101 protein-coding genes and 3 pseudogenes (1 of these 104 only partly in view) are annotated in these 113,652 nt (G+C 62.8%); 43 read left to right on the plus strand and 61 right to left on the minus strand.

Translation table 11 applies throughout. The features are described 5' to 3' along the window. The 4 genes and pseudogenes from AC3WWH_RS08610 to AC3WWH_RS08625 form a co-directional block, all read left to right on the plus strand. Positions 1 to 85, plus strand: a pseudogene (locus tag AC3WWH_RS08610) (hydrolase); the annotation flags it as partial. Positions 86 to 483: 398 nt separating this feature from the next. Continuing rightward, the gene (locus AC3WWH_RS08615; RefSeq protein ID WP_058322668.1) at positions 484 to 1,686 is read left to right on the plus strand and encodes an HlyD family secretion protein; all 1,203 of its coding nucleotides are present in this window, start codon (positions 484 to 486) and stop codon (positions 1,684 to 1,686) included. Between the two features lie 145 nt (positions 1,687 to 1,831). After that, a complete protein-coding gene (locus tag AC3WWH_RS08620) occupies positions 1,832 to 3,442 on the plus strand; it encodes a DHA2 family efflux MFS transporter permease subunit (protein ID WP_082640844.1) in 1,611 nt (536 codons plus the stop codon). A gap of 42 nt (positions 3,443 to 3,484) precedes the next feature. Then, positions 3,485 to 3,949 (plus strand): MaoC family dehydratase, encoded by a 465-nt coding sequence (locus AC3WWH_RS08625; RefSeq protein WP_058322669.1) that lies wholly within the window; start codon positions 3,485 to 3,487, stop codon positions 3,947 to 3,949. A 36-nt stretch (positions 3,950 to 3,985) separates the two neighbouring features. Here the strand turns inward: AC3WWH_RS08625 and AC3WWH_RS08630 are convergent. Then, positions 3,986 to 4,459 (minus strand): annotated as a pseudogene (locus AC3WWH_RS08630) (PLP-dependent aminotransferase family protein); the annotation flags it as partial. 1 nt (position 4,460) lies between these two features. Between AC3WWH_RS08630 and AC3WWH_RS08635 the strand changes: the two are divergent. After that, positions 4,461 to 4,862 (plus strand): annotated as a pseudogene (locus AC3WWH_RS08635) (TSUP family transporter); the annotation flags it as partial. Between the two features lie 201 nt (positions 4,863 to 5,063). Further along, complete coding sequence (locus AC3WWH_RS08640) at positions 5,064 to 6,857, plus strand: PAS domain S-box protein (RefSeq protein ID WP_113398769.1); 1,794 nt, start codon at positions 5,064 to 5,066, stop codon at positions 6,855 to 6,857. A gap of 40 nt (positions 6,858 to 6,897) precedes the next feature. On the opposite strand, the gene AC3WWH_RS08645 is transcribed toward AC3WWH_RS08640, so the two are convergent. After that, positions 6,898 to 7,404, minus strand: a complete 507-nt coding sequence (locus AC3WWH_RS08645) for an invasion associated locus B family protein (protein ID WP_162752525.1) — start codon at positions 7,402 to 7,404, stop codon at positions 6,898 to 6,900. Between the two features lie 32 nt (positions 7,405 to 7,436). Next, positions 7,437 to 10,514: an autotransporter family protein gene (locus AC3WWH_RS08650; RefSeq protein WP_492376906.1), complete on the minus strand. Its 3,078-nt coding sequence runs from the start codon at positions 10,512 to 10,514 to the stop codon at positions 7,437 to 7,439. Positions 10,515 to 11,112: 598 nt separating this feature from the next. On the opposite strand from AC3WWH_RS08650, the gene AC3WWH_RS08655 reads away from it, so the two are divergent. From AC3WWH_RS08655 to AC3WWH_RS08665, 3 genes are all read left to right on the plus strand, one after another. Beyond that, positions 11,113 to 11,835 (plus strand): sensor histidine kinase, encoded by a 723-nt coding sequence (locus AC3WWH_RS08655; RefSeq protein ID WP_492376907.1) that lies wholly within the window; start codon positions 11,113 to 11,115, stop codon positions 11,833 to 11,835. Between the two features lie 157 nt (positions 11,836 to 11,992). Continuing rightward, positions 11,993 to 13,087 (plus strand): sensor histidine kinase, encoded by a 1,095-nt coding sequence (locus AC3WWH_RS08660; protein ID WP_058322674.1) that lies wholly within the window; start codon positions 11,993 to 11,995, stop codon positions 13,085 to 13,087. After that, complete coding sequence (locus AC3WWH_RS08665) at positions 13,084 to 13,878, plus strand: LytR/AlgR family response regulator transcription factor (RefSeq protein WP_492376908.1); 795 nt, start codon at positions 13,084 to 13,086, stop codon at positions 13,876 to 13,878. The genes AC3WWH_RS08660 and AC3WWH_RS08665 overlap by 4 nt, the downstream gene beginning before the upstream one ends. A gap of 37 nt (positions 13,879 to 13,915) precedes the next feature. On the opposite strand, the gene AC3WWH_RS08670 is transcribed toward AC3WWH_RS08665, so the two are convergent. Next, positions 13,916 to 14,809 (minus strand): LysR family transcriptional regulator, encoded by an 894-nt coding sequence (locus tag AC3WWH_RS08670; protein WP_058322676.1) that lies wholly within the window; start codon positions 14,807 to 14,809, stop codon positions 13,916 to 13,918. A gap of 146 nt (positions 14,810 to 14,955) precedes the next feature. On the opposite strand from AC3WWH_RS08670, the gene AC3WWH_RS08675 reads away from it, so the two are divergent. The 3 genes from AC3WWH_RS08675 to AC3WWH_RS08685 all read left to right on the plus strand — a co-directional run bounded on the left by AC3WWH_RS08675 (position 14,956) and on the right by AC3WWH_RS08685 (position 18,981). Further along, complete coding sequence (locus AC3WWH_RS08675; RefSeq protein ID WP_058322677.1) at positions 14,956 to 15,567, plus strand: glutathione S-transferase family protein; 612 nt, start codon at positions 14,956 to 14,958, stop codon at positions 15,565 to 15,567. 58 nt (positions 15,568 to 15,625) lie between these two features. After that, positions 15,626 to 17,692 carry an FAD-binding oxidoreductase gene (locus AC3WWH_RS08680; RefSeq protein WP_492376909.1) on the plus strand — a complete coding sequence of 689 codons (2,067 nt, stop codon included), beginning with the start codon at positions 15,626 to 15,628 and terminating at the stop codon, positions 17,690 to 17,692. A 68-nt stretch (positions 17,693 to 17,760) separates the two neighbouring features. Further along, positions 17,761 to 18,981, plus strand: coding sequence for an adenylate/guanylate cyclase domain-containing protein (locus AC3WWH_RS08685; protein ID WP_058322679.1), 1,221 nt, complete (start codon positions 17,761 to 17,763; stop codon positions 18,979 to 18,981). Positions 18,982 to 18,991: 10 nt separating this feature from the next. Here AC3WWH_RS08685 and AC3WWH_RS08690 read toward each other — a convergent pair whose 3' ends face one another. Next, positions 18,992 to 19,291 carry a DUF6074 family protein gene (locus AC3WWH_RS08690; protein ID WP_093233429.1) on the minus strand — a complete coding sequence of 100 codons (300 nt, stop codon included), beginning with the start codon at positions 19,289 to 19,291 and terminating at the stop codon, positions 18,992 to 18,994. A 333-nt stretch (positions 19,292 to 19,624) separates the two neighbouring features. Between AC3WWH_RS08690 and AC3WWH_RS08695 the strand changes: the two genes are divergently transcribed. The 3 genes from AC3WWH_RS08695 (at position 19,625) to AC3WWH_RS08705 (ending at position 23,870) form a co-directional block, all read left to right on the plus strand. Further along, on the plus strand, positions 19,625 to 21,343 hold the full coding sequence (locus AC3WWH_RS08695; RefSeq protein WP_110880206.1) for an ABC transporter ATP-binding protein: 1,719 nt from the start codon (positions 19,625 to 19,627) through the stop codon (positions 21,341 to 21,343). A gap of 97 nt (positions 21,344 to 21,440) precedes the next feature. After that, positions 21,441 to 23,003: a D-aminopeptidase gene (locus AC3WWH_RS08700; RefSeq protein WP_058322682.1), complete on the plus strand. Its 1,563-nt coding sequence runs from the start codon at positions 21,441 to 21,443 to the stop codon at positions 23,001 to 23,003. Between the two features lie 81 nt (positions 23,004 to 23,084). After that, positions 23,085 to 23,870, plus strand: a complete 786-nt coding sequence (locus AC3WWH_RS08705; protein ID WP_058322683.1) for a pseudouridine synthase — start codon at positions 23,085 to 23,087, stop codon at positions 23,868 to 23,870. A 16-nt stretch (positions 23,871 to 23,886) separates the two neighbouring features. On the opposite strand, the gene AC3WWH_RS08710 is transcribed toward AC3WWH_RS08705, so the two are convergent. Beyond that, a complete protein-coding gene (locus tag AC3WWH_RS08710; RefSeq protein WP_058322684.1) occupies positions 23,887 to 25,689 on the minus strand; it encodes a TPR end-of-group domain-containing protein in 1,803 nt (600 codons plus the stop codon). A gap of 333 nt (positions 25,690 to 26,022) precedes the next feature. Here AC3WWH_RS08710 and AC3WWH_RS08715 point away from each other — a divergent pair, with 333 nt between their 5' ends. The 6 genes from AC3WWH_RS08715 to AC3WWH_RS08740 all read left to right on the plus strand — a co-directional run bounded on the left by AC3WWH_RS08715 (position 26,023) and on the right by AC3WWH_RS08740 (position 30,845). After that, positions 26,023 to 27,000 carry a tripartite tricarboxylate transporter substrate-binding protein gene (locus tag AC3WWH_RS08715; RefSeq protein ID WP_058322685.1) on the plus strand — a complete coding sequence of 326 codons (978 nt, stop codon included), beginning with the start codon at positions 26,023 to 26,025 and terminating at the stop codon, positions 26,998 to 27,000. Positions 27,001 to 27,228: 228 nt separating this feature from the next. Further along, the gene (locus AC3WWH_RS08720) at positions 27,229 to 27,690 is read left to right on the plus strand and encodes a tripartite tricarboxylate transporter TctB family protein (RefSeq protein WP_058322686.1); all 462 of its coding nucleotides are present in this window, start codon (positions 27,229 to 27,231) and stop codon (positions 27,688 to 27,690) included. 10 nt (positions 27,691 to 27,700) lie between these two features. Further along, the gene (locus AC3WWH_RS08725) at positions 27,701 to 29,206 is read left to right on the plus strand and encodes a tripartite tricarboxylate transporter permease (RefSeq protein ID WP_058322687.1); all 1,506 of its coding nucleotides are present in this window, start codon (positions 27,701 to 27,703) and stop codon (positions 29,204 to 29,206) included. A 189-nt stretch (positions 29,207 to 29,395) separates the two neighbouring features. After that, positions 29,396 to 29,791, plus strand: a complete 396-nt coding sequence (locus AC3WWH_RS08730; protein WP_058322688.1) for a hypothetical protein — start codon at positions 29,396 to 29,398, stop codon at positions 29,789 to 29,791. Between the two features lie 90 nt (positions 29,792 to 29,881). Then, positions 29,882 to 30,577: a helix-turn-helix domain-containing protein gene (locus AC3WWH_RS08735; RefSeq protein ID WP_162752527.1), complete on the plus strand. Its 696-nt coding sequence runs from the start codon at positions 29,882 to 29,884 to the stop codon at positions 30,575 to 30,577. Between the two features lie 52 nt (positions 30,578 to 30,629). Further along, a complete protein-coding gene (locus AC3WWH_RS08740) occupies positions 30,630 to 30,845 on the plus strand; it encodes a hypothetical protein (RefSeq protein WP_058322690.1) in 216 nt (71 codons plus the stop codon). 138 nt (positions 30,846 to 30,983) lie between these two features. Here AC3WWH_RS08740 and AC3WWH_RS08745 read toward each other — a convergent pair whose 3' ends face one another. From AC3WWH_RS08745 to repA, 4 genes are all read right to left on the minus strand, one after another. Continuing rightward, on the minus strand, positions 30,984 to 32,147 hold the full coding sequence (locus AC3WWH_RS08745; protein WP_113398775.1) for an RHE_PE00001 family protein: 1,164 nt from the start codon (positions 32,145 to 32,147) through the stop codon (positions 30,984 to 30,986). A gap of 1,465 nt (positions 32,148 to 33,612) precedes the next feature. Then, the gene (repC, locus tag AC3WWH_RS08750; protein WP_492376910.1) at positions 33,613 to 34,902 is read right to left on the minus strand and encodes a plasmid replication protein RepC; all 1,290 of its coding nucleotides are present in this window, start codon (positions 34,900 to 34,902) and stop codon (positions 33,613 to 33,615) included. Between the two features lie 156 nt (positions 34,903 to 35,058). Beyond that, positions 35,059 to 36,072, minus strand: coding sequence for a plasmid partitioning protein RepB (gene repB, locus AC3WWH_RS08755; protein WP_058322693.1), 1,014 nt, complete (start codon positions 36,070 to 36,072; stop codon positions 35,059 to 35,061). Positions 36,073 to 36,075: 3 nt separating this feature from the next. Beyond that, entirely contained in the window at positions 36,076 to 37,272 is a 1,197-nt protein-coding gene (gene repA / locus AC3WWH_RS08760) for a plasmid partitioning protein RepA (protein ID WP_373419892.1), read from the minus strand. Positions 37,273 to 37,592: 320 nt separating this feature from the next. Here repA and AC3WWH_RS08765 point away from each other — a divergent pair, with 320 nt between their 5' ends. Further along, the gene (locus AC3WWH_RS08765) at positions 37,593 to 37,769 is read left to right on the plus strand and encodes a hypothetical protein (protein ID WP_197417354.1); all 177 of its coding nucleotides are present in this window, start codon (positions 37,593 to 37,595) and stop codon (positions 37,767 to 37,769) included. Positions 37,770 to 37,916: 147 nt separating this feature from the next. After that, positions 37,917 to 38,690 (plus strand): histidine utilization transcriptional repressor HutC, encoded by a 774-nt coding sequence (gene hutC / locus AC3WWH_RS08770; protein WP_058322694.1) that lies wholly within the window; start codon positions 37,917 to 37,919, stop codon positions 38,688 to 38,690. A 55-nt stretch (positions 38,691 to 38,745) separates the two neighbouring features. Here hutC and AC3WWH_RS08775 read toward each other — a convergent pair whose 3' ends face one another. The 5 genes from AC3WWH_RS08775 to AC3WWH_RS08795 all read right to left on the minus strand — a co-directional run bounded on the left by AC3WWH_RS08775 (position 38,746) and on the right by AC3WWH_RS08795 (position 43,332). Further along, positions 38,746 to 39,999: an adenylate/guanylate cyclase domain-containing protein gene (locus AC3WWH_RS08775; RefSeq protein WP_058322695.1), complete on the minus strand. Its 1,254-nt coding sequence runs from the start codon at positions 39,997 to 39,999 to the stop codon at positions 38,746 to 38,748. Between the two features lie 144 nt (positions 40,000 to 40,143). After that, positions 40,144 to 41,601, minus strand: coding sequence for a sensor histidine kinase (locus AC3WWH_RS08780; RefSeq protein ID WP_058322696.1), 1,458 nt, complete (start codon positions 41,599 to 41,601; stop codon positions 40,144 to 40,146). Beyond that, entirely contained in the window at positions 41,598 to 42,272 is a 675-nt protein-coding gene (locus tag AC3WWH_RS08785) for a response regulator transcription factor (RefSeq protein WP_058322697.1), read from the minus strand. The genes AC3WWH_RS08780 and AC3WWH_RS08785 overlap by 4 nt, the downstream gene beginning before the upstream one ends. Before the next feature lie 110 nt (positions 42,273 to 42,382). Beyond that, entirely contained in the window at positions 42,383 to 42,763 is a 381-nt protein-coding gene (locus tag AC3WWH_RS08790; protein ID WP_492376980.1) for a hypothetical protein, read from the minus strand. 263 nt (positions 42,764 to 43,026) lie between these two features. Continuing rightward, the gene (locus tag AC3WWH_RS08795; RefSeq protein WP_057251244.1) at positions 43,027 to 43,332 is read right to left on the minus strand and encodes a hypothetical protein; all 306 of its coding nucleotides are present in this window, start codon (positions 43,330 to 43,332) and stop codon (positions 43,027 to 43,029) included. A gap of 567 nt (positions 43,333 to 43,899) precedes the next feature. Here AC3WWH_RS08795 and AC3WWH_RS08800 point away from each other — a divergent pair. Next, positions 43,900 to 45,048, plus strand: coding sequence for a hypothetical protein (locus AC3WWH_RS08800; protein WP_058322699.1), 1,149 nt, complete (start codon positions 43,900 to 43,902; stop codon positions 45,046 to 45,048). Between the two features lie 10 nt (positions 45,049 to 45,058). Here the strand turns inward: AC3WWH_RS08800 and AC3WWH_RS08805 are convergent, their stop codons facing one another. From AC3WWH_RS08805 to AC3WWH_RS08870, 14 genes are all read right to left on the minus strand, one after another. Next, the gene (locus AC3WWH_RS08805) at positions 45,059 to 46,141 is read right to left on the minus strand and encodes an ABC transporter ATP-binding protein (RefSeq protein WP_058322700.1); all 1,083 of its coding nucleotides are present in this window, start codon (positions 46,139 to 46,141) and stop codon (positions 45,059 to 45,061) included. Positions 46,142 to 46,144: 3 nt separating this feature from the next. Continuing rightward, entirely contained in the window at positions 46,145 to 47,191 is a 1,047-nt protein-coding gene (locus AC3WWH_RS08810) for an NAD(P)-dependent alcohol dehydrogenase (protein ID WP_058322701.1), read from the minus strand. Between the two features lie 49 nt (positions 47,192 to 47,240). Next, positions 47,241 to 48,062: a carbohydrate ABC transporter permease gene (locus AC3WWH_RS08815; RefSeq protein ID WP_058322702.1), complete on the minus strand. Its 822-nt coding sequence runs from the start codon at positions 48,060 to 48,062 to the stop codon at positions 47,241 to 47,243. Next, complete coding sequence (locus AC3WWH_RS08820; protein ID WP_058322703.1) at positions 48,062 to 48,922, minus strand: carbohydrate ABC transporter permease; 861 nt, start codon at positions 48,920 to 48,922, stop codon at positions 48,062 to 48,064. The genes AC3WWH_RS08815 and AC3WWH_RS08820 overlap by 1 nt, the downstream gene beginning before the upstream one ends. 89 nt (positions 48,923 to 49,011) lie before the next feature. Continuing rightward, on the minus strand, positions 49,012 to 50,289 hold the full coding sequence (locus AC3WWH_RS08825) for an ABC transporter substrate-binding protein (RefSeq protein WP_082640849.1): 1,278 nt from the start codon (positions 50,287 to 50,289) through the stop codon (positions 49,012 to 49,014). 228 nt (positions 50,290 to 50,517) lie between these two features. Beyond that, a complete protein-coding gene (locus AC3WWH_RS08830; protein WP_058322704.1) occupies positions 50,518 to 51,450 on the minus strand; it encodes a helix-turn-helix domain-containing protein in 933 nt (310 codons plus the stop codon). Positions 51,451 to 51,522: 72 nt separating this feature from the next. Beyond that, positions 51,523 to 52,755, minus strand: a complete 1,233-nt coding sequence (pepT, locus tag AC3WWH_RS08835) for a peptidase T (protein ID WP_058322705.1) — start codon at positions 52,753 to 52,755, stop codon at positions 51,523 to 51,525. A gap of 162 nt (positions 52,756 to 52,917) precedes the next feature. After that, positions 52,918 to 53,730 (minus strand): 4-hydroxy-2-oxoheptanedioate aldolase, encoded by an 813-nt coding sequence (gene hpaI, locus AC3WWH_RS08840; RefSeq protein WP_492376911.1) that lies wholly within the window; start codon positions 53,728 to 53,730, stop codon positions 52,918 to 52,920. Between the two features lie 8 nt (positions 53,731 to 53,738). Beyond that, a complete protein-coding gene (gene hpaH / locus AC3WWH_RS08845) occupies positions 53,739 to 54,542 on the minus strand; it encodes a 2-oxo-hept-4-ene-1,7-dioate hydratase (RefSeq protein ID WP_058322707.1) in 804 nt (267 codons plus the stop codon). 3 nt (positions 54,543 to 54,545) lie between these two features. After that, positions 54,546 to 55,415: a fumarylacetoacetate hydrolase family protein gene (locus tag AC3WWH_RS08850; protein WP_058322708.1), complete on the minus strand. Its 870-nt coding sequence runs from the start codon at positions 55,413 to 55,415 to the stop codon at positions 54,546 to 54,548. Beyond that, complete coding sequence (locus AC3WWH_RS08855; protein WP_058322709.1) at positions 55,412 to 56,848, minus strand: pyridoxal phosphate-dependent decarboxylase family protein; 1,437 nt, start codon at positions 56,846 to 56,848, stop codon at positions 55,412 to 55,414. Before AC3WWH_RS08855 ends, AC3WWH_RS08850 begins: the two co-directional genes overlap by 4 nt. A 53-nt stretch (positions 56,849 to 56,901) precedes the next feature. After that, positions 56,902 to 57,882 carry a 3,4-dihydroxyphenylacetate 2,3-dioxygenase gene (hpaD, locus tag AC3WWH_RS08860; RefSeq protein WP_058322710.1) on the minus strand — a complete coding sequence of 327 codons (981 nt, stop codon included), beginning with the start codon at positions 57,880 to 57,882 and terminating at the stop codon, positions 56,902 to 56,904. A 33-nt stretch (positions 57,883 to 57,915) separates the two neighbouring features. Further along, complete coding sequence (gene hpaE / locus AC3WWH_RS08865) at positions 57,916 to 59,433, minus strand: 5-carboxymethyl-2-hydroxymuconate semialdehyde dehydrogenase (protein WP_113398785.1); 1,518 nt, start codon at positions 59,431 to 59,433, stop codon at positions 57,916 to 57,918. A gap of 64 nt (positions 59,434 to 59,497) precedes the next feature. Beyond that, entirely contained in the window at positions 59,498 to 59,890 is a 393-nt protein-coding gene (locus AC3WWH_RS08870) for a 5-carboxymethyl-2-hydroxymuconate Delta-isomerase (RefSeq protein ID WP_113398786.1), read from the minus strand. Positions 59,891 to 59,998: 108 nt separating this feature from the next. Between AC3WWH_RS08870 and hpaR the strand changes: the two genes are divergently transcribed. After that, entirely contained in the window at positions 59,999 to 60,487 is a 489-nt protein-coding gene (hpaR, locus tag AC3WWH_RS08875) for a homoprotocatechuate degradation operon regulator HpaR (RefSeq protein WP_058322713.1), read from the plus strand. Between the two features lie 20 nt (positions 60,488 to 60,507). On the opposite strand, the gene AC3WWH_RS08880 is transcribed toward hpaR, so the two are convergent. From AC3WWH_RS08880 to AC3WWH_RS08905, 6 genes are read right to left on the minus strand one after another with little or no spacing between them, the layout of a single operon-like run. After that, on the minus strand, positions 60,508 to 61,518 hold the full coding sequence (locus AC3WWH_RS08880; protein WP_058322714.1) for a phosphotransferase: 1,011 nt from the start codon (positions 61,516 to 61,518) through the stop codon (positions 60,508 to 60,510). 7 nt (positions 61,519 to 61,525) lie between these two features. Continuing rightward, complete coding sequence (locus AC3WWH_RS08885) at positions 61,526 to 62,809, minus strand: aspartate aminotransferase family protein (RefSeq protein WP_058322715.1); 1,284 nt, start codon at positions 62,807 to 62,809, stop codon at positions 61,526 to 61,528. A 4-nt stretch (positions 62,810 to 62,813) separates the two neighbouring features. Further along, positions 62,814 to 64,169, minus strand: coding sequence for an aspartate aminotransferase family protein (locus AC3WWH_RS08890; RefSeq protein ID WP_058322716.1), 1,356 nt, complete (start codon positions 64,167 to 64,169; stop codon positions 62,814 to 62,816). 2 nt (positions 64,170 to 64,171) lie between these two features. Then, positions 64,172 to 64,834, minus strand: a complete 663-nt coding sequence (locus AC3WWH_RS08895; RefSeq protein WP_058322962.1) for an HAD family hydrolase — start codon at positions 64,832 to 64,834, stop codon at positions 64,172 to 64,174. Positions 64,835 to 64,854: 20 nt separating this feature from the next. Beyond that, entirely contained in the window at positions 64,855 to 66,108 is a 1,254-nt protein-coding gene (locus AC3WWH_RS08900; RefSeq protein ID WP_492376912.1) for a Tm-1-like ATP-binding domain-containing protein, read from the minus strand. Then, a complete protein-coding gene (locus AC3WWH_RS08905) occupies positions 66,108 to 66,890 on the minus strand; it encodes an IclR family transcriptional regulator (RefSeq protein ID WP_058322717.1) in 783 nt (260 codons plus the stop codon). The genes AC3WWH_RS08900 and AC3WWH_RS08905 overlap by 1 nt, the downstream gene beginning before the upstream one ends. 300 nt (positions 66,891 to 67,190) lie before the next feature. On the opposite strand from AC3WWH_RS08905, the gene AC3WWH_RS08910 reads away from it, so the two are divergent. Both AC3WWH_RS08910 and AC3WWH_RS08915 read left to right on the plus strand, forming a co-directional pair. Further along, on the plus strand, positions 67,191 to 68,642 hold the full coding sequence (locus AC3WWH_RS08910; protein ID WP_113399387.1) for an APC family permease: 1,452 nt from the start codon (positions 67,191 to 67,193) through the stop codon (positions 68,640 to 68,642). Positions 68,643 to 68,759: 117 nt separating this feature from the next. Continuing rightward, positions 68,760 to 70,238 carry an aldehyde dehydrogenase gene (locus AC3WWH_RS08915; protein ID WP_082640871.1) on the plus strand — a complete coding sequence of 493 codons (1,479 nt, stop codon included), beginning with the start codon at positions 68,760 to 68,762 and terminating at the stop codon, positions 70,236 to 70,238. Positions 70,239 to 70,272: 34 nt separating this feature from the next. On the opposite strand, the gene AC3WWH_RS08920 is transcribed toward AC3WWH_RS08915, so the two are convergent. The 3 genes from AC3WWH_RS08920 to AC3WWH_RS08930 all read right to left on the minus strand — a co-directional run bounded on the left by AC3WWH_RS08920 (position 70,273) and on the right by AC3WWH_RS08930 (position 73,768). Next, the gene (locus AC3WWH_RS08920) at positions 70,273 to 71,526 is read right to left on the minus strand and encodes a sensor domain-containing diguanylate cyclase (protein ID WP_058322720.1); all 1,254 of its coding nucleotides are present in this window, start codon (positions 71,524 to 71,526) and stop codon (positions 70,273 to 70,275) included. A gap of 158 nt (positions 71,527 to 71,684) precedes the next feature. Further along, the gene (locus AC3WWH_RS08925) at positions 71,685 to 72,197 is read right to left on the minus strand and encodes a flavin reductase (RefSeq protein ID WP_057251219.1); all 513 of its coding nucleotides are present in this window, start codon (positions 72,195 to 72,197) and stop codon (positions 71,685 to 71,687) included. 8 nt (positions 72,198 to 72,205) lie between these two features. Then, positions 72,206 to 73,768: a 4-hydroxyphenylacetate 3-hydroxylase N-terminal domain-containing protein gene (locus AC3WWH_RS08930; RefSeq protein ID WP_058322721.1), complete on the minus strand. Its 1,563-nt coding sequence runs from the start codon at positions 73,766 to 73,768 to the stop codon at positions 72,206 to 72,208. Positions 73,769 to 73,862: 94 nt separating this feature from the next. On the opposite strand from AC3WWH_RS08930, the gene AC3WWH_RS08935 reads away from it, so the two are divergent. After that, the gene (locus AC3WWH_RS08935; RefSeq protein ID WP_057251217.1) at positions 73,863 to 74,741 is read left to right on the plus strand and encodes a helix-turn-helix domain-containing protein; all 879 of its coding nucleotides are present in this window, start codon (positions 73,863 to 73,865) and stop codon (positions 74,739 to 74,741) included. Positions 74,742 to 74,787: 46 nt separating this feature from the next. Here AC3WWH_RS08935 and AC3WWH_RS08940 read toward each other — a convergent pair whose 3' ends face one another. The 4 genes from AC3WWH_RS08940 to AC3WWH_RS08955 are packed head-to-tail and all read right to left on the minus strand — an operon-like array spanning position 74,788 to position 78,749. Continuing rightward, positions 74,788 to 75,912, minus strand: a complete 1,125-nt coding sequence (locus AC3WWH_RS08940; protein ID WP_058322722.1) for a DmpA family aminopeptidase — start codon at positions 75,910 to 75,912, stop codon at positions 74,788 to 74,790. Positions 75,913 to 75,914: 2 nt separating this feature from the next. Continuing rightward, a complete protein-coding gene (locus AC3WWH_RS08945; protein ID WP_058322723.1) occupies positions 75,915 to 76,745 on the minus strand; it encodes an ABC transporter permease in 831 nt (276 codons plus the stop codon). An 8-nt stretch (positions 76,746 to 76,753) separates the two neighbouring features. Beyond that, positions 76,754 to 77,653, minus strand: a complete 900-nt coding sequence (locus AC3WWH_RS08950; RefSeq protein WP_058322724.1) for an ABC transporter permease — start codon at positions 77,651 to 77,653, stop codon at positions 76,754 to 76,756. Between the two features lies 1 nt (position 77,654). After that, entirely contained in the window at positions 77,655 to 78,749 is a 1,095-nt protein-coding gene (locus AC3WWH_RS08955; RefSeq protein WP_058322725.1) for an ABC transporter ATP-binding protein, read from the minus strand. Positions 78,750 to 78,918: 169 nt separating this feature from the next. Here AC3WWH_RS08955 and AC3WWH_RS08960 point away from each other — a divergent pair, with 169 nt between their 5' ends. Continuing rightward, the gene (locus AC3WWH_RS08960; protein ID WP_058322963.1) at positions 78,919 to 79,992 is read left to right on the plus strand and encodes a polyamine ABC transporter substrate-binding protein; all 1,074 of its coding nucleotides are present in this window, start codon (positions 78,919 to 78,921) and stop codon (positions 79,990 to 79,992) included. Between the two features lie 171 nt (positions 79,993 to 80,163). Then, entirely contained in the window at positions 80,164 to 81,021 is an 858-nt protein-coding gene (locus tag AC3WWH_RS08965) for a MurR/RpiR family transcriptional regulator (protein ID WP_057251212.1), read from the plus strand. 171 nt (positions 81,022 to 81,192) lie between these two features. Here AC3WWH_RS08965 and AC3WWH_RS08970 read toward each other — a convergent pair whose 3' ends face one another. From AC3WWH_RS08970 to AC3WWH_RS08995, 6 genes are all read right to left on the minus strand, one after another. Beyond that, positions 81,193 to 82,491, minus strand: a complete 1,299-nt coding sequence (locus AC3WWH_RS08970; RefSeq protein ID WP_110880243.1) for an amidohydrolase family protein — start codon at positions 82,489 to 82,491, stop codon at positions 81,193 to 81,195. A 49-nt stretch (positions 82,492 to 82,540) separates the two neighbouring features. Then, complete coding sequence (locus AC3WWH_RS08975) at positions 82,541 to 83,500, minus strand: GlxA family transcriptional regulator (protein WP_058322727.1); 960 nt, start codon at positions 83,498 to 83,500, stop codon at positions 82,541 to 82,543. Beyond that, a complete protein-coding gene (locus AC3WWH_RS08980) occupies positions 83,500 to 84,495 on the minus strand; it encodes an SLAC1 anion channel family protein (protein WP_058322728.1) in 996 nt (331 codons plus the stop codon). Before AC3WWH_RS08980 ends, AC3WWH_RS08975 begins: the two co-directional genes overlap by 1 nt. Before the next feature lie 159 nt (positions 84,496 to 84,654). Further along, a complete protein-coding gene (locus AC3WWH_RS08985) occupies positions 84,655 to 85,416 on the minus strand; it encodes a sulfite exporter TauE/SafE family protein (RefSeq protein ID WP_057251208.1) in 762 nt (253 codons plus the stop codon). 28 nt (positions 85,417 to 85,444) lie between these two features. Then, entirely contained in the window at positions 85,445 to 86,320 is an 876-nt protein-coding gene (locus AC3WWH_RS08990) for an MBL fold metallo-hydrolase (protein ID WP_058327646.1), read from the minus strand. After that, complete coding sequence (locus tag AC3WWH_RS08995; RefSeq protein WP_113513346.1) at positions 86,313 to 87,809, minus strand: aminotransferase class V-fold PLP-dependent enzyme; 1,497 nt, start codon at positions 87,807 to 87,809, stop codon at positions 86,313 to 86,315. The genes AC3WWH_RS08990 and AC3WWH_RS08995 overlap by 8 nt, the downstream gene beginning before the upstream one ends. A gap of 103 nt (positions 87,810 to 87,912) precedes the next feature. On the opposite strand from AC3WWH_RS08995, the gene AC3WWH_RS09000 reads away from it, so the two are divergent. Further along, on the plus strand, positions 87,913 to 88,395 hold the full coding sequence (locus tag AC3WWH_RS09000) for an Lrp/AsnC family transcriptional regulator (RefSeq protein WP_057251205.1): 483 nt from the start codon (positions 87,913 to 87,915) through the stop codon (positions 88,393 to 88,395). A 30-nt stretch (positions 88,396 to 88,425) separates the two neighbouring features. Here the strand turns inward: AC3WWH_RS09000 and AC3WWH_RS09005 are convergent, their stop codons facing one another. Both AC3WWH_RS09005 and uxuA read right to left on the minus strand, forming a co-directional pair. Continuing rightward, positions 88,426 to 89,118, minus strand: coding sequence for an RraA family protein (locus AC3WWH_RS09005; protein WP_057251204.1), 693 nt, complete (start codon positions 89,116 to 89,118; stop codon positions 88,426 to 88,428). Between the two features lie 10 nt (positions 89,119 to 89,128). After that, on the minus strand, positions 89,129 to 90,319 hold the full coding sequence (uxuA, locus tag AC3WWH_RS09010; protein ID WP_058322731.1) for a mannonate dehydratase: 1,191 nt from the start codon (positions 90,317 to 90,319) through the stop codon (positions 89,129 to 89,131). Between the two features lie 202 nt (positions 90,320 to 90,521). Here uxuA and AC3WWH_RS09015 point away from each other — a divergent pair, with 202 nt between their 5' ends. The 12 genes from AC3WWH_RS09015 (at position 90,522) to AC3WWH_RS09070 (ending at position 102,954) form a co-directional block, all read left to right on the plus strand. After that, positions 90,522 to 91,265, plus strand: coding sequence for a FadR/GntR family transcriptional regulator (locus tag AC3WWH_RS09015; RefSeq protein WP_492376913.1), 744 nt, complete (start codon positions 90,522 to 90,524; stop codon positions 91,263 to 91,265). 118 nt (positions 91,266 to 91,383) lie between these two features. Beyond that, positions 91,384 to 92,349, plus strand: a complete 966-nt coding sequence (locus tag AC3WWH_RS09020) for a substrate-binding domain-containing protein (RefSeq protein ID WP_057251201.1) — start codon at positions 91,384 to 91,386, stop codon at positions 92,347 to 92,349. A gap of 68 nt (positions 92,350 to 92,417) precedes the next feature. Beyond that, on the plus strand, positions 92,418 to 93,962 hold the full coding sequence (locus AC3WWH_RS09025) for a sugar ABC transporter ATP-binding protein (RefSeq protein ID WP_093233378.1): 1,545 nt from the start codon (positions 92,418 to 92,420) through the stop codon (positions 93,960 to 93,962). Then, positions 93,959 to 94,951 (plus strand): ABC transporter permease, encoded by a 993-nt coding sequence (locus AC3WWH_RS09030; protein ID WP_057251200.1) that lies wholly within the window; start codon positions 93,959 to 93,961, stop codon positions 94,949 to 94,951. Before AC3WWH_RS09025 ends, AC3WWH_RS09030 begins: the two co-directional genes overlap by 4 nt. 106 nt (positions 94,952 to 95,057) lie before the next feature. Further along, on the plus strand, positions 95,058 to 95,843 hold the full coding sequence (locus AC3WWH_RS09035; RefSeq protein WP_492376914.1) for an SDR family NAD(P)-dependent oxidoreductase: 786 nt from the start codon (positions 95,058 to 95,060) through the stop codon (positions 95,841 to 95,843). Between the two features lie 19 nt (positions 95,844 to 95,862). Then, a complete protein-coding gene (locus AC3WWH_RS09040; protein WP_058322735.1) occupies positions 95,863 to 96,975 on the plus strand; it encodes a mannonate dehydratase in 1,113 nt (370 codons plus the stop codon). A 9-nt stretch (positions 96,976 to 96,984) separates the two neighbouring features. Next, complete coding sequence (locus AC3WWH_RS09045; RefSeq protein WP_058322736.1) at positions 96,985 to 97,878, plus strand: SMP-30/gluconolactonase/LRE family protein; 894 nt, start codon at positions 96,985 to 96,987, stop codon at positions 97,876 to 97,878. Beyond that, the gene (locus AC3WWH_RS09050) at positions 97,875 to 98,936 is read left to right on the plus strand and encodes an aldose epimerase family protein (RefSeq protein WP_113399383.1); all 1,062 of its coding nucleotides are present in this window, start codon (positions 97,875 to 97,877) and stop codon (positions 98,934 to 98,936) included. Before AC3WWH_RS09045 ends, AC3WWH_RS09050 begins: the two co-directional genes overlap by 4 nt. A 47-nt stretch (positions 98,937 to 98,983) precedes the next feature. After that, the gene (locus tag AC3WWH_RS09055; RefSeq protein ID WP_492376915.1) at positions 98,984 to 100,027 is read left to right on the plus strand and encodes a phosphotransferase; all 1,044 of its coding nucleotides are present in this window, start codon (positions 98,984 to 98,986) and stop codon (positions 100,025 to 100,027) included. Beyond that, positions 100,024 to 101,343 (plus strand): phosphopyruvate hydratase, encoded by a 1,320-nt coding sequence (gene eno, locus AC3WWH_RS09060; RefSeq protein WP_492376916.1) that lies wholly within the window; start codon positions 100,024 to 100,026, stop codon positions 101,341 to 101,343. Before AC3WWH_RS09055 ends, eno begins: the two co-directional genes overlap by 4 nt. Next, on the plus strand, positions 101,340 to 102,182 hold the full coding sequence (locus AC3WWH_RS09065; RefSeq protein ID WP_492376917.1) for a fumarylacetoacetate hydrolase family protein: 843 nt from the start codon (positions 101,340 to 101,342) through the stop codon (positions 102,180 to 102,182). Before eno ends, AC3WWH_RS09065 begins: the two co-directional genes overlap by 4 nt. A 22-nt stretch (positions 102,183 to 102,204) precedes the next feature. Then, entirely contained in the window at positions 102,205 to 102,954 is a 750-nt protein-coding gene (locus AC3WWH_RS09070) for an SDR family oxidoreductase (protein WP_058322740.1), read from the plus strand. A 116-nt stretch (positions 102,955 to 103,070) separates the two neighbouring features. Here AC3WWH_RS09070 and leuB read toward each other — a convergent pair whose 3' ends face one another. The 11 genes from leuB to AC3WWH_RS09125 all read right to left on the minus strand — a co-directional run. After that, a complete protein-coding gene (leuB, locus tag AC3WWH_RS09075; RefSeq protein WP_058322741.1) occupies positions 103,071 to 104,180 on the minus strand; it encodes a 3-isopropylmalate dehydrogenase in 1,110 nt (369 codons plus the stop codon). A 68-nt stretch (positions 104,181 to 104,248) separates the two neighbouring features. Then, complete coding sequence (locus AC3WWH_RS09080; protein ID WP_058322742.1) at positions 104,249 to 104,500, minus strand: hypothetical protein; 252 nt, start codon at positions 104,498 to 104,500, stop codon at positions 104,249 to 104,251. Beyond that, complete coding sequence (locus tag AC3WWH_RS09085; protein WP_492376918.1) at positions 104,497 to 105,888, minus strand: amidase; 1,392 nt, start codon at positions 105,886 to 105,888, stop codon at positions 104,497 to 104,499. The genes AC3WWH_RS09080 and AC3WWH_RS09085 overlap by 4 nt, the downstream gene beginning before the upstream one ends. 53 nt (positions 105,889 to 105,941) lie before the next feature. Next, positions 105,942 to 106,916: an ABC transporter ATP-binding protein gene (locus tag AC3WWH_RS09090; protein WP_082640853.1), complete on the minus strand. Its 975-nt coding sequence runs from the start codon at positions 106,914 to 106,916 to the stop codon at positions 105,942 to 105,944. Further along, positions 106,913 to 107,929, minus strand: a complete 1,017-nt coding sequence (locus tag AC3WWH_RS09095; protein WP_492376919.1) for an ABC transporter ATP-binding protein — start codon at positions 107,927 to 107,929, stop codon at positions 106,913 to 106,915. The genes AC3WWH_RS09090 and AC3WWH_RS09095 overlap by 4 nt, the downstream gene beginning before the upstream one ends. Continuing rightward, on the minus strand, positions 107,926 to 108,786 hold the full coding sequence (locus AC3WWH_RS09100; protein ID WP_057251988.1) for an ABC transporter permease: 861 nt from the start codon (positions 108,784 to 108,786) through the stop codon (positions 107,926 to 107,928). Before AC3WWH_RS09100 ends, AC3WWH_RS09095 begins: the two co-directional genes overlap by 4 nt. Continuing rightward, positions 108,786 to 109,736: an ABC transporter permease gene (locus tag AC3WWH_RS09105; protein WP_057251987.1), complete on the minus strand. Its 951-nt coding sequence runs from the start codon at positions 109,734 to 109,736 to the stop codon at positions 108,786 to 108,788. The genes AC3WWH_RS09100 and AC3WWH_RS09105 overlap by 1 nt, the downstream gene beginning before the upstream one ends. A 98-nt stretch (positions 109,737 to 109,834) precedes the next feature. Then, a complete protein-coding gene (locus AC3WWH_RS09110) occupies positions 109,835 to 111,310 on the minus strand; it encodes an ABC transporter substrate-binding protein (protein WP_058322745.1) in 1,476 nt (491 codons plus the stop codon). A 56-nt stretch (positions 111,311 to 111,366) separates the two neighbouring features. Further along, positions 111,367 to 112,113: an SDR family oxidoreductase gene (locus AC3WWH_RS09115; protein WP_058322746.1), complete on the minus strand. Its 747-nt coding sequence runs from the start codon at positions 112,111 to 112,113 to the stop codon at positions 111,367 to 111,369. Positions 112,114 to 112,198: 85 nt separating this feature from the next. Next, positions 112,199 to 113,638: an aldehyde dehydrogenase family protein gene (locus AC3WWH_RS09120; RefSeq protein WP_113399382.1), complete on the minus strand. Its 1,440-nt coding sequence runs from the start codon at positions 113,636 to 113,638 to the stop codon at positions 112,199 to 112,201. 1 nt (position 113,639) lies between these two features. Continuing rightward, a protein-coding gene (locus AC3WWH_RS09125) for a GntR family transcriptional regulator (protein ID WP_057251983.1) crosses the window boundary here: on the minus strand, positions 113,640 to 113,652 show its end. Its footprint extends 671 nt past the window's final position; 13 of the gene's 684 nt are visible here — the last part of the coding sequence; the start codon falls outside the window, past its right edge; it ends in the stop codon at positions 113,640 to 113,642.

Genomic DNA, 113,652 nt, shown 5'->3' on the forward strand with positions numbered 1-113,652 from the left:
CATCGATTACGCCGTCACCATGGTTCACAAGGGTGACGAACGCGTCCGCCACGGCAAGACGATCGGCCCCAACCCGGCAAAGTGATCCCCAGCGCGACCAGCGAAAATTAGTAATCGCTTCGGCATGAATGGCAAGGCCGGCCCCGCAGGGGGCCGGCCTCTCCGTTTATGCGATGTCATCTCAGAGGAAGAAGCAGGAAGCTCGCGCGCGCCATCTGGGGCGCAAGCCCGCCCTGGTTCTGCGGCCAGGGATCGCGCGCCAGCAGGACGTTGACCTTTCGGGTGGTGATCCAGCTTGGGTCACCTCGTGTCGCAAGCCCCGTCGCGGGCGCTCGATTGCGACTTTGGCATTAAGGAATGCAACTGCTTTCCAAATTCGATTGACAATTCAACTCCTCGCGCGCATTTTAGAAAGCAATGGTTTTCCTAATTTGGCGAACGGCGTTTTGGACCGCCCCGCCACACCGGGGAAAGGAACCGGCCATGAACCAGCACACGCCAATCGCCATCATCGAAAACCCCTCGCCGACCGCGGAGACAATGCCGACCATCCGGCTCCCGGAGGAACTGCCTGCGATCCCGCCTGCCGTAGCGCCAGCGGCGAACATGCCAAGGAAGCGGTGGCTGCGCGGCCTGCTCTTCGCCTCCGTGGCCGTCGCGGCCGTGGCGGCCGCTGCCGATTTCGGGTGGGGGTACTGGACGACAGGCCGCTTCCAGGTGTCGACCGACGACGCCTATGTGAAGGCTGACAGCACGACGATTGCACCCAAGGTCTCCGGCCATATCGCCGAGGTGCTCGTGGCCGACAACGAACGGGTAAAGACAGGACAGATCCTCGCCCGCATCGACGACCGCGATTTCAAGGTGAGCCTCGAACGGGCCATGGCCGAGGTCGAGGCAGCCGAAGCGAACATCGCCAACAAGCAGTCGGCCCTGGTGGCTCAGCAATCCGCGATCGACGCGGCAAGAGCGACTGTCGAGGCCGACAAGGCCGACCAGACCTTTGCCGAGCAGGATGACAAGCGTTACTCCGAGCTCGCCAGACAGGGCTTCGGCACCATCCAGAATGCCCAGCAGGCGGCCTCGCGCATCACAGCCGCCCGTGCAGCGGTAACGCGTGACACGGCGGCACTGGCCAATGAAACCAAGCAGCTCGACGTGATCAGGGCCGAGGTCGCCCAGGCGAAGGCGGCACTCGACAGCGCCAAGGCGGCGCAGGACCAGGCCCGCCTGAATCTCTCCTACACCGCTCTTGCCGCCCCCATCGATGGGGTGATCGGCAACCGCACCCTGCGGGTCGGTCAATATGTGCAGGCCGGCACTCAACTGATGGCGGTCGTCCCGACGGAGGCGGCTTACATCGTCGCCAACTACAAGGAGACCCAGCTCACCGACGTCTTTCCCGGCCAGAAGGTGACGGTCGAAGTGGACACCTTCCCGGGGCAGGTCTTCGAGGGTCACGTCGACAGCATCGCGCCGGCGAGCGGCCAGGAATTTGCGTTGCTGCCGCCGGACAATGCGACGGGGAACTTCACCAAGGTGGTGCAGCGCATCCCGGTCAAGATCGTGCTCGACCGCGGAACCCCACGATCGGTGACCTTGCGGCCCGGCATGTCAGTCTACCCGACCATCGACACCAACCCGACGGCGACTGAGGTCGCGTCAAAGTCGGACAAGATCTACTAGAGCGCCGTGCGTTCAAGTGCACGCACAAAGGACGCTCTAGAATTTTGAATCTAGAGCATCTTTCCGCTTCCAGTGATTCCACTTGAGAGCGGGATGCTCTAGGGGGCGATTAGGCGCCCATCTCACCACAAGGCAGGAGGGTGTTATGTCCATCATTGCTGAAGCGGTTACGCCCGGCACGCTGCCAGCCGCTGCCGCGCCATCTGAAAAAGCGAGCACGACGGCATGGATCGCGGTGCTCGCCGGCCTGATCGGTGCCTTCATGGCGATCCTGAACATCCAGATCACCAACGCCTCGCTGCTCGACATCGAGGGCGGGATCGGCACCGGCGTCGACAATGGCGCCTGGATATCGACCTCCTACCTGATCGGCGAGATCGTGGTGATCCCCCTTACCGACTACTTCAGCCGCGTCTTCTCGTTCCGGCGCTATATCCTGGCAAATGCGATCCTGTTCCCGATCTTTTCCGCGGCTTGCGCCTTCGCCCATGACCTCGGCTCGATGATCGTGCTGCGCGGTCTGCAAGGCGTTGCGGGCGGCGTGCTCATCCCCATGGCTTTCACGATGATCCTGACCCGGTTGCCCAAGACGCAGCAGCCGTTCGGATTGGCACTCTTCGCCCTGTCCGTCACCTTCGCGCCGGCGATCGGCCCGACGATCGGCGGCTACCTCACCGAGAACTACGGCTGGCAGTCGATCTTCTTCGTCAACACGCCCCCAAGCATCATCATGGTGGTTGCGCTCTACTTCACGCTCGAGAAGAAGCCGATGCAATTGTCCTTGCTCAAAGAGGGCGACTGGGCCGGCATCGTAACCATGGCGATCGGGCTCTCGGCTCTACAGACCGTGCTTGAGGAAGGCAACAAGGACGACTGGTTCCAGTCGCCGTTCATCGTCAAGCTCGCCTTGATCGCAGCCGTGTTTCTGACCGCCTTCGTCATCATCGAGCTCAAGGTCGAAAAGCCGCTGGTCAAGCTACGCCTGCTCAAGCAGCGCAACTTCGGCGTCGGCGTTCTCGTCAATGTGCTGGTCGGCGTGGCGCTGTTCGGCACCGTCTACATCCTGCCGCAGTATCTGGGTCAGGTGCAGCGCTACAATGCCGAGCAGATCGGCTTCGTGCTCGCCTGGACCGGCTTGCCGCAGCTCCTCATCATTCCGCTCGTGCCGGCACTGATGAAGCGGTTCGACGCGCGCTACGTCGGCTTCGTCGGCATCAGTATCTTCGCAGTCAGTTGTTTCATGAACACGACACTCTCGCTCGACAGCGCCGGCGACCAGTTCTTCGTGCCCAATATCGTGCGCGCCATCGGCCAGGCACTGGTGCTGACGCCGATCACGGTGATCACGACCGCCGGCATCGCGCCTGGCGACGCGGCCGCCGCCTCCGGCCTGTCGAACATGTTGCGCAATCTCGGCGGCGCGGTTGGAACGGCCACGCTCGCGACCGTGTTGACCAAGCGGGAGCAGTTCCATTCCAACATCATCGGCCAGTCCGTCACGCTTTCCCGCGACGAGGTCCGTGACCGCATCAGCGATCTGACCCAGCACTTCATGACCCATGGTGTATCCGACGTCGCGGTTGCACAACACAAGGCGATCGCCGTGATCGGCGCGACGGTTCACCGACAGGCGCTTATCCTGGGGTTCAGTGATACCTTCGCGGTGATCGGCACTGTGTTGGCGCTCGCCGCCATCGCCCTGCTTTTCACCCGGAAGATCCAGCTTGGCGGCGCAGGTGCGGGCGGCGCCCATTGAATGTCTGCAGGTCAAAAGACGTGCACTCAGAGGAGGCAGGTTATGAACAGTTCGACGCCCGGTCGTCTCTTTCTGGACGACCTCTTTGTGGGCCAACGCTTTACAAGCGGGACCCACACGATCGACGAAGCACAGATCAAGGCTTTCGCTATGCAGTTCGACCCGCAGCCTTTTCACATCGACGAGGCGAAGGCCAAGGACACGCTCTTTGGGGGTCTGGCTGCAAGCGGATGGCACACCGCCGCCATCACGATGCGTCTCAATGTCGAGACGGGCCTGCCATTTGCCGGTGGTCTCATTGGCGCAGGCGGAGAACTCAACTGGCCGGCTCCGACGCGCCCCGGGGACACGCTGCATGTGGAAAGCGAAGTCGTGGAGATCATACCTTCCCGCTCGAAGCCTGATCGAGGCATCGCCGTCGTTCTCAGCAGCACCATCAACCAGCACGGGGAAGTGGTGCAGAACCTCAAGGCCAAACTCGTCCTCCAGCGGAAAGCGGCGGGTTGACGCCGATTTAGCCCGAATATGCAGCGGCGGCGACGTTCATTCCGTCGAGACGAAATCGTCCTCCCGAGAGTTCAGCAGCGCTGCAAGCGTGCTGAGGCCAATGTCGAGCTGATCCATTGCCGGACTGGCCAGCGCGAGCCGGACCGCGTTGGGCGCGTGGCCCGGCGTGATGGCAAAGGTCGTCGACGGGGTCAATGCAATGTCGCGCCTGGCGGCAGCCGCAACAAACGTCTGCGAACGCCAATGCGCCGGCAGCGTCAGCCAGAGATGGTAGCACTTCGGGTTGGCCTTGACCTCGAAGCCCTGGAGATGAGCGGCGGCCAGCTTCTGCCGCGCCTGCGCATCAAGGCGTTTCATCGTCATGAGCGCGGCAACGGTGCCATCGGCCATCATCCGCTCGGCCGCCGCAAAGGCAAATCCCGTCGCGGTCCATCCACCCGAACGCACAGAGGCGATCACACTTTCCCGTAGCCGCTCGGGCGGCACGATGAAGCCGAGCGCCAGGCCGGGCGGCGCAGAGGTGACGGCGCGCCCACGCTCGACCCCGAAGGCGATTTCTGCCGGTCTCGCCTCGGGCATAACCACGATGGTCGCACACTCGGGCGGACCGCCGCTGGCGATGTATCTGCTGCCGCTCGGTCTCAACAAGGAGGTCTACGCGGGAACGACGAGCCTTTTCTTTACCGTTGGCAATGCAACCAAGGCCCTGCCGTGGCTGTTGCTGGCGAAGCCAAACGCCGATCTCGCAGTGCTGATGGCGATTTGCCTGCTCGCCATTCCAAGCGGCGTTACGCTGGGCTGGCGGCTCCAGGGTATTCTCGACCAACGGCAGGTCTATCGCGCCTGCTATGGATTACTGGTCCTGGTGGCGCTGAAACTGCTATGGGACGGCGTTTCCGGCTTTCTCGTTTAACCGCCGCATCGCCAACCTGCCCAAAGAAGATGCTTGCGACCGAGCAACATCTCGCGCCATAGGCATAATGCGCAAGCTGCGCCTGCAAAGCTTTTCACTTTGCATATTGACCTAAGTTTCTCAAAGGGTTGAAGTGCTCTGGCCATTCAAGCGAGGTACCTCACCCTGCCCAGCAGCGCCCCTTTCACGGCAGCGGGAGAGATGGGTCGGTTGATCCAGTCTTACCGCTGGGACGACAGCCCGCTCGGCCCCATGGAGGCTTGGCCGCCATGTCTGGTGGCGGCGGTCGACATCATGTTGCCGGCGCAGGCGCAGATCGTGATGTTCTGGGGCGAAGAATTCGTGGCGCTCTACAACGACGCCTATGCGCCGACCATCGGAGACAAGCACCCTCGCGCACTGGGGCGCCCGGCGCGTGAAAACTGGGGTGAACTCTGGAGCGACCTCGAACCTCTGCTGCGACGCGTGCTGGAACGTGGCGAGACGGTGGTCGCGAAAGACCGTCCCTTCTACATCGAGCGACACGGTTATCCCGAAACTGTTTACTTCGATATTTCCTATTCGCCCGTCCGGGACGAGGAACAGAAGGTTCGGGGCGTGTTCTGCATCGTCAACGAAACGACGGAACGCGTGAAATTCGAGGGCGCGCTGCAAGCCAACGAAGAGCGGCTTCGCGCCATTTTCTCGCAGTCGGCCGCCGGCATCTGCCAGATGGACCTGACGGGCCGCTTCCTCCTGGTCAACAATCGTTTCTGCGAAATCGTCGGCTATACCGAGACCGAACTGCTGACGATGCGGATGCACGACATCACGTTTCCCGAAGACGTCGCCGAAAGCGCCCGGCTGTTCAAGGCGATGGCGAGCACCGGCCAGAGCTACGAAATCGAGAAACGTTATTTGCGCAAGGATGGCAGTCTTGTCTGGGTAACGAACTCGGTCTCAGCACTTCACAACGAGCGTGGCAGTTTTCGGCAGGCGGCCGCCGTCATCGTCGACATCACCGAACGCAAGCGGGCCCAAGAGGTCGAACGTCGCCTTGCGGCCATTATCGCATCCTCCAACGACGCCATTCTCGGCATCGATCTCAGGATGAGGATCACGACCTGGAATTCTGGGGCGGAGAGGCTCTACGGCTATTCGGCCGAGGAAATGGTCGGCCGCTCCGTCATGACGCTGGTTCCCGAAGACCGAATTGACGAAGAACCCGCGATCCTCAGGCAGGTCAGCGCGGGTCTCAAGGTCGAGCCATATGAGACCAAACGGCTCCATAAGGACGGTCGAAGCGTCGATGTCCTGCTCAGCGTTTCGCCGATCTACGACGCCTATGGCAGCATCGTCGGCGCTTCGAAACTGGCCCACGACATAACCGTGCGGAAGGAGGCCGAGCGCCTGCAGACCGTCCTGGTCGGTGAACTGAACCACCGGGTCAAGAACGTGCTTGCAACCGTCCTGGCCATTGCCCGGCAGACGCTCGGTCGCAGCGACAGCACGGACGCCGAAGAGGTGCAGGCTTTTGAAGCGCGGCTGGTTTCGATGGCACGGGCGCACGACCTGCTGACCCATGGAAACTGGGAACGGGCGGAGTTGAAAGCGATCATCAACCAGGCGATCTCTCCCTACTCGCAGGAGAAGTTCGTCGTTTCCGGTCCGCAGATCCAGGTTCCGCCGCGCATGGTCGTGTCGCTATCCCTTGCGCTGCATGAGCTCGCCACCAACGCCGCCAAATACGGCGCACTTTCGACCGGGAACGGGCGGGTCTCCATCACGTGGTCGCTCCAGACCGGCACGCCGACCCGTCTGACGCTGCGCTGGCAGGAATCCGGCGGGCCGTTGGTAAAGCAGCCATCGCGCAAAGGATTCGGCTCGCGCCTGATTCAAACGCTGTTGGCTGCCGAACTGAATGGCCAGGTGGAGATCAGCTACCATCCCACGGGCCTGGTGTGCTCGGTCGACGCGGCCCTGCAAAGTGGGTGGGACAAACCCACCGCACCCTAACGGCGCTTTGGTAACAAAAAGCATCGCGCCCGGTAGCGGCTTACGCCTTGCCCGAGAGCGCAAGCACACGATCCAATGCTGCGGCAAATCCCTTGAGCGACACTGAGAACGTCACGTTCTTTTCCGTATCGCTCGCAAAGGCACCGATCTTCAGGGCCGTTCCGCTGCGCAGCAATGCGACCGTCCCCTCGGTAAACGTCAACGACACGATGCAGCCGATGGGCAGGCAGGTGCGGAAGGGCGTTGGCTTGCCGCCGGTCGCCTCATCGACGCCGAGGGTTACGCCCTTTTCCAGGTAGAGGCCGAAGGGAAGCGCGAGGCTCCCCGCCAGACCGGCGTTTTCAGCCGGCCGAAGTTCGAGCGTCAGCACGTGCTGGCCACTCTTGTGAAACTGCTGTTGCGACAGGATGCAATGCTTTTTGCCGTCGGCCTCGGCGCAGGCGACGCTCCAGTCCTCATAGGTTTCAGAAAGCTGAGAGGGCGCGGCAACCTTCCCGGCCGCCGCGTCCTCTCCGTAAAGCGGCGTGATGGCGACGAAAGTCGCCATCAACACTGTCGATAGCCAGACGAGCCGGCGCATCAGAAGCGCACATCAAGCTTGGCATCGACCGCATTCTGCGTCGTGCCGGAGCCGAACTGTCCGGTGTATGTGACGCCAAGGCTGGCATTGCCGGTCAGCGCGAAATCGATGCCGGCTTCGATGATCGCCGCGTCTTCGGCAATCGGCGTACCGGCAACCGAGAAGGCGCTGCCCGTGCCGAAGGCCATGGTCGAGAACGGCGTCGTGTCGCCAAAGGCGTGTTGCCAGCCGAGCATGCCGCGCACCTTCGCATCTGTCGCGCCGAGGCTGAGCGGAGCGGAAGCGCGCAGACCGAGCGTCGTAAACGTCGTGTCGGTCGTGTTGCTCTTGCTCGACAGGGCGGCCGCGGCACCGCGCTCGGTGAAGCCGTCGGTGTGCAGGCTGACATAGGCGAGGTTCGCAAAGGGCTCGAGCGCCACATCAGGCAAGTCGATGCGGTAGCCGACTTCGCCGAACGCCTGGAACGTCCCAGCATCATAGTCGGCCTTCAGCTGATCGGTGAAGCCCGGGAAGGCAACACTGCGCGACGTGTTGATCGAATGCCAAGTGTAGGCGAGACCGGACCGGAGCGCGACATCGCTCCAGCGACCGCCGCTATAGACGCCCAGGTGGTAGTTGTCGCTGTCACCGCTGGAGGCTCGGCTGTCGACGTCGAAGTTCGTCCGGCTGTGGCCGGCCATGATGCCGATCAACGCATTGTCCGAGACTGCCGCATCGAAGCCAGTGACGAAACCGCCCGTCGACTGATCGAGGCTGCCGGCGTTACCGTTGCCGTCGGTATTGGTCCAGGAGCCGAACACCTGGCCCCAGCCGACCATCGCCGGCGGCGCGGCGGGAACGGCGTTGACGGCGGCGACGGCACCGGTCGTGATCTTGTCCTCAGGGCCGTAAGCAAGAACCGGAACGCTCGCGGCGCCGACATCGCCGAAAGCGTCGCGAATGCGGTTGTTGGCGGCATTGCGCAGCAGGCTGCTGTCGTTGATCAGCGCGGTCTGCGCCGAAGCATGGACTTCGCCGGACAGTTGGTCGAAGGCACGACGTGCCGCGTCGCCGTCGAGGATGGTCAGCGCATTGTAGAGCCCGAGCGATGGGCCACTCTGGGCAAGTGTGTTGAGCGCAAGTGCCGTCTGCCGCTGGTTGCCGGTCGCAGCCTCGCCTTCGAAGACGCCGGGCTCGGTGGGCTTCGGCTCGCCTGGTTTCGGTTCACCGGGCTTGGGTTCTTCGCCAGGTTTCGGCTCTTCGCCTGGCTTCGTACCGCCGTTCTTGACCTTGATCTTGAGGTCGACCTGCTTCTCCTTCTGGTCAAGCGAGACCTCAAGGAACGCCGATTTTGAGATAGCCTCGGCAAACTTTCCTTCAATAGCACGGTCGGCTGTCAGGATCGTATAGGTCTGCCCTGTCTTGTAGCTCGTGTTGGGGTCGAGGGCGGTCACCTGGACATTCGTGCCGCTGCCGATCTTGGCGATACCGGAGTTTTCGTTGGTGCCAATGCTCTTGACGACGATCCTGTCGGAACGGCCGTCACCGGCAACATCCGCCTCGTAGATCGAACCGGTCGCCATATCCAGTCGGCCCATGACCGTCAGCGTGCCGGTGGAATTGTTGCCGGGCGAAATGATCGCCTTGGAGTCGATATACGTGTCGCCAACCGTGCCGGAGCCGCCGAGCCTACCGAAAGAGGTCGAGTTCGGATCGCGGATGCGGTTCATCTCGCCGAACACGTTCACCTCATTGGTATAGAAGCGATCACCCTGTACCCGTCCCGTCTCACCATCGACGATGAGCGTGCCACCGGTCACTTCGAACCGGGTCTCGCTGTAGTCCAGGGGGCCGTTATCCGGGTCGTTATCGATCGTGTCGAGGTTGCTCTTCAGAACCAGCTTGCCACCGGAAACGTTCACCTTGCCGTTGAATTTCGTAAGGTCACCGTTGACGATGGTTTCCCCGGAGAAATTGCTGATCGTACCCTTGCCGGCGAGCGTGTTGGCAAACTCATAACCCGTGTTCGTGTGGTTGAAATTGACGTAGCCCTTCCGCGGGCCAAAATCGATCTTCGTCGACGGATCGACCGTGCCTGCCGCCTGCGCCTGCCGAGCACGTGGCTCAGCGATATTGTTCAGGTCGACCTTGCCGCCAATCGTCAGGTTGCCCATGCCTTCGTTGCTTATGCCACCGATATCGGAAAGCACGATGCCGCCGCCAGCCGAAAGCTTGGCGCCGTTGGCCACGGAAAGGTTGACCCTTCCTGCTTCGCCGATCGTCAGCTTGTCGGCGACCTTGAATTCGCTGCCTGCGCCATCGACATAGATCTGAATGGTGTCGACGCTCTCATCCTCGCGCAAGACAGCAGTGTAGGTCGAGACCACGGCGCCGTTTTCGATCGTGAGGCTGTCGCCGACCGTGAGCTCGCCCGTGTTGATCCAACGCGAATTTTCACCGGTCACCAGAACCGTGCCGTTTTCGAAGTAAGCCGTCTTGGAGTTGACGAGGCCGCCGTTCTCGATCCTGACCGCAGCCGTGTTGAGCGTCAGGGCGCCGTCGGCGACACCCAGATAGTCGGTGGCAAGCATGGAGCCGGCGCCGCGCACCACGAGCGTTCCGTCGCCCTCCTGCAGAGCGCCGACATGGGTCTCCTTGGCCGATACCTTGCCGCCGTTCTCGACGATCAGCTTGCCCTTGCCGCCATAGATCCCACCCTCAAAACCGCCGACATAAAGCACGCGGTAACCGTTCGGATTGGCATCGACAATGTCCCAGCTCGACCCGGAACCGGAGACCACGACCGTACCTACACTGCCTTTCCCGTCGGCGATGTAGCCGTTGAGGCTCTTGACGACGGCGCCGTTGTTGATGGTCAGGGTCGCGCCAGCGGGGCCGCCGCGGATCACGAGATTGCCGTTGATCGTATGATCGCTGGACCAAGTCTCATCGTTTGGAACAAGCAGTCCGGCCGCTTTTGCCGGCGACGGCACGAGCGGCACCGCCGCCAGCATCATCGAGACGAGACCGACGCGCCCTAGCGCTGTCGAACTCAGAAGGTTGATCCTCGAAACGTCCGCCTTTGCACAGATATTCAATGTCTGCCCCTTTTCCTTTGCATCGATGGGCGCACAACTCCCAGGCGAACGGTGACGCCGGGAAAGCGCGGTCATGGGCCGGCTATAGCAAGCCCGCGAAGGGGGAGAATTCGGCTTTCTGCAAACGGCAAATTGCAGCGCTGAAGGGCTGTGGCTTTCTGCAAACGGCTTGATTTCGCCGACGACCGTCGATCGACAAGCGTGCCGACTTCGCGGATAAAGCCTTGCATGGCGCGAACAAATGGCACGATTTCGGCGGATGAAGCAGAGTATGTCGCGGGCGTTCGCCGGACAACGCTCTCCTTCGGCTTCCTCTACCAATTCCTGCAGTTCGTCATCAGCAGCGCGTTGTGGGCGATCCTCGGATACGACCCGATCAAGATCGCGCCGATCACCCTGATCCTGATGTTGAACGGGACGCTGATGTCCTATGCAATGGCAGCTATCCTCTTTCACTTTAGAGAGAGGTCCATTCTCTTCAAGCTTCTGCTCGGCTCCGCCCTGTCGCTCGTGGCGGCGGCCATCAATGCCGGCGTCGACTTCCTCTGCCACGGACTGATCGAACATGGCGACCCGGGCGACATCAACCGGACCAATGTTGGCTACACCATCATCTACTGTATGCCACGGATGGGCGTTTCTCTACATCGCGCTTCTCGCCAATTTCGAGTTGCGCGAGCGCGAGCGCCGCCTCGCCGTGACGCGGGAGGAGGCACTGGCGGCGCAGATGCGGGCGCTGCGCTACCAGGTCAATCCGCATTTCCTGTTCAACACCTTGAATTCGATTACCGGTCTGATCGAAGAGGGGGCTTCGACGGTGGCCGGGCGCATGGTGCTTTCGCTTTCTTCTTTCCTGCGCACCACGCTCGAACTCGACCCGATGCAGGACGTCTGTCTGGCCGACGAACTGGCGCTGCAGCTCGGCTATCTGAACATAGAGGGCGAGCGCTTCTCCGACCGTATGCGGGTCAAACTCGACATCGCACCCGGGCTTGAGCAGGCGCTGGTGCCGAGCCTCATACTCCAGCCGCTGATCGAGAACGCCGTGAAACATGGTGTCGGCTGTTCGGTCGGCGCGGTCGAGATCCTCATCACGGCCGCGCGACGTGGCGAAACCCTCGAGCTTTCGGTCGAAAACGACCTGACGGCCGGGCCGCGGTTGAGCGCCAAAAAGCCAACCGGCACCGGTACGGGGCTCAAGAACGTCGCCGACCGCATCAACGCACGGTTCCCGGAGACGGGCGCCTTCATATCCGGGCTCGTGGCGCCGCAACGTTTTCGCGCATCAATCACCATGCCCCTGCGGATAGCTGGACCCTAAGCCGCCTTCGAAACGGCAAGCCGGCAAAGCCAACAGGCACCCGCATTCCGCAAACGGCACAGAATCGCGCCGGAAGCGCCGCGGCTTTCTGCAAACCGCTTGAAATCGCCGACGAACGGCAATCGACATCGGCGCCCGCTTGAACCATAAAAATGGAATGAAACCAGAGGATGAAGCCAAATCAGTGGACGAAAGCGCCTATATCGGTAGCATGCGGCGCGCGACGCTCTGGCTCGGTTTTCTCTACTGGTTCGTGGAATTCCTCATCAGCAGTATCCTGTGGGGTATACTCGGGATCGATCCGATCGTGTCTGCCCCCGGCAAATTGCTGCTGATGTCCTGTGGCATGGTTCTTTCCTACGGTATCGCGGCGACGATGTTTCGCGTCAGGCACCGGCACATCGCCACCAAGATCGTCGTTGGATTCTCGACCTCTCTCATTGCCGCCTTTGCCAATACCGGCATCGACTTCCTGCTCTATGTTTTATTCGTGCGTCCCGACCCGATCGCGGTCGACTGGACGAATACCGGTTACACGCTCGTCTACAGCATGGCGACCTTCGTCGGGTGGTCGTTCTTCTTCGTCGCGCTGCTCTACAGCTTCGAGCTGCGTGAGCGCGAACGGCGACTGGCGATCTCGCGCGAGGAAGCATTGGCCGCGCAAATGCGCGCGCTGCGATACCAGGTCAATCCGCATTTCCTGTTCAATACGCTGAACTCCATCACCGGGCTGATCGAGGAAGGGCAGACCGTTGCCGCGACCCGCATGGTGATGTCGCTTTCCAACTTTCTGCGTACGACCCTGGAGCTCGATCCTTTGCACGACGTGAGGCTTGCGGATGAACTGGCCTTGCAAGCCGGCTACCTTCACATCGAAGGCGAGCGCTATTCCGACCGGATGAAACTCAGGATGGACATTGCCAGCGGCCTGGAAGAGGCACTGGTGCCAAGCCTGATCCTGCAACCCCTGGTCGAGAACGCGGTCAAACACGGCGTTGGCCGCTCGCCTGAACAGGTCGAGATCGTCATCAGCGCCGCCAAGGTCGGTCAGTCGCTCGAGATTGCCGTCGAGAACGATATCGCCGCGGAGACCGATAGTGGGCGGCGCCAGTCCTCCGGCACTGGGATCGGCCTCAAGAATGTCGCCGATCGCGTCCAGGCGCGGTTTCCGGGGGTCGGGGCCTGTGTATCCGGGCTCGTGACGCCCAGGCGTTTCAGAGCCGCAATTACAATGCCCCTGAGGCTTGCATGAACGAAATCCAGACAATCTCCCTTTCGATCCTCATCATCGACGATGAACCGCTCGCCAGACGCCGCTTGCTGCGCCTGCTCGGCGCGATGCCAGGGGTCGAGGTCTTGGGGACGGCCGGCAATGTCCAGCAGGCCTGCAGTCTCATCGCCGAGCTGCAGCCGGACGTGATCCTGCTCGATATCCAGATGCCTGGCGGCACCGGCTTCGACATCCTGGAGCACGTGGGCAGCAACGCGCCCGCGGTCGTCTTCGTGACCGCCTTCGATCACTATGCGCTTCGCGCCTTCGAGGCGGCTGCCGTCGACTATGTCACCAAGCCGATCGAGGCGAACCGCCTGCGCACCGCAATCGAGCGGGCACGCGTGGCGATCGCGGCACGAACGAGCACCGAACGTGTGGTGGAACTCAACGAAACCGTGCGGGCGCTGCGACAGGCGCTGCGCAAACACGAAACCCAGTCGGCCGATCTCTGGATCAAATCCCGCGGAGAATTCGTTCGGATCGCGCTCGACCGGGTCGTGCGTTTCCAGGCGGAGCGCGATTATGTCCGCATCCACATCGAAGGCCGGTCCTATCTGCATCACGAAAGCCTGGCTTCGCTTGAACGCCGGCTCGACCCGGCAGAGTTTCTGCGGCTTCACCGCAGCTCGATCGTGCGCCGCGACTGTATCGTGGGGCTGAAGCAGGCCCCCTTCGCAGCCCTCATCGCCCTTCTCTCCGACGGCAGCGAAATTCGCGTCGGGCGAACCTATGCGCGCCATATCCGGCCGACCACGGGCGAGCGCCCGTAAGCGGATTGAGGGCCGAAACCGGGGCCATGGATCGGCTTTAGCGCAAGACGCCGCGCAGCCGCGGCACCGCAAAATCCACGAAGGCCCTGAGCTTCATCGGCACGAGGCCCTGCGGGAGATAGACCAGCTGAACCGGAAGCGGCGGGTGTTCGAACGCCTCCAGCAACGGAACGAGCAACCCTTCCGAGACGGGACGCGCTACCTGATAGGAAAGCACCCGCGTCAGGCCAAGGCCGGAGATGGCGGCATCGACGGCCGATTCCGCCGTGTTGACGATCAACCGCGACCGGATCGGCGCCGCCAGTTCGCGTCCATCGTCGAGAAAGCGCCAGACATGGGCGGCCGTGACGTTTTCGAAGGTGATGCAGTCGTGATCGGCGAGTTCGTTCGGATGCCCGGGCGCGCCGTGCTGCGCGACATAGCCGGGACTTGCATAGACCACGCGGCGGACTGAGCCGAGCCTGGTCGCCACCAGATTGCTATCGGGAAGGTTGCCGATCCGAAGTGCCAAGTCGATATGGTCGTCAACGAGATTGGCAAACCGGTCACCCAGCGCCAGCCGCATATCGATCTCAGGATGAGCCTTCAGGAAGTCCACGACGACGGGAAGAACGTGCAGGCGACCGAAGACGATCGGGGCAGAGATCGTCAGGTCGCCCTTGACCGCGCTGTATTCGCCGGCGGCCACCCTTTCCGCCTCCTCGACCCGCGCCAGGATCTCCTTGGCGGCCTCGACATAGGAGCGGCCGGTTTCGGTCAAGAGGATCTTGCGGTTCGTGCGAGTGATGAGCTGGGCGCCCAGATGCGCCTCAAGCTCCGAGACCTTCCGGCTGACTGTGGCAAGCGGCATCTTGAGCTGCCGTGAGGCAGCCGACAGGCTGCCGCTGTCGATGACGGCGAGCAGAACCCCCATGGCGTCGAGGCGATCCATCTTTCCTTCCAAAAAACGGGAATCAGTCTATCGTTCCCGCAGTCTACTGCCAAAAAATGGAAAGTCATAGATTGATCTCGAAGGCGGTTCATCCCGAACCGTCGGAGGGCCGCGACGGTTCTCATGCTCTTCGAGGGACATCTCCCATGAAACTCTATCGCCATCCGCTGTCCGGCCACTCGCACCGGGCTCAGCTCTTCCTGTCGCTGCTCGGCGTACCGCACGAACTGGTCGACGTCGATCTCAAGGCCCGGGCGCACAAGGAGCCGGAGTTCCTGAAGCTCAACCCGTTCGGCCAGGTTCCGGTCCTCGATGACGACGGCACCGTCGTTGCCGACTCCAACGCCATCCTCGTCTATCTCGCCAAGAAGCTCGGCCGCATCGATTGGCTGCCGGAAGATCCGGCTTTGGCCGCCAGGGTGCAGAAGTGGCTTTCAGTTGCTGCCGGCGACATCGCCTTCGGTCCGGCGGCTGCCCGGCTCGTCACCGTGTTCGGTGCCAACCTGCGGGCGGAAGAGGCTATCGCCCGGGCCCATCGCGTGCTGGCGCAGATCGATGCGGAACTGAGCGGCCGCGACTTCCTGCTCGGCGCCCGGCCGACCATCGCCGACGTTTCCCTCTACAGCTACGTTTCTGCCGCACCCGAGGGTAATGTGGATCTATCCGACTACCCGCAAGTCCGGGCCTGGCTTGCCCGCATCGAGCGCCTGCCCGGCTTCGTCGGCTTTGAAAAGACGGCCGTCGGCCTCGCCGCCTGACGAACTGGCCCGGGGCGGTCACACTGCCCCGGGCCTCACCCCAACGAGGTTTCAGATCATGCCGGACAATGCACAACAGAAACGGCCGGACTCTCCCTGGCACGAAGGCGAACTCACCATCCAGCGCAGCCTCGGCGTCGTCGAGCGCATGGATGCGACGGGGCGCAATTTCGTCCGCAGCTTCATGCCCGAGCAGCACCAGCAGTTTTTCCCGATGCTAACCTTCGCGGTCTTCGGCGCAGTCGATGCGCAGGGTGACGTCTGGGCGACGATGCGCGCCGCGGCCCCCGGCTTCATGCAGGCACCCGACGCCTGGAACCTCGACGTACGGCTGCCCCGTGATCCAGATGATCCGGCGGATGCCGGCATGGGCGATGCACATTCGATCGGCATGCTCGGCATCCAGCTCGAAACCCGGCGCCGGAACCGGCTCAACGGCGCGATCCTGCGCGACGGCGACGACGGTTTCACCATTCGCGTGCGCCAGAGCTTCGGCAATTGCCCGCAATATATCCAGCTCCGGCAGTTCTCCTTTTCCCGCGATCCATATGTACCGGCATCGGAACGGCCGATCCGTTACGCGGCCCTCGACGATCGCGCCCGGGCGATCATCGCCAATGCCGACACCTTCTTCGTCGCCTCCTATGTCGACCGCGATACCGGCGAGCGGCAGGTCGATGTCTCCCATCGCGGCGGAAAGGCCGGCTTCGTTGAGCTCGGCGAAGATGACGTTCTGACGATCCCCGACTTCTCCGGCAACCTGTTCTTCAACACGCTCGGCAACTTCATGGTCAATCCGCGCGCCGGCCTGCTGTTCGTCGACTTTGCGACCGGCGACATGCTGCAGATGACCGGCAGCGCCGAGGTCATCCTGTCGTCGCCCGAAGTCGCCGCCTTTCAAGGCGCAGAACGCCTGTGGCGGTTCCGTCCCCAACAGATCGTTTATCGCCAGGACGGCCTGCCGCTTCGCTGGGCCTTCGAGGATGGCGGTTGGTCGCCCAGCCTGCTGACAACGGGTGACTGGGAACAGGCGAAGGTGCACCTGCAGGCCGCGGCCCTTGCCGAGGAGTGGCGCCCATTCCGCGTGGCGCGCGTCGAAGAGGAAAGCACGACGATCCGCTCGCTCTACCTCGCGCCGGACGATGGCGTCGGTCTCATGGCTCACCAGGCCGGCCAGCACCTGCCGATTCGGGTGAGGATAGACGCGGACGGCAAGGCACTTGTCAGAAGCTACACGCTCTCTTCCGCCCCGACCGACGCGTTCTATCGCATCAGTGTCAAGAATGACGGCACCGTCTCGCAATACCTGCACGGGCTGAAACCCGGCGACCGGATCGAGGCGCGCGCGCCGGCCGGCAGCTTCACGATCGATGGCACCGAGCGGCGACCGGCCGTGCTGATCGGCGCCGGCGTCGGCATCACGCCGATGGTCGCCATGTTGCAGCACATCGTCCACGAGGGGCGCCGCAAGCGCCGCACGCGCCCAACCTGGCTTTTCCAGGCCGCTCGGTCCCGAAACGAACGCGCCTTCGAGCGGGAGATTGCCGCTCTGGTCGAGGAAGGCCAGGGCAACATCCGCCTCATACGCGCGCTCAGCCAGCCGGAGACCGCGACCGAAGGGCAGGACTATGACGTCGGCGGCCGGATCGATATCAGCCACCTCAAGTCCACGCTGCCCTTCGACGACTACGACTTCTATCTCTGCGGCCCGGCGGCTTTCACGCAGTCGCTCTATGACGGATTGCGCGGGCTTAATGTGGCCGATGCCCGCATCCATGCGGAAGCCTTCGGGCTCTCGTCGCTGACCCGGCGGCCGGATGGCGGTGCTGGGCCGATCATGCCACCGCCCGCCAGCGCTCCCGTACACGTCGTCTTCGCGAAATCCGCCAAGGAGACCAGTTGGCAGCCGGGCGACGGCAACCTGCTCGATCTCGCCGAAGCGCGCGGGCTGACGCCCGAGTTCGGTTGCCGCAACGGCAGTTGCGGCTCCTGCAGAACGCCGGTGCTCGAGGGGAAGGTGACCTACCCGTCGCTGCCCTCCTTCCCGGTGGCAGAGGGCGAGGCGCTGATCTGCTGCGCCGTTCCGGCGGAAGGCGAGGAACGCAAACTGCATCTTTCGCTCTGAGCTCTGGTTCGGCTATTGATGATGCACCACATCATCAGGCAGTCGACGTCGACCGAGCGGGATGCGCCATGAACGACCAACAGATACGCGATATCGTGCTCTGGCTTTCCGAACAGGGCCTGAAAGGCCTGGAAGAGCCGGAGTTGTTTGCCGGCTTCTGCGAGCAATGCCGCGCAGCCGGCCTGGATCTGGCCCGCGCGCTTGGGCTGATCGACACATTGCATCCGGAATTTGAGGGCCGCGCCTTCCAGTGGAACGACGAGAGCGAGGTCACGCCCGAAGTCATCCAGTACGGCTCGACGACCACAGGCGAAGCGCTGCTGAACTGGCAGAACTCGATCTTCTACCACATGCTTCGCGACCGAGCGGCAGAGCGCCGCATCCGGCTCTCAGCCGATGAAGGCACCACCTACAACATAATCGACAAGCTGAAAGATGAAGGTCACACCGACTGCATCAGCATGATTCACCATTTCACCGACCAGGGCCGTGTCGGGGAGATGGACTGTTTCTATTCCTATTGGACGACGCGACGCGACAGCGGGTTCAGTGACGATGATGTCGCCGCACTGAGAATCCTGCTGCCGACCCTTGCGCTGGCCGTGAAGGCCGGCTCATGCGTGCGCATCATCAGCACGCTCGCAGACGTCTATCTCGGCGCCGACGCCGGTCAGCGCGTCGTCAAGGGCAGCATTGCCCGCGGCTCGGCGGAACGTATCGAAACGGTCATGTGGTTCTCGGATCTGCGCGGCTACACGCGCATCTCGGACACCGCCGCCCCCGACGAGATCATCCCGCTCCTCAACGACTATTCGGGCACGGTAATCACCGCCGTTCACGACCACGGCGGCAGCGTGCTGAAGCTCATCGGCGACGGCGTGCTTGCGATATTCAACGCCGACGATCCGGCAATCGCCTGCGCCAACGCGATTGCGGCGGAACGGCAGCTGCGCCGCATGCTGGCCGAGCTCAACGCACGCCGGCAAGAGGAGGGCAAGCCGACGACCGACGTCTATCTCGGCCTCCATATCGGCGAGGTCTTCTACGGCAATATCGGCAGCCAGACGCGGCTTGATTTCACCGTCGTCGGCCCCGCCGTCAACGAAGTGAGCCGCATTTCGTCGATGTGCCGTTCGGTGGAGCGGCACATGATCATGTCCTCTGATTTCGTCGAGGCCTGCCCGCCGGAACATCAGGTTCATGCGGTGTCGCTGGGTCGTTTCGCGCTGCGCGGCATCGCCCGGGCAAAGGAACTGTTCACCTGGGATCCGGAGCTGCCGGTGAATTGAAAAGGCGCCGTTACTGGCTCATCGCGCCCTGAGAGACGCGCGAGAGGTGGCGGTGCTGCAGTTCGGCCTGAACCTCACCCTGGAAGTCCATCACCTGCCGGCGCACTTCGTCTTCCGAGCAGCCGCAGGCAAAAAGTTCGTCGGCAAGGGCGCGGCACCGGCGGCGCCAGAATTGCAGCGCTTCGGCGCCATGCAGGTCTTCGAGCTCGGCGGCAGCGGTGCGGATGGCGGTCAATCTCCTCGCCACTGGAAACGGAACGATCGTACCTACGTCGGATTCCGTGGCTTTCACTGATTGATTGCCTGCCATCGTCTCATTCGCCCCCTGGAACTTCGTGCGTTGACGCGAACGCTTGAAGACGCCCTACGCTTGTCGATATCGAGCACCTCAGATGCCTCCGATGTCCCCAATCGAAGGCGAAGCACTCTGGTGATTCCTGTTCTACGAAGCTTATGGTTAACGTTTCCTTCCCGCCGACGCCGCCAAGTGCGGATTGATCCTCTGCGAGACGGAAGATGTCGACCCCGTCAAACACACGACACGGTTTTCGGCTTTTCTGGGTTGGTTTCCGGCACAAAACATGACATTGGAAATCATATTTCTGCTGACCCTCGGTCGCCGCCCCCCAGTGAGTGCACCTGCATGTTGAAGCGTTTCTTCGCGTTTTACCGCCCCTATCGCGGCCTGTTCATTCTCGACTTCTCCTGCGCCGTATTGTCCGGCCTGCTCGAACTCGGTTTCCCGATCGCGGTGAAGCTGTTCGTCGACCAGCTTTTGCCGAGCCAGCAATGGACGCTGATCCTCCTGTCCTCGGCCGGCCTTCTGCTGGTCTATCTGCTCAACACCGGCCTGATGGCGACAGTTACCTATTGGGGTCACATGCTCGGCATCAACATCGAGACGGACATGCGGCGGATGGCCTTCGACCATCTGCAGAAGCTCTCCTTCTCGTTCTTCGACAACCAGAAGACCGGCCATTTGGTCGGACGCCTGACGAAGGACCTCGAGGAAATCGGCGAAGTCGCCCACCACGGGCCGGAGGACCTGTTCATAGCGATCATGACCTTCATCGGCGCTCTGTTGCTGATGCTGATGGTGCATTGGCAGCTGGCGCTGATCACGGCCGCCGTGGTGCCGATGACCGCCTGGGTCACCAGCCGTTATGGTGGGCGGATGACCCGAAACTTCCGCAGCCTCTATGGCCGTGTCGGCGACTTCAACGCCCGCATCGAGGAGAATGTCGGCGGCATGCGGGTGGTGCAGGCCTTCGCCAACGAAGCCCATGAGCGCAGCCTGTTCGAGACCGACAACCAGAACTATCGCCGCACCAAGCTCGAAGCCTATCGCATCATGGCCGCGAGCACGTCGCTCAGCTACATGAGCATGCGGCTGACGCAGCTGATCGTCATGATCACCGGCTGCTACTTCGTGCTGACGGGCGAACTGACGAATGGCGGCTTCGTCAGCTTCCTGCTGCTGGTCGGCGTGTTCTTCCGCCCGGTCGAGAAGATCAATTCGGTCATCGAGACCTACCCCAAGGGCATTGCCGGCTTCAAACGCTTCCTCGAACTCATGGAAACCGAACCCGATATCGAGGACCGGCCGGGTGCTGCCGACGTCTCCGGCCTCAAGGGCGACATCACCTATCGCGGCGTCTCGTTCGGCTATAGCGCCGAGAAGCCGATCATCCAGAACATCGACCTGACGATCCATGCCGGCGAGACGATCGCCTTCGTCGGCCCCTCGGGCGCCGGCAAGACGACGATCTGCTCGCTGCTGCCGCGCTTCTACGAGGTCAGCGAGGGTTCGATCACCGTCGACGGTATCGACATCCGTGACATCACGCTCTCGTCGCTGCGCGGCCAGATCGGCATCGTGCAGCAGGATGTCTTCCTCTTTGCCGGCAGCATCCGCGACAACATCGCCTATGGGCGGCTTGGCGCGAGTGAAGCGGACATCCTGGATGCCGCGCGGCGCGCCAAGCTCGACGGCATGATCCAGGCATTGCCGGACGGCATGGACACGGTGATCGGCGAGCGCGGCGTCAAGCTTTCCGGCGGGCAGAAGCAGAGGCTGGCGATTGCCCGCATGTTCCTGAAGAACCCGGCGATCCTCATCCTCGACGAGGCGACCTCAGCGCTCGACACCGAAACGGAAAGGGCGATCCAGCAGTCGCTGGCCGAACTTTCCAAGGGCAGGACGACGCTGATCATCGCGCATCGGCTGGCAACGATCCGCGATGCGGACCGCATCGTCGTCGTCGACGGCAGCGGCATTCGCGAACAGGGGCCGCATGAAACGCTGCTCGCCGCCAAGGGCGCCTATAGCCGCCTCTATCACGCCCAGGCAGGCGCCGGCTGACAAAGCCGCGGAGCTGCAGGCATTGCATGCGGAAGGAGGGGGCGATACGAACGGAACACAACGTCCCCTACCCTCCGTCCCATAGACCTTCAGCGCCATGAACACTCCTGATCTTTCCGTCCTTGAACGTACCCTCGCAGCCTTGCCGCAGCACTACCCCGGACCGGGCGGCGTCGCCGGTGTGGTCAGAGATGGCAAGGTCCTCTTTCGCCACGCCTGGGGCTATGCCGGCCTGACGGCCCGCAAGCCGATGACGATGGCGACGCGGATACCGATCTGCTCGATCACCAAGCATCTGACCTGCGCCGTTCTGCTGGATACGGTCGGCGATCCCGAGAAGCTCGATCGGGCGCTCGACGTCTATCTCCCCTTGCTCGAAGGCAAGCGCCCGACCGCTGCCCATCTCTGTCACAACCAGTCCGGACTTCGCGACTACTGGGCATTGACGGTGCTGCAGGGCGCCAGCCACGACGGCGTCTTCCGCCGCGAGGATGCACGCCCGCTGCTCTCCAAGGCGCGCTCGACACACTTCGAGCCCGGCACCCGCTATTCCTATTCCAATGGCAATTTCCGCATTCTCGCCGATCTCATCGAGGAGCATACCGGCCGCTCGATGGCGGAACTCTATCAGCGCTCCGTCTTTGGCCCCGCGGCCATGCAGACCGCCGCCCTGACACCGGATACGAGCCTGCCGCCGGACGGCGTCGTCGGTTACGAGGGCAACGAGACAACAGGCTATTTCGAGGCGCTGAACCGCATCTACTGGGCCGGTGACGCCGGTGTTTCCGCCTCGCTCGACGATATGCTTGCCTGGGAGTGTTTTATCGACAGGACGCGTGACGATGCGGACGGGCTCTACCGGCGCCTTTCTGCACCGCAGACCTATGCCGATGGCCGCCCGGCACCCTACGGCTTCGGCCTCGCACACGAGACGATCGGCGATGCCGTCATCAGCGGCCATGGCGGTGCGCTTCGCGGTTTTCGCTGCCGCAGGCTCTACGCGCCGGCCGAGCGCCTCTCTGTCGTGGTGATGTTCAATCACGAAGGCGATGCCCATGCGGCGGCGGTCGCGCTGATGAAGATCGCCCTCGGCCACGAGGATACCGAGACCACATCCGGAAGCTGGGACGCCAAGGGCACCGGCAACTATCTGGATGCCGAAACGGGCCTCGCCCTTGTCACCAGGCCCAGCGGATCGTCCCGCGTCGAACTGCAGTTTGCTACCTCTCCCGAGTCGCTTTCCGTCAGCGCCGACGGCAGCGCCGGTTCGGCCGCAGTGACCCTGACAGCACAAGGCGCCTCGCTTCGCATGGAGCGGCCTCGCGAAAATCTGACGGTGAGCGCTGACCGCGTTTCCGGCACGGCACTTCCCGATATCGCCGGTCGCTATCACTCAGTTGAACTCGACGCCCATCTCGACATCGCTTCCACCAATGGTGTCTTCTACGGTGGCTTCGACGGTTCGCTCGGGACCGGCGCGATGCACGCCATGCGACCGCTGGCCGAAGACGTCTGGCTTCTTCGCTGCAAGCGCTCGATGGATGCACCGGCACCGGGAGACTGGACCGTGCTTGTCCGACGCGACCAGCAAGGCAACGTGGCCGGCCTCACCATCGGCTGCTGGCTCGCCCGACGGATCGACTACACGAAGATCGGCTGACGCCGCGGTCGAAGCGACCGGATATTTTAAGCAGGGGTACGGCAGCGGGCCGCACACGACCAGGAACCGGAAGATCACAGCGTGAAGCAGAAGCGACCGACAGCCGCTCGAGAAACCGGACGCCACGCCGGGGCCGATTCCGGCAAGCGCGTGACGGTTGCCCGCGCACTTTCCAAGCTCGGCTATTGTTCGCGCACGCAGGCCGAAAAGCTCGTGCTCGAAGGGCGCGTCAGCGTCGGCGGACGCAAGATCACGGACCTTTCACACTGGGTCGCCGTCGACAAGGATCGCATCACGGTCGACGGCAAGCCGGTGCTTGCCGAAGAGAAGATCTATCTGATGCTGAACAAACCGCGTGGACTGGTCACGACCCGCCACGACCCGGAAGGCCGGCCGACCGTGTTCGATTGCCTGAGGGATATAGACACCTCTTTCCTGTCCCCGGTCGGTCGCCTCGACAAGGCGAGCGAAGGACTTCTGCTCTTCACCAACGACACGGTACTCGCCCAGCGCCTGCTTGATCCTGAAACCCATCTCGGCAAGGTCTACCACGTGCAGGTCGCCGGGCAGATCGGTGACGACCAACTCAAGCAGATGGTTGCCGGCATCGAGGAAGGCGGCGAAACCTTGCACGCAGCGCGGGCCGTCCACCTCAGGGGCGGCGACAAGAACACGTGGATCGAAGTCGAGCTGGAAGAGGGGCGCAACCGCCAGATCCGCCGCATGCTCGATGCGCTCGGCTTCGAGGTGTTGCGCCTGCTGCGGGTTTCAATCGGGACGATCGCTCTTGGCGATTTGCCGAAGGGGACGAGCCGCAGCCTGGCCCCTGAGGAAATCGCCTATCTGAGGCGACGCACGGGTCTTTGACGGCAGACGACGGATCTCAGTTTCCAAAACGGGCCCTTGCCACACGCATTATCTCCCCAAAACGCGGCAGTGAACGCAGGCTGTCCAGATCGTTGTCGTTTTCCATCCATACCAACAATTCGGGGCTCATCTTCGGCGTGATACGCTCAAGCGCGTCCAGGGCCGCTTCGGCGTCACCACTGATCGCCCAGGCACAAACCAGATTTGCCTGCAGCTGGATATTGTCGGGCTCAAGCAGACTGGCGCGCGATGCCCATTCGTTGGCCCTCTCGCGATCGCCAAGGAGGGCGAGGATGCCGGCGCCATGCCCGATCGCACCGCTGTGATCCGGCTCAGCAGCGACGATGCGCTCGATCCGGGCCAAGGCACGGCGACAGGCCTCAAGTGCCGCCTGCGCGTCGCCCTTGCCCTGGTAACATTGGATAGCCATGGCGGCGGCGTTGTAGTCCGTGGGGGCCAGCGCCGCGGCCCGCTCAAAGTGGCGTATGGCGTCGTCATAGCGACGCTGCATGATGAAGGTTCGACCGGCAGCGAGATTGGTGGCGTAGTCGTCAGGCTCGAGCTGCAGGGCAATAGCACATTGCCCCTCCGCCTCCTCGAACTGTCCTCGATATAGAAATAGCATTGCCTTTGCGGCATGGGCGCTGGCGAGACCGGAATCGAGTTCGAGGGCGCGGTCGATTTCCAGCTCGCCTGTTTCCGCACCTCCAACGCTGCGCCGCAGCCGGTTGAGCGTTTCGCCAAGAAGGGCCCAAGCCCGTGCATTGCCGGGCTCCAGCTCGGTCACGCGACGGCAGAGCCGGATGATCAGCGGCAGATGTCGCTCGGACCCGGTGATGTTGTATTCGCGTGCCAGGAGAAACAGCTTGTAGGCTTCCGGATCGGTCGGCGCTTTGCGCTCCAATGCCTGGCGCTCCGCAGGTAGGAGCTGAAGCCGGAGCGCCTCGACGACGGCACTTGCCAGGTCTGACTGCAGCCGCAACACGTCCTTGATCTCTCGGTCGAAGCGCTCGGCCCAGACGGTCGCCTCGTTTGCGCCATCGATCAACTGCGCCGCCAGTCGCATTCGGTCACCGGCCTTGCGCACGCTGCCTTCGAGGATGTAGGCGACGTTCAGTTGTTGTGCGACGACCCGCGCGCTCTGTGCTTTCATCCCGAAGGAGGTCGCCCGCGAGATGACCGAGAGCGACGAGAGTTTGCTGAGGTCGATGATGATGTCCTCGGTAACGCCGGCACTGAAATAGTCCTGCTCCGGATCACCGCTCATATTGGTGAAGGGCAGGACACAGATGCCGATCCGTTCGCGCTTGCCACCGGTCTCTTGCGGCCCGCCAGGGTGGATGGCGAAGGCGCGGACGGCGCGCTCGATGTTCTTGAGCGACATCGGCCCGAGGTCTTCCAGGGCAAGGCTCAGCTTTCCGGCGACGTGCTCGCGGACAGCTTCGGAGAGGATGATCCCACCGGGCTCGGCGAGAGCTTGCAGCCGTGCGGCGATGTTGACCCCTTCCCCATAGAGATCACCATCTTCGGCGATCACATCACCCAGGTTGAGCCCCATGCGAAAGCGGAGTGAAGGGTCGGTTGCCGCGGCCACGCTCTGAAGCGCCATTGCGCATAGGGTCGCATCGACCGCACTCGCAAACTCGATCAGGGCGCCGTCACCCATCAGCTTGACGATCCGGCCATGGTGCCGCACCAGCGTCGGATCGAATGCCGCAAAGGCCGCCTTGACGCGGGCAAGCGTACCGGCCTCGTCGCGTCCCATCAGCTTGCTATAGCCGGCGATATCGATACAGAGAACAGCGGCCAGTTTGCGCATCCAACCATTCCCATGGGCGAGCGCTCACTGTGAAGCTTTAGCCTCCCCGAGGTCAGTCCAACACACCCAGGCATAAGAAACAAGCGAAGACACCTGATCGCCCCTGAACTCAAGGGCGCGGTACCACGCCGCCCTTGATGGGTGGAAATCCACCCACACGATTGGCCGCATGTTTCCAAATCCACCCAAATCAGCGCCCGCGCCCGACAAATACGCGCCGTCACCCCGCTAAGCCGTTGTCTGCTCTACGATTGCGTTTGCAAATGGGGGCACCCAGAACCGGCGCGGGAGGAAACCTTGCCGGCTGGCCGATATTTCATCCGGGAGGAAGAGATGAAAACCTTGAATGCCCTGCTCGGCGCTGTTGCCGCCCTGTCGCTTTTCGCCGTTTCCGCCAATGCACAAACCTATCCCGAACGCTCGATCACCATGGTCGTGCCGTTCTCGGCCGGTGGCCCTACCGATACCGTCGCGCGTCTTGTGGCTGAATCCATGTCCAAGGATCTCGGTCAGCAGATCATCGTCGAGAACGTCGGCGGCGCCGGCGGGACGCTTGGCGCCGGCCGCGTCGCCCAGGCCGATCCGGATGGCTACACCGTGCTTCTGCATCATATCGGCATGGCGACCAGCGCCACGCTCTACCGCAAGCTCGCCTATGATACGCTGAACTCCTTCGAATATGTCGGCCTCGTTACCGAAGTGCCGATGACCATCGTCGCCCGCAAGGATCTGGAGCCGGCCGACCTCAAGGGTCTCGTCGAGTACGTCAAGGCGAACAAGGACACCGTCACCGTCGCCAATGCCGGTATCGGCGCCGCCTCGCATCTCTGCGGCATGATGTTCATGAGCGCCATCGAGACACCGCTGACGACCGTGCCTTATAAGGGCACCGGCCCGGCCATGACCGATCTTCTCGGCGGCCAGGTCGACATCATGTGCGACCAGACCACCAACACCACGAAGCAGATCCAGGGCGGCACGATCAAGGCCTATGCGGTCACCTCACCGGAACGCCTCAAGGTCTTCCCCGATCTGCCGACGACCGCCGAAGGCGGCCTACCGAACCTTCAGGTCGGCATCTGGCACGGTATCTACGCCCCGAAGGGCACGCCCGCCGAAGTGACCGAACGCCTGTCGAAATCGCTGCAGGTCGCGCTCAAGGATCCGAACGTCGTCGCCCGCTTCGGCGAACTCGGCACCGAACCCTCCTCCGACGCCGATGCGACCCCGGCCGCGCTGAAGGCAAAGCTTGAGAGCGAAATCGCCCGCTGGAAGCCGGTGATCGAAGCAGCCGGCCAGTACGCCGACTGATCCATGGCTCGTCGCGCCGCGTCCCGGTTCACCCCGGAGCGCGGCGCCTCTGGCATTGGGGAAGCTGCGACGGTGCCCGGAGAGGGGTCAAATGCCGTCAACCGCTGTTGACAGCTGTCAACGTGCGCCGCCCAATGCGCGAACCCGGCGTGACGCCGGCAATGCCAATGCGGGAGGCGGTCAGGAAAGCCTCGGCCGGCTGCCCCGCCCAGAACATATGGGGACACGATGAAATCACTCTCCTTCGACACCACCAATGCGCTCTGCGGCGGGATATTGACAGCGGTCGGGCTGTTCTTCACCTGGCAGGCCTTCAATCTCGAGCTTGGCACCGCCTTTCGCATGGGCCCCGGCTACTTCCCGCTGGTGCTCGCGATCATCCTGACGCTGCTCGGCATCGTGATCCTCGTGCAGTCCACCCGCGTCCAAGGCGAGCCCATCGGCCCGATCGCGCTGCGCGGCATGGCCTTCATCCTGCCGGCGCCCATCTTCTTCGGCCTGACAGTCCGTGGCCTCGGCTTCGTGCCGGCGCTGTTCTTCACCGCGCTGATCGCCTGCTTCGCATCGGGCCGGATGAAACCGCTCATGGCGCTGGCGCTTTCACTGGCGCTGACCGCCTTCTCGGTCGCGGTGTTCAGCTATGGCCTCGGCCTGCCCTTCCAGCGCTTCGGCCCCTGGGTCCAGTTTTAGGAGACGCGCGATGGAACTCTTCAGCAATCTTGCGCTCGGTTTCGCAACCGCGGCCTCCCCTGCCAATCTGCTCTTCTGCCTGATCGGCGTTTTGCTCGGCACCTTGATCGGCGTGCTTCCGGGCATTGGCGCCACGGCGACCATCGCCATGCTGCTGCCGATCACCTTCCAGCTCGAACCGGTCTCGTCGCTGATCATGCTCGCCGGCATCTACTACGGCGCCCAATATGGCGGCTCTACCACCGCCATCCTGATCAACATGCCAGGCGAATCCTCCTCGGCGGTTACCGCGATCGACGGCTACCAGATGGCCCGCAAAGGCCGTGCTGGTGCGGCACTCGCCATTGCAGCGCTCGGCTCATTCTTCGCCGGCACCGTCTCGACGTTCCTCGTCGCAGTCTTCGCGCCGCCATTGACCGAGATCGCTCTGAAATTCGGCGCGGCCGAATATTTCTCGCTGATGATCGTCGGCCTCGTCTCATCGATCGCGCTCGCCCATGGATCGATCACCAAGGCTCTGGCCATGGTGGCGCTGGGCCTGCTGCTTGGTTTGGTCGGCACCGACATCTATTCCGGCACGCCGCGTTTCACGCTCGGCATCCGGGAGTATGCTGACGGGCTGAACTTCGTCGCGCTCGCCGTCGGTGTCTTCGGCATCGCCGAAATCCTGCGCAACCTCGAAAGCGAACGCACCCGCGAAGTGCTGATGGCCAAGGTCACGGACCTGATGCCGACGCGGGATGACTTCAAGCGCATGTTCGGACCGGTCGTGCGCGGCACCATCATCGGCTCGGCCCTCGGCATTCTGCCCGGCGGCGGCGCGATCCTTGCTGCTTTCGCCTCCTATACGGTGGAAAAGCGCGTCTCGGACCGTCCTGAAGAGTTCGGCCATGGCGCCATCGCCGGCGTCGCCGGTCCGGAAAGCGCCAACAATGCCGGTGCGCAGACCTCGTTCATCCCGCTGCTCACCCTTGGCATTCCGGCCAACCCGGTCATGGCACTGATGATCGGAGCGATGATCATCCAGGGGATCGTGCCCGGTCCGAACGTGGCGTCCGAGCAACCCGCGCTCTTCTGGGGCATCATCGCCTCGATGTGGATCGGCAACCTGATGCTGGTGGTTCTCAACCTGCCGTTGATCGGGCTCTGGGTGAAACTGCTCAAGATCCCCTATTACGTGCTGTTCCCGATCATCATGGCGTTCTGCTCGATCGGCGTCTACAGCGTCAACTCGAACGTCTATGACCTCTATGCCGTCGCCTTCTTCGGCCTCGTCGGTTACCTGCTGTTGAAGCTGCGCTGCGAACCGGCGCCGCTGCTGCTCGGCTTCGTGCTCGGGCCGCTGCTTGAGGAGAACCTTCGCCGCGCCATGATCCTGTCGCGCGGCGATGCGACGACCTTCGTCACCCGACCGATCAGCGCGATCCTGCTTCTGATCGCGGCATTGGTGCTCATCGTCGTATTCCTGCCGAGCGTGAAGGCCAAGCGGCAGCAGGTCTTTGTCGAGGAGGATTGATCACTGCCAACCATTTTCTCGACAATAGTTATATAAATCAATACCTTAAGACGCCGCGCCTCCAACCGGACGCGCGGCGTTCCCTTGACTGCGGCATTCTGCCCCTGCGCGGTTTGCCACATTGAGCTTTGTCAAGCCGCTCGCCTATCTCTCACTCATCGAAGAAAGAGACGAGGACGAAGCCGAGCAATGACACGCCGCACGAAATCAAGATGGGACAAGACCCTGCGCACCCTGTGCGCCGTGGCTCTTTTCCTGCTGGGTTTCGCCCATCTCGGCCTTGCCTTCGCTGCCCCAATCTCGCCAGCCGATTACGCGCTCTACGCGCTTCCCGACGGATCACTGCCGGATTTCTGTCAAACCGGCATTGACGCCGACGGGAAGGAAAAGCCGGCGCAGAAACATGTCTGCAGTGCCTGCCGGTTCTTCTGGGCGCTGCTAACGCCGCCGGATGACACCGTCGGCGAGCGCCTGCAAGGTAGCCTTGCGCCCACGGCTGCGGTGACCGCCGTACAGCCGCCAACACAGGTCCATTCGCCGAACTCCAGTCCGCGCGGACCGCCCCAAACCATCATCTGGCTTTGAAACCGCGTTGACAGCTGTCAACGCCCTCCTTCGATGTCGGATGGCAGCGAGGCGTCGTGCCTCCTTGTATCCGCAATGCGGACATATCCCATGCCCGAAACCCAATCCACAGTCGCGCCCTCCGCGGCCCCTCCCCTTGCGTCCTTGGGCAGACCGCCGCGTCTTCCCGCCCGCAGCCGTGTGGTCGGTGAAAACTTCACACTGCTTTTTGAAGGTGGCCGCAACCGCTCGCTCTTTCGCTTGCTCGACGGTTGTATCGTCCTCTCTCAACTGCTTGACGACGGCCGCAGGCAAATCACCGATGTGCTCGGTCCCGGCCGGCTTTTCGGTTTCACAATCGATGGACGCAACATCGCCACGGCGGAAACCTTGAGCATCGCGCGTATCGAATCCCTGGGCGATGCCGAACTTCACGCAACCAATCCGGCTGTTGCCAGCGAGTTGAAGACGACGCTGCATCGGCTGCAGACGCATGCCACCCTGCTTGGTCGCAAGACCGCGAGCGAGAAGGTGGCAAGTGCCTTGGTCGAGCTGTCGCGTCTGTTCAATCGCAGCGGCGTCCCTGCCCGACTGAGCTTCCACCTGCATCTCACCCGGGCAGATCTTGCCGACTGGCTCGGCCTTACCGTCGAGACCGTCAGCCGCTGTCTCAATCGCTTCAAGCGCGAAGGCCTGATCGATTTCAACCATCCGAAGACCATGCGCGTGCTCGATCCCGAACGCCTCGAAGCCGCAGCGGGTCTCACCCGCCAGCGGGCGGCCCGCAGCGCGCATCCCCAGAACTGAAGATCTCCGAACAGTCCATCCCCACCCGGACTGCCCCAGAAAAGGAAGAACAATGATTGCCAGACTTGTCTACAACGTGCCGGTGTTCGGCTGGATGCTGAGGGAAGCCGTGCAGGGATCGCAGACGGCAAAAGTCCTGTTTGTGATCAACTGCGCATTGATCTGGCTGCTCGCGATCGTCGCCTTCGGCTACCCGGCGATCATCATCCCGGCGTTGGTTCTTGTGCCAGTCGTTTTCGTGCTCCTGATCCTGATCACCATGGGCTAATGGCTAAAGCCTGTCGCGCAGAAGTGCGCGGCGGTTTACGACAACGACATGCGAAATACCAAAAGCTTAAAGCGCAAGGAGCTAATCTGAACGATCGCGACGCGCTCTAGGTCCTCCCTTGGGCGCCCAGCGCATGGGCTAAAGCACACCCCAGCCGCGGTAGCGTCCGCGGCCGGTCATTTCGCGGATGCCAAGTTCCCGCACGAGGTTCAACGCACCACGCGGCGTCACGCCGACATGCTGCGCGACGAGCGTGGCTGAAACGATCGGTCGCGACAGCACCAACTCGATCAGCGCCGGCAGGCTGCTGTTGGAGCGCCGATCGCGGATGCGCAGCTCCATCTGGGTCTTGGCCAGCGATAGGCGGTCGAGTTCCTTGAGACCCAGATCCGCGGTCACCGTCATCGCTTCCAAGAAGGCGCTCCATCGTGTCACTGGATCTTGCGAGCGCCGTCGTTCGTGACGGACGACCTTTTGTCCGGCGTTGAAGGAGAGGAGATGCGAGGTAACCTTGCCGCGTGATCTCAGATAGGCGCCAACGAGCAGTGAACCCATCCAGTGTTGGCGGCGCAGCGGCTCGATCCGCTCCCAGGCATCGAAGAGCAGCGCGGCGCCAAGGCTGGCCGGCAACTGATCCGCTGTCGCGACCACCTGGCGCCATTCGTCGATACGTGCGTCTTCGTCCCATTCCTCGTCAAAGAGCAGGCCCAGCTGTCCCATGGGCTCCTGTGCGGTCACACGTGCCGCGCGCTCAGCGACTTCGAGCGTATCCTTGTCGTGCGCTTCCAGCAGCTGCTGTGACCGAGCGATCGCCGCATCGATGGCCGCGAACTCGGCAGCCATCGGATTGCCGTCCTCCTCGTCGTCCGCCTCAAGATGACGGTCATTGCCAGTGGCACTCGATTGCAGCTCCAGCCCGGCCTCCGCAGGCATACCGCCGGCATTCGCCGGTGCAAGCTGTTCGCCTCGAAGGGCAGCGAGACCCTGAGGCGAAAACGCCCATGCGGGTTCGGCCAGCCAGATGCGCCGCCGCGCGCGTATAACCGAATGGGCAATCGTCAATTCATGCGTCGGGGCACGGGCATCCATATGGGCATCATGCAACACGAGATCCTCGACATGGACGAGTTCACCGGCAACCCATAGGGCAGCCGCAGCGTCGAAGAAGTGGCCACGCTCGCGGAAGCCGTCTTCGACCGCATGGCGGTTTGTTCGCTCGTCCAGTCGCGCCAAACCATCTTCTGCCGAAATCAGCAGTGGAAGCAGTGTCGGATGATAGGGATCGGGGATCTGGTATCGCATTTCAAACTAAGGGTGCCAGTGTCGAAATGGAACGTAACACGATATTCATTTCCGTCACAGATGCGCGGTATCGCAAGGCAATTTGAAAGAGCGCACCGGCGTTGCGCCGGTATGGCGTAGCCTCCGCGATGGACTTGCTCAATCGTTCGCCGATTGGAGCCTTGTACGACAAGGCCTCGAACTCTGGTGGCAATTGCCGTCGGCTTGCATTGGGCTAAGCGCATCGACTGTTGACAGCTGTCAACGCGCCACGAAGCGATGAGCCGGAAACTCCATCTGGAGAAATCCGCGGAACACTTCAACTGGTTCTCTCGGGAATGACCAAACGATCATCCAGTTCTCCGGGGCAGGGCGGGGCCAGAGGTTCGCCGGGTTGGCTATCGCTTCCATGATCGTCTGCGCTGCCCGCTCCGGCGTTCCGTGATTTGAAATCATCCGCCCGAGCTTATGCAGGTTTCGCTCGACGCCTCGTACGTGCGCCCGACAGCATGCCCCATCCGTTTGCGTCCGACACGGTTCGCTTCCCGATCAATGACACGATCGATTGGCGTCCAAAGCGTGAAGACAAAGTCCGGCGTTTCACGAGGTAGCGCGCTGCAAAACAGATCCAACTTCTCGGCGTCGTCAAAGACATAATCGAAGCAGACCCTGATGGCACCCATGGCCAGACAGGCAGCGGCGAGTGCAGCGCCAGCCCGGTATGTCGAACCGAGTCCTAGGGAAGTTCGAACATCTTCCGGGGCGAAATGGCGCAAAGCGTCGCCGGCGATGTTGATCGTACCGGGATGGCTCCGCGCCAGAACCAGACTTACCGTAGTCTTGCCGACGCCGCTAGGCCCGTTAGGCCAAGGCCCTCGGCCGATTCGTGCCCCAACATCGTTGCCGGAAGTGGAGTGCGGGACCACGCGCTGAACGCAGCATACCGTCTTGAGAGCGGGCGGCTATATCGCTCTTTTATCCACGGAGCTTGTTAAGCTGAATTTCTGGCAGTCCTCGTTCCCGTCCGCTTCGAATTGCTCTTGCCTCGCGCCCAGCCCGCTCCGTTGACAGCTGTCAACATGAGGGGCGCACGCCGAAGCTCAATGTCCCGGCGCCCTTCGACCCCCACTAACGTTCAAAACCTAACCAGTGGAGCCGTCTTTGCAGGCAGCTGTTTCCAATCGTAGAGAGCCATCGGCAAAACCCGCGCTAGCGGATCACCGGCCATTCCCAAAGCCGTCCGAGCGACGGAAGCAAAAGCCCCTTTTCTTTCCAAAAGGGACAAAAACAACAATGTTATCGAGGAGATGGCGGGAGACTCAAATTGAATCCTGAGCACTACAATATCCCAAAGATATCAACGAATCCCTGCGCCTCCAGTTTCCCGCATTTGGTTGCCTTATACAAGCTCGCATCGATCGGCGAGAGAAGTAACGGCTACATCAGAACATCGCACTCAGCTTCCATCAAATGGCCCGTCCTCCATTCATCCAACGACCGAAGCTTGGGCGCGTAGACGTGCCGATAACATTGCCGAGACAGCGAAGGATTGGCTCTTCGCTCGGCGCGTCAGGTCACGTAGATAGGCGCCGGCGGAATGAATGTGCTCAGCTCGCTCCAGAAGGCACGCCAGCACGGTCGCGGTCGTTTCTGGCCCGAGTGTGGCGCAGGCTTCGTTGTAGGCATCAGGGCTGATCCCAAGCATGTTTTTTACGACTGTGGCGGCTGTCAGGAGATCGCGCCAGTTGTCGATACGACCGGATGGGCCGTAGTCGCGGATTTGCGGGCAGGCCTTCAATACGAGTGGCAGCGGTGTAGCACGGATGAGGGGAGGGGTTGCCGGGGGATGCGAGCGACGTTCCGGCAGCAGCGATGTTTCGATATTTGCAGGTGGATCACTCGCATTTTGGCCAACCGGCAGCACATCCGTCGACGCTTTGCGCGAAAATTCCACCCCAAGTCTTTCATCAGCCGGTTCAGATTCAGAAAGATAATCGGATTCTGAATTCTGTATGTGCCGCTCATTTTGGCGTTCATTGGCAGCCGTATTTTGTGTTTTCAGTAGATTTTCCAGACGATTAGTCAGTTCGTCCTGCAGCAGGGCAAGAACAGGGAGGAGGCGCTCGATTTCGGCGATGGAGGGCTTGCGCGAGAGGGACATAGAGACGGCCTGGCAGCGCGCTTCGGCCTCTTCAGCGTAGGCGATATCAGATGGGCGCAACAGATCGATCAACTTTGCAACGTCACGGCGGCAGAGGCTCATGCGTTCACGCATCATCTGAAGGTAACGCCGGTCAGCTTCCAGACGAGCAGCCTCAGCTTCGAACTCGGCCGCGCGAGAAAGCAACGGCGCAAGGTCGAACCCGAATGCCTGGCCAATCGCTCCCTTGCGGTCACGGCGAGCGTAACGCTTACCGTTGGGGCTATCGCGCCGGAGAATGAGGCCAGCCTCGACCAGGGTGGCGAGATGCCGCCGGAGCGTCGTCTCGGCCATGCCGTGTGTTCTCAGGGAAAGCTGAGCGTTGGAGGGAAACACGACGAGACCGTCGGCTGCCTCGAGTTCCGTCTTCGGGTAGAACGACAGCAATGCGTTCAAGACGGCAAGAGAGCGATCGGAAACGCCAAGGTTCGACTTGGCGGCGCAGACCGTTCGAAACAATTTCCATTTATCGACCTTGCCTTCGTCGACGGCCGAAGCGCTGGAAAGTTGGTGCGCCAACATCCCAAGCGACATCGCCCGCCGCCCGAAGGGCGTCGTCACAATCCCACAATCCACTTGTCTTCACCTTTTTCAAGGCAAAAGAAATTCGTTCGCCGAAACGACGTTGAAAACTCTTGACACCGATTCGCGGAAATGGGATTCTCTAGTTGCTACACGAGAGAAGGGTTTCCGCAGCGCTAGTCGTTCGGAAGCCTTTTTCTTTTGCTCTGTTTAGTCTCCTGTTTCCTCTTGGTATTCGAGGTACAGAGATTTGAGCCTCTGCCTCACGAAATCTGCAAAGCCCGGGGCCTTCTTCCTGCTGAAGGACAGCGTCGTTTCGCCATCCGTTTCACGGATCCGGACCGGGGTTGTATCGTCGGGCGCCACCCACGAGATGGCTCTGGCGCGCGCCTTGGAGGCGCTCAGGAAGGCGTAAAGCGTATCAAAACGCTGATCGCTCCCGGCAGCCTGAAATTGTTTGTCTTTGACAAAGACGTCTGCAGCTTCGGCTCTTCCGTCCTGGTCCAGAAGATCGGCGAGTTCGAACCAACGACGCCGACCAATCGTCGGCGCCGGCCCAATCGCCTCGATCAGGGCGGTCGGTAGCCGACGAACGACGGAAATCATCTTCGAAAGTGCCGCCTTGTCGACGCCAAGCGAGGACATGATGATCTCGCGGGAGAAGCCACGATCCTCAAGGCGAGTGGCGAAGAGTGATCGCTCTATGAACGACAGATCCGTGCGAGTGTTGTTCTCCTGCCCCTGAGAGACGACCAACTGTTCGTCGCTGAGATCGCGGACAACCGCGCGGACCTTGCTGCCAAGCTCGCGTGCAGCTGCCAATCGGCGATGACCGTAGGCAACCTGGTAGCGCCCTTCGGCATCCGGATGCGGACGCACGAGGATCGGAACCTGTTGTCCGTGCTCGCGAATCTGTTCTGCAAGAGCGGATTGTGCATCTGCTCCGATCTCGAGACGATCGACGACGAAAGAGGCGTCGATGAGCGCAGGGTCGAGATCGACGATCGTCAGTCCTTCGGCAAGCTGGCGCTCCAATTCCTGGGCGCGCTCAACTTTCTGGGTGATGTTCGACAGGGACCGAGTAATGCCGCCGACGGCGCTTACTTGCCGCGTTCCGACACTCAGGCCGGCGATCGGCCGGGCTGTTGCGAGGCGTTCCAGAGCCGTTTCAGCGTCGTTTCCGGCCGTGTCGTCCGTAATTCCAATCAGGTTCTTACGGGCCATGGATTACTTCCTCCCCCAAACCTGACGGATCAGTTCTTCGATCTCGCCATTGACCTGGTTCAGCGAATCCATGGCGCGGTCGTATGTGCCGCGGACGAATTGCGAGCGTTCGACTTCGTAGAGTGTCTGCTTCGTCACGCCGGCATCGGAGATAGCCGTCGACTTCACCATCGCGTTCTGCAGCATGCGGTTGCCGAAAATGGCGCGCATAAAGCCGGTCATCTGGCTCTGCGGACCGTCATTCGGCTCGAAACGCGTGCCGAGATAGCGCATCCAGTCGTAACTTGTGCGACCTCCGGCCTTCTCGACGACACTCATCAGCTCACTCGTCATCGACAGGAACTGCGACATCGACATGACGTCGAGCATCTGCGGATGCACGGTGATGAGAACGGACGTCGCGGCACAGAGCGCCGACATGGTCAGGAAGCCGAGTTGCGGCGGGCAGTCGATGACGACGATATCGTAGAAACTCTCGATTTCCGCCAATACGTCGCCGATGCGCGCGAAGAAGAGGGTTTCGGCAGCGCCACCTACCATCATTGCCTTCGGCGTCTCATGCTCGAACTCCATGAGCTCGAGATTGCCGGGAATGAGGTGAAGGTTGGCCGTATAGGTCGAACGGACGATGTCCGCGATCGGTCTCGGCTCGTCGTAGCGGATCGCGCCGTAAAGCGTTTCGCCCTCACCAACGTCCAATTCCGGCTGGTGGCCGAAGAGGGCGGAAAGCGAAGCCTGCGGATCAAGGTCGATCGCGAGCGTCCGGTAGCCGCGGAGGGCCAGATATTGGGCAAGGTGGGCGGATGTCGTCGTCTTCGCCGATCCACCCTTGAAATTCATGACCGATATGACTTGAAGCTTCTCGTCGCCGCGGCGATGCGGGACGTATTTCCCGGATTTTCCGCCTTCGTCGAGAACGCGGCGGATGCGCTCGATGTCCTCAATGGCGTACATGCGCCGACCGTTTGACAAGGGCGCCGGGCCGTGGCCCTCTGAGGCCACCTGTCTCAGATAGCCTTCGCCGATTCCGATAAAGGCGGCGGCTTCGGCAGGGCTGAAGAGGCGCATTGCCTTTTGGGCTTGCGGAGGGAAGATCTTCTTTTGATGCTGCTGCAGCTGATGCGCCAGTTCCAAAGCATCGGCAGCCAGAAGCGTCGGCAGATGCTCCTGTTCGTCGTGACCTTGAATTTTCTGTTGCAACATTGGGTTCCCCGAAAACTGCGCAAAAATCGTCATATCGGAACAATATGCGCAGATGCACTATGCTCCGATTCGGTTCGGTTTTACAAATGCATAGCGATCTATACCCAAGGCCGTGATTTGGCGGCGAATGAACCCGGGATCGCTGCTGGTTGTCCGCGGACAACTGAGACTTCGTGGTGAAGTTGCCACGGCTTGGCGGGCCACTTCCCGGCCGAGAGGAGAAGCTCTAAAAGAGTATAGAATTTATAGACTATTGACAGATGAGCGGATTGTGTCACGATTGTGTCTATCAGAGACGTGACGCGAGAAGGTTCGCTATGTTCTATCTTGGTGGAATGACCCTCGGTTATCTGGCGCCGCCGCCACCAAAGGCGACACGGCAATCGCGCGTGGAGGTCGGGACAGCTCCGGTTGAGAAGTCGGACTGCGAAGAGTCTGACCGCAATCAGGAATGGGCGCGTGCATTCCTGACGCCCTGGCATCTTCTCTATTGATCAGCGGGCGGCAGCGGGGCCTTCGCCGCTGCAGCTGTTGACACCTGTCAACATTCGTCTGTTCCGGCCTCCGCCGCCATGGTGGAAAAGCGCGAAACAGCGAGAGAAGGGCTGTTTCACCGCCGGGAAATGATTAAGTTCGGTGTCATGGACACCAAGCAAGACCGAACCGTTTCGAACGATCAGCCCGACGATAATAGCCAAGGACAGCCCTTGTCGTTGCATCAGCGTATCCTCGGGGATGTGGAAGGACGCATCCTCTCCGGGGAGTGGCCGCCGGGTCACCGCATTCCATTCGAACACGAGCTGACCGAACAGTATGACTGCTCGCGGATGACCGTGAACAAGGCGTTGACCGAATTGGTCAAGCGCGGATTGATCGAGCGGCGCCGCAAGTCGGGCAGCTACGTCACCTTTCCGCAGGTGCAGTCGGCGGTCATGGAAATCCACGACGTAAAGCTCGAAGTCCAATCGCTGGGGCTCGACTATAGTTTTCAATTGGACGAGCGAAAGGTTCGCAAGGTGGAGAGCCGGGACGTCGAACGCCTGGATCTTCCGACATCGGCGAGGCTGCTGGATGTAACGTGCCGGCATTTTGCCGGTGGGCGTCCCTTTTGTTTCGAAGAACGCCTCATCAGCCTAGCGGCGGTGCCCGAGGCGGAGGCGGAATTGTTTGAGGCCGCGGCACCCGGTTCGTGGCTGCTTGGCAAGGTGCCGTGGAGTACGGCCGAACACCGCATTCGCGCCGTCGCGGCGAACAAACAGGCGGCGCAGGCGCTCGATATTTCGACCGGCACCGCCTGCCTGGTCATCGAACGCCGCACCTGGAGCGGTCGTGCGCCGGTCACGCATGTACGGCTGACCTATCCCGGCGATCGCCACGAACTCGTCGCTCAGTTCGCGCCGAGTCCGATCGGATAGCCGGCTAACACTCCGCTACCGGCTGGCGACATGCCAGTTGTCCGCGGACAACTGGCTATTCTCCAACCACGCGCAAGACAGGGGCCGGGCCGTTACCGGAAAAGGCGAAGACCTCGATCGGCTCGCCAATGCCCCTGACGGGATAGGAGCCGAGATGCTCCATGCTGGATGCGCAACCGGCCAGTTTGACGAAGGCCCGCGACAGAAGCACCGGCCGCTTCGTTTCCTTGGTCAGGCTCTCCAATCGCGAAGCGATGTTGACCGCAGGGCCGATCACCGTAAAGTCCAGCCGACGGCGCGAACCGATATTGCCGTACATCACGTCGCCTACATGGACGCCGATCCCGTAACCGAGGGGCTCACGGCCTTTTTGGGCGTTGTCCTTGTTGAGGATAGCGATCGCCGCTTCCGCCTCACGGATCGCTTGTAGCAGGTTTTCGGCAGCATTCGCATTGCTGAGCGGGAAGATCGCCAGTAGCCCATCACCCATGAACTTGAGGATCTCGCCGCCGTACCGCTCGATCGGCTCCGACATGGCGTCGAAATAGCCGTTGAGCAGATCGATCACGTCGTCGCGCGGCCACAGGTCGGAGAGTTTCGTGAAGTCGCGCAGGTCGCAGATCAAAATGGCGGCACCAACGGTAACGCCACTGCCGCGCGTCGTGGCGCCGGCGAGGATCTGTTCACTGGCATGCGGGCCGACATAGGTTTCGAGCAACGTGCGCACGAACCGGTTTTTCAGCCGGATTTCGCTGACGAGGGCCAAGGCGGGTAGAAGATCCGAGAGAAGGCCGACGTGCTCATCCTCGAACCCGCCCTCTCGGTCGGTGGTGAAGGTCACGACATGGCGTTTGCCCAGCGTGTGTTCGAGCGGCCACGCAATGTACTCGGTCAGGCCCTCGGCCTTCAGGTCGGCATAAAGCGAGTTTTGAGACTGCTCTTCCGTCAGGGCTTCCAGGTTCGTGCGAACCTCGGTGCCGCCGTTGTTGATCACATAGAGCGGGCTATTGAGGTAGAGCGCGGTGTTTTGGGTCCCATAGTCATAGAGATCGATTTCGGCCTCGGCCAAGCCCTTGCGCCACAGAATGCGAGCACCCAGCCACTGCGGATGGTTGATCCGGAAATGCAACGTTGCGCGCGCAACCGGGACACCGACCGCCTGTAGCCTTTCGCACATGTCAACGAGGATATTGTCGATAAACCGCTCGTTGCGGGTTTCGATGATCAGCCAGTCGAGCACGCTCCGGCGCCGAGCCGGCCAGCTTTCTCCTTCGATCGACGGGGAGGGGGGCTGCGAAGACATCTGCATTTGCAATTCTCCATGCTGGTAGAACGCTCAGCCGTTCCTCCGGCGAACGTTCGCGATGTATCGCTGCAAATGTGGAGCATCGGCGGCGCCTTGATAAGGGGGAAGCCGATAGCTTTTGAGAAAAGGGGATAGTTACGTCCGCATTCACGCCGATTGGTGCGCAAAGTGGCTCCCGTCGAGAAGCGGCAAGTGCAAGCGGACGCGGGCCCCCTGCCACGGGCCGGCAAGGATGTCGACACGGCCACCATGCAGACGGGCGATCTCCCGTGCCAGATTGAGCCCCAAACCGGCGCCGGTGGAACGTGGACGCAAGCGATAGAAAGGCTCGAATACGCGCTCGCGTTCCTCGACAGGAATTCCGGGGCCCTCGTCCTGGATTTCCAACCCGCCCGCGGCATTGACCTGCACGGTGATCGTGCCGGTGCCGCCGCCATGTTCGATGGCGTTGCGCAAGAGATTGGCGACAGCCTGCTCGATCTGGCGTGGCCGAGCGCTGACACGGGCCTCCGGCACCTCGGTTTCGAACGCCAGCTCGTAGCCTGCTTCGAACGCCAACGGCGCAAAGTCGGCGGCGATGTTTCTTGCGAGCGCAACAAGGTCTACCACTTCGAGTGCGCCGCCGGCATGCTCGAGCACCTGCCGGTCGAGGAGCTGTTGGGCGAGGTGAGACAGACGCTCGATATCCAGCCTCAGGCGGGCGCTTTCCGGGGCTTCCTGCAGAAGTTCGGCACGGGTTCTGAGGATCGCGATCGGGGTGCGCAATTCGTGCGCTGCGTCGGTGAGGAAGCGGTTGCGCTGGTCATATCCCTCGCCGAGCCGCGCCAGAGCCTTGTTGAAGGCCCGCACCAAGGGGGCGATCTCGGTCGGTACCTGTTCGGTTTCGAGCTGAACCGCGCGATTGTCGATATCGATGCGGCCGGCCTGGTCAGCGGTCGATATGAGGCTCGCCAAGGAACGCCGAACGACGGCCGGTGCCGTGACCAATGTGGTCACACCCATGACCAGAACGATCGGCAGCAGGAAGCAGAGGATGAGCAGCGCAATCATCGGTACGACCTCGGTCCAGGTCGTCGTGCCGTCGAGGTCGCGTGCCATGTCGACATTGATGCTGATCTGCACGTCCAGCGGGCCATCGTCGCGCCGCGAAGCAACGGTCGAGGTGATGATCTGAACGCGGCCGGCGTCGGTGTCGGCGTTGTGGAGGACCGCGTCCGGTAGCGTTCCGCCATCATCGAAGAGCAGCTTCGCGCCCTCCACACGTCGGAGCAGGTCGCCGCCGCTTTCGTCATAGGGAGGAGGAACGTTTCCCTGTCGGAGAACCTGACCGGCGTCGTCGCGGACGATGAACCAGAGATTGGGGTGGGCCTGGCGTAGCTCGCGCAGCTCTTCGGTCTCACGCACCATCAACGCGCCGCTCGCATCGCGCCCGACGGCGCGGTCGAGAACATCCACCGCCGCTTCATTGTCGACGAGGAGGCGCGGCTGGACGATGAACAATGCCACGAAAAGCAGGCCGATAAAGACAAACAGCGTTGCCGCCTGCAGCAGGATGAGGCGGCGCACGAGCACCCATTGCAGCGAGCGGGGCCGAGCCTTCGTCATGTCGTTGCGCGCAGGAGATAGCCGAGGTTGCGGATGGCCCTGATCTCGACGCCGGCACCGACATCATCGAGCTTCCGGCGCAGGCGTGAAAGATGCGAGTCGAGCGCATTGGATTCGATCTCGTCTTCCATGGCGTAGACCGATTCCTCCAATGTCGCCCTGAGCACGGTTCGGCCCGGTCGACGCATCAAGGCTTCGAGCGCAAGACGTTCTCTGCGCAGGAGATCGAGGGGCTTGTCGTCCACGGCCGCTTCGCGGTGATGGAAGTCGTAGATCAGGCGTCCGACCTTGGTCTGCTCGGCTTTCAATGAGACGGGGCGGCGGGCGAGCGCCCGCAGCCGGGCCATCAGTTCTTCGACGGCAAACGGCTTGGACAGATAGTCGTCGGCACCGGCATCGAGCCCGGTGACGCGGTCGTTGATCGACCCCAACGCCGTCAGCATCAATACGGGCGCGCCGACACCGAGGCCGCGCAGCTTCGGAATGAGGTCCAGGCCCTCGCCATCCGGCACACGGCGATCGAGCACGACGACGTCATAGGGCCAGAGCTCGGCGACGGCTTCGGCATCGGCCAGCGTCGCAACGTGATCGACGATCACCTGACGCCGCTCCAGCGCCGCCTTCAGGGCCGAGGCCATCTCCGGCTCGTCTTCCAGCAGCAGGATGCGCATGCCAGTTCTCCCGATTGCAGGTCTTCCTGAGCAGGTTACTCAATGAAAACATACACAAATTCAAATACTTACAACGAATTCCATCCGCCTCGCCAGTGAGGTTGACGCCATCACTCGCATTCCAGCTTCGGCTGGCGGAAATTGGTGATGTACCAGCGGCCCTGCTGCATGCGCGCGTAGAAGGTATAGAAGCATTCCTGCTCTTCGACGTAGCCCGGCGTCGAGTATTCCTCGTAGCGCATTCCTCGGCGCGTGTCCTTGATTTCACCACTCGATGTGCCGGAGACGACATTCGTCGAGATCTTGCGCCATTGATAGGCCCGTTCGTTCCAACTGAGATAAAGAATGTTCGTCGGCGGACCGTAGTCGATGATGACGGATTCGACCGGCTGGCCGATATAGGTTTTCATGGTGTCGGAAGCGCAGCCGGCGAGGAGCAGCGCGGTAGCGGCAAAACATGCGAGGGCGCGGCGCCCTTTGCTGAAGAACATGACGGATCCCGGTTTGTCCCGCATCGCCAGGCGTCCACCCGGACGCACAAAGCCTGCGGTCGTGCTTTGACCTGCCGCATGCCCGATTGTTATTTCGGGTCGAGGCGGCGACAACCCGCTGCTAAAGGGGCAAGATTACAGGGACATTGCGGGAGGGCGGCGTGTGGCCCGCAGACAGGCCAGCGTCAGATCGCGGAGATGTTTGACGCCTGCCGGAAAAGAGCCGTGAACTGGGTGGCTTCCTGACCGCGAGGCGGTGCAGCTCAGGCGGCCAGATTCGCTTCTTTCTTTGATGTGGCCGTATCGGCTGCGTAAACAAGGCCGGGCTCCACGATCCACTCGCCGGAGCGAAGCGACAACACGTCAAAGCCGCCACCCGCCAGCCGCGGAGCCACGCCGACGAAGCGATAGCAAAGGCCGCTGCCATCCCTTACCGCTTCCCGTATGGGCCTGCCGGCAAGGGAGCCGATCACGGCGCCCTCAAATGCGATATCCGCCAGAATGAAGTATTCCGTCGGCAATCGGCGGCTGGTCTTGGGGCTGGGCTTGAACCCGTTCGTGAATTTCATTGTCTTGCTCGTCGTGAGACGTTCCGGAACCGGGGAGGACCGGTGCCGAGGCGTCTATGCATTTCTCTCGTCGTTGCCACGCGGGGCGCGATGGGCGTCTACCCACCGCTGCAGTCAGGCTGCATATTGCAAAGATAACACGTACCGCATGCCGGCGATGTTCCCGGCGGCACGGCGCGTCTCAAGCCATCGAAAAACGGCGCTAAGAAGGCGGAGCCATCGGGGTTCGCTGCGGCATTTGCGCCGCCTCCTGTTAGCTCGAACCAAGGTAGGAAATCGCTTGGGAAGTCAGGCGCGGGGCATAAAGAACCCATAAAGGCTGGAGCATAGTGGCGTTTTCAGGCAGCGCCTCCGCAGTACCGGCGGAAGGTCGCGTTTCGGATCGGCTGCGTCAGAAAAAATCTTGCCAACACCGTTGTATCGTTTCATTCGGCCATATTCTCGACACCGAGATTGTCGACCTCTTCCCGCAGGCTGGGACCACCCGGCGCTCACCGAGCGCCCGCTTCCGCCTCCTTTTCGGGGAGGCAGGGGCGGGCGTTTTGCGCCTTTCGAGAGATCATCCACTTGTCATACGACAAACCCTCCGGGCACGTCACGAAACGTATCGTGCTGCACTTTCCGGGCTTTGAGCCCTTGGATGCCGTCAGGCACCAGGCGCGCTACAAGCGATCGGCGGTGAAGACCGCCAAGCTTCAGGACTTCGAGGTCGAGGTGGGACCGGTACAGACCGAAGGGCAAAGCCGCTACTTCGATGTCGACAGTCAAGGTGCCGACTGGCAAACGTCGAGCCGCGTCTATGTATTCGATCACGACGAAATCGTCAAAAGCCTGAACGGCCGGTCGACGCTGCGCAGAATGGTTGCGGGATATTCGAGTGCCGCGCGCGTCGTCTGGGAAGGTGGTGCTTTTTCCTACTTCAGGCATGCATGGCGCTTCGGGTTGTTCTTCCTCTTCCCATTCCTGCTGGTGGCAATCGGGCTCGCTCTGAGCGTGCTGATCGTCACCGCGCCCTACTGGCTTGCGCTTGACACATCCCTTCTGATCCTAAGCGCAATCGTTGCCCATATGGCCTTCTTCCGGCTCTTTCTTCCCTGGTCGGACCGGTGGCATACGCTGCACCTTTTTTCCGATTGGGAGCTGGCCGTCGCGGTCGCCAGCCTGGAAAAACCCTATTTCCAGCAGTGGGTTGAGGATAACCTGGCGTCCGTCCGGGCGGCACTAAGCGAGCCGGCCGACGAATACGTCATCAGCTCCCACAGCATGGGCTCAAGCATCGCCACTCAGGTGATCGGCACTTTGGTGGAAAGGGAGCCGAGCCTGTTTGCGGGAAAGCGGGTCGTCTTTGTCACGCTCGGCGGCGCGATCCTGCAATGCGCATTGCTTCGCTCGGCCGAGGTCTTGCGGGCGCGCGTCGGCGCGATCGCCCGTGTGAAGGACATCTTCTGGTTCGATGTCCAATGCCTCACCGATGCGATCAATTTCTACAGATGCCAGGTGGTGGCACTCGCCGGGCACCACGATGCGCCCCAGCCGCCGATCGTCTTCATACGGCTAAAGCACATGCTTTCACCGGAACGCTATCGCAGGATCAAGCGCGATTTCCTTCGGGTTCACCGCCAATATGTGCTCGACGCCGACGTCCGCGCGCCCTTCGATTTTACGCTGATGACGGCCGGACCGCTCCCGGCCGCCTCATTTGCAAATCCGAACTGACGAAGGCGTCTCAGGATTTCAGCAGGGAGATCCCGCTTTCCCGATCGAAGAGGTGGAGACCTTCGGGCTCGACCGCGAAGGTGACAGCGTCGCCCGGTTTCGGGCAGGCGCTGGCCTTGACCAGCGCGCCGATTTCCTTGCCAGCAAAAAGGAAGGTCACCAACGCGTCATTGCCGTGAAACTCGACGAGATCGGCAATGCCTGACATGCGATTGGCGCCGGCGTCGGCGATTTTCAGATCCGCCGGCCGTATGCCGAGCACCAGCGGTTGGCCATGGCGCAGGGCGAACTTTCCATCCGGGATCGAGAAGTTGTCGCCGGCACTGCGCAGCAGCCATCCGCCTTCGGTCTTCTCGGTGGCGACGTCGATGAAGTTCATGTTGGGCGTGCCGATGAAGCCGGCGACGAAGAGGGTGCGCGGGCGCTCGTAGATTTCGGCGGGTGTGCCGACCTGCTCGATCGCGCCGCCCTTCATCAGGACGATCCGGTCCGCAAGCGTCATCGCCTCCAGCTGGTCGTGGGTTACGTAGATCGTCGTGGTCTTCAGTTTCTGGTGCAGCCGAGCGATCTCGACGCGCATGTGGTTCCTGAGTTTCGCATCGAGATTGGAAAGCGGCTCGTCAAAGAGGAAGACGCGCGGCGTCTTGATCATGGCGCGGGCGATGGCGACGCGCTGCTGCTGCCCGCCCGACAATTCGGTCGGCTTGCGGGTGAGATAGGGCTCGAGCCCCAGCGTCGCAGCCACAGCACGGATGCGGGTGTCGATCTCCGCCTTCGGCACCTTCATACGCTTCAGTCCGAAGGCGATGTTGTCGTAGATCGTCATGTGCGGGTAGAGCGCGTAGTTCTGGAAAACCATGGCGACGCCGCGGTCGCGTGGCGGCAGGTCGTTGACCGTCCGCCCGCCGATCGACACGGTGCCGCCGGATATGTCTTCAAGACCGGCGATCATGCGCAGAAGTGTGGACTTGCCGCAGCCCGAAGGACCGAGAAACACGATGAACTCGTGATCGGCCACATCGAGGTTGAAATCCCTGATGACGTCGACGGCGCCATATTGCTTGTCGAGTTTGGAGCAGACGATGTTCGCCATGGCTCAATCCTTCCCACTGTCCATGAGGATCTGCAGTTTGATGTCGGTTGGCCGGGCTGAGGCGGCTCGCTCGAAGGCTTTGATGCTGTCTTCGAACCGGAACGTGTCTGTGATCAGCGGCTTCAAGTCGACCTTGCCCGATGCGATCAGCTGCAACGCGCGGTCGAAGATATTGGCGTAGCGGAACACCGTTTCGATGCGGACCTCCTTCGAGATCGCGCCGGGAACGTCGAACTGAACGGCTTCGACCGGCAGACCGACCAGCACGATGGCGCCGCCCGGTCGAACGAGATCGAAGATCCCCGAAAAGGCTTTGGCACTGCCGCTTGCTTCGAACACGATGTCAGCGCCCCAGCCGCCGGTCTCGGTGGCGATGACGTCGGCAAAGGCGCGATCAGCGATGTTGACCGGGATGATGCCCGGATATTGGGCGGCGATCGCCAGCTTCTCGCCGCTGAAATCGGAGATGAAGACGCGGCTGCAGCCACCGGCAAGGGCTGCAAGCGCCACCATGATGCCGATCGGACCGCAGCCGATGACAGCGGCGATATCGCCGGGCGCGATGCGGGCGCGGGCTGCCGCCTGCATGCCGATGGCGAAAGGTTCGACCATCGCACCTTCGGCAAAGGAGACGTTATCCGGCAGCTTGTAGGTGAAGGCTGCGGGATGGACGACGAAGGGGGCGAGCACGCCGTGCACCGGCGGCGTCGCCCAGAAACGCACCTTGGGGTCGACATTGTAGATGCCGAGCTTTGAGGCGCGAGAGCTGAGATCGGGAACACCCGGCTCCATGCAGACGCGGTCGCCGACTTCAAGCGTTTCGACATTGCTGCCGACCGCGACGACGGTGCCAGCCGCCTCGTGGCCGAGCACCATCGGCTCGCGCACCACATAGGGGCCGATGGCGCCGTGGGTGTAATAATGCACGTCGCTGCCGCAGACGCCGACCGTGTGGATGGCGATCTTGACGTCATCGGGGCCGAGCTCGAGCGGGAGATCGATCTCCCTAAGCGCGAGCTTGCCTTTGTGCTCGAGGACCAATGCTTGCATGAAGGACTTCCTTGTTTTCAGCGTGTCTTGGTTTTCGCAGTCTCGGGTTTCATTGGGTCTTGCGCTTGAAGGCGCTGTTGAGCATGCCGCTTAGGACCCCGATGAAGAGCAGCGGCGGGATGGAGAGAAGGACGACGGAGGCGTTGAGAATGCCCCAGGGCACGTCGCGGCCGAGCTGGGTCAGTTCCGAAGCGACAATCGGCAGCGTCTTGGCGTCCGACGTCGTCAGCATCAGTGCGATCAGGAACTCGTTCCAGACGAGCACGAAGGCAAAGGCGACGGCGCCAATTAGCGAGCGGAGTGCGATCGGCAGCGCAATCAGGAAGAAGATCGCATAGGGACCGTAGCCATCGACGCGGGCCGCTTCCTCGACTTCCTTCGGCACCCGGGCAAAGGCCGGGACGCTGAGCCAGATAATGGTCGCGAGCGTCAGCAGCGAATAGGTGACGATCATCGACAGACGCGTGTCGTAAAGCCCGAAGTCGAGCCAGATGACCATCAGCGGAATGGCGATCGCCACCGGCGGCAGGAAACGCAGGGACAGCACGAAGAACTGGATGTCGCGGGACCAGCGGTTTGGATAACGCGCGATCGCATAGGCAGCGGGCAGGCCGAGCGCGGCACCGATCAGAACCGCAGCGCCCGATATCAGCAGCGAGTTGACGAGGCCGGCAAAGACGCTTTCACGGCCGAGCACATAGGCGAAGTTGTCGAGTGTCGGCTCGAAGATGAAGAGCGGCGTCGGCGTGACGATGTCGACGCGGTTCTTGAAGGCGTTGAGCGCCGTCCAGAACATCGGAAAGACGGCGGAGAAGGCGGCAAGGCCGAGGATCAGCCGACCGATGAGGCGGCCAAGGGTATGTGCGGTCATCACTGAACCCTCTTCCAGATGAAGGTGAAGGCGATCGAGGTGGCGATCATCATCAGAACGGCCATGCTGGAGGCATAGGAGATGCGGCCGGACTCGATGAAGCCTTGCGAAAAGGCGTACATGTCGAGTGTCTCAGTCGCGATGCCGGGGCCGCCGCGGGTCATGACGTAGATCAGGTCGAAGGCGCGCAGCGACTCGATCATCTTGACGAAGGCGAGCGAGATCAGTGGCGCCTTCAGCATCGGCAGGGCGATGAAGGCGTAGATCTCCCAGGTGCGGGCGTGGTCGAGCCTTGCCGCCTCGAACGGCTGTGGCGGCAGCGTCTCCAGCAACTTCAGCACGATGACGGCGAAGAACAGGCCCCATTGCCAGACGTCGACGAGCGCGACGGTCGCAAGTGCGGTTGCCGGATTGGAGAGCAGGTCGAGCGGCTGGCCTGTGGTCGCCTTGTAGGGATAGGTTGCTATGCCATAGAGCGGATGAAAGGCGAACTTCCAGACGAAGGCGGCCGAAACGCGCGGCAGGATCACCGGCACCAGAAACAAGAGCGCCAGCAGATTGCGTGTGCGCGGCGACACGCATTCGAACAGGAGGATGCCGAGGCCGACGGCGATCAGAAGCGTCATGCCGACGGTCACCGCTTCCCATGTCAGGGAGACGCCGATGGCGTTGATGAAACGCCGATCAGAGAAGAGGTCGATATAGTTGGCGAAGCCGATGAGGCTGCCGTCGGGACGGCTGAGTTCGCGGTTCTGGAAGGAGATGTAGATCGCATAGGCCGTCGGCACGAGTGCCAGCACGGCGAGGATCCCCATGGCCGGGGTGAGGAACACAACCGGCAGGCTGTTTTTCTGCTTCATGTGAGACGTCCTACGGCTTGTCGCGCCGATGGTGCGGCGGTCCACCGGCGCGGCTTTCAGCCTGCCGATGGACCCTGGGAGGAACGGTGTTACTGGCTGCGGGCAACCAGGTCCTTTGCAAAGCCGTCGAGCTCGTCGAGGCCTTCCTTGACGTCGGTGCGCGTTCCGGTGATCAGCTCTTCCAGGATGATGCCCCAGCGATCGCCGAGATCAGGCCATTGCGGGCTCTGCCAGAAATTGACGGCAGTGACCTTGCCGGTGTCGGCGAGCGCCTGGCCGAGATCGGGACCATAGAGCTCCGCGAATTTCGGGCTGGTCATGATGCTGGTGCGGTTGAGCTCGCTGAACTGGTTCGCCTCAAGCCGCCGCGCCTCGTTTTCCTTGGAGGTCGCCCAGGCGATGAAGAGACCGGCGCAGGCCTTGGACGCTTCGTCCTTGTTGGCCTTAGTGCCGATCGCCAGACCGTGGCCGTAGCCGCCGCCCGTCAGCGGTGCCGGAGGCGGTAGGTAGCCGACCTTGCCCGCCACCTTCGAGGATTTCGGATCGATCGCCATGCCGACGAGCGGGGTGGATTCGATGAGCATCGCCACCTGGCCGGAGGTGAAGGCGCCGACTGCCTCGTCCCAGCCGCCGGTCTGGCTGCCCGGTGCCGAGTACTTGAACAGTTCGAGATAGGTCTCGGTCGCCTTGACTGCCTGTTCGTCGTCGAAGACCGGCGTCTTGCCGTCGAACCAGTTGCCGCCGAACCCCTTGAAGAATGGCATCCAGCGCCAGACATTGGCGCCCGAGCCGCGCTGGCCGCGCAGTGCCGTGCCATAGATGCCCTGGTCCGGTTGATTGAGCTTCTTCACCGCGGCGATGTATTCGTCGAGCGTCTTCGGCGGCGCGATGCCGGCCGCTTCGAGCAGGTCCTTGCGGTAGACCATGAGGTCGCCGCCGCCGGTGATCGGCGCAAACCAGACCTTGCCGTCATAGGTCGCGACCTTCTGCCGGCCGGGATCGAAATCGGCATAGTCGTAGTCCGCAGGATAGTAGTCCATCAGCGGTGCGACCCAGCCGGCGGACGCAAAGAGCGCAACATTGGCCTCGTCGATGTAGTAGACGTTGTACTTGCCGATGGTCGAGGCGTCGGCCTTTGTCTTGGCGCGCCGGTCGTTTTCGTTGAGATAGTCGATTTCGAAGGATGCGCCGCCGGAGAGCTTCTCGAATTCGGACTTGTAGTCCTCGAGCAGCGTCAGGCCGTCGCGCGGCTGGGCGAGCACCTTGATCGTGCCCGAGCATTCGGCGGCGACCGCGACATTCGTCAGGCCGGTGGAAAGAAGGCATGCGAAGGCGATGCTCGAAACGAGCGTCTTGGTTTTTTTCATGTGAAGGACCTCCCCAAGGTCTTTGCGATACGCGCCGGAAACTCCTCAGTTCCAACGCACTCTTCCGGGTAGCGAACCGTTTCGCTGCCCACGATGATAGGCGCAATGATCCACCGAGCTAGCGCGCTCGATGCGGCCAATCTGTACTTTCTTGCGAGATTCTACCCATGATAAGCTATTTGCAGCGCAGCAAACGCAAGGATTCATCGTTACGTTCGGGAGCCGGCCCTAAAGGCGTGCGGGACGGCGCTGTCCCGTCAGCCGCCGATAAGCTGACGGCGTCATCTTGTGCTGCCGCAGGAAGGTGCGGTTGAAGTTGGAGATGTTGAGGTAGCCGACTTCGAAGCAGATGTCGGTGATCGGCATGTCGGTTTCGGCCAAAAGCTTGCACGCTTGCCAGATGCGCAGCTTGTTGACGTGGTCGGTGAAGGTGTTGCCGGTGTTCTTCTTGAAGAAGCGGGAAAAGGCCGTTTCGCTCATGCCGGCGCGCCTGGCGAGATCGGCCAGGTGGATATCGGTCGCAATGTTCTCGTAGATGAAGGCCAGAGCGCCGCGGAGCACGTCGAGCGATTGCTGGTCGAGCTCCGGCGCGAATTCCGGCGAGGAGAGCAGTTCGTATTCCTCGGTGCTGACGAGAAGATTAAGCAGCTGGATGAACAGTGAGAAGCGAGAGAACCCCTGAAGGTTGCCCATGCGCTCGATCAGTTCGGCGCCTTGTGCCCGGGTCTCTCCATGAAACACCAGGCCGCGTTCGGCGCGAGCAAAGAAGGCCTCCAGCTCAGCGAATTCAGGCAAGGCGTCGGTGATCTCGCGCATGCGATCCGGATGGAACTGGATGACGATATCGCGACCTTGGATGATTTCGTCGGGCTCGGTGACCGTCACCCAGTCATGCGGAAGATTGCTGCCGATGACGGTGAGGTAGCCGGGGTCGAACTGGCCGATGTGATCGCCGACGAAGGCGAGGCCCGAGGCTTTCCGGATAAGATGGATCTCGATCTCCGGATGGAAATTCCAGACGTTGCGCTCCCAGGGGTAATCGTCGAGACGCCAGAGAAACGTCTCGTTGACGCCGGTCACGATGTGCTCGAAGGTCGGCGGGTTGGTCGCAAGCGAAGCGGGCTTGGCCGGCGCGCGCCGGGAGCTTCGCGCCGTACTCATTGCCCGGTCCTCGTTCGCCCGGTCCTTCTTGGAACAGTACCGATCGTTCGTCTCCCCTTGGAGAGGTCTTTCCTAGGCGCGCTCCGCCCAGATCTTCGCCAGTTCGACGAGTGTCTTGACGCTCCGCTCCATGTCCTGGCGGCTGACCCATTCGAGTGGCGAGTGGAAGGCGTGACCGCCGGCAAAAAGGTTGGCCGAAGGCAGGCCCATGAACGACAGCCGCGAGCCGTCCGTGCCGCCGCGGATGCTGCCGCGCACCGGCTGCATGCCGGCGCGCCGGATCGCCTCGACGGCGTTCTCGACGATTTCCGGATGGCGATCGAGCACGGCCTTCATGTTGCGATACTGTTCCTTGACCTCCAAGCTGTAGGTCGAACCGGGATAGGACGTCATGACGTCCTTGACGATCGCTTCGAGCATCGCCTCCTTCTTGGCCAGCCCAGCCTCGTCGAAATCGCGCACGATGAAGCCAAGCTGCGCCTTGTCCATCGAGCCGGTCACACCGGTCGGATGCACGAAGCCCTCACGGCCCTCGGTGCCTTCGGGAGACAAGTCTCGTGGCAGCCGGCTAATGATGTTGCCGGCGATCTTGATGGCGTTCTCCATCTTGTCCTTCGCGAAACCGGGATGGATGGCAACGCCGTGGATGATAATCTCGACGCCATCGGCGGAAAAGGTCTCATCCTCGATATGCCCGGCTGTCTCACCGTCGACGGTATAGGCAAATTCGGCACCGAGCTTTTTAAGGTCGACCTTGTCGACGCCGCGGCCGATCTCCTCGTCGGTGGTGAACAGCAGCTTGATCGTGCCGTGCTTGATATCGGGGTTGTCGACGAGCATCTGCGCCGCCGTGACGATCTCGGCAAGGCCGGCCTTGTCGTCGGCGCCGAGCAGCGTCGTGCCGTCTGTCGTGACGATGTCGTTGCCGATCTGGTCGTTCAGAACCGGATGATCGGCGACGCGGATGACCTGCTGCGGGTCGCCCTTTAGCCGGATGTCGCCGCCCTGGTAATTGCTGAGGATCTGCGGTTTGACGTTGGTGCCGGTGAAGTCAGGGGCCGTGTCCATATGCGAGCACCAGCAGATGACCGGCACAGGTTTGTCCACATTTGAAGGAATGGTGGCGTAGACATAACCGTTTTCGTCGAGATGCGCGTCGGAAAGACCGATCGCGAGCAATTCCGCGACGAGCACGCGGCCGAGGTTCTTCTGCTTCTCCGTGGAAGGCTGGGTCTTCGACTTCGGGTCGGATTGAGTGTCGATGACGACATAACGGAGGAAGCGGTCGAGAACGGTATCGGTCATGAGCGGGATCCAATGCTGGTGGGCGTGGATTCGCTATACTCCCAGACCGGGACGAGGGCCAGACCGGGAGTAGGGAAAGTGCGTGGCCGCCCATCCTTGAGGACGGCCACGTCTGCTCGCCGGATATCAGCCTCTTCAAGCACGCGCATTAGCAGCGCTACATCAGTACGTCTTGCCGGCCTGTCCCTCGGGTGCTGCCTCGTTCTTGGTTCCTTTAAACTCCGCGGCCAGCTTGGATGTCGCAGCGACCAGCAGGCTGACGTCGTTACCGACCGCGACGAAGGTTGCGCCAAGTTCAAGGTAGCGGCGTGCGAGCGCCTGGTCGGAGGTGAGAATCCCGGCCGCTTTTCCGCGCGACTGGATGCGCAGCAGCGCCGCTTCGACTGCCTCATGTACTTCCGGCGCGCCGGGCTTGCCGAGGAAACCCATGTCGGCAGCAAGGTCGGCCGGGCCGATGAAGATGCCGTCGACGGCATCGATCGTGGCGATCTCGTCAAGGGCGGCAAGGCCGGCGCGGCTTTCGATCTGCAGCAGCAGGCAGATCTCGTCATTGGCCGTCTGCAGGTAATCCGGGATGCGGTTGAAGGCGGACGCCCGCGCAAGGGCCGCGCCGACACCGCGCACACCGTGGGGCGGATAGCGCACGGCCCGCACCAGCGCGCGAGCCTGTTCGGCGCTTTCGACCATCGGTATCAGCAGCGTCTGTGCGCCGATATCGAGGATCTGCTTGATCATCCAGGTTTCGCCGATCGGCGGCCGGACGATGGCGTGGCTTGGCGAGGCTGCGAGCGCCTGAAGCTGTGCCGCCAGAAGCGGCACGTCGTTCGGGGCGTGCTCGGCATCGAGCAGCAGCCAGTCGAAGCCGGAGCCGCCACAGACCTCCGCGGTATAGGGATTGGCGAGCGCCAGCCAGAGCCCGATCTGCGTGCGTTTCTCGGCGAGAGCCTGTTTGAACGGATTGCGGGGAGCGGGCATGGTCGTTCCTATTCGAAGAAGCAGCTGACGGTGCCGGATGGTCCGAAATCGGCGACGATGGTATCGCCATGACGGGCCTCGACCGGGCGGATGAAGGAGCCGGCAAGCACGATCTGTCCGGCCTCGATGCGGTCCCCATAATGCGAGAGTCGGTTGGCGAGCCAGGCGATGCCGCGGGCCGGATGGTTGAGCACCCCGGCACCAAGCCCCGTCTCCTCCACCCCGGCGTTGCGTGAGACAATCGCGCCCATCCAGCGCATGTCGATCGCGTCAGGCCGCATCTGCCGGCCGCCGAGCACGATGCCGGCGTTGGCGGCGTTGTCGGAGATGGTATCGACGATGGTACGTGCCTTCTTGGTTTCCGGATCGACGCGCAGGATGCGGGTGTCGAGGATTTCGAGCGCCGGCGTCACATAGTCAGTGGCGTTGAGCACGTCGAAGACGGTGACATTTGGCCCGGCAAGCGGCGCCTTCATCACGAAGGCGATTTCGGCTTCAATGCGCGGCTGGATGAAGCGGGTGCCGGGAATGCGCGCACCATCCTCGAACAGCATGTCGTCGAACAGCACGCCGGAATCGGGAATGTCGATGTTGAGCGCATATTGCATCGCCTTCGAGGTGAGGCCGATCTTCCAGCCGATCACCCGCCGGCCCGCGGCAATCTTCTGCCTTATCCACGCAGCCTGCACCGCATAGGCGTCGTCCATCGTCATCTCGGGGTGCTTGAGCGAGAGCAGGCCGGTCTGGACGCGCTCTTTTTCGGCGCTGTCGAGGGCCGATGCGGCCGCCTCGATCTGGGTCTTGTTGAGCATAGGTCAGGCCTCGTCTGAGATCGGGTTGATGAGCGTGCCGATGCCTTCGGCCTCGACCTCGACAATATCGCCGGGCTTCAGCCAGACCGGCGGGTCGAAGCGGGCGCCCGCGCCGGTCGGCGTGCCGGTGACGATGACATCGCCGGGAACCAGCGTCGTGAAGGTCGAGACGTAGTTGATGATCTTGCGAAAGGAGAAGATCATCCGGCTGGTGCGGTCCTGCTGCCGCACCTCGCCGTTTACCCGCGTTTCGAGCCTGATGTCGGCAAGCTGTGCCTCATCGGTGAAAGGCACCAGCCAGGGGCCGATCGAGCCGGTTCGGTCGAAGTTCTTGCCCTGCGTGACGTTGAACTTGGCGTGGCGCACCCAGTCGCGGATCGTGCCCTCATTGCAGAGCGAAAGAGCCGCGATGTGGTCGAGTGCTGACGCCTCCGGAATACGACGGCCGCCCTTGCCGATGACGATGACGATCTCGCCTTCATAATCGAGCTGCGGGCTTTCCGGTGGGCGGATCAGCGGCTGCCCGTGCCCGGTAAACGAGCGCGGGAAGCGGATGAACAGCGACGGGTTGGAGGGGGCCGCCTGGCCGTCTTTGTACTCTTCGTTGCGGTCGGGGAAGTTGACGCCGACGCAGATGATTTTTTCCGGCGCCGGCACCGGGATCTCAAAGCGGATGTCATCGAGCGAAATGTCTGCCGGCAGCCCGCCTGCCTCGTCGGCAAGGCGAACGAGCGCGCTTGCTTCGATCACCTCGCGCAACGTCGGCCAGGTTGACGCATATCGCTTGGAAAGATCGATCAAACCACTTCCGGAAACGAGGCCGTAGCCCCGTCTTTCGCCGGCTGAAAAGGTGACAAGTCGGGGGTGGGTCATAGGGCGGCTTTCGTTCCGTTCCGATGTTTGTTCAGCGCACCGGCGACTTCGGTGATGACCTCGAAGGCGGTGTCGGCATCCTCTTCCGTCATGTCGAACTGACCAGCCTGGAACCGGATCGCAACGTGGCCGTCGACGCGGGTTTGCGTCAGGTAGATACGGCCGTCGTCGTTGATCGCGTTGACCAGAGCGATGTTGTGGGCGTCCGAATTCCCTTGACTGCGGTGGCGAAACGAGAACAGCGACAGCATGGGTTGAGTGACGATCTCGAAATCCTTGTGTTCGGCGAGCCGCTCCGCGATCTGCTCGGACCAGCGCACATGATTGCGGATCATCGTCTGCAAACCGGCGAGCCCGTGAAACCGCAAGAGGAACCAGAGTTTCAGCGCCCGGAAGCGCCGGCCAAGCGGGATCGTCCATTCGGAATAGTTGATGATGCCGTCGCGGCCATGGGTTTTCAGATATTCCGGCTGGATCGCCAGGGTTTTGACTAGATCGTCCGGGCTGCGGATGAAATGCGCCGAGCAGTCGAACTGGGCGCCTAGCCATTTGTGTGGGTTGAAGACGATCGAATCCGCCTTCTCGACGCCGGCCCAGAGTTCGCGAAACTCTTCACAGATCATCGCGGCCCCGGCCCAGGCGGCGTCGACATGGACGTAAAGGCCATGGGCATGCGCCACCCGCACCACCTCGGCGATGTCGTCGCAGGCGCCGGTGCTCGTCCCGCCGGTGCAGGCGATCACGCCCGCCGGCAGTAGCCCCGCCGCCTTGTCCCTGAGGATGGCTGCTTCCAGCGCGCTCACATCCATCGCGCGTCGCGACCCCTTGGCCGGGATGCGTACGAGATTTTCCTCGCCAATGCCCGAGACCCAGATCGCCCGGTCGATCGAGGTGTGAACCTGATCGGAGGAATAGATGCGAAGTTGCTTCTGGCCGGCGAGGCCCTTCTTGTTGCCCTGCCAGCCGAGCGCCTTTTCGCGCATGACAAGGACGGCCGAGAGCGTCGCCGAGGAGGCCGAATCCTGGATCACTCCGGAGAACCCCTCCGGCAGGCCGATCGCCTGTCGCAGCCAGTCGAGCACTTTCGTTTCGAGCTCGGTCGCCGCCGGCGAGGTTTGCCAGAGCATGCACTGCGCCGCCATGGCGGTGACCAGATATTCGGCGACGACCGAGACCGGTGCGGCATTCGCCGGGAAATAGGCGAAGAAGCGCGGATGCTGCCAATGGGTCATGCCGGGCAGGATGATCTTCTCGAAGTCCTCGAAGATCGCTTGCATGTCCTCGCCCGTCTGCGGCGGCCGCGACGGTATCTGGGCGGCAATTGCACCCGGCGCCGTCTGCGCGCGCACCGGCCGGTCGCGCAGTGATGCTCGATAGTCGGCACCCCATTGCGCCGCCTTCAGCGACCATTCTCCAAAAGTCTTCTGATCCATCTACTTCCTCCCGTCCTGCTCTCTTGGCCCTACCCGATCCCTGTTGCCAACTGTCAGGGTGCGATGATCGGTTGGGCTTTCAGGATCGAGTCCCGTATCTCGGCACCGGCAAAGGTGCTGCCTTCCTCGAACCAGGATTTCGGTGCCGGCGCGCCCCAGAGCGTCTGGCGCTGCGGGTCCTTCAGGTCCCATTTGATCGGCTCGAGATCGGGATCGACCGTCTGGTAATCCGAGCAGTAGATCTCGATGCGGTGGCCATCCGGATCGCGCACATAGAGGAAGAAGGCATTGGAGATGCCGTGTCGGCCCGGGCCGCGCTCGATATTGGCGAGCCAGCCGGAGGTCGACATCAGGTCGAGCAGGTCGATGATGTTGAGCGGCGTTGGCACCCAGAAGGCGGTATGATGCAAGCGCGGTCCGCGGCCATTGGTAAAGGCGATGTCGTGCACGCCGCCCTTGCGATGGGTCCAGGCGGCCCAGAGCCGTCCAGTCTCCTCGTCGGCCGTGTATTCCGTTACCCGGAAACCGATCTCGTTGTAGAAGGCGATTGCCTCGTCGACATCAGGCGAGAAGCAGTTGAAGTGGTCGATGCGCAGCGGCTTCACGCCGCGATAAAGCGCATACTTCTGGTGGATCGGCGGCAGGCGGTCCATCTTCGAATAGAATTCGAGCGGGATGCCCTGGGGGTCGCGGGTGCGGAAGGTCCGCGACTGGTAGGGGCGTTCGATCCACTCGACAGGCAGGCCCTTGGCCCCAAAGAAATGCGCGGCCTTTTCGAGGTCCTCCTCGCCATAGACCTTGAACCCCAGGTCGCGGGCCTCGGCAGTCGCCGCCTTCTTCAGGATGATGCAATGGTGGCCGCGCTCCTCCATGGCGCGCAGATAGATCGTGTCCGCCGTCTCGTCGGTGACCTGCAGGCCAAGCACGTCCACATAGAAGGCGCGCGATTTCGCGAGGTCGGTGACGGCGAGTTCCACATGGCTCAGCCGCACGATGTTGAAGGGCGGATAGAGGTTCGGTTTCGGCAAGGGCATTGATGTCTCCTCCAGATTTTTCTGCCAGCGCGCTCAGCCGCCGAGCTTGGCGATCGCATGCGCCGAGCTGGCAAAGGCGATATTCTTGGTTTCCATGTAAAAATCGAACGACCAGTCGCCGCCGTCGCGGCCGATGCCCGAGCTCTTGACGCCGCCGAAGGGCGTCGGCAGGTGGCGCACGTTCTCCGAATTTACCCAGATCATCCCGGCTTCGAGGTGATCGGTAAAGCGGAAGGCGCGGGTGACGTCGGAGGTCCAGAGATAGCCGGTCAGGCCATATTGTACGTCGTTGGCCAGCGCCAGCGCGTCCGCCTCGTCCTTGAACGGGATCGCCGTCAGCACCGGCCCGAAGATCTCTTCCTGCGCAATGCGCATGGTATTGTTGGCGCCGGTGAAAAGCGTCGGGGTGACATAGCAGCCACCGCCCGGACCGGCGAACTTCTCGCCGCCAGCGGCAACAGTAGCACCTTCCTCGCGGCCGATGCGAATGTAATCGAGCACCTTCTGCTCGTGCACCGGATGGATGAGCGGGCCGACGACGGTTTCCGGGTCGAGTGGGTGGCCGACCTTGATGCGCTTCGCCTTTTCGGCAACGAGTGCGGTGAACCGATCATAGATGCTCCCCTCGACCAGCAGGCGCGAGGACGAGGTGCAGCGCTCGCCGTTCAGCGAGTAGATCATGAACACCACCGCATCGGCAGCGCGCTCGAGGTCGGCATCGGCAAAGACGATGACCGGGTTCTTGCCACCGAGTTCGAAATGAACGCGCTTCAGCGTGTCGGCTCCCTGCTTCATGATCATCGAGCCGGTGCGGCTCTCGCCGACGAAGCCGATCGCCTTGATATCGGGGTGCTCGGTGAGCGCGCGGCCGGCATCTTCGCCGAAGCCGTTGACGAGGTTCCAGACGCCCTTCGGCAGTCCCGCATCCTCGGCGATCTCGACCAGCAGCCGCGCCGTCAGCGGCGAGAATTCCGCCGGCTTGTGCACGACCGTGCAGCCGGCGGCAAGCGCAGGCGCAATCTTCCAGGTCGACAGCATGAACGGCGTGTTCCAGGGGGTGATGATACCGACCGGGCCGATCGGCACGCGTGTCGTCATGTTGATCTGGTTGCCGTCGCGCAGCACCTTGCCGTCGCGCGCCTCCGGCGCCCGGTCGGCGAAGAAGCGGAAATTCTCGGCACCCCGCAGCGCCGCCTTGGCCATGAACTTCAGCGATTGTCCGGTGTCCATGCACTCGACAAAGGCGATCTCTTCGGCGCGGGCAACGATCGCGTCGGCAATCTTGTGAAGCAGTTTCTTGCGCGTTTCGCCGGGCATAGCGGCCCATTCGGCGAAAGCAGCCTTCGCGGCCTTTGCCGCCCGGTCGATATCGGCAGCCTTGCCGCGGGCGATCCTTGCAAGTGGCTTCAGGTCAACAGGCGAGATCGTCTCGAAGGTTTCGCCGTCAAGCGCGGGCACCGCTTCGCCGTTGATGTGATTGAGCACGCCTCCGCTCTTGAAGCGGGCGAGATAGCCTTCCGCCTTGGCGAGGTTTTCTTCGAGCTTGGACATGGTGTTCTCCGATGCTGGCGCAGACTTTCGCCGCGCGCTGCTGTGCTTTGGGGAGGGGCTGCGCCTAGCCTTTGGTGGCGCGCAGCCGGGGGTGAATGGCGTTCTTTTTCCAGCTCAGATCCGGGTCGATCTCCCGGATCTCCAGGCTGAGAGCGAAATGCGGCGTCTCGAAAAGCATCGCGAGTTCATCGCTGACGGCCTTGAAAATGGCTTCCCCAGTCGCCTTCTTCTCGGCTTCGCTGCGGCCGCGACCGATGCGGAAGGACAGGTCGATGAAGCCATTGTCCGGCAAAAGGTCGGCGATCGCGTAATCGGCGCTGCGGATCGTGCGCACCCTGATGGCGCCGAGCTCGAAAAGGCCGGTGCCGAGGATCGTCTTGTGGACGGCCCGGCAAAGCCGGGCGAAGTCGACGCGGTCGTCGAGATTGCCCGAGTATTCGATTGTCAGGTGCGGCATCTTTCCTCCCGATGCGCTCTCATATATTTAACACGTTAACGAAATTGATGGCGGTGTCAAGAAGCTCGAAGTCTCTGCTCGCGCCTGCCAATTGCAGAACGAAAGAAAATGTCCGATAGAACGCTCATGAGCCGCGAGAAAACCACTGCTGACCTTGGCCACGACGCCCTTTTGCCGCACAACACCCGCCGTTCGCTCCCGATTGCCCTGTTGCGGGCACGCGAAGCGGTCATGGCGCATTTCCGGCCGATGCTGGCGCGCCACGACATCACCGAGCAGCAATGGCGGGTGATCCGTATCCTGGCGGAAGCCGGCCGGGTCGATGCGTCGGAAATGGCCGACAAGGCCTTCATCCTGGCGCCGAGCCTCACCCGCATCATCCGCTCGCTCGAGGAGCGGGGCCTGATCACCAAGCACAAGGATGCCGACGACGGCCGGCGCGTCCTCCTGGAGATTGCACCCGAGGGCATGCGGGTGATCGCCGACGTCAGCCCCGAGAGCCGGGCGATCTACGAGGACCTCGAAACCCGCTACGGTCGTGAACGCGTCGAAGTCCTGCTCGACATGCTGGACGAACTGGCCAGCCTCAACGACTGAGCGTTTTTGGCTCTCGGTCATCATGTGAAGCCCAGCTCTTTGGTAAGCGCCAGAGCCTCGTCGGCGTAGCGCAGGACACGCTCGCGGGCGCCCGGCAGTTCCGGCCGCGCCGAGAACCAGCCGATATAGGTGAGACTGCGAAGCACAAGAAACAGCGGCAGGCTGGACAGCGTCTCGGCGCTGAGCGTGCGCCGGCTGCGATAGCCTGATATCAACGCCGCCTCGATCGCTCCACAGGCCGGCTCGCGTCGGTTCTTCAGCAGGGCGGTGGCGATATCGAACAGGCGGTAACCCCAGCCGGCATCGTCGAAGTCGATGAGTTTGACGCCCGCCTCGCCGACCAGCACATTTTCCCGAACGAGGTCCGCATGGATGAGGCCGAAATCCTTAGCCGGAGTCGGCAGAGTTGCGAGGCGCCGCCTGAGGTCACCGCGCAAAGCCGATAGCGCCATGGCTTGGGCCGGCGATAGGCCCTCGCAATCCCAGAAGCGCCCCCACAACGGACGATCCCCAAGCAGGCCTTCCTCATCCCAGGCCAGACGCCAAAAGCCCTCGGTCGGCGTCCAGCGATCGGCGAGGTTGTGCATCTCGGCCATGGAGGCGCCGAGCGCCGAGAAGATCTCGACGAGCCTCTCGGGTGAGTGGGACAGCGGATTGCCGCTTTCGCCCAATGGCTCTCCATCCATCCAGTTGATCACATCGGCATGCTGTGCGGCAAACGCGCCACCTTCAGGCAGGGCGACAAGCAAGCGCCCGTCCGTCGTCGCGATCGGTTGCGGCACCGCGAGACCGCTGTTGCCGAGTGCTGCCATCCATTGCAGTTCCGAGTGCAGTGCCGCCGCACTGTGATAGCCGGCGCGGTGCAGCCGCAGCGCCGCCGGGCGACCATCGGCCAGGTGGACGCGAAAAACGGCGTTTTCCCGGTACTTCAGCAACTCCGGCTCTTGGTCAGCAACGCCCCAATGGGCAAGTGCCTGGCACGCCCGGTTGTCGAGCGCGTCGCGAAAGGGTTTGGGCAGGTCCGCCGTCATCAATCGCTCACAGGCCCGAAAGCACGTCGTCGAGCGTCGACAGCATCAAATCCGCATTGTCGCGGGTAAAGGGCATCGGCGGTCGGATCTTGGTCGTGCACTGGTGGATGCCGAGCTTGCCCATCAGCACGCCGCGCTCGCTCATGTCGTTGATCACCTTGGTCGCGAGCGCGCTTGCTGGCGTTTTTTCCGCGCGATCGGTGACGAGCTCCGCGCCGAAGAACAGTCCGCTGCCCCTGATGTCGCCGATCATTCCATGTTTGTCCGCAAGCCGCGCGAGGCCGGCCTTGGCATAGGCGCCGACTTGGGCGGCGTTCTCGATGAGGTTTTCGTCTGCGATCACATCCAGCACGGCCATGGCCGCCGCGCAGGAGACCGGATTGCCGCCGAAGGTGTTGAAGTAGCGAAACGCTTTGCGGAAGGCGTTGAGCGTTTCGGTGCCCGCAACGACGCCGCCGATCGGGTGGCCGTTGCCCATCGGCTTTCCAAGCGTGACGATATCGGGAACGATGCCGGCCTTCTGGTGCCCCCACATATGGCGGCCGGTTCGGCCGAAGCCCGGTTGCACTTCGTCGGCAATGACGAGGCCGCCCGCCTTTCTGACGGCGGCGACCGCACCATCGAGAAAGCCGGAGGGCAGTTCGGGAAATCCTTCGTTGGCGAAGAAAGGATCGATGATCAGCGCCGAGAAACCGTGAGGGCTTTGTTGCAACGAGGCAATCGCTTCCTCGACCTTGGCGGTAAACGCTGCGGCAAAGGCGGCACCAGGCTCGCCGCCGAGCGGCCGGTAGCTGTCGGGGGCCGGCACGTGGCGGACATGGCCGCCGAAGCCGCCGACCGGCGGCATGCGGGTCGAGAGTTGCGACACGGCCGTGGTATTGCCGTGATAGGTGTGGTCGGTGGCGATCACCCCGGTCCTACCGGTCACGGCCTGGGCTATGCGAAGCGCGACGTCGTTGGCTTCGCTTCCGGTGCAGGTCAGGATCGCCGTGTCGAGGCTATTGTCGAAGGTCGCGGTCAGCCGCTCGACATAGTCGAGAATGCCTTCGTGCAGGTAGCGGGTGTGGGTATTGAGCGTCGACGCCTGCCGGGTGATCGCCTCGGTCACCCGTGGATGGCAATGGCCGACATGCGGTACGTTGTTGTAGCAGTCTAGGTAGCGGCGGCCGTCAGCATCAAAAAGCCAGACGCCCTCGCCACGCACGAGATGCACCGGCTCCTCGTAGAACAGCGACATGTTGCGCCCGAGCAGCCGCTCGCGGCGCGCAATCAGGTCCCGGTTGTCGCCCATCGCGCTAGCCCCGTGCTGCGGTCAGGCCGGCGTCGAGGGCCGTGAGGATGCGGGCGACGTCGCCTGCGGTCACGATCAGCGGCGGCGACAGGATGACGTTGGCGCCGGATGTGCGCACCATGACGCCGGCATCATAGGTCACGTCCTGAACCTTCTGGACGACATCCTTTGCGGCACCGGCCTTCTTCTCCCTGTCCGAGACGAGTTCGATCGCGCACATCAGCCCCTTGCCGCGCACGTCGCCGATCAATTCGTGTCGGTCCTTCAGCGCCTCGAGACCGGCGATAAGTTCGTCGCCGCGCACCTTCGCGTTCGCCGCCACGTTCTGCTTGCGCGTTTCCCTCAGGGTTGCGAGTGCGGCCGCAGCACCCACCGGGTGGCCGGAATAGGTGTAGCCGTGGCCGATCGAGCCCGCAGCCGTCTTGTTGCTTTCGAAAGCCTCGGCAACCTTGTCCGAGATCATCACGGCGCCGAAAGGGTAATAGCCGTTGGTGATCGCCTTGGCGGTCGACATGAAGTCCGGCTTCACGCCCCAGAGGCGTGAACCGGTCCAGGCGCCGGTGCGGCCGAACGCGGTGATCACCTCGTCGGCGATCAGGAGGATGCCGTGGCGGTCGCAGATCTCGCGCATCAGCGGCATGAAGATTTCGTGCGGCACGATCACGCCGCCGGCGCCGAGCACCGGCTCCATGATCAGCGCCGCGATCGTGTCGGCGCCCTGGAAGGCGATCTCGTCTTCGAAGAGCCGCGCGATCGCCTTGGCGATTACGGCGCCATCGGTCGTGTCGAAGGGGTTGCGATAGGTATAGGGCGCCGGCAGGTGGTAGACGCCCGGCAGCAGCGGTTCGTAGTTGCGGCGGAAATTGGCATTGCCATTGACCGAGGCGCCGCCGAAATGGGTGCCGTGGTAGCCCTTCTTCAGCGCGACGAACTTGGTGCGTTCCGGCTGGCCGTTGAGCTTGTGGTACTGGCGGGCGAGGCGAAGGCAGGTCTCGACGGAATCCGAACCGCCCGAGGTGAAGAACGAGCGCGTCAGCCCATCCTCGCGGAACCATTCGGCGAGCTCGTAGGAAAGCTCGATCAGCGGTGAGTTGGTGGTGCCGCGAAACGTCGAGTAATAGGGCAGCTCGTCGAGCTGGCGACGGATCGCCTCCTTCACCGGTTCGCAGGAATAGCCGAGATTGACGTTCCAGAGGCCGCCGACCGCATCGAGCACCTTCTTGCCATGGATGTCGACGATCTCGACACCTTCGCCGGCATTGATGATGCGCGGTGGCGTTGCCTGCATCTCGGCCGGATGCGCCATCGGGTGCCAGAGGTGGCGGGCGTTGTTCTCGATGAGGAAGTTGGTTTCGCGCATGGTCATGCTCCTGTCAGTTCGAGGCCGAGCATCTGAAGCGCTCTGGCGTAGCTTTCTGCGGGTCGGGTGACGTCGAAATGGACGTGAGGCAGGCCGACGGCCCGCGCACCCTCGATGTTCTTCAACTGGTCATCCACGAAGACGCAGGCTTCGCGCGGCAGGCCAAGCTGGCTCAGCACCAGCTCGTAGGCGTGCGGATCGGGCTTCAGGATGTTGGTGTAGGTGGCATCGACGATCGTCTCGAAGAGCTCGATCAGCGGGAAGCGCTGACGGAACGCGACGCCATAGAAGAGGTCGAGTTCATTGGAGAGGATCGCGAGCCGAATGCCGGCCTTATGGGCGGCGACGATCGCGTCGCGCGTCTCTGGCCGGAGCACCAGTTCCGGTTCCGCCCCACGCGCCCGCTGCACGAAGGTCTTCATGTCGCTCCAGTCCTCGCCAAGGAGGCGACCGGTCTCGCGGGTGCGTTCCGTCCAGTAGTCCCGCTCGGTGATTTCGTGTCGCTGCATGGCGGTCCAGAGCGGGTCGGTGGCGGGGTCGAAGGGACCGCGCCAGGTGAGCGTTCCCGGCGCAAGGCCGAGCGCGCGCTCCGTGATGTCGTGGGTTTCGAACAGCGTGCGGGTGACGACGCCGCCGAAATCGAGGATCAGTGCCTTGTCGCTCATGGTGTCGGGCATAGTGTTCGTCATGGCCGGCCCTCGGGCACGATGCCACGCGCCACCCAGTCGTCGAAGATCGCAAGCGCGGCTTGCGAGAACGCCGGCGCATTGATGTGGCTGTCGACCTCATGCAGGGCGACGCCTGAGGGGATCTGCCGGCGCATCTCGTCGATGAAGGCGTCGAGCGCTTCCGGTTCGTAGAGAGGCTCGTCAGGCTGGTCCCATTCCTGAATCCCCTTGAGCGGCAGGATGAAGGCGACCTCGGCACTGGTGCCGTTCAATTTGCCGCCGATGACGCGGGCGATCTCGCGTCGTCCCTCGGAAGATGTGGTCACCGAGCCGAGCAGCCGGTTGTGGGCGTGATAGGGGCGATCGGCAAAGGCCTGCGGAACCGGTTGCCAGGCCGGCAGGTCGACCATGTCGACGGCGCCTGGCGCGACGATCTGTGGGATTCCCGCACGTCCGGCATTCTCCAGCCGGTCGGGCCCTGATGTGACGACAGTTCCGTGGTGATGGTTGCTGACCTCCTGAATGCAGAAGTCGAAAACCGCGGTAAAGCCCTTCTCAGCCGCGATCGCCTCGAAGGCGCGGCCGCCCATGCCGGTCGAATGGAAGACAGCGACGTCATAGCCGCGGCGTTCGAGTTCGGGCTTCAGGTATTTCATGTATTTGAGGCAGCTCGAGCCGAGCGAGGTCATGCCAATCAGCGGCCGCGTCTTGTCCGGCCTGGTGCCGAAACGTGCGGCACCAACGACCGCGCCACAGGCCTGGGAGAGAACCGAACGGCAGATGCCGTTGAGGCCGTAGAGGCCGCCGGCCCACAGGATCATCATCAGGTCGGGCGCAATGCGCTCGGGCGGCAGCAGGTGCGAATAGGCGATGGTCGAGACGATGAATTTCGGCACGCCGAGCGGCAGGGCGGCGGCGACGTCGAGGGCGAGATCCGTGCCCATCGAGCCGCCGAGAATGATGACGCCATCGGCCTGCCCGGCCTCGTGGAGCGAACGGGTGAGGGCGGCCGCCCCCTCTGCCATCAGCGCCATGGCGCTGTGTTCGTCGCCGCTGGCGGCGATTGCCGCTATGGTGACGCCGGCCGCTTTGGCGATGTCGTGACGGGAATATTCAGGCACATAGGGCGGATCACCGAGAATGCTGACGTCCATCATCACAGGCATGCCGCCGGCTTCGCGGATGACGGACGCCATGAACTGGAGTTCGTCGCATTTGGTGTCTCCCGTACCCACGACCAGGATATTGGGGAGACGGTTCATGGCATTCATCAGCCGGCCCTCCTTGCCAGCGGATCGGCAGCAACCTGCTCCAACCCGAACAGTCTTTCGGAAATGCGTCTCGCCGCCGCCATCGCGGCGCGCCCCATCTTTTCCACCGTCTCCTTGTCGGCCCGCGTTGCGGGGGCTGCGATGGCGATCGCGCCGACCGGTGTGCTGCCTGGCGCGCGGATCGGTGCGGCGACACTGACGACGCCGGTTTCGAGCCCGTGATGGCAGATCGAGTAGCCGCGCCGGAGGGTCTCTCCCAGGGTCTGGCGCAGGACTGCGGGGTCCGTCAGCGTCTGATCGGTAAAGGCCTTGAGCGGCGCCGACAGGGCCGCGTCGATGTCCTTCGGCGGGCAGAAGGCAAGGAAGCCAAGACCGGACGCGGTCGCGTGGAAAGGCAGGATGCTCCCGACATCGACGATGACGCGGTGGGCCCGCTGCGAGTCCTCCACGTGAACAGTCGAAAGGCGGCCGGCGGCGTATTCAGAAAGGTGAACGGTCTCGCCCGCTAGGCTCGCAAGTTCCCGGGCGAAGGGGGTCGCCACGCTCAGATAGGGGAAGCGCGCCTCACGGATACGGGCAAGCCGCACAGGCGCTCCGCCCAGACGATAGCGTCGGGTCTCCGCGTCCTGCTCGACGAAGCCGTGCTTTTCCAGTTCGACGAGAAAGCGCCGGGCAGTTGCCTTGTCGAGCCCGCAATGCCGCGCGATCTCGCTGAGACCAGCTTCCTTCTCGAGCCGCGAGATCGCGTCAAGCAAAGTCAGGGCCTTACCGATGGTGCTCATCCATTCCTCCGTCGTTGAGCGCCGTCGCAAGTCATCTCTGCCTGTTCCCTTTCATGGGGCGGTGCGTCCGCCCTCGTGGTTGTCTCTGGCCGAGATACTTAACATGCGAAATAACTTGACAGGGCCGAACGCTTTTTGCAAGTCTATATTTGAAGCTAAGGTTCATATATTGAACCGAAAGACTTGCGCGGCCAAGACAAAAACAAATCCCCGCGCTTCAAGTTCGCTTCAGGGAGCTGCCGCCGGAGAGAAGGACCGGAGGCGAAAAGGCGTTCGCGCCAACCAGGGGAGCCTAGTACTATGGACAATCCATCTTCGCCCGTGACCGGAGCGAACCAGTTGCGCAAGAACGCCCTTGGCGTCGGCGCGGTCACCTTTCTTGTCGTCTCGGCGGCAGCACCTTTGACGGCCGTCGCCGGCGGCGTTCCGTTGTCGATGCTGCTTGGAAACGGTGCCGGCATTCCCGGCACCTTCCTGCTCGTCACGTTGATCCTGCTGTTGTTTTCCATCGGCTACGTCGCCATGGCGCGGCATATCCGCAATGCCGGCGCCTTCTACGCCTATACGGCCCAGGGCCTTGGCGGATTGATGGGCGGTGCCGCGGCGATGATCGCGATCCTCGCCTATAACGCCATGCAGATCGGCGTATTCGGCCTGTTCGGGGCGGCGACGGCCGGGCTCTTCGCCGGTCTGGGGGTCGATCTACCCTGGTGGGTCTGGACGTTCGTGGGCATCGCCGCCGTCGGCGTTCTCGGCTATCGCCGCGTCGACCTCTCCGCCAAGGTGCTGACGGTTCTGGTCATCCTTGAATATCTCGTGGTGCTGGTCATCGATGTCGCGATCCTCGCCAAGGGCGGCGACAGCGGGCTGACGGCGGTCTCGTTTACGCCCACGGCCATTCTGTCCGGCTCGCCGTCGATCGGCATTCTCTTCTGCTTTGCCGCCTTCATCGGCTTCGAGGCGACGACGATCTACAGTGAAGAAGCCCGCGAGCCTCACAAGACGGTGCCGCGCGCGACCTATATCTCAGTGCTGATTATCGGCGTCTTCTACATGTTCACCTCCTGGCTGATGGTGAATGCGGCCGGTGCCGACAAGCTGGTGCCGGAACTGCAGGGCCTTGCCGATCCGACCACCTTCCTCTTCGGCCTTGCCGAGCGTTATGCCGGCGGTTGGTTGCCGCCGCTGATGAACTTGCTCTTCGTCACCAGCCTGTTCGCCGGCGTGCTGGCGTTCCACAACGGTGTTGCCCGTTATCTGTACGTCGCCGGCCGCGAACGGCTGCTGCCCGCCTCGATCGGCGTCACCCACCCGGTCTACCACAGCCCGCATGTCGGCTCGCTGATCCAGACCGTCATCGCCGTCCTCGTCGTGGCACTCTTTGCGGCGACGGGTCAGGATCCGGTGCTGGCGCTGTTCTCGTGGCTGACGAATGTCGGCACGCTCGCCGTCATGACGCTGATGGCCTTCACCGCCTTTGCGATCGTCGCCTTCTTCAGCCGCAATCCCGGCCTCGAACGGAACCCGCTGGTGACTAAGGTTATCCCCGTCGTCACCGGCCTGATCCTCGTTGCCGTTATCATCGCGATCGCGGTCAATTTCGGTGACCTGGCGGGCGCCACCGGCATGCTCGCCGTGTTCCTGCCGGGCCTTGTCGTGATCTTCGGTGTTATCGGTCTGGCGCTTGCGGCATCGCTGAAGTCGGGCAATCCGATCGAGTTCGCCCGCCTTGGCGCAGGCCAGGAGATCTGATCGCTGGCATGCATTTTCCGGAATGACGCCAAGCGGCTTCCGTCCGGAACTGCGTATCACCTAAGAAGGGATGGCGGACCCTCCGCCGTCCCGGCAATGCAAACGGGACCAGACATCATGCAGGACAAGATCGACCAATTGCGTAGCCTCGCCGTCGAGGGCCAAAAGCTGTTCATCAACGGCCACTGGCAGGAGAGCTTGTCCGGCGAAACGCTCGACGTCGTCTCGCCGATCGACGGCAGCCACCTGACGACGATAGCAGACGCGGGCGCGTCCGACGTCGACGCGGCGGTCCGTGCCGCGCGCGCCGTTTTCGAAAAAGGAAGCTGGTCGAAGGCGGCTCCGGCGTTCCGCAAGAAGGTGCTGACGCGCATTGCCGAAATCATCGAAGCGCAGGCGCTGGAGCTTGCGGTCCTTGGCGTGCGCGACAATGGCACCGAAATTTCGATGGCGCTGAAGGCCGAGCCTGGCAGCGCCGCCGGAACCTTCCGCTACTATGCCGAGGCGCTCGACAAGGTCTATGGCGAAATCGCGCCGACCGCCCACAACATTCTCGGCCTCGTGCATCGCGAACCGATCGGCGTGGTCGCCGCGATCGTTCCCTGGAATTTCCCTTTGATGATCGGCGCCTGGAAGATCGCGCCGGCGCTCGCCGCCGGCAATTCCGTGGTGCTGAAGCCGGCGGAGGGCGCCTCGCTCAGCTTGCTCAGGCTCGCCGAAATCTGCGCCGAAGCCGGCCTGCCGGAGGGCGTTCTGAATGTTGTGACCGGCCGGGGTGCGACGACGGGTGAGGCTATCGGGCTGCATGACGATATCGACGTGCTTGCCTTCACCGGCTCGGGCGGTGTCGGCCGCCGGCTGCTCGAATATTCGGCGCGCTCGAACCTGAAACGCGTCTATCTCGAACTCGGCGGCAAGTCGCCGAACGTCGTCTTCGCCGATGCGCCGGATCTCGATCAGGCCGCGCGCATCTCGGCCTATGGCATCTTCCGCAACTCCGGCCAGGTCTGTGTTGCCGGTTCACGGCTGCTGGTCGAGCGCTCCATTCACGAAGCCTTCGCGGAGAAGGTGGCAGCGATCGCGGCAGGTATGAAGGTTGGCGATCCGCTGCTTCTTTCGACCGAGGCTGGAGCGATTTCGAGCAGCGCGCAGCTGAGCAAGAACCTCGATTTCGTCCGTGAAGCGGAAGTGGAAGGCGCGCGCCTGCGTTGGGGCGGCAAGCGCATCCTCGAAGAGACTGGCGGCTATTACATGCAGCCGACCGTCTTCGACATTCAGCCTGAAATGAAGCTGGCGAAGGAAGAGGTCTTCGGGCCGGTACTTGCAATCATTCCCTTCGACGACGATGCCGACGCACTCCGGATCGCCAATGCGACGGACTACGGGCTGGCTTCCGCAGTCTGGACCGCAAACCTGTCGCGCGCGCACCGGATGGTGCGCGGCATCCGCGCCGGCGTCGTGCACGTCAATACCTATGGCGGCGCCGACAACACGGTGCCGCTCGGCGGCGTCAGGCAATCGGGCAACGGCCACGACAAGTCGTTGCACGCGCTGGACAAATACACCGATCTGAAGACCGCCTGGATTCAGCTCTGACCGGGCTTGCAGGGACCGGGGCCGGACGACCGCGCTATCCGAAGGCGAGTTCGAGATTTTGCCGGTCTCGCGCCACCACATGGCATTTGGTCTCGAAACCCTCGCCGGCGACGACCAGAACCAGCTCCGGTGGTATGCCGGCCGAATTCGAAACCGTGACCGCAGCGCCATCGGCACCAAGCGACCGGATAGTGCACTCTATCTTTGAATGCCTGTCGTCGAAAAGAATGGTGCCGGCTTTCAGTACGCGCTGACGAGGACCCAGCGGATAGCCGACTTCGAGACTGCTCCACGCGACGCAGCGGTTCCGTCCGCTGGCCTTGGCGAGATACATTGCCGCGTCCGCCTGGGCGAGCAATGTACCGATCTCCCTGCTCTTGAGCGATAGCGCCGATGTGCCGAAGCTCGCGGTGACTGCAAGCTGACCAAAGTCTCCGTGGATTGTTTGAGCGGCAATCGCTGCCCGCAGCTTTTCCGCTGCGGCGAGTGCGCCGTTCGCGTCGACGTGCGGCAGCATGATGGCGAACTCCTCGCCGCCGAGCCGCCCGAACAGATCGCTTGCCCGCAGATTGGACTGGCAGACGGCGCTCACGGCCTTCAAGACCTCGTCTCCTGCCGCATGCCCGTGCGTGTCGTTGACCCGCTTGAAGTGGTCGACGTCGAGGACGATGCACGACACGTCGTGCTGGTGCCTTATGGCGAGCGAAATCAGCTTGTCCGCCTCCTCGCGGAAGGCGCGGCGCGTCAACGTGCCGGTGAGCCCATCCGTCGCGGCCGACCGGAGCAAATCGATCCGGTCCATCGCCACGCCCGCCAGTTCGGTCAGGATCGTCAGGTCTTTGTCGGTGAAGTGTCTCGGCGCGCGGTCGATCGCGCATACGGTCCCGACCGTATGACCGTCCCGCGTCTTGAACGGAACGCCTGCGTAGAACCGAACATGTTCCGGGCCGGTGACGGCGGGATGTCGCGAAAACCGCGGATCCTGCGTGGCGTCGTGCACGACAAGCGGTTCCTCCGATGCGACAACATATCGGCAGAAAGTGTCTTCCCGGGGAACTTCGTCTAATGCGAGCCCCGAGCAGGCCTTGTACCATTGTCGATGTGCGTCGACCAAAGAGATGATGCCGATGTCGATGGCGAAGATCTGCTTTATCAGCCGCACGATCCGTTCAAGGCCCTGATCCTTCGGCGTGTCGAGAATGTCGAGATGTCCAAGGGCGGTCAGGCGATCGAATTCCCTGCCTTTCGCGTCCGTCGTCGGCCGCCCGGCTGGCTCAGCAACCACCATTCCGTTTTCCTTTCTCATTGCGCGCCAAGCAAATAGAGCGTTTTACGGAAAAAACAAAAGGCACTGAACAGCACGTGGATGTGGATTGCCTCGGCTCTTTGGCGAAACGTCCGTCAATGGGCCGTGTTCATGTAGGCGGGGCGAGACCCCGCCTACGCCTAGCCGCCGAAACTTCCGAGCTGCGTCGGCACATGCACGTAGTTGCGATCGAAATAGAGCAGCGCATTGCCGTCGCTGCGCGAGCGGATGCCGACGACCCGGCCGATGAGGATGTGGTGTGTTCCAAGCAGCCGCGCCTCGGCGAGTTCGCAGTCGAGCGAGACGATGGCGTCTTTGACCGCGAAGCTGCCGGATTGCATCTCGACCCAGTCGGCCGCGGCATAGCGGGCCGCCATATCCTGCGTCGCGCCGGCGAAGTGGCCGGCGAGATCCCTATGGTCGTGGCTGAGCACGTTGACGCAGAAGCGCCGGTTGTCGATGAAAAGGCCGCATTGGGTGGAGTTGCGGTTCATGCAGACAAGCAGCGTCGGCGGCTCGTCGGTCACCGAGCACATGGCGGTGGCGGTGAACCCGCCGCGTCCGGCGGGTCCGTTGGTGGTGATGACGTTGACCGGCGCGCAGACCCGCGCCATGGCGTTGCGAAACTCCGTCTTCGAAACGAGCGGTTCCATGACGGGCCTCATTCGGCGGCGTTGCGCAGAGCGGCCGCATCGTCGAGCGGCGGCAGCCAGGTGCTGCCGGTCCAGCCGTTCTCGTCATAGTCCGCCATGCACTGGTCGACGAGCGCTTCCATCTCCTTGAGACGCCCGCCGCGTTCGGCCCCTTTCAATACCTGCAGCCGAACCTCTTCAGGCGCGCCGGCATAGTTGAGTTCGTAGAGCGCGTGGCGTCCGCCGAACTCCGTGCCGGTCGCGTCCCAGAGCAGTTTCATGATCTTGATGCGCTCGATGTGCCCCATATCGTTAGAGCCGCGGACATATTGCGCCAGGTAGCGGTCGATCTCGGGATTGCCGAAGTCACGCACGGAGGACGGCAGGTAGATCAGCCCCGAGGCAATCACCTTGCGGATCGTCTCGACGACACGCGGATAGGCCTCCGACATGAAGGTTCGATAGGAAAGCGCGGCTTCCAGATTGGGAAGCACGGCGCCGTCGGCCCAAGGAATGGGATTGTGGGCCATGGCATTGGAGAAGCTCCAGAACATGTGGCGGAGCGCGATCACCTCGCCGAGTGCTGCCTGATTGCCGCGGAAGGCGTCGCCGCCGGTGGCGCGCAGCGCCTTGGCAAGCAGGCCTGCCAGGAAGTCGAGTTTCACGGCGAAACGGGTGCAGCCCTGGAAGCAGTAGCCGTGCATGAAGCCGGAAGCCGGGTGGAAGGAGAGGATCTTGGCGGCATCGCGCAAGACCAGGACGTCCTCCCACGGCACGAAAACGTTGTCGAGCACCAGGATCGCATCGTTCTCGTCGAAGCGCGACGACAGCGGATAGTCGAAGGGATGGCCGACGGTGTTGGCTGTCTGCTCGTAGGAGACGCGGCAGAACATCTTGATCCCGGGCGCGTTCATCGGAACGATGAACATCACCGAGAGCGAGGGATCCTCCGTTACCGTCGCCGAACTTTGCGCCAGGAAATTGTAGTGCGTCAGTGCCGAGGAGGTCGCGACCACCTTGGCACCTGAGACGTAGATGCCGGCGTCCGTTTCCTTGGTGATGTGGACGAAGACGTCCTTGACCGCGTCCGCCGGCTTGTGCCGATCGATCGGCGGATTGACGATCGCGTGGTTCATGAAGAGCGCCGCTTCCTGGGCGCGTTTATGCCAGGCGAGCGCGTTGTCCTTGAACGGGCCATACCAATTGGCATTGGCGCCGAGCGTGTTCATCAGCGCCGCCTTGTAGTCGGCGGTGCGGCCCATCCAGCCATAGGACATGCGTGCCCATTCGGCGATCGCGCCCTGCTGGGCGGCAAGATCGGCGGAGGAGCGGGCGACGCGGAAATATTTGTGGGTGTAGCCGCCGGACCCCGTGTCGGTCGGCGCCGTCAGGATGTCCCTCTTTGCCGGATCATGCAGCGCGTCATAGAGCCTGGCGAGCGACCGGGCGGAATTGCGCATCGCCGGATGGCTGGTCACGTCCTTGATGCGTTCGCCGTTGATATAGACCTCGCGGCCGTCGCGCAGGCTTTCCAGATATTCGGCGCCGGTGAAGGGCCGCGTCCTGTCGGCGCGGAAATCCTCTGCTCTCATTTTCTCCTCCTTGAGTTTCGTCAAGGCTAGGCGTTGAAATCATTGGCCGCCATGGACAGAATGGCAAAATGACTTGTACTTTTTTCGGTGGGCCATGACCGACGCCATTCCAAGTTTCTTCGTCTACGGTGAACCGGAGCAACAACTCGAACCCGGATTTTTCCATGTCGAGACGGTGATGGCGCGGCGTAACCTGCATCAGGGACAGGTGAAGGCGCATAAACACGATCAGATGGGGCAGATCACCTTCTGGATGAGCGGCCGCGGCACCTATTTCATCGACGACAGGCCATTGGACTTTTTGGCACCGGCCGTCAGCTTCGTGCCGAGCGGCATCGTGCATGGTTTTTCCGTCGATCCTGAGACGAGCGACGCGGTCGTCGTCTCGGTCGCCGATGGCGCGCTGCTCTCGATCCGGGAGAACACCACGCTTCCTGTTGATGCGCCGGTCATGATCCGTGGCGACGGCGAGGACCGGGGCTGGCGCCGTCTTGCCGAACTGCTCGATATCGTTGCCGACGAATATGCCGGCGGAGCGCCCGGCACCCAACAGATGCTCGCCTCGCTGGTCGCGGCCGTCCTCACCCAGATCGCCCGTCTGGCATCCGCCACGCCATCTCCGGCCCAGCCGTCGCAGGCGATGCTGGCGGCTCAGCTGCGCCGGCTTATCGATTTGCACTTCCGGGAAAACTGGAGCGTCGCGCAATACACCGACGCGCTGGCAACGACACCGCACCTCATCGCCAAGGCGAGCAGGGACGCCTTCGGCATGCAGGTCAAGGAGCTCATCAACGAGCGTCGATTGCTCGAGGCCAAGCGCCTGCTGCTCTTCACTGTACGGCCGCTGGAAGACATCGCCTACGAGATCGGCTTTGCCGATGCCGCCTATTTCTCGCGCTTCTTTCGGTTACGCGTGGGCGAGGCGCCGAGCGACTGGCGCCGCGCGCGGGTGAGCTCGTCAGGAGCCGGCTAAGATTGCCGGTCCCGAAAAGATAACGCATTGCCACGTTGGTCGCCGACTATCGGCCGTAGTTCCGCATCACCTCGATCAGCGGCTCATGCCGGATCGCCTGGATCTTGAAGCGATCATGGGCGGTGCCGCCGGAATCTTCCGCCGCGATCATCGCGTTGACCACCGCTTCCTCGACGCTGTCGACAGTCGCGAGATAGACCGGGTCGAGCAGGTCGTCGTTGACGATCTCCAGCGAGAGGCGCGGCGGCGCCTTGTGCGCCATCGGCTGGGTATTGACCGTGGAGAAGGCAAGGAAGATGTCGCCGGAATTGTTGCCACCCGGAGTACCATTGCGGCCGATGCCGATCGCCGCCCGTCGCGCCAGCCGCTTCAACTGGTGCGGCGCCATCGGCAGGTCGGTGGCGATCACGACGATGATCGAGCCGCGCTCCTGCATCTGGCTTTGCGGCGTGCCGTCGCGCATGTGCTCGCCGACCGGAACGCCACGGATCGTCAGCCAGTCGCGCTGGCCGTGATTGGCCTGCACCAGCGTGCCGATCGTATAGTCGCGACCGCCGAATTCGACGACGCGGGATGCGGTGCCGGTGCCGCCCTTGAAGCCATAGGCGATCATGCCGGTGCCGCCACCGCAATTGCCCTCCTGCACCGGGCCCGAGGTGGCGCTGTCGAGTGCTGCGCGCACATCTGTCTCGGTGATCGGCTGGCCGTTGATGTCGTTCAGAACGCCGTCATAGGTCTCCGCCACGACCGGCATCAACCATAGAAAGTCGTCGCTGTCGTAGGTCGACCGGTAGCGCTCCAGCATCCACTTGATGGTGGCGTGATGGGTCATGCCGACGGCGTGGGTGTTGGTGATCATGACCGGCCCGAGGAAGAAGCCGCCGTCCTCGATCCAGTGGGTGCCGGTCATCTCGCCGTTGCCGTTGAAGCGATGCACCCCAGCGTAGACCGGGACGGGGGTGGCCGAAGCGGCATGCGGCAGGATGGCGGTGACGCCGGTGCGGACAGGACGCTTGCGGCCCGGGCGCGGCGTCTCTTCCGCGATCGTGCGGAAGCCGACGGTTATGCCTTCGACGTCGGTGATGGCGTTGAAGCGGCCGGTGCGGCCGGAAAAGGGCAGCCCGATATCGCGGGCGCGAGCGGTGGGCGAGGCGGGAGTTTTATCGTTCATGATCATTTCTGCCGGGAGCGAAGGTAAAGGCCGAGCGAGGCGACGACGAAGGAGAAGGAGAGCATCATCACGGCAATCGCGTTGATCTCCGGTTTGATGCCGCGCCGAAGCATGGAGAAGATGAACATCGGCAGCGTAGTGACGTCGACGCCGGCGATGAAATAGGTGATGACGAGATCGTCCATCGAGATGATGAAGGCGAGCAGCGCGCCGCCGACGATTGCCGGAAAGAGCTGCGGCAGCACCACCCGGCGAAAGGTCATCCATTCATTGGCGCCGAGATCGGCGGACGCGTGCTCCAGCGTCCGGTCCATGCCGGCAAGTCGGGCCGAGACGACGATGAAGACGTAGGAGATCAGGAAGGTGCACTGGCCGATGATGATCGTCGTCAGCCCCAGCCGGATGCCGGAATTGACGAAGAAGATCAGAAGCGCGATGCCGAGCACGATATCCGGCATCAGCATCGGCATGAACATCACCACGCAGTAGAAGCGCTGGCCGACGAATTCGAAGCGATAGAGGCCGATGGCGATCGCCGTGCCGAAGATGGTCGCAATGGCTGTCGTAGAGGCGGCGATCACCAGACTGTTCCAGACCGCCTGCAGCAGTTGGCCCGTCGATTCGATGTAGAGAGCGCTTTCGGAGACCTTGGTCTTGAAGCCGAGAACCTGGGCGTACCATTCGGTGGTGAAGCCCGTCCAGGTCATCATGTTCACCGGATTGGCGTTGAACGAATAGACGGCGATGACGACGAGCGGAATGTAGATGAAGGCGAAGAAGAGGCCGGTATAGGCGAGCAGGCTTCCGGTAAAGAGGGTTCGAGCGATCTTCATGGATCACCTCACCGTGCCAGCGCAGCGGCGGCGCTGCGCCGACCGGAAAGAACCAAATGGGCGATCATCATGATCAGCATGACGGTCATCACCATCATCGCCAGTGCGGCGCCGAAGGGCCAGTTGCGGGCCGCGAGGAACTGCTGTTCGATCAGGTTGCCGAACATCATCACCTTGGCGCCGCCGAGCACCGCCGGCACGACGAAGTTGCCAAGCGCCGGAATGAAGACGATGACCGCGCCGCCGGCAATGCCGGGAGCGGTCAGGGGCAGGATGATGCGCCAGAAGGTGCGCAGCGGCCCGGCGCCGAGATCGAGCGAGGCGCGCACCAGAGTCCAGTCAAGTTTCTCGACGCTGGCATAAACAGGCATGAACATAAAGGGAATGAACACATAGGTCATGCCGAGGATGATCGCGCCCCTGGTGTAGATCAGGTCGAGCGGCCGCTCGATCAGCCCCGTTGACAGAAGCATCTCGTTGACGAGGCCGGTCTGGCGCAGGATCAACACCCAGACGAAGAGCCGCACGATCAGGCTGGTGAAGAAAGGCAGCGTGATCAGGAACAGGCAGAAATTCTTCCAGCGCTCGGAAAGCCGGGCGATGCAGAAGGCGGCGGGATAGCAGACGAGAAGGGTCGCGAGCACCGTCAGGGCCGCGATCTCGACCGAGCGCAGGAAGATCGCGATGTAGATCGGATCGAACTCCTCGAACATCGGATCGGCAAAACCGAGGATGCGACCGAAGTTATGCGGGTAGAAGGTCCACTCCACCCCACCATAGAGGCCGGGCGCGAGAAGGCTGGTGACGACCATGATCGCGAGCGGCCCGAGGAAGAAGACGGCAAGGAAGGCCGAGACGGGTCCGAGCAAAACGGCGAGCTGAAAGCGGCGGCGGCTGGCGATCGACATCTCACGCACCCCCGGCATTGGCACCGATGAGGTGCACGGCAGCAGGGTCATAGGCAAGCCGCGCCTTGCGTGTCCGTTCGACCGTGCCGACGAGATTGCGCCGATTGGCGGGAACTTCCGCAATCACCTTGCGTCCCTCGGCAGTGCGGCCGAACAGCTCGAAGGTGGAGCCGACAAAAACGATCTGGTCGAGATCGACGTCGATCGTCGGAAAGGGGGCGTTTTCCTCCGCAAGGAAGAACTGTTCCGGCCGGATCAATGCCGTCGCTTTGGTCGAAATTTTCTTGTCGCAGGGCTGGTGGCGGATCGCCATGCCATCCGCCGTCATCAGCCGGTCGCCGTCGAGCGTGCCCTCGAACAGGTTGCTGGCGCCGATGAAGGTGGCGACGAAGGTGTTGACCGGGTGGTCGTAGATGGCGCGCGGCGTATCGAGCTGCTGGATGCGGCCACCGGAGAGCACGGCGACGCGATCCGACATCGTCAGCGCTTCCTGCTGGTCGTGGGTGACGAAGATGAAGGAGATGCCGAGCTCGTTCTGCAGCGTCTTCAGTTCGATCTGCATCGCCTGACGCAGGTTCTTGTCGAGCGCCGACAGCGGTTCGTCGAGCAGCAAGAGTTTCGGCCGGGCGATGATGGCGCGGGCCAGCGCCACGCGCTGTTGCTGGCCGCCGGAGAGCTGGCGCGGCCTGCGGCCTTCCATGCCTTCCAGTCCTACCATCTTCAAGGCGGCGGAGACCTTTTCACGGCGCGCCGGCTTGGCGACGCCCGCGACTTCCAGCGAATAGGCGACGTTTTCGCCGACCGTCATGTGCGGAAACAGCGCATAGTTCTGGAAGACCGTGTTGACCGGGCGGCGGTAGGGCGGCCGGTCGGTGATGTCCTCGCCGTCGATGAGGATCGAGCCGCCGTCGAGTTCGACGAAACCGCTGATCGCCTGCAGCAGCGTGGTCTTGCCGCAGCCGGAAGGCCCGAGCAAGGTCAGGAATTCGTTGCGGCGGACGTCGAGATCGATGCTGTCGAGAGCGGTCACGATGCCGCCTTCCGGAGTGGTGAAGGCCTTGCTCGCCTCCACCAGCCGGACGATGGAATTCTGCATACTTCTGTTCCCCAAAATGTTATGCAAATAACGCTTGTGCGTTTCCGATATATGGATACCATTTGCCTATCGGAGTCAACGGCCACCAGAAGCCGTGATCCGGAAGCGGCCGGCAAGGGCCGTAGAGGGGCCGAACGGCCATGACCATCAGAGGAGAATGATGATGACAATGACGAATGGGGTGACGTGTGAAGGCAAGAGGCCTTTCGCCACCCGCGCACGTGGCGTGGCCGTTTTACTGACGACACTTTCCGCTCTGTTCGGCACGGCGCAAGCGGCTGAGCTCAACATCTACAACTGGGGCGAATACATCAATCCGGCTGTCCTCAAGAAGTTCGAGGAAGAGACCCAGATCAAGGTCAACCTCTCCACCTATTCCTCGAACGAGGAGATGCTGGCGAAGATCCAGGGTGGGGCCACGGGTTACGACATCGTCTTCCCGTCGGTCCACATGCAGGACATCATGGCCAAGCTCGACCTGCTCGAAAAGACGGACATCAACGACTACGAGGGCTTCAAGAATATCGACCCGACCTTCCTTCGGGCCAAGAGCGATCCGAAGGGCGAGTATTGCCTACCTTACGCCTTCGGCTCGGTCGGCATCCTCTACAACAGAAAACTTCTCGGCAAGGACGTGACCGGCTGGCGCGACCTGATCGAGACGGTGAAGGCGAAAGGGCTGAAGTTCACGCTGCTCGACGACATGCGCGAGGTGCTTTCGGTGGGTCTGATCCTCAACGGTCACAAGGTCAATTCCACCGACCCGGCGGAATTGCAGCAGGCTGCCGATACGATCATCGCGATGAAGCCCGACGTTGCCGCCTTTACCTATGACACCCGCCCGATGGTCGCCGCCGGCGATGTCGCGGCTGGTCACTTCTTCGTCGGCTCGATGGTCGATGTCTTCGCCAACCCCAAGGATCTCGGTTACGTGATCCCGGAGGAAGGGGCGACGATGTACCAGGAGGATATCTGCGTCCTGAAGTCGGCCCCCAACAAGGACAACGCGGTCAAGTTCCTGCAGTTCTATACGCGCCCGGACGTCGCGGCGCTCAATATTGAACAGCAGACCAACGGGACGGCCAACGTGCCGGCGCGGCAATTGACCCCCGAGCAGATCAAGAACAGCAAGGAAATCAACCCGCCGCCGGAAACCATGCAGAAGCTGCAAATCTTCGAAGACCTCGGCCCCGGCGTGCGCCAGCTCGACCGGGTCTGGACGAAGGTGAAGACGGCGGAATAAACACGCGATGCGATGACAGGAGCGGATGCGGGTTTGTTACCCGGCATCCGCTTCGGCAGACTTGCGTGTATCCTTACCTCGTGGCTGAGGATAAACATGCAGCTATTCAAAGTGCTGCAGCGACCTTTTTCCGTCTGATAAGACCGGTGGCGCTGTAGAATGGGAGGGGACGTGGCACCGCGCATCCTGAAGCTGCTGCGCAGCGACGAGATGAGACGCTCGAAGTCGGACAAGCTCATCGCCAACTACATCGAGCGCAACCTCGCCGAGATCCCCTTCGAGACGGCGCGCTCGATCGCGACCCGCCTCGAGGTCTCGCCGATGACCGTCGGGCGCTATCTCCGGCGTTTAGGCTTCGATGGCCTCGACCAGCTGAAGCACGAGCTCAGGCGTGACGGCTCCAACAATCCCGCCTGGCAGGTCAAGGGCTCTGTCGGCCGGTTGCGGGAGGATAACCGCGAAGGCAAGCTGCTTGCCGGCCTGATCCAGCAGCAGGTCGACAATCTCGGCATGATCTACGAGCTGACGACCGCGCCGGAATGGCAGCAGACGATCGACGCCCTGATTGCTGCGAGCGAAGTCTATGTCGCCGCCTATCAGAACGTTCGCGGCATCGCGCAATATTTCGCCAGCCAACTGTCCTATACCCGGCCGCGCGTGCAGTTCGTCGACGGCCTCAACGGCACCTATGCCGAGCTGCTCGATGGCTCGGTCGAGGGGCGTGTGCTGTTCCTGCACGATGTGCGCCGTTTCGCCGCCAAGGCGCGGCCGCTTGCCGAGGAAGCCCGCCGCGCCGGCGTCAAGGTCATCCTCTATACCGACGAGTTCTGCCCCTGGGCACCTGAGGTCTCCGATATCTGCCTCATTGTGCCCGGGTCGCACGGTCCGCTGTGGGACGGGGCGGCGACAACCGTCGCGGTCATGGACCTGCTCTTGAGCAACATCATTGTCGTGCTCGGCGATGATGTCGGTGAGCGCGTCGCCCAGCTGACCCGGCTGCAGAACATCTTCGGCGATTTCGAGGACTAGAGCGCCGTGCGTTCGTTTGAACGCACAAAGGACGCTCTAGCACTTTGATTCTAGAGCATCTTTCTGCCTCAAATGATTCCACTTGAGGGCAGGATGCTCTAGGCAGCGATACCAGGAAAAGTGTGCAGCGGTTTTCTGTCCGGAATCGCGTCCAAAATTCGAAGTCTCCGTTCAGCCCTGGGTCGCCTGCGGGATGTAATCCCGCGCAATATCGATCGATGTCGGGCGCCCATCGAGAAAGAGCTCACCGATGCGCGGCGCCGTCCGGGCGATGACCTTGCCAGCCTTGATCACGAACAACCGGTTTGGCTTCAGCCGCAGGGCCTCGCTGACATCGGCCGCCTGCAAGAGGACCAGATCGGCCTTGAAGCCCACCTCCAGCCCATAGCCCTCAAGGCCCATGGTTTTCGCCGAGTTCACGGTGATCGCGTCGAAGATCCTGCGCTTGTCCTCGATGCCGCCCATCTGCGTCACGTGAACAGCCATATGGGCGACTTCCAGCATGTCGCCCGATCCCATCGAGTACCAGGGATCCATGACGCAATCGTGCCCGAAGGCGACGTTGAGCCCCGCCGCCATCAACTCCTTCACTCGTGTCATGCCGCGGCGTTTGGGATAGCTGTCGTGGCGCCCCTGCAGCATGATGTTGATCAGCGGATTGGGGATCACGTTGATCTTCGCTTCCACCATCAGCGGGATGAGCTTGGAAACATAGTAGTTGTCCATCGAGTGCATCGAAGTGAGATGCGAGCCCGCAACGCGTCCCTGCAATCCGAAGCGCACGGTCTCGGCCGCCAGCGTCTCGATGTGGCGCGACAGCGGGTCATCGGTCTCGTCGCAATGCATGTCGACGGGCAGGCCGCGCTCGGCAGCGATGCGGCAGAGCGCCTCCACCGAGCGTGCGCCATCCTCCATCGTCCGCTCAAAATGGGGAATGCCGCCGACGATATCGACGCCCATGTCGAGCGCACGCTCAAGCGATGCCACGCCATCGGGCGCGCGGTAGTAGCCATCCTGCGGGAAGGCAACGAGCTGCAGGTCGATATAGGGCGCGACCTTCTGCCTGACCTCGAGCAGCGCTTCGGCCGTGACCAGCCGAGGATCCGACGTGTCCACATGGCTGCGGATGGCGAGAAGCCCCTGGCTGACGGCGAGATCGCAATAACGCAGCGCCCGCTCGACCAGCGCCTCCTTGGTCAAGGTTGGGCGCAACTCGCCCCAGAGCGCGATGCCCTCAAGCAGCGTGCCGGAGACGTTCATCCGTGGCAGGCCGAGCGACAGCGTTGCGTCCATGTGGAAATGCGGATCGCAGAAGGGTGGGCTCAGCAACCGGCCGGTGGCGTCGATCTCTTCGCCTGCGGTCGCGGCAAGGTTCGGCTCGATTGCGGCGATCTTTCCGCCCACAACACCGACATCAATGCCCTGGCGTCCGTCCGGAAGGTTGGCGTTGCGGATGATCAGGTCGAACATGGCTGGCTTCTCCAGATGTCAGCGCCGCTTGTGGACCAAGCTGGCATGCCTACGATCCGAAGCTCTTGCGATAGGCGGCCGGCGACGTGCCGAATCGACGAACGAAGGAACGACGGAAGGCGATATCGTCATGGAAGCCGATATCCGTGGCAATCTTTTTGAGTGGAATGCCGGTGTCTTCGGCAAGCCTGCGCCCCGCCTCCAGCCGCATGCTCTCCACATAGTCGGCGGGCGTCATGCCCACCTCCTGTTTGAACTGCCTGGAGAAGTTTCGCTCGCTCATGCCGACGCGCCGGGCAACCGCTGCGACGCTGAGGTCGGCAGAGAGATTGTCGGCAATAAAATCCTGAGCCGCACGAATGGGTGTCTTCTGTGCAAGCTGGCCGGCGAGAAGGGTGCTGAACTGGGTCTGGCCGCCGGGCCGCTTGAGAAAGACAACGAGTTCACGCGCGACCTTCAAAGCGATGTCCAGGCCGAGATCCTTCTCGACGATGGCAAGCGCCAGGTCGATGCCGGCCGTTACGCCGGCTGAGGTCCAGACGTTGCCGTCCTTGGTGAAAATGCGGTTGGGCTCGAGTTTCACCTCCGGGAAGCGCTTGCCGAATTCCGCCGCTTGCGACCAATGCGTCGTCGCCCGCCTGCCGTTTAAGAGGCCCGCCTCGCCGAGCACGAAGGCGCCGGAGCACACCGATCCGAAACGGCTGGCGCGAGCCGATGCTTCCTTCACCCAGGTGAGAAGCGATGCCGGCAGTGGCCGTTCATGAATGAGCGGATCCCCGGCCACAAGCAACGTATCGATGTCGGAAAAACCTTCCTCCAGCGACCGATCCGGCAGCAGCGTCAACCCGGAAGATCCGCGCACCGGACTGCCGGACGCGCTGACGACCTCCACGGAATAATGGTCGGTGCCGCTCTGACGGTTGGCCTCCGCAAACACGTCCGAGGGCCCGATGACGTCGAGAAGCTGCACGCCCTGCATGGCGACGATGGCGATCTTGTGAACGGCCATTAACGAACCTCGAACAATCTGCCGGTCAGGACGATGCTGACCGTACGATAGAAGACGACAGCGATGGCGCCGGCAAGAAACAGGAAGAACAGTCCCGCCAGGCCGGTCAGGATAGCGCTCCCGGCAGAAGCGGCATACCGGAAGAAGGCGATCGACAGGGCAGCAAGCGGAAAGCTGATGGCCCACCAGGTGACGCTAAAGGGAACATGGGAGCGGAACACCATCGGCGACAGGACGAGCATGAGAAACAGGGCAAAGTAGAACAGGACCGTGGCGAAGAGATCGACCGAACCCGTGACGTTAGTATAGGCGAGGAAGCCGACGGCAAAGGGGGCGACGAGAACCATGAGGGACGGCCGAGCCAGCGCCGGAAGCGGATCTTCGTGGCGCAACCGCGAGAAGATGAGCGCGATAAAGACCGCGGCGATGACGCTGCCGACCGAAAAGGCAAGCATATTGACTTCATGCGCCCAGGAGAACGGCATGGCGTGGCCGGTAACGGCGATATCAAGGGTGGCGACGCCGGGGATGAGTAGCGGCGGCAGGGTGGTATCGCGCGACTGCTGCCGGCCGAGGAAGCCTCTGGCGACGACATAGGCGAGGGCGAAGGTCAGCGCAGACGCGATGGTCCAGACGACCTCTGACAGCAGCGGGCTGTAAAGGTTCAGAAAGGCAGACTGCAGAAGCAGGCCGATTGCGACGGTCGCAAAGAAGTTGCTTTGAACCGGATGGGCGAATTCAGCGGCGACCAAGCCAGGGTGCCGGCGCCATTTGATGGCATAGCCCAGGGCAAGGCTCAGAAAGATCGAGGTACCGAGCCAGCCGACATATTCCCCGGGAAGGGCCGGCAGTCCGATCGTCCTGGTGGCTTCGCGCCAGGCGAGGCTCAGGCCCGTGATGCCCATTACCGATGCGAACAGGTTGATCGGAAGCTGCGAGATCGACCGCTTGGTCAGCGGCGTGCTGTTCGAGAGATCTATGGATTGAACGGTCATTGGCTTGTTCCTGTCCGAAAGAGTGCTGACAGGATTAAAACACGCTACACCTTTGTCTTGAATGATGCAAACAGTACGATTTCGGACTGGCTGCGTATGTTTCCGGCCAAGGACCGCTCAGTATCGCCGCCAGGTCGGTTGCCGACCACCGCGGCCGGGTCACGGTGCCCCGTAGCTGCGCCAGAGAACATAGAGGCTGACCGAAAAAATGATGGCGCGGAAAATCTGCGTCAGCGTATCGCGCTGGGTCGCAAGCCGGGTGGAGACGAAGGTGCCGACGATTCCGCCCAAAATGCCGCCGGCGATGAAGTAGCCGGCGATGCGCCAGTCCACCAAACCCGAGGAAGCGTAGTTGATCGCGGTCGTCAGGCCGAAGGTGCCGACGGCAAGCAACGACGTGCCGACCGCATTGATGAGCGGCATGCCGGTTGCAAGCAGGAGGCCGGGGACGATCAGGAAACCGCCGCCGATGCCGAAGAAACCGGAGCAGGTACCGGTCAAAAGCGCCGTCACTCCGGTCTTGCCGTGCGTCCCGATCGAAAGCGATTGCGGCGTGGCCGCCGTGTCGCACTTTACCTTTTTCATGGCGAAGCTGACGAACATCATCACCAGCCCGAACAGGAACAGCAGGCGCTGGCCGTCGACCAGTTTGCCGAGGCTAGAGCCAAGATAGGCGCCGAGCGAGCCGGCCACCGTGAAAATCAGAGCGCACCGCCACCAGAGGTGGCCGCGAAGCGCATGGCTGATGAGGTTGAGATAGGCGTTTGCGGAAACGGCGAGCGCTCCGGTGCCGAGCGCCGTATGTACGTCGCGAATGCCGACCACATAGATGAGGAGCGGGGTTGCCAGGATCGAGCCGCCGCCACCGATCAGGCCGAGCGTGAAGCCGGTGAGCGAGCCGGAGCCGATCGCGAGCAGCATTTGCTGGAAAGGATCCGCCACGATGCCTCTACCCCCAGACCGAACCGGGAAGGGCGTCGAGCGGGATTTTCAGGTAGCGCCGGCCATTGTCTTCGGTGGCCGGGAGCTCGCCGCCGCGGACATTCACCTGCAGCGCATGCAGAATGAGTTTCGGCATCGGCAAGGTACGGTCGCGCGCCTCGCGTAAGCCGACGAAATCGGTCTCGGACTTGCCGGCGACATGGGGGTTTTTGGCCTTCTGCTCCGCGACCGTGCTTTCCCAGCGCGCCTCGCGGCCTCCTGCGCAATAGTCGTGGCCGGTGAAGAGCCGAGTCTCATCCGGCAGTGCCAGGATCGCCTGGATCGAGCGCCAGAGGTCGGCAGCGCTTCCGCCGGGAAAATCGGCACGGGCCGAGCCGCTATCGGGCATGAACAGCGTGTCGTGAATGAAGGCTGCGTCGCCGATCACATAGCTGATCGACGCGAGTGTGTGGCCGGGCGAATGCAGGACGCGAGCCTTGAGCTCGCCGATCCGGAACGTCTCGCCGTCAGTAAACAGCCGGTCCCACTGCGAGCCGTCGCAGGCGAAATCCGGCCAGTTATAGATCGCTTTCCAGATCCGCTGCACGCCCTTCACGTGTTCGCCGATCGCCGTCGGCGCTCCCGTCCGGGCCTTGAGATAGCGCGCCGCCGAGAAATGGTCGGCATGAGGATGGGTGTCGAGGATCCATTCGACGGTCAGGCCTTTGGCCGCGACATGGTCGATGATCGCGTCGGCATTCCGCGTGGCGGTCGAGCCCGACTTCTCGTCGAAATCGAGCACCGGGTCGATGATCGCGCATTTGCCCGTCGCCGGATCGGCAACAACATACTGGATGCTGCCGGTGCGGGCGTCGTAAAAGCCGGTCACATCGGGCTTATGCATAGGCGAGCGCCTCTTCAGCCGTTGCGCACGGGAAGAAGATGGCGCGAGCGGGGTCAAAATCGTAATCGGCTTCGAAGGTGGGCGCGTCCGCCGCCAGCTGGGCGACGCAATCGAGGATGAACTTCACCTTTTCGTCCGAAAGCAGGACGCTGAAGTTCAGCCGTGTGAACCCGGGCTTCTCGATCTCTTCGCCGGCGAGGATCGCCTGTCGGATCTGTTCGGAGTGTTCGGCATCGATCGACAGTAGCCGGTGTACGTAGGGCCCGGCACAGGCGCAGCCGCCGCGTGCCTGGATGCCGAAGCGATCGCTGAGCATGCGAGTAACGAGCTGCTGGTGGACATAGCCGCCCTTGCCGTTCCTGATGCGGAAGGAGAAGATCGGCAGGCGATCCGGTTCCTTAAGGCCGAGCAGCTCCAGCTGCGGGACGGTCTTCCAGGCGGCAAAGGCCTGTTGGGCCAGCGCGCGGTTGCGCCTTTCCATTTCTTCAAGACCGATCGCATGCTTGACGATGAAGGCGAGGGCTGCGCGGATGTCGCCGACGACATTCGGTGTTCCCGCTTCTTCGCGTGCTTCGAGATTGCCGCTGTAGTCGTGGGTATCAGGCGAAACGAACTTCACGGTGCCGCCACCCGGCCAGGTCGGTTTGTCGGTCACGACGCCGTCGCGGCGAACGATCAGGATGCCGGAGGCGCCCGGACCGCCGATGAACTTGTGCGGCGAGACGACAATGGCGTCGATCTCGAAACCGGCAGGCGACATGGAAATCGGAATGTAAGGACCGGCGCCGGCATAGTCCCAGATCATCTTCGCGCCGGCCGCCTTGACCATCCGGGTGATCGCCGCGACGTCGCTGGTGATGCCGGTGATGTTCGAACCGGCGGACAGGGCGCAGATGGTCAGATCAGGCGCACCGGCGTTGAGCGCTTGGGCAAGCTCGGCAAGGTCCGGCCCGCCCGCCTGGCATTCGGCCAGTTCGACGATCTCAGCACCGCTTTCACGCCATGGCAGGATGTTGGAGTGGTGCTCGTAGGGCCCGATGATGACGCGGACTTCTTTGCCTGCCGCTACGGCTTCGGCAACGCCGAACAGCTTGACCAACCGGTTGATGCCCGAAGTGGCGCCGGAACCGGTGAAAATCACGGCGTGGTCGGCAGTCGCGCCACAGAATTCGCCGATCAGCGCGCGCGCTTCCCGCCGCAACCGGGTCATGAAGCCGCCGCAATAGGAGGCTTCCGTGTGGCTGTTGGCGTAATAGGGCAGGACTTCGTCGAGCACGAAGCTTTCGATCACCCGCAGTGCCCGGCCGGAAGCGACATAGTCGGCATAGACGAGCGGCTTCGTGCCGTATGGGCCGACGATCTGCGCCTTCGCGCCGACGAGATCGTCCCGAAGATCGGCAATCACGCCCGGGCGGTTCAAAGCCTGGCGGAACTTGGCAAGCGGGCTAAGCTCCTCACAGGAGTGGCGGTGAACTGTTGGAACGATCATCTCGCTGACCTCCCTTGGAGCGAACATTGACAGCGATTATATTCCCCTTCATGGTCAAAAAATTCACCTATCTTCCTGCGCCAGCCGCGCTTTATTGTGTCAAATGATCGAAGAATCATCAAAAATAGATAGTTTTGATCTGAAGATCATGACGTTGCTGCAAAAGGATTCGAGCCTCTCGCAGCGTGAGTTGGCCGAGCGGGTCGGGTTATCGCAAAATGCCTGCTGGCGGCGCCTTCAGCGTCTGCAGTCGATCGGCATGATCCGGGGTTCGCACTGCGACATCGATCTCAGTGCTCTGGGCCTGGATCTGACGGTGATCGTGATGATCCGCACACGCCATCACTCCAAGGAATGGAGCGACGGCTTCCGGCAGCATGTCGAGCGACTGCCGGAAGTGATCGACTTCTACAGGATCGGCGGGGACTGGGACTATCTAATCAAGGTGGTGACCCGCGGCATGGGCGGCTACGACGCCTTTTATCAGAAGCTCATCACCAACTTCGATCTCGCCACGGTCACGGGCTTCTTTTCCATGGAGGCGATCATCAACAATCGCCCGGTGGATCTCAGCCGGTTGAAGTAAGGCGCCGGGCTCCGGCGCCCCATTTTGTGGTCACATCACGCCGAAGCGCTCGAAGGCCTCGACCGTGCTCATGCCGGCCTCGATCGCGAGGCGCACCTTGCTTTCGGTTTCGGCCTTTTCCAGCGCCAGCGCGATTGCTTCCCGTTCCGCCTCGCGCGGGATGACGAGCACGCCGTCACGGTCGCCGAAGAGGATATCGCCCGGCCGGATGCGGATGCCGCCGATCTCGATCGGGATACCGTAGTCGACGACCTTGCCGCGCGGCCCCTGGTCCTGCGCATAGGATCCGTAGCAGAAAGTCGGAAAATCGAGCGCAAGAATGCCGGCGCTGTCGCGGCAATAGCCGTCGCAGATCGCGCCGGCGGCTTTTAGTTTCATTGCACGGGTCGACATCAGCTCGCCCCAGACGGCGTAACGTGGCGAGGAGCCGGAACAGACATAGATCTCGTTGGGTTTCAGGCTATCGAGCGCGTGGAACATCAGGCCGAACGGTTTCGAGCTGAATTCCGAATGGCCGCTCGCCTCGGCGGTTGCGAAGAAATCGGCTTCGAGTACGGGCATCGCCCGCCCGACGGCGACCATGTCGTCGCGGAGCGCCCGGATCTGCGGCGGCAGGAACTGGTGTTGCAGCCCCATCGTGTCGAGGATGTCGCCGACCACGGCCGTGAACAGACGGCTGCGCATGGCGGTAAACAGTTCGGTATCGTCTTCAAAACGTGTCATTTCTCTTCCCTCAAGCCATGTGTGCCATGGCGGTAGCGATGCCCTGCATCACGCCTCTGATTTCCGCGAGGCCCTTCAACCGGCCGATCAGCGAATAGCCGGGGTTGATCCGCCCCTTGCCGATGTCGTCGGCCAGGAGGTGCCCGTGATCCGGGCGAAGCGGGATTTGCCAGTCGGCGCGGCCTTCCTGTAGCCGACGCTCCTGTTCCTGCATCAGCGCAAGGATCACTGCCGGCATGTCGCTCGATCCGCCGAGATGATCGGCCTCGTAGAAGGAGCCGTCCTCCTCCCGCTGGACATTGCGCAGGTGGGCAAAGTGAATGCGTGGGCCGAATTCACGAACCATGGCTGGCAGATCATTGTCGGTGCGCGTGCCATAGGATCCGGTGCAGAAGGTGATGCCGTTGGCTTGGCTGTCGACGGCGGCGAGGATGCGCCTTACATCCGCGGCCGTCGAAACGATGCGCGGCAGGCCATAGAGCGAAAAGGCCGGATCATCGGGGTGGATGCAAAGCCGGATACCGACCTCCTCCGCCACCGGAACGATCTCCTTGAGGAAGCGCGCCAGGTTGGCATGTAGGGCGTCTGCCGTCACGCCGTCATACTCGGCAAGGGCGGCCAGAAAGCTCGCCCGATTGAACTGCCGCTCGGTTGCCGGCAGGCCGGCAATGAGATTGCGTTCGATCCGGTCGATCTTCGCCTGGTCCATCTGATCGAAACGCTGGCGGGCGGCGAAAATCTGCCGTTCGGAGTAACTATCCGCGACGCGCGGCCGCTTCAGCACGAAGAGATCGTAGGCGGCAAAGTCGACCGCGTCGAAGCGCAGCGCATAGCCGCCATTCGCCAACGGCTGCATCAGCTCGGTGCGCGTCCAGTCGACCACCGGCATGAAGTTGTAGCAGACAGTCGTGATACCCGCGCGCGCCAGCGCTCGCAGCGTGTCCTTGTACCAGCCGATGTAGCGGGCGCTGTCGGCGGTCGCGAGCTTGATCGAGTTGTGAACCGGGATGCTCTCGACGACACTCCAGCGCATACCGGCGGCTTCAATCAGCGCCTTTTGGGCAAGGATCGCTTCATCCGACCAGGGCGATCCGTCATAGATATGATGCAGCGCCGAGACGATCCCCGTGGCCCCCGCCTGCCGGATATGGCTGAGCGGCACCGGATCATTTGGCCCATACCAGCGAAAACACTCTTCCATCAGTCTCATGCAGAACTCCTACCCCGCGTCAGTGGCTATTGTTGGACCACGCATGTCAATAATGTCCGATTGGTCCAACAATTCAAGCCTTATGGGCGCAATTTCGGACGATGTTGGCAACTTTGCGCGAAATTTGAGAGATTGCGCTTGACTGAACGCGCAAACTGGACCAACAAATAGAGCATCGCAGGGAGGATGGCCGGTGAGCAGTTCTGTACGAGAAGAGGCGTTGTCGGGTGTGGAGCCCGTCGAGCCAGGCAAGACCTCGGCCGTGGACCGGCTGGTCGAGCAGATCCGCGACATGATCTCCGAGCGCGGTCTCGGTATCGGCGATGCGCTTCCGACCGAGCGCGATCTTGGCGAACAATTCCAGGCCGGGCGCAACACGGTGCGCGAGGCGCTGCAGGTGCTGCGCGCCTATGGCATGGTCGAGACGCGACCGAAGGTCGGCGCCGTTATCAGCGGCGGCCACGGCGAGGCGATCCGCCGGCTCTTTGCTTTTCACAACGGCATCTCGCCGGACTCTTTCCGCGACCTGCAGGGCTTCCGCCGCATCATCGAGACGGGTGTCGGCGAGCACATCATCCTGACGGCTGCTGACGCCGATTTCGACCGGCTGGATGCGATCAACGCGCGGATCCTAGAAGCGGACAGCATCGAGGAAGCGGCGCAGTGCGACTACCAGTTCCATCAGGCGATCGTGGAGCTATCCGGCAATCGCACGACGGTCGCTGCCTACCACATGCTGCGCTCGGTGATCGAGGAGGTCATGCGGCTCGGCAAGGCGGAGCGCCCGGTGCATGCGGCGACTTTCGAGGCCCATGCCGAGATCATCAGGGCGCTGAGGGCCCGCGACCGCATCGCCTACGTCTACCTGATGAGCCGCCACCTGGAGTTCGGCATCCGCTTCGTCGATGCCGCGCCCGGCGGCCAGCCGTCGCGATGAGCACATAGAGATTTTCGCCTGGACCGCTCCCCAAATGGGCGGTGCTGGCATCCGTTTGCCGGATCCACTCGCCCGTTGGTCCGGCGGCACGAACAGGGCACTTGGGAGGAGAACCGACATGAACAATTCGAAACGTCACATTCTGGCGCTTGCAGCATTGCTTGCCACCGTCAGCCTTGCGCCGGGTGCGGCACACGCCGGCGGCAAGGCGATTGCCGGCATCGTATTCCAGCAGGACCAGTATTTCCGCGGCATCCAGATCGGAATGGAAAAGGCGGCCGAAGCCGCCGGCGACGAACTTCTGGCCGGCAACAGCGACAGCAAGCTGGAGAAGGAAGCCCAGCTCATCGACACCTACATCGCCCGCGGCGTGAACTCGATCGTCGTGGCGCCGCTTTCGGCGGACGCTTCGGTACCGGCGCTGAAGAAGGCGCGTGACGCCGGCATCACGGTCGTCACCTACGGCACCTCGGCCAATGGCGACGTCGCACAGGCGACGGTGACGAGCTCGGATCGCGATATCGGCATCGGCACCGGCAAGGCCGCGACCGATTTCTTAAAGACGCTCGGCAATGGCGAGAAGGTCAAGATCGGCACGCTCGCCTTCAAGGCGCTGCTGCCTGAGCAATCGAATGCCCGCGTCGATGGTTTCCTGAGTGTCGTCAAGGATCAGGTGGACATCGTCGCGCAACAGGACGCCTGGCTCGCCGAAAAGGCACTGGCCGTCGCCAGCGACATGCTGACGGCCAATCCCGATATCCGGGTGATCTATGCGGCCAACGAAGGCGGCACGATCGGTGCGGTGCAGGCGGTCAAGAAGGCGGGTCTTGAAGGCAAGGTCTTCGTCTTCGGCACCGACGGTTCCGAGCAGCTCGCCAACATGCTCTTGAACTCCGACAACGTGCTGCAGGCGACGACGGCGCAGCAGCCGCTCGAGGTCGGCAAGCAGGCAATCGAAGCCGCGCAGAACCTGCTCGACGGCAAGAAGATAGAGACCAAGGTCAACGTGCCCGTTCTGCCTCTGACACGCGTCAACGCTGAAGGGGTCGCTGCCTACAAGGAAGGCCTGAAGGCCCTGAAGTAAGAGCCTAAAAGTGAACCGAGCGGCGGGCATCGCCGCCGCTCCTTCGCCGCCGACAGCAGGAAAACCGCATGAGCTATCCGCAACTAAGGTCAGCCGCGTTGCAAGGGGTGCAGGGACGGCTGGACTTTCGGACCGTGACCAAGCGTTACGGCCCGACTGTCGCCCTCTCCGAATTCACCCACAGCTTCGCACCCGGCCAGGTGCATGCCCTCATGGGCAAGAACGGCTCGGGCAAGTCGACGCTGGTCAAGCTTCTCGCCGGCGTGACCGAGCCGACATCGGGCACGATCAGCGTCAATGGCGAGGACCGCCACTTCACCTCGCCGCACGACGCCTTTGCCGCCGGCATTGTCACCGTGCACCAGGAGCTCTCGCTGGTGCCGGAGCTCTCTGTCGGCGAGAACATCTTTCTCGGTCGGCTGCCGCACCGCCGCCGCGCCGGTTTCAGCGTCGTCGACTGGGCGGGCCTGCACAAGCGCGCCGGTGAGTTGCTGGCCGACATGGGGCTTGCGATCGATTCCCGCCAACCGGTCTCCGCACTCAGCGTCGGCCAGCAGCAGGTCGTCGAGATCGTCAAGGCAATGTCCTTCAACCCGTCTATCCTGCTTCTGGACGAGCCGACCTCGGCGCTGGCTTCCCGCGAAGTCAAACAGCTCTTCGCGCTGATCGAGCGGCTGCGCGCCCGTGGCGTGACGATGATCTACATCACCCACCGCATGAGCGAACTCTTCGAAATCGCCGACACTTGCACGGTGATCCGCGACGGCCACTATATCGGCTCGGTCGCGATGAAGGAGACGACGCCTTCCGCGATTGTCGGCATGATGTTCGGCGATGCGGCGCGCGCCACACGTCCGCCGCGGCGAACGCTTGACCGCGCCAAACCCGTGCTCGAGGTCCGCAATCTCAGTCGGGCCGGACATTTTCAGGATGTCTCCTTCGACCTCTATCCCGGCGAGATCCTCGGCATCGCCGGTCTGCTTGGTGCCGGCCGCACCGAGCTCATGCGGGCGATTTTTGGGGCCGACCGGATCGACGGCGGTTCGGTCACGTTCGACGGTCGCGACATGACCGGTGCCAGCCCGCGCGACATGCGCAAGGCCGGGCTCGGCTATACGCCGGAAAACCGCAAGGAGGTCGGCCTCGTGCAGTCGCTCTCGACGGCGGACAATCTCTGCATGGCGAGCCTCGGGCCGATTTCACGCAACGGCTTCATCTCGCGCCGGCGCGAGCAGCCGCATGTCCGCCGTCAGATTGCCGATCTGCACATCAAGTGCGGCGATCCGGAACTGCCGGTGTCGTCGCTGTCAGGCGGCAACCAGCAGAAGGTGGTGATCGGCAAATGGCTGAACCGGCAGCCCTCGGTGATGTTCTTCGACGAGCCGAGCCGCGGCGTCGATGTCCAGGCCAAGCGGCAGATCTTCGACATCATCTGGCAGCAGGCGGCTGACGGTCTCGCCAGCCTCTTCGTCTCGACGGAACTCGAGGAAGTGCTGGAAGTCGCCGACCGCATCCTCGTCATGCACCACGGCGCTGTCGTCGCCGAGGTGGATCCGACGAAAACCGACCTTACCGAACTTTACGGCCTGTGCATGGAAGGGGCCAAGCAATGACACTTGTGAGCCAAACGACCGAAGCTGGTGGCCAGAACACGCCGCTCAAGTTCCTCAAAACCTACCCGATGGAGATCATTCTCGCGGCGCTGGTGATCTTCCTGATCCTGGTCGCGCCCGGCTTCGCCTCTACCGGCAATGTGCTGAACGTGCTGCGCACGGTCTCGATGCTCGGCATCATCGCCTTCGGCATGACCGCCGTGATCATCAGCGGCGAAATCGACCTTTCGGTCGGAGCCGGTGCCGCGCTCGCCGGCTGCATCGTCGCCTGGTTCGCCGACCGCTTCGCCGGTGTCTTCGGCGACTGGGGTGCGGTCACGGTCGGTTTTGGCGTGGCGCTGTTACTCGGCTTCACGCTCGGCTACCTCACCGGTCGCTTCCGGCAATGGTTCAACGTGCCGACCTTCATCACCACGCTCGCGCTTTTCGCGGCGCTGCGCGGTGTCGCCAACCTGATCACCGGCGGCTTCCCGATGTCGTCCTTCCCGCTGGGCTTCGATTTCCTCGGCGGCGGCTATCTCTTCGGCATTCCGTTCCCGGTCTATATCTTCGCGCTGACCTTTGCCGGCATGCACTTCCTGATGAAGTACACGAGCTTCGGCCGCGAGGTTTATGCCGTCGGCGGCAATATGGAGGCGGCACGCCTTTCCGGCATCGACATCTGGAAGGTGAAGGCGCTGACGCTCGGCCTCACCGGCGCGCTGACCGCCGTGTCCGGCACGCTGATCGCCTCGCAGATTGGGGCTGGAACCGGGACGACGGCAACCGGCATGGAGCTCGACGTGATCGCGGCCGTCATCATCGGCGGCACGTCACTCTTCGGCGGCAAGGGCCGTATCTGGGGCACGCTGATCGGGGTCCTTTTCCTCGGCTGCATCTCCAACGGCATGACGCTGATGAATGTCAGCGAGTACTGGCAATACGTCGTGCGCGGCGGGATCATCCTTGGCGCCGTGCTTCTCAACCAGGTCCTGGAACGGGTGCGTTGAGACCGGAGCGGGGTGCTCGCATCCCGCTCCCTCAAGAAAATCGATCACGCTTGTGATTTCGGGTCTGTGCGGCCCGAGACCATCGCGATCCATCGCGGAGACAATCATGACTGAATTCAAGGGAAAAACCGCGCTGGTCACCGGCACCTCAGGGATCGGCCTCGCCTCGGCAATCCGTCTGGCTTCATCAGGGGCGACTGTGCTGGCCTGCGGCAATGACGTCGCCACCAATGAGATCTTCGATCGGATTGCCAAAGAACGCGACCTGCCGATGTCGACACGGCTGACGGACGTCTCCGTCGAGGCCGAGGTGGAGGCAGCGGTGCGCGGAGCGGTGCTGCGCCATGGCGGGCTGGACATCATCGTCAATGCGGCGGCCGTTCATCCCTATGGCACGGTTCTCGATACCAGCGCCGAGACCTTTGCGCGCTGCCTCTCGGTCAATGTCGGCTCGATCTATCTGACCGGTCGCTTCGGTATTCCGGAAATGATGAAGCGCGGCGGCGGCGCCATCGTCAACATTTCCTCGGTGCAGGGCCATGCCTGCCAGCAGAACGTTGCGGCCTATGTCGCCTCCAAGGGCGCGATCCATGCGCTGACCCGTGCCATGGCGCTGGACCATGCGGCGGCGAAGGTTCGGGTAAACTCGGTCAGTCCCGGCTCCGTACGCACGCCGCTGCTCTCGCTCGCGGCCCGCACCTATGGCGGCGAGGGCGTCAGCGAGGCGGAAGCCTTCGCCCGCTTCGGCGCCGCGCACCCGGTCGGACGCATCGGTGAGCCGGAGGAGGTGGCGGAACTCGTCGCCTATCTCGCCTCCGACCGCGCCGCTTTCGTCACCGGTTCGGATTTCCGCATCGACGGCGGCCTCACTGCCGGTATCGGCGTCAAGTAATCAGACAGGAATTGATAAGATGAAGATCGGCCTCGGGCTTTACCGGGAACAGCTCACCCCGGACAATTTTCAGTTTGCGCAGCAGGCAGGTGCGACCCATGTGGTCGCGCATCTGACCAACTATTTCGCCGGCAAGGATCCGAAGATTGACAGCGGTGACCAGGGCGGCTGGGGCGATTGTTCCGGCGACCGGCTCTGGACTTACGAGGAGCTGTCGGCACTGGTGAAGGACGTGCGCGCCGGCGGCCTGGAGATCGCGGCGATCGAGAATTTCTCGCCGCGCTTTTGGTCCGACGTGCTTCTCGATGGACCTGAGCGCGCCCGGCAGATCGAGGGGCTGAAACAGCTGATCCGCGATGCCGGTCGCGCCGGCATCCCCTGCATCGGCTATAACTTCTCGCTCGCCGGCGTCTATGGCTGGACACGCGGCCCCTATGCCCGTGGTGGCGCCGAGTCCGTCGGCTTCGGGGTCGAAAACAGTATCGCGCCAAGCCCGGATGCGCCGATTCCCGACGGCATGGTCTGGAACATGCGCTACCGCCGTGGTGTCGCGGGTGCCGCTTCGGTCTCCGTCAGTTCGGCGGAGCTCTGGGATCGGCTTGCCCATTTCTTGAAGAAAGTCGTCCCGGTCGCCGAGGAGGCGGGTGTGGTGCTCGGCGCCCATCCGGATGATCCGCCGGCGGAGGAGTTGCGCGGGACTGCGCGGCTCGTCAATCGGCCAGAAAAATACGACCGGCTGATGGCCATCGTCGACTCGCCATCGAACGGCCTGGAGCTCTGCCTCGGCTCGCTGCAGGAGATGCCGGGTGGCGATATCTATGAGCACGTCCGCCGTTTCGCCCGCTCCGGCCGCATTGGCTACATCCATTTCCGCAACGTACGCGGAAAGATGCCGCGTTATGTCGAAACCTTCGTCGACGAGGGTGATATCGACATGGCCGAAATCATCCGCATCCTACGTGACGAGAACTATCAGGGCGTGATGATCCCGGATCATACGCCGGCGATGACCTGCGGCGCCTCCTGGCACGCCGGCAAGGCTTTTGCGCTCGGTTACATGAAGGCGCTGGTGCAAAACGCTGAGGCGCTTGGGCCGTCGCAGTCGATCCCGAAGAGCGTGGCAGCGGAATAGGAGACGCAGATGGCACGCGATCTCATCTGTGTCGCGCCCGTCGGCGACCGCTGCGGCGAGGGCGCCGTCTGGTCGACGGCGGAGGCGGCGCTCTACTGGACCGACATCAACCGCTTCCTCATCCATCGCTATGACGAAGCGACGCGTGCCGTCCGGACCTGGTTGTTCGAGGAGCCGGTGGTCGCGATCTCGCTGACTGAGGAAGACGGCCGGCTGCTCGTCGCGCTTGGATCGAAGCTGATCTGGTGGTGGCCGCAGACCGACCAGCGCGAGGATCACGGTTTCGTCCTGCCCGGAGCGCCGCGGGTGCGGCTCAATGATGGTCGCGCCGATCCGATCGGGAATTTGTGGGTCGGTTCGATGAAGAACAACGTCCTGCCCGACGGTCAACTTGGCGAGGTTGGGCCGGGAGAGGGCATCCTTTATAGGATTGCGCCCGATGGCGCTGTTACCGAATGGCGGCATGGCCTTGGCATTTCCAACACCCTCTGCTGGAGTCCGGACCGAAGCACCTTCTATTTCGGCGATACGCTGGCAAACGAGATCTACGCCTACGACTACGATGCCAAGGTGGGGGCGATATCGGAAGAGCGGCATTTCTTCACCGGGTTCGACCGAGGTTCGCCCGACGGTTCGGCGATCGACAGCGAAGGCTTTCTCTGGAACTGCCGCTATGGCGGCCGTTGCATAGCGCGCATCGCGCCCGACGGCAGTCTTGCCGAGGCGATCGACATGCCGGTCACCAACGTCACCACCTGCACCTTTGGCGGGGCGGATCTGAAGACGCTTTACATCACCACCGCCGGCTCGGGGCCGGAGGAGCGCCTGGCCGGCAGCCTCTATGCCATGCGGGTCGAGGTCGCGGGCCTTCCGGAAAACCGCTACGGGGTAGCGACCAAGTGAGCGCGGAGACGACACGACGCGCCCTTGCCTGGGCGCATGGGTGCCTTTCGGTGCAGTCGCTCGGCGGCATGCTCGGCCCCGTGCTGTTCCTGCTGCCGGATGGACGTCAGGTCAGCCCGCTGCATGTCGCGCCTTGGGGCAATGATCCCGAGCGCGAGACACTGCCGGAAATTCTGCAACAACTGCGCGGCGAATGGCCCTGCGTCCCCTTCGGCAGCGACACCAACCGGTCGCTCCCCGCAGGCTGGTCCGCAACGGGCGAGAGCTTCGAGGGTGCCGGTGTGCCACATGGTCACGGCTCCAATGTCCATTGGACTTGGGGCGACTGCGACAAGCGCCAGATCACCATGGAATGCCACTACCCCGACGACCATCCTATCCGGTTGCTTCGTCGGCGGATCGTTCCGGATCAAAGTGCAGCCGCCATCGACATCACACTCGAAATCGAGGCGCGGCGTCCATGCCGCCTTCCGATCGGCCTGCATCCGACATTCCGTCTGTCGCTGCTGCCGGGTTCGGTCGTCATCGAGCCCGGTCGGTATGATCGGGTCTGGAGTTTTCCGGGAGATGTCGAGCCGGGCGCGGCCCTCTTTGCGCCCCACCGGCAATGGCCCTCGCTTGACGAAATCGAGACGCGGGGCGGCACCATGGTTGATGCGACGCAGGTGCCGCTCGCCACGGACACCGAGGACCTGCTGCAGCTCTCGGGCATCGACGGCAGTCTGGCGCTTCACAATCGCGCCGAGGGATTTCGCGCCCGGCTTTCGTGGCAGATGGAACACTTTCCAAGCCTGCTCCTCTGGTACAGCAACCGCGGTCGCAAGGCCTATCCTTGGAACGGGCGGCACGTGGCGCTTGGTGTCGAGCCGGTCGCTTCCGCCTTCGATCTCGGGCCCGCGATCTCCAATGCCGTCAATCCGCTGGCGTCTTCCGGTATCGCGACGGCTATCGCCTTCGAGCCCGGTCAGACCTTCACGACGCGCTACCGGCTGTCCGTCGAAGCCGCTCCTACAGGCAATCCCGCCGGGCGCGGAGCCGCAACAGGCCTACAAGTTTAGTTGGATCACTGCTGGCCGACCAATGCTTGTCTGGTCAGCATTCTTCATTGGGGCAGGTCATGTCTAGTCTTGCATGCATTCCCGGGGCCGGAAATGTGGATCCCGCCATTCTCGAATTCCTTCACAGGTCCGGGCAGGTCCAGGACGAGCGGGCGTGGGCGATTGAGCCGCTGACCGGCGGCGTCGCGTCGGACATTTGGAAGGTCACGACCGATGAAACGAGCTTCGTCGTCAAGAAGGCGCTGGCGAGCCTGCGCGTAGCCCAGGACTGGAAAGCGCCGGTTACGCGAAACGCCAGCGAGGTCGAATGGATGCTAGAGGTTGCAAAAGTCGCTCCTGACGCCGTTCCACGCATCCTTGCACATGATCCGTCACTTGGTGCATTTGCCATGAGCTATTTCGATCCTTCCGAAAATCCCGTCTGGAAGGAGGAGCTGCGCAACGGGCGCGTCGATGTAACGTTCGCGCGTCGTCTGGGCGGCGTTGTCGCGGCGATCCATGCGGCGACCGCGCGCTCGCAAGATATCGGCCGCCGGTTCGCCAATGACGAGGTCTTTCACTCGATTCGCGTCGAGCCCTATCTTGAAGCGACGGCGCAGGTGCATCCTGATCTTGCTGCACCGCTTCTTGCACTGTCGCAGGACGTCATGAACACGAGGACCGCACTCGTTCACGGGGACGTCAGTCCAAAAAACATTCTGATTGGCCGCGATGGCCCGATCATACTCGATGCAGAATGTGCATGGTATGGGGATCCGTCCTTCGATCTTGCCTTCTGCCTCAATCACCTGCTGCTGAAGTGTATCTGGCGAAGGCAGGATGCGGCAGGACTTCTGGACAGTTTCGAGGCTCTCGCAAAAGCCTATCTCTCGGGAGTGGCCTGGGAGCCGGCGATTGCGCTTGAGGCCCGGGCTGCCAGGCTTTTGCCTGCTCTTCTGCTGGCGCGCGTCGACGGCAAATCGCCGGTCGAATACATCACTGCACGGATAGACAAGGACTTCGTCCGCCATTTTGCTCGCAGCCTGATCCAGTCACCCCCAACCACCCTGGCCGATATAAAGCGAGCCTGGGCCGAGGAACTCTGCATATGAATGACACGCAAATCGCCGGGATCAAGGGCCGGCGCGTTTGGGACTCGCGGGGAAACCCTACCGTCGAGGCCGAAATCACGCTTGCCAACGGAGTGCAAGGCCGCGCGATCGCACCGGCCGGTGCTTCGCGAGGAACCCGCGAAGCAACCGACTTGCGTGATGGCGGCGGCCGCTTGCGCGGGAAGGGTGTTGCAAAAGCCGTGGCGAATATCGACGGGCCGATAGCGGGGGCGCTGATCGGAAGGGACGTCTTCGATCAATCGGGAACAGATGCCGTCCTCTGCGCGCTCGACCCGTCACCGTCAAAGGCGGTTCTCGGCGGCAACGCCACTGTCGCCGTGTCACTTGCGGTATTGCATGCCGCTGCTGCGGCCGCCCGTGAGCCGTTGTGGCGCCGTGTTGCCCACGCATATGGCCGGCAGCCGTCCATCCCTCTGCCGGAGATCCAGATATTCGGCGGAGGGGCTCACGCGGGCAGGCGCGTGGACGTGCAGGATTTCATGATCATGGTTCCGGGCGCCTCGAGTTTCGAAGAGGTCATGGAGATCACCAATGCCGTTTACTTTGCCGCAGGCGATATTATGGCGAGAAAAGGCCGGCTTGCGGGGGTGGCGGACGAGGGCGGATGGTGGCCCGCTTTCGATAGCAACGAAGAGGCGCTGGAGACGCTATGCGACGCTATCGTGAAAGCGGGTGAGACGCCGGGTGACCGGGTCGTCATCTCACTTGATGTTGCTGCCTCGGAGCTCGGACGAGGTGGCCGCTACAAACTGGCGCTCGAAAATCGTGAACTGGATTCGGGCGAGATGATCGATCAGCTGGGACGATGGCTCGATACCTACCCGATCGCTTCGATCGAAGACCCCTTGGCCGAGGACGATATCGAAGGAATGGCCGCATTCACGACCCGTTTCGGGGCGCGTGTCCAAATCATCGGCGACGACTATCTCGTGACAAATGCGTCTCTCGTCCGCGCTGCGGACAGCTATGGCGCCTGCAATGCCGTACTGATCAAGGTCAATCAGGTGGGAACAGTCACGGAAGCCGTAGAAACCTATCTGACCGCCGAAAGGGCCGGTTGGCGATCGGTCGTATCGGCACGTTCGGGAGAAACGGAGGACGTATCCATCAGTCATCTCGCCATAGGACTCGGCGCCGGGCAGCTCAAGGTTGGCTCTTTCACGCGATCGGAGCGGATGGCCAAATGGAATGAGTGCATTCGAATCCAGGAGCAGCTCGGTGCCAACGCGTTCGTGGCCGGCGCTCCGCTGCACAACACCTGGTGGTCTAAAAAGAACGATGGGACAACGGCATGAAATTGCTCCGGATAGGCGACATCGGTCGCGAAAAACCGTGCGTGCTCGACAAGAACGGCAAGGCACGGGACGTATCCTCGTTGATCGAGGACTTCACGCCCGAAACGATTGGAACTGTAAACGTGCCGCTGGCAAGCGCCGATTTCGACGCGCTTCCCGAGATTGCGCTCGTTTCGACGCGTCTCGGCGCTCCCATCAAGCAACCGCGAAACATTTGGTGTATCGGCCTTAACTATTCGGACCATGCTGCTGAAGCCGGACTGCCGGTACCGGCTGAGCCGATCCTCTTCAACAAAGCGGCCGGCACCTATTGCGGGCCGAATGATCCGATCCTGTATTCGATGACGATGACCAAGCTCGACTGGGAAGTCGAGCTGGGCATCGTCATCTGCAAGCGGGCGTTGAATGTTTCGCGTAGCGAGGCGATGGACCATGTCTTCGGCTACACCGTCGTCAACGATGTCTCCGAGCGCGCCTGGCAGATGGAGCGCGGCGGGCAATGGGTGAAGGGCAAGAGTTTTCCGAACTTCTGCCCGACGGGCCCCTGGCTCGTGACGAAAGACGAAGTGCCAGATCCGCAGGCGCTTTCGATGTGGCTCGACGTCAACGGCGAACGCATGCAGTCAGGCACGACCGCGCGCATGATTTTCGACGTCGCAACCATCGTCTCCTACATGAGCGAGTTCTGCGTGCTGGAGCCCGGCGATCTCATCTGCACCGGCACGCCGCCCGGCGTCGGCATGGGCAAAAGGCCGCCGCGTTATCTGAAGCCCGGTGATGTGGTGGAACTCGGCATCGACGGCCTCGGTCGCCAGCGTCAGATCGTTCAGTCCCTCTAGATCGATACGGAAAGGCCTGACCATGAATGGAAATACGGGACGATTGGCGGGGCGTTTGGCCATGGTCACCGCCGCCGGCCAGGGCATCGGCCGCGCCGTCGCCGAGCGGTTGATGGCCGAGGGTGCGGAGGTCCACGCCAGCGACATCAATGCCGACCTGCTCTCCACCCTCGACGGCGCCAGGACGACGAGGCTTGATGCGACGGACCACGCGGCAGTGGCCGCCTACTTCGCAGCCTTGGCCCGGGTCGATATCCTCGTGCATGCGGTCGGCTACGTGCACCAGGGCACGATCGAGGAGTGCTCGGCCGAGGACTGGCGTCGCTCGGTCAACATCACGCTCGACAGCGCCTATAACGTCATTGCCGGCGCGATCCCGAAGATGAAGGCCCATGGCGGCAGCATCATCACCATCGGGTCCGTCGCCTCGTCGATCAAGGGATTCCCGCGACGCGCGGCGTACGGCGCCGCCAAGGGCGGCGTCATCGGGCTCACCAAGGCCGTTGCCGCCGACTACGTCTCAGAGGGCATTCGCTGCAATTCGGTCTGCCCGGGAACCGTCGCCTCGCCGTCGCTGGAAGAGCGTATCGGCGAACTCGGTGAAAAACTCGGAAGCCGGGACGAGGCCCACAAGTCCTTCATTAGCCGGCAACCGGCCGGGCGCTTCGGCACGGTCGAGGAGGTCGCTGCGATCTGTGCCTTTCTGGCTTCCGACGAGGCGGCCTTCATCACCGGGCAGGCAATCAATATCGACGGTGGCATTACGATCTGAGCGTTGCCTTCGTTCAAGTCCGCCAAATGCAAAACACCTCCGAATGTTCTCCGGAGGTGTTCGTTTTCGTACCGTCGAATGGCATCGGTTTGACGCCATTCGAGATCGTTTGTCGATCAGGCCGACAGTGCCTTGAACGCGGCGAGGATGGCATCGCCCATTTCCGTCGTGCCAACCTTCTTCGCACCCTCGGCCATGATGTCGCCGGTGCGGATGCCCTGGTCGAGCACCGCGGCGATCGCCTTCTCCAGATTGTCGGCTTCCGTCACCAGGTTGAAGGAATAACGCAGGCACATGGCAAAGGAGGCGATCATCGCGATCGGGTTGGCGATGCCCTTGCCGGCAATGTCGGGCGCCGAGCCATGCACCGGCTCGTAGAGCGCCTTGCGCTTGCCGGTCACTGCATCCGGGGCACCGAGCGAGGCCGACGGCAGCATGCCGAGCGAGCCGGTCAGCATGGCGGCGACGTCCGACAGCATGTCGCCGAACAGGTTGTCGGTGACGATGACGTCGAACTGCTTGGGCTGGCGCACCAGCTGCATGCCGCCGGCATCGGCCAGCATGTGCTCGAGCTGGACGTCGGAATATTTCGCCTTGTGGGTCTCGGTCACCACCTGGTTCCACAAGACGCCCGACTTCATGACGTTGCGCTTTTCCATCGAGCAGACGCGGTTCTGCCGCGTGCGCGCCAGCTCGAAGGCGACGCCGGCGATGCGTTCGATCTCGTAGGTGTCGTAGACCTGGGTGTCGATGCCGCGCTTCTGGCCGTTGCCGAGATCGATGATCTCCTTCGGTTCGCCGAAATAGACGCCACCGGTCAGTTCGCGCACGATCAGGATGTCGAGACCTTCGACCAGCTCCGGCTTCAGCGACGAGGCGGACGCCAGCGCCGGATAGCAGATCGCCGGACGCAGGTTGGCGAACAGTTCCAGATCCTTGCGCAGGCGCAACAGACCGGCTTCCGGACGGACCTCATAGGGCACCGCATCCCACTTCGGACCGCCGACGGCGCCAAACAGCACCGCATCGGCGGCGAGCGCCTTCTTCATGTCCGCTTCCGAGATCGCCTGGCCGTGGGCGTCATAGGCCGAACCGCCGACCAGGCCCTCGTCCGTCACGAAGCCGGCACCAAGCTCGGCATTCATGTAGGCGATGATTTTGCGGACTTCCGCCATGGCTTCCGGGCCGATGCCGTCGCCGGGGAGGATGAAAAGTTTGCGGGCCATTTTCGGCACTCCTGTTTCAGTTTGAATTCAAAGCGGCCTTGCCGCGTTGGTGATAATGCGGATCGGCGCTATGACGCCGCGCGTCGCCCGATTTCAGGCACTGGCCGCGCGCCTTCGATCTGCCCGATGCGCTCGCGCAGCGTGTTGGCGATGGCGTGCGAGACCGGGGCAACGGCGATCTCGAGGTTGGCCCTGCCGCCGTCCACCTCGACTGCAAGCTTCGAAACGCTGACGCCGAGCCGACGAACGATATCAAGCAGCCGGGAGACGATATTTTCCAGATCGCCGCTTTCGACGGTGTAACGCATGGTGTCGGTCATGCTGCCACCTTCGGCCAGGGCCGCTGCTCAGGACGCATCGTCTCGAATGCGCTTGCGAGGCGCAGGACGCCGATATCGTCAAAGGACTGGCCGATGATCTGCAGCCCGATCGGCAGGCCGCCAGCGGTAAAGCCACAGTTGATCGAGATCGCCGGCTGTCCGCCCATGTTGACGGCGACGGTGAAGGCGATGTGTTCGAATGGCTTCTGTGGGTCGTTGACCGGCGAGGCCCATTCGGCTGGATAGGATGCTGTCGGCGCGGTCGGCGACAGGATGAAATCGAAGCCGGTGAGTGCGGTGTGCAGCGCATTGCGCATCGCCTCGATCTGGGCGAAGCCGGTATAGACCTCGCGGCCCGAGAAATTCTCTGCCGTTTTGATCCAGTCGAAGATGTAGGGCAGGATCTGCGCCTGCTGTTCCGGTGCCAGACGCGACACGTCTTCCCAGCCGCGAGCACGCCAGAAGCGGTCGAGACCATCGATCATTTCGCGCGTGAGGAATGGGCCGACCGGTTCGATGATCGCGCCGGCATCGGTGAAAAGCCTGGCAGCCCGTTTGACCGCGTGTTCCGTTTCTTGCGTGACCGCCTGGCCGAAGCCGGCATCGAGCCAGAGGCCGATTTTCAAGCCCCTGACATTGCGGTCAAGATCGAGCCAGGGGATGTCGGCATAGGGCAGGGCCATCGTGTCGCGAGCATCCGGCTTCGACAGCACCGACATGTAAAGCGCGGTATCGGCAACCGTCCGGGTCATCGGCCCTGCGACGCGGCCGATAAAGGGCGGATTGATCGGGACACGGCCGGCAGATGGTTTGAGACCAACAACGCCGCACCAGCCGGCCGGCAGGCGGACCGAGCCACCGATATCCGTGCCGATGTGAAGGGGACCATAGCCGGCGGCGGCTGCAGCGCCTGCACCGGCGCTGGAGCCGCCGGGATTGGCCGAGAGGTCCCACGGATTGCGGGCGAGCTTGTGGAAACTGGAAAGGCCGGAGGAAAGCATGCCGTAATCAGGCATGGTGGTCTTGGCGAGAAGAATGCCGCCCGCCTCGCGGGTGCGGGCTGCCGGCGGCGCGTCGGCGGCGGCTGGTGTGAGCGACACGGCGGCGCAGCCGAGCGGCACGGCGGTGCCCTTGGTCGCGATATTCTCCTTGATCGTCACCGGCACGCCATCGATCGCGCCGAGCGGTTCGCCCTTCACCCAGCGCGCTTCCGATGCCTTGGCGCTTTCGCGCGCCGCGTCCGGGTCATAGGCCCAGAGCGCGTTGAGTTTCGGCTCCGAGGCGTCGATCCGCGCGATGACCGCGTCGGTCACTTCGACGGGAGAGAGATTTTTCGTGCGGTAGGCTTCGACAAGATCGACGGCGGAGAAATCGGCGAGTTCGGACATGGCGTAATTCCTGCAGGTATGAGCAATTCCGGGGAACTGCAGAGCTTGGGGCTCTAGGCAAAATGACAGCGGACGGACCAGACCGGCTTCACCGGCTTGGCCTCAGGCGTACGGGTCAGACAGATCTCCTGCTTCACCGGACAGACGGCGGCATAGGCGCAGCCGGCTGCGGTCGTTGCGGTATGGACGGGCGTCTGCGGGGGGCCGTCGGAACGTAACCGCTTGCGGCGCCCGGAAAAGGGCTTCGGCACGGCTGCGACTAGCGCCTGGGTGTAGGGATGTCGCGGGTTGTCGAAGACCTCAGCCGTCGGCCCCTCCTCGACGATGCGGCCGAGATGCATGACGGCGACCCGGTCGGTGATGGCGCGGACCACGCCGAGATCATGGCTGATGAACAGGTAGGAAAGGCCAAGCTTTTCCTGCAGGTCCATCATCAGGTTCAGCACCTGCGCCTGGATCGATACGTCAAGCGCCGAAACCGGCTCGTCGGCGACGATCAGCGCCGGCCGCGTGATCAGCGCGCGGGCAATGGCGATGCGCTGGCGCTGGCCGCCGGAGAATTCGTGCGGGTATTTGTCGGCCGATGCGAGCGGCAGGCCAACCGCCTCCAGCACCTCGGCGATGCGCCGGTTGCGCTCGGCGGTGCCGGTCCCGCGTTCCAGCGAGACGATCGGCTCGGAAATGATCGTGCGGACCGTATGGCGCGGATCGAGCGAGCCGTAGGGATCCTGGAAGATCGCCTGGAACCCCTTGCGTGCCTCGCGCAAGCCCGCCCGGTCGAGCGCGTAGATGTTGTTGCCGGCGATATTGACCTCACCCGATTGCGGTCGCTCCAGTCCCATCACCGCGCGCGCCAGCGTCGATTTGCCGGAACCGCTTTCGCCGACGATGCCGAGGCTCTGGCCGGCGGCGAGTTCGATGTTGATGCCATGGAGCACGCGCAGGCGGCTGTGTTTCGAGAAGATCGACGGGCGTGGCAGATCGTATTCGCGCACCAGATCGGTGGTCTTGAGAATGGTCTCGCTCACGGTGCCACCACCCTTTCGCGGGGATGAAAGCAGGCCGCGCGATGCTGCACATTTTCGTCGGTATTGATCAGGTCCAGCGTGGGGATCGCGCGGCGGCAATCCGGCTGCGCGAAGGAACAGCGCTCGGCGAAGGAACAGTAGGGTGGCCGGCCAAAGGGATCAGGCACGATGCCGGGGATGGCGTTCAGCCGCGGCCGCCCTTCGCCCGCGCGACGTGGCGCGAGGGCTGCACCATGCGGCGAGGCAGCGAAGAGGCCGCGCGCATAGGGATGCGCCATGCGGGCGAAGACATCGTCCGTGCGCCCGGTCTCGATGATGCGGCCTGCATACATGACGGCGATGCGGTCGGTCATTTCGGAGACGACGCCGAGATCGTGGGTGATCAGCATCAGCGCCGTGCCGGTGTCTTCGATGAGTTCGTCAAGCAGGTCGAGGATCTGCGCCTGCACCGTCACGTCGAGCGCGGTCGTCGGCTCGTCGGCAATCAAAAGGTCCGGCTCGCAGGCAATCGCCATGGCGATCATCACGCGCTGCCTCTGGCCGCCCGAGAGCTGGTGCGGGTAGAGATCCAGATCGAAGCGCGGCGCCGGCAGGCCGACACGGTCGAGAAGCGCGCGCGCCTTCGTTTCGGCATCGGCTTTGGTTTCGCCGAGATGCAGCCGCCGTCCCTCTGCGATTTGTGCGCCGATTGACTTCACCGGGTTCAGCGCCGTCATCGGCTCCTGAAAAATCATCGCGACGCGTCGACCGCGATAGCCGCAGTACTCGGCCTCGGCCAAGCCAGCGAGATTGCGGCCGTCGAACAAAAGCTCGCCGCGCACCCGCATGCGCTGCGGCAACAGGCCCATCACGGCGAGTGCGGTCATCGACTTGCCGCTGCCGGATTCGCCGACGATGCCGAGGCGCTCGCCGCGGTTGAGCTCGAGATCGATGTCGCAGACGATATCGACCTGGCTCTTGCCCGCCGAGAGTTCGACCGACATGCCGGCCATGTGAAGCAAGGGTTTCGTCATCGTTGCCGCCTCACGCGCGGGTCGAGAATGTCGCGCAGACCGTCGCCAAGCAGGTTGAGGCCGAGCACCGCGAAAGTGATCGCCAGGCCCGGGAAGATCGCAAGCCACGGCGCCTGGTAGATGAAGGTCTGGGCGTCGTTCAGCATCTTGCCCCAGCTCGGCATCGGCGGTTGCGTGCCGAGGCCGACATAGGAAAGCCCGGCCTCGGCGACGATCGCCAGTGCGAACTGGATCGTCACCTGCACCAGCAGCACGTGGTTGATGTTGGGCAGAATGTGCAAAAGCGTGATCGCCACGTCGCCGCGGCCGGCGCAGCGCGCCGCCTGCACATATTCGCGCTTCCACAGGCCCATCGAGGCACCGCGGGTGACGCGGGCAAAGACGGGGATGTTGAAGATGCCGATCGCGATCATCGCGTTGGTTGCGCCAGGCCCAAAGATGGCGGTGATGATCACGGCAGTCAGAAGCGCGGGGAAGGCGAAAGCAAGGTCGCTCATGCGCATGACCAGACCATCGACCCAGCCGCCACGTGCGGCAGCCCAGGCGCCGAGTGGCACACCGATGCCGGCGCCGACCAAGACGGCGACGATCGAAACTGAGATCGAATTGCGGGCGCCGACCATGATCATCGACAGGATGTCGCGACCGAAATTGTCGGTGCCGAACCAATGGGCAAGGCTCGGTCCCTGCAGCTTGTCGCGGAAGTTCATCGCGGTCGGCGAATAGGGCGTCCAGGCAAAGGAGACGAGCGCCATGGCCACGAGGATCAGGGTGACGGTGGCACCGATCGTCAGGCTGCGGCTGCCGATGAGCTTGGAGATCACGCCGGGTTCAGAAGTGGCTGCGGACGTGGACATCAGTGGCCTCCCCGCGAAAGCCGCGGATCCAGATAGCCGTAGACCAGATCGACGAGGAAATTGATGGTGATGACGGAGGCCGCAAGCAGCGTCACCAGCGTCTGCACCGTCACGAGATCGCGCTGGGCGATCGCCTGGAAGACGAGGCGGCCGACGCCCGGCAGGTTGAAGACGTTTTCGATGATGATCGTGCCGGCGAGCAGAAAGGAAAACTGCAGGCCGATGATGGTGACGACCGGGATCAGCGCGTTTGGCACCGCGTGTTTCCATAGGGCGCCCGAACGGCTCAGCCCCTTGGCGCGCGCCGTGCGGATGAAATCCTCGCCGAGCGTTTCGATGACCGCGGAGCGGGTCACGCGTGCGAGAATGGCGGCAAGCGGCAGGCCGAGCGCGAAGGCCGGAAGGATCAGTGAATGCAGGCCGTTCCAGAAACCGCCTTCCCAGCCGGCAAAACCTGAAGCCGGGAACCAGGCGAGCTTCAGCGCGAAGAGCAGGATGAAGAGCAGCGCCAGCCAGAAATTCGGGATCGCGACGCCGACCTGGGCGATGCCCATGACGACGGTGTCGCCGGTCTTGCCGCGATTGGCGGCGGCATAGACGCCGATGGCGATGGCGACGACGACGGAGATCGCCATGGAGAGCAGGGCCAGCGGCAGCGTCACGAGGATGCGGGGCCCGAGCAGTTCGCGGATCGGCACCGAATAGGTGAGGCTCGTGCCGAAATCGCCGACGACGAAGCCGCCGATCCAGTGGAGGTAGCGGATCCAGATCGGCTGATCGAGGCCGAGCTGCCGGTGCAGCGCCGCGATCGCGTCGGCGTCGGCATTCATGCCGAGCATCAGCACGGCGGGGTCGCCGGGCAGCACCTGCATCAGCAGAAAGACGATGACTGAAGCGGCAAGCGTCGTCAGAATGAGCGACACGAGGCGACCGCCGATAAAGGAAATCACATCAACCTCCCGGAAAGAGCGAGCGTTGACCGGCGCCGGGTGTGCCGGTCAACGCGTGATCTGCCTCCGCCCCTCGTCAAAGGGGCGGATGCCAATCCTCAGTTTTCCCAATAGGTCTGGGTCTGGTCGTCGGCCGGAACCGGCATGTTCTTCCAGAGACCCTTCACCTTCTTGTTCCAGACGCCGATCTTCGGCAACGCGTAGAGGAAGACGTTCGGCTCGTCGGCCGCCAGCTTGCGCTGGAGCTGGCCTGCGAGGTCCAGCTGCTCGGCTTCGGTCGAAGCGAGCGTGAAGGACTTGTAGAGCGCCTTGTAGTCGGAGTTCTGGTAGTTGAAGTAGTACTTGTCGCGGGCATAGATATCGAGGTCGCGGGCCTCGGCATGGGCGATGATCGTCGCGTCGAAATCCGAATTCTTGAACACCTGGTCGAGCCATTGCGCGAATTCGATCGGCACGAGGTTCACCTTGACGCCGACTTCGCTCAGCATCGCCGCGATGATCTCGCCGCCACGCCGGGCATAGGCCGGCGGCGGCAGCATGATGGTGATCTCAAGGCCTTGGACTCCCGCTTCTTGCAACAGCTGCTGCGCCTTGCCCGGATCATAGGGGTAGGTCTCGTTCAGGTCGACATACCCGGGCTCGACCGGCGAATAATGCGAGCCGATCGTCGTTCCGAAGCCGGAATAGGTGCCTTCGACCAGCGCCTTGCGGTCGATCGCATAGGCGAGCGCCTGGCGAACCCGCACGTCGTCGAAGGGCTTGCGGGCATTGTTGAGCGCGAGCACCACCTTACCCGAGGTGCTGCCGACCTCGACCTGCAGGTTCGGATCGCTCTGGAACTGGCTGACGAGTTCTGCGGCCTGGAACATCGGGAAGGCATCGACATTGCCGGCGAGAACGGCGGCAGCGGCAGCCGAGGGATCGCTGATGAACTTGAAGGTCACTTCGCTGAGCTTGGCCGGTTCACCCCAATAGTCGGCGTTCTTTTCGAGCACCACCTTGTCGCCCTTCGCCCACTCCTTGAATTTGAACGGGCCGGTGCCGACAGGCTTGGTCTTGTTGTCCGCCGCCGCCGACGGCGCGATCATGACCGCATCGCCCCAGGCCATGTTGAAGAGGAAATTGGAGGCCGGGCGCTTCAGCGTCACGACCGCCGTCGCCGGGTCCGGGCATTCGGTCTTTTCGATCGGCTCGAACAGGCCTTTCTGCGCGTTGGTCGAATCGGCCCCGACCGCGCGTTCATAGGAGAACTTGACGACCGAGCAGTCGAACGGCGTGCCGTCGTGGAACTTGACGCCCTGGCGAAGCTTGAAGCTGTAGGTCTTCTGGTCGTCGGAGACCGTCCAGCTCTCGGCGAGCAGCGGCTTGACGCTGCCATCCTCGACAACACGCACGAGACCTTCGAAAAGGTTGCCGTAGGTGATGTAGCGGATCGGTGCGGCGGCACCGGCGGTCGGGTCGAGGCCCGGCGGCTCCAGCACCTGGCCGACGGTGATCGTATCCTTGGCCATCGCCGTCGTCAGCGACGCGGCGATGAAGCATGAGGCAAGTGCCCATTTCGTCAAATTCAGCATGGTTCCCCCGCTTTGCGGTTTCGTTGTTTATGGTCCCAGTAGTCAGATCGAAGCAATCAGATCGATCGGCCGCCGTCGACGTCGAGCGCGACGCCAGTGATCATCGATGCCTGTGGCGAGGCGACGAAGGCGGCGGCTTCGGCGAGATCCTCGGGCTTCAACAGGCGCCCGAGCGGAATGGAGTCGCGGAACTTCTTGCGGACTTCCTCGGTGTCCTCGCCCATGAAGGTCGAAAGCAGCGGCGTTTCGCCAGCGACCGGATTGAGCGCGACGACGCGGATGTTGAACGGCGCGAGCTCGATCGCCAGCGCCTTGGTGGCGGAGACCACCCAGCCCTTGGTCGCATTGTACCAGGCAAGGTTCGGCCGCGGCCGGTTGGCGCCGGTCGACGCGATGTTGACGATCACGCCCGACTTGTTTTCCTTCATGTGCGGCAGCAGCGCCCGCGTCATCAGGTAGACGCCGCGCACGTTGACGCCGAGGATCCGGTCGAACTCGTCCGGCTCGACCAGTTCGGCGTTCTGCGGCTTGTGGCCGATGCCGGCATTGTTGATCAGGATATCGACGCGTCCGAATTTCTCAAGGCTTGCAGCAACGGCTGCCTCGACATCCGCTTGTTTGGCAATATCAGCGACCACGGCAAAGGCATTACCGCCGAGTTCGTTCGCCACGCGCTCGGCGCCCTTGGCATCGCGATCGACGACGATGACCTTGGCGCCGCCTTCGATGAAGCGCTTCGCAATGCCCTCACCGAAGCCGGAGCCCGCGCCGGTGATAAGAGCGACTTTACCTTCCAGTGACATTTTGTTGTTCCTCCCGAGGGGATTTAGATCAAGGGTTAGAGCGGGATGCGGGCGGAAAACCGCGCACACTTTTCCTCATCCGGTTCTAGCCGTGGTAGACAGAAATGGTTTTCATGCTGGCAAAGCCGTAGAGGGCCTCAAAGCCCTTCTCGCGGCCATGGCCGGATTTCTTGACGCCGCCGAAAGGCAGCTCGACGCCACCGCCGGCGCCGTAATTGTTGATGAAGACCTGGCCGGCGTGAACGGCACGCGCCATCCGCAACTGCCTACCGCCGTCATTGGTCCAGACGCCGCAGACGAGGCCATAGGCGGTGCCGTTGGCGAGCCGGATGGCTTCGTCCTCGCCGTCGAACGGCATGATCACCTGCACCGGGCCGAAGATTTCTTCCTGTACCGTGCGATGGTCGTGCGGCACGTCGCGCAAAAGCGTCGGCGCGACATAGGCGCCCTCGGTGGGCGCATCGGCAACGATCTCGCCGCGCGCCGCCACTTTCAGGCCATCCTTTGCGGCATCGGCGAGGAAGCCTTCGATGATGGCCTTTTGCCGCTGCGAGACGACCGGGCCGACGGAGAGATCGGCGCCCGCCGGGCCGACCTTCAGCGCGCGGTACCGTTCGCTCATGCGCGCGACAACCTCCTCGTAGACGGCTCGTTCCACGAGGATGCGCGAGGAGGCCGAGCAGGTCTGGCCGGCATTCTGGATGCCGGCGTTCACCAGGAAGGGAACGGCGCGATCGAGGTCCGCATCGGCGAAGACGATCTGGGCCGACTTGCCGCCGAGTTCCAGCGTCACCGGCACCGCGTTCTTCGCGGCTGCCGCCTGCACCATTTCGCCTGTCCGGACCGAACCGGTAAAGGAGATGTGGTTGACGTCAGGATGTTCGGAAAGCGCGGCGCCTGCCTCCGAGCCGAAACCGGTGACGATGTTGAGCGCGCCCGATGGCAAGCCTTCTTCTTCGGCGATGCGGGCAAATTCGAGGATCGTCAGGCACGCCTCTTCGGCCGGCTTGACCACGGCCGCGTTGCCCATGGCAAGTGCTGCACCGAGGCTGCGGCCGAGGATCTGCATCGGGTAGTTCCAGGGAATGATGTGGCCCGTCACCCCATGCGGCTCATAGACCGTCAGAACGGTGAAACCGTTCTGATACGGGATGGTATCGCCGTGCACCTTGTCGGCGGCGCCGCCGTAGAATTCAAGGTAACGGGCAAGCGCCACGACGTCGGCGCGCGCCTGCGTCACGGGTTTGCCGACATCGCGCGCCTCGAGCTCGGTCAGAAGATCGATGTTGCGCAGCACTGCAGCCGATATCCGGGTCAATACCCGGCCGCGCTCGGTCGGCGTCATCCGACCCCAGTCACCGGAGAGAGCCGCGCGCGCGGAGCGCACTGCGAGGTCGATGTCGTCCCGGGTCCCCCGGGCGATGCGCGCGAACTCCTGGCCGTTTGAGGGATCCCGGACAGTGATGAATTCGCCACCCGCTGCGTCCTGCCAGTTGTTCGCGATGAAATTGCCGTAGGTCTTCACGTCATGCCTCTTTG

The organism is Ensifer sp. EB106-03-01-XG145 (genome assembly GCF_058792075.1).

Bases quoted from the DNA above. Each gene is read 5' to 3' on its own strand.
- AC3WWH_RS08615 (WP_058322668.1), top strand. From the start codon at position 484: ATGAACCAGCACACGCCAATCGCCATCATCGAAAACCCCTCGCCGACC.
- AC3WWH_RS08620 (WP_082640844.1), top strand. From the start codon at position 1,832: ATGTCCATCATTGCTGAAGCGGTTACGCCCGGCACGCTGCCAGCCGCT.
- AC3WWH_RS08625 (WP_058322669.1), top strand. From the start codon at position 3,485: ATGAACAGTTCGACGCCCGGTCGTCTCTTTCTGGACGACCTCTTTGTG.
- AC3WWH_RS08640 (WP_113398769.1), top strand. From the start codon at position 5,064: ATGGGTCGGTTGATCCAGTCTTACCGCTGGGACGACAGCCCGCTCGGC.
- AC3WWH_RS08645 (WP_162752525.1), bottom strand. From the start codon at position 7,404: ATGGCGACTTTCGTCGCCATCACGCCGCTTTACGGAGAGGACGCGGCG.
- AC3WWH_RS08660 (WP_058322674.1), top strand. From the start codon at position 11,993: ATGAAACCAGAGGATGAAGCCAAATCAGTGGACGAAAGCGCCTATATC.
- AC3WWH_RS08665 (WP_492376908.1), top strand. From the start codon at position 13,084: ATGAACGAAATCCAGACAATCTCCCTTTCGATCCTCATCATCGACGAT.
- AC3WWH_RS08670 (WP_058322676.1), bottom strand. From the start codon at position 14,809: ATGGATCGCCTCGACGCCATGGGGGTTCTGCTCGCCGTCATCGACAGC.
- AC3WWH_RS08675 (WP_058322677.1), top strand. From the start codon at position 14,956: ATGAAACTCTATCGCCATCCGCTGTCCGGCCACTCGCACCGGGCTCAG.
- AC3WWH_RS08680 (WP_492376909.1), top strand. From the start codon at position 15,626: ATGCCGGACAATGCACAACAGAAACGGCCGGACTCTCCCTGGCACGAA.
- AC3WWH_RS08685 (WP_058322679.1), top strand. From the start codon at position 17,761: ATGAACGACCAACAGATACGCGATATCGTGCTCTGGCTTTCCGAACAG.
- AC3WWH_RS08690 (WP_093233429.1), bottom strand. From the start codon at position 19,291: ATGGCAGGCAATCAATCAGTGAAAGCCACGGAATCCGACGTAGGTACG.
- AC3WWH_RS08695 (WP_110880206.1), top strand. From the start codon at position 19,625: ATGTTGAAGCGTTTCTTCGCGTTTTACCGCCCCTATCGCGGCCTGTTC.
- AC3WWH_RS08700 (WP_058322682.1), top strand. From the start codon at position 21,441: ATGAACACTCCTGATCTTTCCGTCCTTGAACGTACCCTCGCAGCCTTG.
- AC3WWH_RS08710 (WP_058322684.1), bottom strand. From the start codon at position 25,689: ATGCGCAAACTGGCCGCTGTTCTCTGTATCGATATCGCCGGCTATAGC.
- AC3WWH_RS08715 (WP_058322685.1), top strand. From the start codon at position 26,023: ATGAAAACCTTGAATGCCCTGCTCGGCGCTGTTGCCGCCCTGTCGCTT.
- AC3WWH_RS08720 (WP_058322686.1), top strand. From the start codon at position 27,229: ATGAAATCACTCTCCTTCGACACCACCAATGCGCTCTGCGGCGGGATA.
- AC3WWH_RS08725 (WP_058322687.1), top strand. From the start codon at position 27,701: ATGGAACTCTTCAGCAATCTTGCGCTCGGTTTCGCAACCGCGGCCTCC.
- AC3WWH_RS08730 (WP_058322688.1), top strand. From the start codon at position 29,396: ATGACACGCCGCACGAAATCAAGATGGGACAAGACCCTGCGCACCCTG.
- AC3WWH_RS08735 (WP_162752527.1), top strand. From the start codon at position 29,882: ATGCCCGAAACCCAATCCACAGTCGCGCCCTCCGCGGCCCCTCCCCTT.
- AC3WWH_RS08740 (WP_058322690.1), top strand. From the start codon at position 30,630: ATGATTGCCAGACTTGTCTACAACGTGCCGGTGTTCGGCTGGATGCTG.
- AC3WWH_RS08745 (WP_113398775.1), bottom strand. From the start codon at position 32,147: ATGCGATACCAGATCCCCGATCCCTATCATCCGACACTGCTTCCACTG.
- repB (WP_058322693.1), bottom strand. From the start codon at position 36,072: ATGGCCCGTAAGAACCTGATTGGAATTACGGACGACACGGCCGGAAAC.
- AC3WWH_RS08765 (WP_197417354.1), top strand. From the start codon at position 37,593: ATGTTCTATCTTGGTGGAATGACCCTCGGTTATCTGGCGCCGCCGCCA.
- hutC (WP_058322694.1), top strand. From the start codon at position 37,917: ATGGACACCAAGCAAGACCGAACCGTTTCGAACGATCAGCCCGACGAT.
- AC3WWH_RS08775 (WP_058322695.1), bottom strand. From the start codon at position 39,999: ATGCAGATGTCTTCGCAGCCCCCCTCCCCGTCGATCGAAGGAGAAAGC.
- AC3WWH_RS08780 (WP_058322696.1), bottom strand. From the start codon at position 41,601: ATGACGAAGGCTCGGCCCCGCTCGCTGCAATGGGTGCTCGTGCGCCGC.
- AC3WWH_RS08785 (WP_058322697.1), bottom strand. From the start codon at position 42,272: ATGCGCATCCTGCTGCTGGAAGACGAGCCGGAGATGGCCTCGGCCCTG.
- AC3WWH_RS08790 (WP_492376980.1), bottom strand. From the start codon at position 42,763: ATGTTCTTCAGCAAAGGGCGCCGCGCCCTCGCATGTTTTGCCGCTACC.
- AC3WWH_RS08795 (WP_057251244.1), bottom strand. From the start codon at position 43,332: ATGAAATTCACGAACGGGTTCAAGCCCAGCCCCAAGACCAGCCGCCGA.
- AC3WWH_RS08805 (WP_058322700.1), bottom strand. From the start codon at position 46,141: ATGGCGAACATCGTCTGCTCCAAACTCGACAAGCAATATGGCGCCGTC.
- AC3WWH_RS08810 (WP_058322701.1), bottom strand. From the start codon at position 47,191: ATGCAAGCATTGGTCCTCGAGCACAAAGGCAAGCTCGCGCTTAGGGAG.
- AC3WWH_RS08815 (WP_058322702.1), bottom strand. From the start codon at position 48,062: ATGACCGCACATACCCTTGGCCGCCTCATCGGTCGGCTGATCCTCGGC.
- AC3WWH_RS08820 (WP_058322703.1), bottom strand. From the start codon at position 48,922: ATGAAGCAGAAAAACAGCCTGCCGGTTGTGTTCCTCACCCCGGCCATG.
- AC3WWH_RS08825 (WP_082640849.1), bottom strand. From the start codon at position 50,289: ATGAAAAAAACCAAGACGCTCGTTTCGAGCATCGCCTTCGCATGCCTT.
- AC3WWH_RS08830 (WP_058322704.1), bottom strand. From the start codon at position 51,450: ATGAGTACGGCGCGAAGCTCCCGGCGCGCGCCGGCCAAGCCCGCTTCG.
- pepT (WP_058322705.1), bottom strand. From the start codon at position 52,755: ATGACCGATACCGTTCTCGACCGCTTCCTCCGTTATGTCGTCATCGAC.
- hpaI (WP_492376911.1), bottom strand. From the start codon at position 53,730: ATGCCCGCTCCCCGCAATCCGTTCAAACAGGCTCTCGCCGAGAAACGC.
- hpaH (WP_058322707.1), bottom strand. From the start codon at position 54,542: ATGCTCAACAAGACCCAGATCGAGGCGGCCGCATCGGCCCTCGACAGC.
- AC3WWH_RS08850 (WP_058322708.1), bottom strand. From the start codon at position 55,415: ATGACCCACCCCCGACTTGTCACCTTTTCAGCCGGCGAAAGACGGGGC.
- AC3WWH_RS08855 (WP_058322709.1), bottom strand. From the start codon at position 56,848: ATGGATCAGAAGACTTTTGGAGAATGGTCGCTGAAGGCGGCGCAATGG.
- hpaD (WP_058322710.1), bottom strand. From the start codon at position 57,882: ATGCCCTTGCCGAAACCGAACCTCTATCCGCCCTTCAACATCGTGCGG.
- hpaE (WP_113398785.1), bottom strand. From the start codon at position 59,433: ATGTCCAAGCTCGAAGAAAACCTCGCCAAGGCGGAAGGCTATCTCGCC.
- AC3WWH_RS08870 (WP_113398786.1), bottom strand. From the start codon at position 59,890: ATGCCGCACCTGACAATCGAATACTCGGGCAATCTCGACGACCGCGTC.
- hpaR (WP_058322713.1), top strand. From the start codon at position 59,999: ATGTCCGATAGAACGCTCATGAGCCGCGAGAAAACCACTGCTGACCTT.
- AC3WWH_RS08880 (WP_058322714.1), bottom strand. From the start codon at position 61,518: ATGACGGCGGACCTGCCCAAACCCTTTCGCGACGCGCTCGACAACCGG.
- AC3WWH_RS08885 (WP_058322715.1), bottom strand. From the start codon at position 62,809: ATGGGCGACAACCGGGACCTGATTGCGCGCCGCGAGCGGCTGCTCGGG.
- AC3WWH_RS08890 (WP_058322716.1), bottom strand. From the start codon at position 64,169: ATGCGCGAAACCAACTTCCTCATCGAGAACAACGCCCGCCACCTCTGG.
- AC3WWH_RS08895 (WP_058322962.1), bottom strand. From the start codon at position 64,834: ATGAGCGACAAGGCACTGATCCTCGATTTCGGCGGCGTCGTCACCCGC.
- AC3WWH_RS08900 (WP_492376912.1), bottom strand. From the start codon at position 66,108: ATGAATGCCATGAACCGTCTCCCCAATATCCTGGTCGTGGGTACGGGA.
- AC3WWH_RS08905 (WP_058322717.1), bottom strand. From the start codon at position 66,890: ATGAGCACCATCGGTAAGGCCCTGACTTTGCTTGACGCGATCTCGCGG.
- AC3WWH_RS08910 (WP_113399387.1), top strand. From the start codon at position 67,191: ATGGACAATCCATCTTCGCCCGTGACCGGAGCGAACCAGTTGCGCAAG.
- AC3WWH_RS08915 (WP_082640871.1), top strand. From the start codon at position 68,760: ATGCAGGACAAGATCGACCAATTGCGTAGCCTCGCCGTCGAGGGCCAA.
- AC3WWH_RS08920 (WP_058322720.1), bottom strand. From the start codon at position 71,526: ATGGTGGTTGCTGAGCCAGCCGGGCGGCCGACGACGGACGCGAAAGGC.
- AC3WWH_RS08925 (WP_057251219.1), bottom strand. From the start codon at position 72,197: ATGGAACCGCTCGTTTCGAAGACGGAGTTTCGCAACGCCATGGCGCGG.
- AC3WWH_RS08930 (WP_058322721.1), bottom strand. From the start codon at position 73,768: ATGAGAGCAGAGGATTTCCGCGCCGACAGGACGCGGCCCTTCACCGGC.
- AC3WWH_RS08935 (WP_057251217.1), top strand. From the start codon at position 73,863: ATGACCGACGCCATTCCAAGTTTCTTCGTCTACGGTGAACCGGAGCAA.
- AC3WWH_RS08940 (WP_058322722.1), bottom strand. From the start codon at position 75,912: ATGAACGATAAAACTCCCGCCTCGCCCACCGCTCGCGCCCGCGATATC.
- AC3WWH_RS08945 (WP_058322723.1), bottom strand. From the start codon at position 76,745: ATGAAGATCGCTCGAACCCTCTTTACCGGAAGCCTGCTCGCCTATACC.
- AC3WWH_RS08950 (WP_058322724.1), bottom strand. From the start codon at position 77,653: ATGTCGATCGCCAGCCGCCGCCGCTTTCAGCTCGCCGTTTTGCTCGGA.
- AC3WWH_RS08955 (WP_058322725.1), bottom strand. From the start codon at position 78,749: ATGCAGAATTCCATCGTCCGGCTGGTGGAGGCGAGCAAGGCCTTCACC.
- AC3WWH_RS08960 (WP_058322963.1), top strand. From the start codon at position 78,919: ATGACGAATGGGGTGACGTGTGAAGGCAAGAGGCCTTTCGCCACCCGC.
- AC3WWH_RS08970 (WP_110880243.1), bottom strand. From the start codon at position 82,491: ATGTTCGACCTGATCATCCGCAACGCCAACCTTCCGGACGGACGCCAG.
- AC3WWH_RS08975 (WP_058322727.1), bottom strand. From the start codon at position 83,500: ATGGCCGTTCACAAGATCGCCATCGTCGCCATGCAGGGCGTGCAGCTT.
- AC3WWH_RS08980 (WP_058322728.1), bottom strand. From the start codon at position 84,495: ATGACCGTTCAATCCATAGATCTCTCGAACAGCACGCCGCTGACCAAG.
- AC3WWH_RS08985 (WP_057251208.1), bottom strand. From the start codon at position 85,416: ATGCTGCTCGCGATCGGCTCCGGCTCGCTCACCGGCTTCACGCTCGGC.
- AC3WWH_RS08990 (WP_058327646.1), bottom strand. From the start codon at position 86,320: ATGCATAAGCCCGATGTGACCGGCTTTTACGACGCCCGCACCGGCAGC.
- AC3WWH_RS08995 (WP_113513346.1), bottom strand. From the start codon at position 87,809: ATGATCGTTCCAACAGTTCACCGCCACTCCTGTGAGGAGCTTAGCCCG.
- AC3WWH_RS09000 (WP_057251205.1), top strand. From the start codon at position 87,913: ATGATCGAAGAATCATCAAAAATAGATAGTTTTGATCTGAAGATCATG.
- AC3WWH_RS09005 (WP_057251204.1), bottom strand. From the start codon at position 89,118: ATGACACGTTTTGAAGACGATACCGAACTGTTTACCGCCATGCGCAGC.
- uxuA (WP_058322731.1), bottom strand. From the start codon at position 90,319: ATGGAAGAGTGTTTTCGCTGGTATGGGCCAAATGATCCGGTGCCGCTC.
- AC3WWH_RS09020 (WP_057251201.1), top strand. From the start codon at position 91,384: ATGAACAATTCGAAACGTCACATTCTGGCGCTTGCAGCATTGCTTGCC.
- AC3WWH_RS09025 (WP_093233378.1), top strand. From the start codon at position 92,418: ATGAGCTATCCGCAACTAAGGTCAGCCGCGTTGCAAGGGGTGCAGGGA.
- AC3WWH_RS09030 (WP_057251200.1), top strand. From the start codon at position 93,959: ATGACACTTGTGAGCCAAACGACCGAAGCTGGTGGCCAGAACACGCCG.
- AC3WWH_RS09035 (WP_492376914.1), top strand. From the start codon at position 95,058: ATGACTGAATTCAAGGGAAAAACCGCGCTGGTCACCGGCACCTCAGGG.
- AC3WWH_RS09040 (WP_058322735.1), top strand. From the start codon at position 95,863: ATGAAGATCGGCCTCGGGCTTTACCGGGAACAGCTCACCCCGGACAAT.
- AC3WWH_RS09045 (WP_058322736.1), top strand. From the start codon at position 96,985: ATGGCACGCGATCTCATCTGTGTCGCGCCCGTCGGCGACCGCTGCGGC.
- eno (WP_492376916.1), top strand. From the start codon at position 100,024: ATGAATGACACGCAAATCGCCGGGATCAAGGGCCGGCGCGTTTGGGAC.
- AC3WWH_RS09065 (WP_492376917.1), top strand. From the start codon at position 101,340: ATGAAATTGCTCCGGATAGGCGACATCGGTCGCGAAAAACCGTGCGTG.
- AC3WWH_RS09070 (WP_058322740.1), top strand. From the start codon at position 102,205: ATGAATGGAAATACGGGACGATTGGCGGGGCGTTTGGCCATGGTCACC.
- leuB (WP_058322741.1), bottom strand. From the start codon at position 104,180: ATGGCCCGCAAACTTTTCATCCTCCCCGGCGACGGCATCGGCCCGGAA.
- AC3WWH_RS09080 (WP_058322742.1), bottom strand. From the start codon at position 104,500: ATGACCGACACCATGCGTTACACCGTCGAAAGCGGCGATCTGGAAAAT.
- AC3WWH_RS09085 (WP_492376918.1), bottom strand. From the start codon at position 105,888: ATGTCCGAACTCGCCGATTTCTCCGCCGTCGATCTTGTCGAAGCCTAC.
- AC3WWH_RS09095 (WP_492376919.1), bottom strand. From the start codon at position 107,929: ATGACGAAACCCTTGCTTCACATGGCCGGCATGTCGGTCGAACTCTCG.
- AC3WWH_RS09100 (WP_057251988.1), bottom strand. From the start codon at position 108,786: ATGTCCACGTCCGCAGCCACTTCTGAACCCGGCGTGATCTCCAAGCTC.
- AC3WWH_RS09110 (WP_058322745.1), bottom strand. From the start codon at position 111,310: ATGCTGAATTTGACGAAATGGGCACTTGCCTCATGCTTCATCGCCGCG.
- AC3WWH_RS09115 (WP_058322746.1), bottom strand. From the start codon at position 112,113: ATGTCACTGGAAGGTAAAGTCGCTCTTATCACCGGCGCGGGCTCCGGC.